This is a genomic window from Pantoea sp. E956-1, from assembly GCF_982223955.1.
Genome location: NZ_CEUYZP010000016.1, coordinates 1 through 115,343 on the forward strand (window position 1 = coordinate 1; position 115,343 = coordinate 115,343).

At 54.4% G+C, this 115,343-nt stretch carries 110 protein-coding genes, 1 pseudogene and 1 riboswitch (1 of these 112 running past the window's edge); of the genes and pseudogenes, 62 read left to right on the forward strand and 49 right to left on the reverse strand.

The window, feature by feature from the left end; translation table 11 throughout:
- Positions 1-357: 357 nt before the first annotated feature.
- Together murI and btuB are read right to left on the reverse strand one after the other, a co-directional pair.
- Positions 358-1,209, reverse strand: a complete 852-nt coding sequence (murI, locus tag AC0T7J_RS24005) for a glutamate racemase (RefSeq protein ID WP_473798011.1) — start codon at positions 1,207-1,209, stop codon at positions 358-360.
- Entirely contained in the window at positions 1,154-3,031 is a 1,878-nt protein-coding gene (gene btuB, locus AC0T7J_RS24010; protein ID WP_473798013.1) for a TonB-dependent vitamin B12 receptor BtuB, read from the reverse strand. The genes murI and btuB overlap by 56 nt, the downstream gene beginning before the upstream one ends.
- A gap of 69 nt (positions 3,032-3,100) precedes the next feature.
- Positions 3,101-3,283, reverse strand: a riboswitch (cobalamin riboswitch).
- A 110-nt stretch (positions 3,284-3,393) separates the two neighbouring features.
- On the opposite strand from btuB, the gene trmA reads away from it, so the two are divergent.
- Positions 3,394-4,497, forward strand: coding sequence for a tRNA (uridine(54)-C5)-methyltransferase TrmA (gene trmA, locus AC0T7J_RS24015; protein WP_473798016.1), 1,104 nt, complete (start codon positions 3,394-3,396; stop codon positions 4,495-4,497).
- Positions 4,498-4,756: 259 nt separating this feature from the next.
- Here trmA and AC0T7J_RS24020 read toward each other — a convergent pair whose 3' ends face one another.
- Positions 4,757-5,110 (reverse strand): YijD family membrane protein, encoded by a 354-nt coding sequence (locus AC0T7J_RS24020; RefSeq protein WP_010258126.1) that lies wholly within the window; start codon positions 5,108-5,110, stop codon positions 4,757-4,759.
- 14 nt (positions 5,111-5,124) lie between these two features.
- On the reverse strand, positions 5,125-5,772 hold the full coding sequence (gene fabR, locus AC0T7J_RS24025; RefSeq protein ID WP_473798019.1) for an HTH-type transcriptional repressor FabR: 648 nt from the start codon (positions 5,770-5,772) through the stop codon (positions 5,125-5,127).
- A gap of 192 nt (positions 5,773-5,964) precedes the next feature.
- Here fabR and sthA point away from each other — a divergent pair, with 192 nt between their 5' ends.
- The gene (gene sthA, locus AC0T7J_RS24030; protein WP_010258130.1) at positions 5,965-7,365 is read left to right on the forward strand and encodes a Si-specific NAD(P)(+) transhydrogenase; all 1,401 of its coding nucleotides are present in this window, start codon (positions 5,965-5,967) and stop codon (positions 7,363-7,365) included.
- On the opposite strand, the gene oxyR is transcribed toward sthA, so the two are convergent.
- Positions 7,348-8,265 carry a DNA-binding transcriptional regulator OxyR gene (gene oxyR / locus AC0T7J_RS24035; protein ID WP_010258132.1) on the reverse strand — a complete coding sequence of 306 codons (918 nt, stop codon included), beginning with the start codon at positions 8,263-8,265 and terminating at the stop codon, positions 7,348-7,350. The genes sthA and oxyR overlap by 18 nt on opposite strands.
- Positions 8,266-8,389: 124 nt before the next feature.
- Between oxyR and AC0T7J_RS24040 the strand changes: the two genes are divergently transcribed.
- Positions 8,390-9,124 carry a glutathione peroxidase gene (locus AC0T7J_RS24040; protein ID WP_473798023.1) on the forward strand — a complete coding sequence of 245 codons (735 nt, stop codon included), beginning with the start codon at positions 8,390-8,392 and terminating at the stop codon, positions 9,122-9,124.
- A gap of 118 nt (positions 9,125-9,242) precedes the next feature.
- On the opposite strand, the gene argH is transcribed toward AC0T7J_RS24040, so the two are convergent.
- The 4 genes from argH to argC all read right to left on the reverse strand — a co-directional run bounded on the left by argH (position 9,243) and on the right by argC (position 13,744).
- The gene (gene argH / locus AC0T7J_RS24045) at positions 9,243-10,616 is read right to left on the reverse strand and encodes an argininosuccinate lyase (protein WP_473798026.1); all 1,374 of its coding nucleotides are present in this window, start codon (positions 10,614-10,616) and stop codon (positions 9,243-9,245) included.
- 90 nt (positions 10,617-10,706) lie between these two features.
- Positions 10,707-11,924 (reverse strand): argininosuccinate synthase, encoded by a 1,218-nt coding sequence (locus AC0T7J_RS24050; RefSeq protein ID WP_022624925.1) that lies wholly within the window; start codon positions 11,922-11,924, stop codon positions 10,707-10,709.
- Positions 11,925-11,948: 24 nt separating this feature from the next.
- Positions 11,949-12,725 carry an acetylglutamate kinase gene (gene argB, locus AC0T7J_RS24055; protein WP_323169657.1) on the reverse strand — a complete coding sequence of 259 codons (777 nt, stop codon included), beginning with the start codon at positions 12,723-12,725 and terminating at the stop codon, positions 11,949-11,951.
- Positions 12,726-12,739: 14 nt separating this feature from the next.
- Positions 12,740-13,744: an N-acetyl-gamma-glutamyl-phosphate reductase gene (argC, locus tag AC0T7J_RS24060; RefSeq protein ID WP_473798031.1), complete on the reverse strand. Its 1,005-nt coding sequence runs from the start codon at positions 13,742-13,744 to the stop codon at positions 12,740-12,742.
- 167 nt (positions 13,745-13,911) lie between these two features.
- Here argC and argE point away from each other — a divergent pair, with 167 nt between their 5' ends.
- The gene (gene argE / locus AC0T7J_RS24065) at positions 13,912-15,060 is read left to right on the forward strand and encodes an acetylornithine deacetylase (RefSeq protein WP_473798034.1); all 1,149 of its coding nucleotides are present in this window, start codon (positions 13,912-13,914) and stop codon (positions 15,058-15,060) included.
- 354 nt (positions 15,061-15,414) lie between these two features.
- Positions 15,415-18,066: a phosphoenolpyruvate carboxylase gene (gene ppc / locus AC0T7J_RS24070; RefSeq protein ID WP_473798037.1), complete on the forward strand. Its 2,652-nt coding sequence runs from the start codon at positions 15,415-15,417 to the stop codon at positions 18,064-18,066.
- Positions 18,067-18,161: 95 nt separating this feature from the next.
- On the opposite strand, the gene metF is transcribed toward ppc, so the two are convergent.
- The 3 genes from metF to metB form a co-directional block, all read right to left on the reverse strand.
- Complete coding sequence (gene metF, locus AC0T7J_RS24075; RefSeq protein ID WP_473798039.1) at positions 18,162-19,061, reverse strand: methylenetetrahydrofolate reductase; 900 nt, start codon at positions 19,059-19,061, stop codon at positions 18,162-18,164.
- Positions 19,062-19,263: 202 nt separating this feature from the next.
- Positions 19,264-21,699, reverse strand: a complete 2,436-nt coding sequence (locus AC0T7J_RS24080) for a bifunctional aspartate kinase/homoserine dehydrogenase II (RefSeq protein ID WP_473798041.1) — start codon at positions 21,697-21,699, stop codon at positions 19,264-19,266.
- A 2-nt stretch (positions 21,700-21,701) separates the two neighbouring features.
- A complete protein-coding gene (gene metB / locus AC0T7J_RS24085; protein WP_473798044.1) occupies positions 21,702-22,862 on the reverse strand; it encodes a cystathionine gamma-synthase in 1,161 nt (386 codons plus the stop codon).
- Between the two features lie 273 nt (positions 22,863-23,135).
- Between metB and metJ the strand changes: the two genes are divergently transcribed.
- Positions 23,136-23,453: a met regulon transcriptional regulator MetJ gene (gene metJ / locus AC0T7J_RS24090; RefSeq protein WP_009088019.1), complete on the forward strand. Its 318-nt coding sequence runs from the start codon at positions 23,136-23,138 to the stop codon at positions 23,451-23,453.
- Positions 23,454-23,532: 79 nt separating this feature from the next.
- Here metJ and rpmE read toward each other — a convergent pair whose 3' ends face one another.
- Positions 23,533-23,748, reverse strand: a complete 216-nt coding sequence (gene rpmE, locus AC0T7J_RS24095) for a 50S ribosomal protein L31 (RefSeq protein WP_003851227.1) — start codon at positions 23,746-23,748, stop codon at positions 23,533-23,535.
- Positions 23,749-23,973: 225 nt separating this feature from the next.
- Between rpmE and priA the strand changes: the two genes are divergently transcribed.
- The 6 genes from priA to rraA all read left to right on the forward strand — a co-directional run bounded on the left by priA (position 23,974) and on the right by rraA (position 31,136).
- Positions 23,974-26,169, forward strand: a complete 2,196-nt coding sequence (priA, locus tag AC0T7J_RS24100) for a primosomal protein N' (protein WP_473798049.1) — start codon at positions 23,974-23,976, stop codon at positions 26,167-26,169.
- Between the two features lie 164 nt (positions 26,170-26,333).
- On the forward strand, positions 26,334-27,371 hold the full coding sequence (gene cytR / locus AC0T7J_RS24105; RefSeq protein WP_010672069.1) for a DNA-binding transcriptional regulator CytR: 1,038 nt from the start codon (positions 26,334-26,336) through the stop codon (positions 27,369-27,371).
- Positions 27,372-27,523: 152 nt separating this feature from the next.
- Positions 27,524-28,525 (forward strand): cell division protein FtsN, encoded by a 1,002-nt coding sequence (gene ftsN / locus AC0T7J_RS24110; RefSeq protein WP_473798053.1) that lies wholly within the window; start codon positions 27,524-27,526, stop codon positions 28,523-28,525.
- An 88-nt stretch (positions 28,526-28,613) separates the two neighbouring features.
- A complete protein-coding gene (gene hslV / locus AC0T7J_RS24115) occupies positions 28,614-29,144 on the forward strand; it encodes an ATP-dependent protease subunit HslV (RefSeq protein ID WP_010258174.1) in 531 nt (176 codons plus the stop codon).
- A 10-nt stretch (positions 29,145-29,154) separates the two neighbouring features.
- Positions 29,155-30,492 (forward strand): HslU--HslV peptidase ATPase subunit, encoded by a 1,338-nt coding sequence (hslU, locus tag AC0T7J_RS24120; RefSeq protein WP_473798056.1) that lies wholly within the window; start codon positions 29,155-29,157, stop codon positions 30,490-30,492.
- A gap of 158 nt (positions 30,493-30,650) precedes the next feature.
- Positions 30,651-31,136 (forward strand): ribonuclease E activity regulator RraA, encoded by a 486-nt coding sequence (gene rraA / locus AC0T7J_RS24125; RefSeq protein ID WP_009088032.1) that lies wholly within the window; start codon positions 30,651-30,653, stop codon positions 31,134-31,136.
- Positions 31,137-31,189: 53 nt separating this feature from the next.
- Here rraA and zapB read toward each other — a convergent pair whose 3' ends face one another.
- Positions 31,190-31,429 (reverse strand): cell division protein ZapB, encoded by a 240-nt coding sequence (zapB, locus tag AC0T7J_RS24130; protein WP_003851242.1) that lies wholly within the window; start codon positions 31,427-31,429, stop codon positions 31,190-31,192.
- Positions 31,430-31,834: 405 nt separating this feature from the next.
- On the opposite strand from zapB, the gene AC0T7J_RS24135 reads away from it, so the two are divergent.
- The 3 genes from AC0T7J_RS24135 (at position 31,835) to glpX (ending at position 35,338) form a co-directional block, all read left to right on the forward strand.
- A complete protein-coding gene (locus AC0T7J_RS24135) occupies positions 31,835-32,689 on the forward strand; it encodes an MIP/aquaporin family protein (RefSeq protein ID WP_473798059.1) in 855 nt (284 codons plus the stop codon).
- A 30-nt stretch (positions 32,690-32,719) separates the two neighbouring features.
- The gene (glpK, locus tag AC0T7J_RS24140; RefSeq protein ID WP_473798061.1) at positions 32,720-34,231 is read left to right on the forward strand and encodes a glycerol kinase GlpK; all 1,512 of its coding nucleotides are present in this window, start codon (positions 32,720-32,722) and stop codon (positions 34,229-34,231) included.
- A 96-nt stretch (positions 34,232-34,327) separates the two neighbouring features.
- On the forward strand, positions 34,328-35,338 hold the full coding sequence (gene glpX / locus AC0T7J_RS24145) for a class II fructose-bisphosphatase (protein WP_473798064.1): 1,011 nt from the start codon (positions 34,328-34,330) through the stop codon (positions 35,336-35,338).
- Here the strand turns inward: glpX and emrD are convergent.
- Complete coding sequence (gene emrD / locus AC0T7J_RS24150; protein WP_473798068.1) at positions 35,328-36,521, reverse strand: multidrug efflux MFS transporter EmrD; 1,194 nt, start codon at positions 36,519-36,521, stop codon at positions 35,328-35,330. The genes glpX and emrD overlap by 11 nt on opposite strands.
- Before the next feature lie 273 nt (positions 36,522-36,794).
- Here emrD and fpr point away from each other — a divergent pair, with 273 nt between their 5' ends.
- Positions 36,795-37,541 carry a ferredoxin--NADP(+) reductase gene (gene fpr, locus AC0T7J_RS24155; protein ID WP_473798070.1) on the forward strand — a complete coding sequence of 249 codons (747 nt, stop codon included), beginning with the start codon at positions 36,795-36,797 and terminating at the stop codon, positions 37,539-37,541.
- On the opposite strand, the gene AC0T7J_RS24160 is transcribed toward fpr, so the two are convergent.
- Positions 37,532-37,966, reverse strand: coding sequence for a DUF805 domain-containing protein (locus tag AC0T7J_RS24160; RefSeq protein WP_473798073.1), 435 nt, complete (start codon positions 37,964-37,966; stop codon positions 37,532-37,534). The genes fpr and AC0T7J_RS24160 overlap by 10 nt on opposite strands.
- Positions 37,967-38,064: 98 nt before the next feature.
- Here AC0T7J_RS24160 and AC0T7J_RS24165 point away from each other — a divergent pair, with 98 nt between their 5' ends.
- Both AC0T7J_RS24165 and tpiA read left to right on the forward strand, forming a co-directional pair.
- Complete coding sequence (locus tag AC0T7J_RS24165; protein WP_473798076.1) at positions 38,065-38,655, forward strand: DUF1454 family protein; 591 nt, start codon at positions 38,065-38,067, stop codon at positions 38,653-38,655.
- A 120-nt stretch (positions 38,656-38,775) separates the two neighbouring features.
- Positions 38,776-39,543 (forward strand): triose-phosphate isomerase, encoded by a 768-nt coding sequence (gene tpiA, locus AC0T7J_RS24170; protein WP_090967193.1) that lies wholly within the window; start codon positions 38,776-38,778, stop codon positions 39,541-39,543.
- Positions 39,544-39,570: 27 nt separating this feature from the next.
- Here the strand turns inward: tpiA and AC0T7J_RS24175 are convergent, their stop codons facing one another.
- From AC0T7J_RS24175 to cpxP, 7 genes are all read right to left on the reverse strand, one after another.
- Entirely contained in the window at positions 39,571-40,344 is a 774-nt protein-coding gene (locus AC0T7J_RS24175; RefSeq protein WP_473798080.1) for a CDP-diacylglycerol diphosphatase, read from the reverse strand.
- Positions 40,345-40,506: 162 nt separating this feature from the next.
- Positions 40,507-41,496, reverse strand: a complete 990-nt coding sequence (locus tag AC0T7J_RS24180; RefSeq protein ID WP_010258203.1) for a sulfate ABC transporter substrate-binding protein — start codon at positions 41,494-41,496, stop codon at positions 40,507-40,509.
- Positions 41,497-41,637: 141 nt separating this feature from the next.
- The gene (pfkA, locus tag AC0T7J_RS24185; protein ID WP_003851263.1) at positions 41,638-42,600 is read right to left on the reverse strand and encodes a 6-phosphofructokinase; all 963 of its coding nucleotides are present in this window, start codon (positions 42,598-42,600) and stop codon (positions 41,638-41,640) included.
- A gap of 207 nt (positions 42,601-42,807) precedes the next feature.
- A complete protein-coding gene (gene fieF, locus AC0T7J_RS24190; protein WP_473798084.1) occupies positions 42,808-43,710 on the reverse strand; it encodes a CDF family cation-efflux transporter FieF in 903 nt (300 codons plus the stop codon).
- Positions 43,711-43,949: 239 nt separating this feature from the next.
- Positions 43,950-44,105: a con-10 family general stress protein gene (locus AC0T7J_RS24195; protein WP_003851267.1), complete on the reverse strand. Its 156-nt coding sequence runs from the start codon at positions 44,103-44,105 to the stop codon at positions 43,950-43,952.
- 428 nt (positions 44,106-44,533) lie between these two features.
- Positions 44,534-44,836 (reverse strand): TM2 domain-containing protein, encoded by a 303-nt coding sequence (locus AC0T7J_RS24200; protein ID WP_031591859.1) that lies wholly within the window; start codon positions 44,834-44,836, stop codon positions 44,534-44,536.
- A 678-nt stretch (positions 44,837-45,514) separates the two neighbouring features.
- Entirely contained in the window at positions 45,515-46,024 is a 510-nt protein-coding gene (cpxP, locus tag AC0T7J_RS24205) for a cell-envelope stress modulator CpxP (protein WP_473798088.1), read from the reverse strand.
- Positions 46,025-46,172: 148 nt separating this feature from the next.
- Between cpxP and cpxR the strand changes: the two genes are divergently transcribed.
- From cpxR to trmL, 3 genes are read left to right on the forward strand one after another with little or no spacing between them, the layout of a single operon-like run.
- Complete coding sequence (cpxR, locus tag AC0T7J_RS24210) at positions 46,173-46,871, forward strand: envelope stress response regulator transcription factor CpxR (protein ID WP_009088062.1); 699 nt, start codon at positions 46,173-46,175, stop codon at positions 46,869-46,871.
- A complete protein-coding gene (cpxA, locus tag AC0T7J_RS24215) occupies positions 46,868-48,247 on the forward strand; it encodes an envelope stress sensor histidine kinase CpxA (protein ID WP_003851276.1) in 1,380 nt (459 codons plus the stop codon). The genes cpxR and cpxA overlap by 4 nt, the downstream gene beginning before the upstream one ends.
- A 35-nt stretch (positions 48,248-48,282) precedes the next feature.
- Positions 48,283-48,756 carry a tRNA (uridine(34)/cytosine(34)/5-carboxymethylaminomethyluridine(34)-2'-O)-methyltransferase TrmL gene (gene trmL, locus AC0T7J_RS24220; protein ID WP_473798091.1) on the forward strand — a complete coding sequence of 158 codons (474 nt, stop codon included), beginning with the start codon at positions 48,283-48,285 and terminating at the stop codon, positions 48,754-48,756.
- Here the strand turns inward: trmL and cysE are convergent.
- The 5 genes from cysE to AC0T7J_RS24245 all read right to left on the reverse strand — a co-directional run bounded on the left by cysE (position 48,753) and on the right by AC0T7J_RS24245 (position 51,872).
- A complete protein-coding gene (cysE, locus tag AC0T7J_RS24225; RefSeq protein WP_010258225.1) occupies positions 48,753-49,574 on the reverse strand; it encodes a serine O-acetyltransferase in 822 nt (273 codons plus the stop codon). The genes trmL and cysE overlap by 4 nt on opposite strands.
- 68 nt (positions 49,575-49,642) lie before the next feature.
- The gene (gene gpsA, locus AC0T7J_RS24230) at positions 49,643-50,659 is read right to left on the reverse strand and encodes an NAD(P)H-dependent glycerol-3-phosphate dehydrogenase (RefSeq protein WP_473798094.1); all 1,017 of its coding nucleotides are present in this window, start codon (positions 50,657-50,659) and stop codon (positions 49,643-49,645) included.
- Positions 50,659-51,129, reverse strand: coding sequence for a protein-export chaperone SecB (secB, locus tag AC0T7J_RS24235; RefSeq protein ID WP_010258229.1), 471 nt, complete (start codon positions 51,127-51,129; stop codon positions 50,659-50,661). Before secB ends, gpsA begins: the two co-directional genes overlap by 1 nt.
- Before the next feature lie 38 nt (positions 51,130-51,167).
- A complete protein-coding gene (gene grxC / locus AC0T7J_RS24240) occupies positions 51,168-51,422 on the reverse strand; it encodes a glutaredoxin 3 (protein WP_008926942.1) in 255 nt (84 codons plus the stop codon).
- A gap of 18 nt (positions 51,423-51,440) precedes the next feature.
- Entirely contained in the window at positions 51,441-51,872 is a 432-nt protein-coding gene (locus tag AC0T7J_RS24245; RefSeq protein ID WP_473798099.1) for a rhodanese-like domain-containing protein, read from the reverse strand.
- Positions 51,873-52,124: 252 nt separating this feature from the next.
- Between AC0T7J_RS24245 and envC the strand changes: the two genes are divergently transcribed.
- The 4 genes from envC to AC0T7J_RS24265 all read left to right on the forward strand — a co-directional run bounded on the left by envC (position 52,125) and on the right by AC0T7J_RS24265 (position 56,570).
- Positions 52,125-53,426 carry a murein hydrolase activator EnvC gene (gene envC, locus AC0T7J_RS24250; RefSeq protein WP_473798102.1) on the forward strand — a complete coding sequence of 434 codons (1,302 nt, stop codon included), beginning with the start codon at positions 52,125-52,127 and terminating at the stop codon, positions 53,424-53,426.
- A 3-nt stretch (positions 53,427-53,429) separates the two neighbouring features.
- Positions 53,430-54,332, forward strand: coding sequence for a divergent polysaccharide deacetylase family protein (locus AC0T7J_RS24255; protein ID WP_473798104.1), 903 nt, complete (start codon positions 53,430-53,432; stop codon positions 54,330-54,332).
- A gap of 104 nt (positions 54,333-54,436) precedes the next feature.
- Entirely contained in the window at positions 54,437-55,666 is a 1,230-nt protein-coding gene (locus AC0T7J_RS24260) for a glycosyltransferase (protein WP_473798107.1), read from the forward strand.
- Positions 55,659-56,570 (forward strand): hypothetical protein, encoded by a 912-nt coding sequence (locus tag AC0T7J_RS24265; protein WP_473798110.1) that lies wholly within the window; start codon positions 55,659-55,661, stop codon positions 56,568-56,570. Before AC0T7J_RS24260 ends, AC0T7J_RS24265 begins: the two co-directional genes overlap by 8 nt.
- 28 nt (positions 56,571-56,598) lie before the next feature.
- Here AC0T7J_RS24265 and tdh read toward each other — a convergent pair whose 3' ends face one another.
- Positions 56,599-57,627, reverse strand: coding sequence for an L-threonine 3-dehydrogenase (gene tdh / locus AC0T7J_RS24270; protein ID WP_473798113.1), 1,029 nt, complete (start codon positions 57,625-57,627; stop codon positions 56,599-56,601).
- A gap of 10 nt (positions 57,628-57,637) precedes the next feature.
- A complete protein-coding gene (locus tag AC0T7J_RS24275; protein ID WP_473798218.1) occupies positions 57,638-58,834 on the reverse strand; it encodes a glycine C-acetyltransferase in 1,197 nt (398 codons plus the stop codon).
- 230 nt (positions 58,835-59,064) lie between these two features.
- On the opposite strand from AC0T7J_RS24275, the gene rfaD reads away from it, so the two are divergent.
- From rfaD to coaD, 11 genes are all read left to right on the forward strand, one after another.
- Entirely contained in the window at positions 59,065-59,997 is a 933-nt protein-coding gene (gene rfaD / locus AC0T7J_RS24280) for an ADP-glyceromanno-heptose 6-epimerase (RefSeq protein WP_010258257.1), read from the forward strand.
- A gap of 17 nt (positions 59,998-60,014) precedes the next feature.
- Positions 60,015-61,070, forward strand: coding sequence for an ADP-heptose--LPS heptosyltransferase RfaF (rfaF, locus tag AC0T7J_RS24285; protein ID WP_473798116.1), 1,056 nt, complete (start codon positions 60,015-60,017; stop codon positions 61,068-61,070).
- Entirely contained in the window at positions 61,058-62,035 is a 978-nt protein-coding gene (gene rfaC / locus AC0T7J_RS24290) for a lipopolysaccharide heptosyltransferase RfaC (RefSeq protein WP_473798120.1), read from the forward strand. Before rfaF ends, rfaC begins: the two co-directional genes overlap by 13 nt.
- On the forward strand, positions 62,032-63,108 hold the full coding sequence (locus AC0T7J_RS24295) for a glycosyltransferase family 9 protein (protein WP_473798123.1): 1,077 nt from the start codon (positions 62,032-62,034) through the stop codon (positions 63,106-63,108). The genes rfaC and AC0T7J_RS24295 overlap by 4 nt, the downstream gene beginning before the upstream one ends.
- Before the next feature lie 9 nt (positions 63,109-63,117).
- On the forward strand, positions 63,118-64,122 hold the full coding sequence (locus tag AC0T7J_RS24300) for a glycosyltransferase family 8 protein (RefSeq protein ID WP_473798126.1): 1,005 nt from the start codon (positions 63,118-63,120) through the stop codon (positions 64,120-64,122).
- Between the two features lie 327 nt (positions 64,123-64,449).
- Positions 64,450-65,436 (forward strand): glycosyltransferase, encoded by a 987-nt coding sequence (locus AC0T7J_RS24305; protein ID WP_473798129.1) that lies wholly within the window; start codon positions 64,450-64,452, stop codon positions 65,434-65,436.
- Between the two features lie 73 nt (positions 65,437-65,509).
- The gene (rfaQ, locus tag AC0T7J_RS24310) at positions 65,510-66,586 is read left to right on the forward strand and encodes a putative lipopolysaccharide heptosyltransferase III (RefSeq protein WP_473798132.1); all 1,077 of its coding nucleotides are present in this window, start codon (positions 65,510-65,512) and stop codon (positions 66,584-66,586) included.
- On the forward strand, positions 66,579-67,712 hold the full coding sequence (locus tag AC0T7J_RS24315; RefSeq protein WP_473798135.1) for a glycosyltransferase family 4 protein: 1,134 nt from the start codon (positions 66,579-66,581) through the stop codon (positions 67,710-67,712). The genes rfaQ and AC0T7J_RS24315 overlap by 8 nt, the downstream gene beginning before the upstream one ends.
- A gap of 92 nt (positions 67,713-67,804) precedes the next feature.
- The gene (gene waaA / locus AC0T7J_RS24320; protein ID WP_473798138.1) at positions 67,805-69,079 is read left to right on the forward strand and encodes a lipid IV(A) 3-deoxy-D-manno-octulosonic acid transferase; all 1,275 of its coding nucleotides are present in this window, start codon (positions 67,805-67,807) and stop codon (positions 69,077-69,079) included.
- On the forward strand, positions 69,079-69,855 hold the full coding sequence (locus AC0T7J_RS24325; protein ID WP_473798140.1) for a glycosyltransferase family 2 protein: 777 nt from the start codon (positions 69,079-69,081) through the stop codon (positions 69,853-69,855). Before waaA ends, AC0T7J_RS24325 begins: the two co-directional genes overlap by 1 nt.
- Positions 69,852-70,331 (forward strand): pantetheine-phosphate adenylyltransferase, encoded by a 480-nt coding sequence (gene coaD / locus AC0T7J_RS24330; protein ID WP_473798142.1) that lies wholly within the window; start codon positions 69,852-69,854, stop codon positions 70,329-70,331. The genes AC0T7J_RS24325 and coaD overlap by 4 nt, the downstream gene beginning before the upstream one ends.
- On the opposite strand, the gene mutM is transcribed toward coaD, so the two are convergent.
- The 4 genes from mutM to radC all read right to left on the reverse strand — a co-directional run bounded on the left by mutM (position 70,328) and on the right by radC (position 72,528).
- Positions 70,328-71,137 carry a bifunctional DNA-formamidopyrimidine glycosylase/DNA-(apurinic or apyrimidinic site) lyase gene (gene mutM / locus AC0T7J_RS24335; RefSeq protein ID WP_473798145.1) on the reverse strand — a complete coding sequence of 270 codons (810 nt, stop codon included), beginning with the start codon at positions 71,135-71,137 and terminating at the stop codon, positions 70,328-70,330. The genes coaD and mutM overlap by 4 nt on opposite strands.
- 69 nt (positions 71,138-71,206) lie before the next feature.
- The gene (gene rpmG / locus AC0T7J_RS24340; protein ID WP_003024094.1) at positions 71,207-71,374 is read right to left on the reverse strand and encodes a 50S ribosomal protein L33; all 168 of its coding nucleotides are present in this window, start codon (positions 71,372-71,374) and stop codon (positions 71,207-71,209) included.
- A gap of 19 nt (positions 71,375-71,393) precedes the next feature.
- Positions 71,394-71,630, reverse strand: coding sequence for a 50S ribosomal protein L28 (rpmB, locus tag AC0T7J_RS24345; protein ID WP_006121249.1), 237 nt, complete (start codon positions 71,628-71,630; stop codon positions 71,394-71,396).
- A 241-nt stretch (positions 71,631-71,871) separates the two neighbouring features.
- Positions 71,872-72,528, reverse strand: coding sequence for a RadC family protein (radC, locus tag AC0T7J_RS24350; protein WP_473798150.1), 657 nt, complete (start codon positions 72,526-72,528; stop codon positions 71,872-71,874).
- A gap of 180 nt (positions 72,529-72,708) precedes the next feature.
- Here radC and coaBC point away from each other — a divergent pair, with 180 nt between their 5' ends.
- The 3 genes from coaBC to slmA all read left to right on the forward strand — a co-directional run bounded on the left by coaBC (position 72,709) and on the right by slmA (position 75,082).
- Positions 72,709-73,929, forward strand: a complete 1,221-nt coding sequence (gene coaBC / locus AC0T7J_RS24355) for a bifunctional phosphopantothenoylcysteine decarboxylase/phosphopantothenate--cysteine ligase CoaBC (protein WP_115758611.1) — start codon at positions 72,709-72,711, stop codon at positions 73,927-73,929.
- Positions 73,907-74,365: a dUTP diphosphatase gene (dut, locus tag AC0T7J_RS24360; protein ID WP_473798153.1), complete on the forward strand. Its 459-nt coding sequence runs from the start codon at positions 73,907-73,909 to the stop codon at positions 74,363-74,365. Before coaBC ends, dut begins: the two co-directional genes overlap by 23 nt.
- Before the next feature lie 120 nt (positions 74,366-74,485).
- A complete protein-coding gene (slmA, locus tag AC0T7J_RS24365) occupies positions 74,486-75,082 on the forward strand; it encodes a nucleoid occlusion factor SlmA (protein WP_010258372.1) in 597 nt (198 codons plus the stop codon).
- Positions 75,083-75,117: 35 nt separating this feature from the next.
- On the opposite strand, the gene pyrE is transcribed toward slmA, so the two are convergent.
- On the reverse strand, positions 75,118-75,759 hold the full coding sequence (gene pyrE / locus AC0T7J_RS24370) for an orotate phosphoribosyltransferase (RefSeq protein ID WP_191920942.1): 642 nt from the start codon (positions 75,757-75,759) through the stop codon (positions 75,118-75,120).
- Positions 75,760-75,808: 49 nt separating this feature from the next.
- Positions 75,809-76,525 carry a ribonuclease PH gene (gene rph, locus AC0T7J_RS24375; protein ID WP_010258378.1) on the reverse strand — a complete coding sequence of 239 codons (717 nt, stop codon included), beginning with the start codon at positions 76,523-76,525 and terminating at the stop codon, positions 75,809-75,811.
- A gap of 150 nt (positions 76,526-76,675) precedes the next feature.
- On the opposite strand from rph, the gene AC0T7J_RS24380 reads away from it, so the two are divergent.
- Positions 76,676-77,860: a NupC/NupG family nucleoside CNT transporter gene (locus AC0T7J_RS24380; RefSeq protein WP_031591888.1), complete on the forward strand. Its 1,185-nt coding sequence runs from the start codon at positions 76,676-76,678 to the stop codon at positions 77,858-77,860.
- A 38-nt stretch (positions 77,861-77,898) separates the two neighbouring features.
- On the opposite strand, the gene AC0T7J_RS24385 is transcribed toward AC0T7J_RS24380, so the two are convergent.
- The gene (locus AC0T7J_RS24385) at positions 77,899-78,324 is read right to left on the reverse strand and encodes a DUF3574 domain-containing protein (RefSeq protein WP_473798157.1); all 426 of its coding nucleotides are present in this window, start codon (positions 78,322-78,324) and stop codon (positions 77,899-77,901) included.
- Positions 78,325-78,479: 155 nt separating this feature from the next.
- Here AC0T7J_RS24385 and AC0T7J_RS24390 point away from each other — a divergent pair, with 155 nt between their 5' ends.
- Positions 78,480-79,343 carry a YicC/YloC family endoribonuclease gene (locus AC0T7J_RS24390; protein WP_010258384.1) on the forward strand — a complete coding sequence of 288 codons (864 nt, stop codon included), beginning with the start codon at positions 78,480-78,482 and terminating at the stop codon, positions 79,341-79,343.
- A gap of 369 nt (positions 79,344-79,712) precedes the next feature.
- On the opposite strand, the pseudogene AC0T7J_RS24395 reads toward AC0T7J_RS24390, so the two are convergent.
- Positions 79,713-79,961, reverse strand: a pseudogene (locus AC0T7J_RS24395) (integrase core domain-containing protein); the annotation flags it as partial.
- Positions 79,962-80,036: 75 nt separating this feature from the next.
- On the opposite strand from AC0T7J_RS24395, the gene AC0T7J_RS24400 reads away from it, so the two are divergent.
- The 10 genes from AC0T7J_RS24400 (at position 80,037) to AC0T7J_RS24445 (ending at position 87,737) form a co-directional block, all read left to right on the forward strand.
- Positions 80,037-80,210 (forward strand): hypothetical protein, encoded by a 174-nt coding sequence (locus AC0T7J_RS24400; protein ID WP_163844740.1) that lies wholly within the window; start codon positions 80,037-80,039, stop codon positions 80,208-80,210.
- 136 nt (positions 80,211-80,346) lie between these two features.
- Positions 80,347-81,192 carry a YPO3983 family protein gene (locus AC0T7J_RS24405; RefSeq protein ID WP_473798161.1) on the forward strand — a complete coding sequence of 282 codons (846 nt, stop codon included), beginning with the start codon at positions 80,347-80,349 and terminating at the stop codon, positions 81,190-81,192.
- Complete coding sequence (locus AC0T7J_RS24410) at positions 81,182-81,646, forward strand: DUF943 family protein (RefSeq protein WP_473798164.1); 465 nt, start codon at positions 81,182-81,184, stop codon at positions 81,644-81,646. The genes AC0T7J_RS24405 and AC0T7J_RS24410 overlap by 11 nt, the downstream gene beginning before the upstream one ends.
- Positions 81,643-81,876, forward strand: a complete 234-nt coding sequence (locus AC0T7J_RS24415; RefSeq protein WP_473798221.1) for a DUF943 family protein — start codon at positions 81,643-81,645, stop codon at positions 81,874-81,876. The genes AC0T7J_RS24410 and AC0T7J_RS24415 overlap by 4 nt, the downstream gene beginning before the upstream one ends.
- Before the next feature lie 564 nt (positions 81,877-82,440).
- Positions 82,441-83,364 carry a kdo(2)-lipid IV(A) palmitoleoyltransferase gene (gene lpxP / locus AC0T7J_RS24420; protein ID WP_473798167.1) on the forward strand — a complete coding sequence of 308 codons (924 nt, stop codon included), beginning with the start codon at positions 82,441-82,443 and terminating at the stop codon, positions 83,362-83,364.
- 226 nt (positions 83,365-83,590) lie between these two features.
- Positions 83,591-84,733, forward strand: a complete 1,143-nt coding sequence (locus tag AC0T7J_RS24425) for an alanine racemase (RefSeq protein ID WP_473798224.1) — start codon at positions 83,591-83,593, stop codon at positions 84,731-84,733.
- 136 nt (positions 84,734-84,869) lie between these two features.
- Complete coding sequence (locus tag AC0T7J_RS24430) at positions 84,870-85,265, forward strand: polyketide cyclase (RefSeq protein ID WP_086906689.1); 396 nt, start codon at positions 84,870-84,872, stop codon at positions 85,263-85,265.
- Between the two features lie 434 nt (positions 85,266-85,699).
- Positions 85,700-85,963, forward strand: a complete 264-nt coding sequence (locus tag AC0T7J_RS24435) for a hypothetical protein (protein ID WP_473798170.1) — start codon at positions 85,700-85,702, stop codon at positions 85,961-85,963.
- Positions 85,964-86,045: 82 nt separating this feature from the next.
- Positions 86,046-86,690, forward strand: a complete 645-nt coding sequence (locus tag AC0T7J_RS24440) for an oligosaccharide flippase family protein (RefSeq protein WP_083070716.1) — start codon at positions 86,046-86,048, stop codon at positions 86,688-86,690.
- Between the two features lie 429 nt (positions 86,691-87,119).
- A complete protein-coding gene (locus AC0T7J_RS24445) occupies positions 87,120-87,737 on the forward strand; it encodes a trimeric intracellular cation channel family protein (protein WP_010258398.1) in 618 nt (205 codons plus the stop codon).
- Here AC0T7J_RS24445 and ligB read toward each other — a convergent pair.
- Positions 87,675-89,426, reverse strand: coding sequence for an NAD-dependent DNA ligase LigB (ligB, locus tag AC0T7J_RS24450; protein ID WP_473798175.1), 1,752 nt, complete (start codon positions 89,424-89,426; stop codon positions 87,675-87,677). The two genes, AC0T7J_RS24445 and ligB, sit on opposite strands and share 63 nt — an antisense overlap.
- A gap of 239 nt (positions 89,427-89,665) precedes the next feature.
- Here ligB and gmk point away from each other — a divergent pair, with 239 nt between their 5' ends.
- The 7 genes from gmk (at position 89,666) to AC0T7J_RS24485 (ending at position 98,800) form a co-directional block, all read left to right on the forward strand.
- On the forward strand, positions 89,666-90,289 hold the full coding sequence (gene gmk / locus AC0T7J_RS24455; RefSeq protein ID WP_010258405.1) for a guanylate kinase: 624 nt from the start codon (positions 89,666-89,668) through the stop codon (positions 90,287-90,289).
- 54 nt (positions 90,290-90,343) lie between these two features.
- Complete coding sequence (gene rpoZ, locus AC0T7J_RS24460) at positions 90,344-90,619, forward strand: DNA-directed RNA polymerase subunit omega (protein ID WP_003851346.1); 276 nt, start codon at positions 90,344-90,346, stop codon at positions 90,617-90,619.
- Positions 90,620-90,639: 20 nt separating this feature from the next.
- A complete protein-coding gene (gene spoT, locus AC0T7J_RS24465) occupies positions 90,640-92,748 on the forward strand; it encodes a bifunctional GTP diphosphokinase/guanosine-3',5'-bis pyrophosphate 3'-pyrophosphohydrolase (RefSeq protein WP_473798179.1) in 2,109 nt (702 codons plus the stop codon).
- Positions 92,749-92,750: 2 nt separating this feature from the next.
- Positions 92,751-93,449, forward strand: coding sequence for a tRNA (guanosine(18)-2'-O)-methyltransferase TrmH (gene trmH, locus AC0T7J_RS24470; protein ID WP_137230445.1), 699 nt, complete (start codon positions 92,751-92,753; stop codon positions 93,447-93,449).
- Complete coding sequence (recG, locus tag AC0T7J_RS24475; RefSeq protein WP_473798182.1) at positions 93,446-95,524, forward strand: ATP-dependent DNA helicase RecG; 2,079 nt, start codon at positions 93,446-93,448, stop codon at positions 95,522-95,524. Before trmH ends, recG begins: the two co-directional genes overlap by 4 nt.
- Before the next feature lie 104 nt (positions 95,525-95,628).
- A complete protein-coding gene (locus tag AC0T7J_RS24480) occupies positions 95,629-97,002 on the forward strand; it encodes a nucleobase:cation symporter-2 family protein (RefSeq protein ID WP_010258420.1) in 1,374 nt (457 codons plus the stop codon).
- Between the two features lie 118 nt (positions 97,003-97,120).
- On the forward strand, positions 97,121-98,800 hold the full coding sequence (locus tag AC0T7J_RS24485; protein ID WP_473798186.1) for an AsmA family protein: 1,680 nt from the start codon (positions 97,121-97,123) through the stop codon (positions 98,798-98,800).
- A 33-nt stretch (positions 98,801-98,833) separates the two neighbouring features.
- Here the strand turns inward: AC0T7J_RS24485 and fabY are convergent, their stop codons facing one another.
- The 5 genes from fabY to typA form a co-directional block, all read right to left on the reverse strand.
- Positions 98,834-99,781, reverse strand: a complete 948-nt coding sequence (fabY, locus tag AC0T7J_RS24490; protein WP_010258423.1) for a fatty acid biosynthesis protein FabY — start codon at positions 99,779-99,781, stop codon at positions 98,834-98,836.
- Between the two features lie 56 nt (positions 99,782-99,837).
- The gene (dtd, locus tag AC0T7J_RS24495; RefSeq protein WP_473798189.1) at positions 99,838-100,275 is read right to left on the reverse strand and encodes a D-aminoacyl-tRNA deacylase; all 438 of its coding nucleotides are present in this window, start codon (positions 100,273-100,275) and stop codon (positions 99,838-99,840) included.
- Entirely contained in the window at positions 100,272-101,141 is an 870-nt protein-coding gene (locus AC0T7J_RS24500) for a virulence factor BrkB family protein (protein ID WP_010672108.1), read from the reverse strand. The genes dtd and AC0T7J_RS24500 overlap by 4 nt, the downstream gene beginning before the upstream one ends.
- Positions 101,142-101,144: 3 nt before the next feature.
- Entirely contained in the window at positions 101,145-101,741 is a 597-nt protein-coding gene (gene yihX, locus AC0T7J_RS24505; protein ID WP_473798193.1) for a glucose-1-phosphatase, read from the reverse strand.
- A 209-nt stretch (positions 101,742-101,950) separates the two neighbouring features.
- Positions 101,951-103,774: a ribosome-dependent GTPase TypA gene (gene typA, locus AC0T7J_RS24510; protein WP_060681368.1), complete on the reverse strand. Its 1,824-nt coding sequence runs from the start codon at positions 103,772-103,774 to the stop codon at positions 101,951-101,953.
- Between the two features lie 438 nt (positions 103,775-104,212).
- On the opposite strand from typA, the gene glnA reads away from it, so the two are divergent.
- The 3 genes from glnA to glnG all read left to right on the forward strand — a co-directional run bounded on the left by glnA (position 104,213) and on the right by glnG (position 108,228).
- The gene (gene glnA, locus AC0T7J_RS24515; protein ID WP_010258434.1) at positions 104,213-105,622 is read left to right on the forward strand and encodes a glutamate--ammonia ligase; all 1,410 of its coding nucleotides are present in this window, start codon (positions 104,213-104,215) and stop codon (positions 105,620-105,622) included.
- A 139-nt stretch (positions 105,623-105,761) separates the two neighbouring features.
- Positions 105,762-106,811 (forward strand): nitrogen regulation protein NR(II), encoded by a 1,050-nt coding sequence (gene glnL, locus AC0T7J_RS24520; protein ID WP_473798197.1) that lies wholly within the window; start codon positions 105,762-105,764, stop codon positions 106,809-106,811.
- Positions 106,812-106,818: 7 nt separating this feature from the next.
- On the forward strand, positions 106,819-108,228 hold the full coding sequence (gene glnG / locus AC0T7J_RS24525; protein WP_473798200.1) for a nitrogen regulation protein NR(I): 1,410 nt from the start codon (positions 106,819-106,821) through the stop codon (positions 108,226-108,228).
- Positions 108,229-108,269: 41 nt separating this feature from the next.
- On the opposite strand, the gene hemN is transcribed toward glnG, so the two are convergent.
- Both hemN and yihI read right to left on the reverse strand, forming a co-directional pair.
- Positions 108,270-109,643, reverse strand: a complete 1,374-nt coding sequence (hemN, locus tag AC0T7J_RS24530; protein ID WP_473798202.1) for an oxygen-independent coproporphyrinogen III oxidase — start codon at positions 109,641-109,643, stop codon at positions 108,270-108,272.
- Positions 109,644-109,876: 233 nt separating this feature from the next.
- Positions 109,877-110,401, reverse strand: a complete 525-nt coding sequence (gene yihI / locus AC0T7J_RS24535) for a Der GTPase-activating protein YihI (protein ID WP_473798205.1) — start codon at positions 110,399-110,401, stop codon at positions 109,877-109,879.
- 551 nt (positions 110,402-110,952) lie between these two features.
- On the opposite strand from yihI, the gene yihA reads away from it, so the two are divergent.
- The gene (yihA, locus tag AC0T7J_RS24540; protein WP_010258448.1) at positions 110,953-111,588 is read left to right on the forward strand and encodes a ribosome biogenesis GTP-binding protein YihA/YsxC; all 636 of its coding nucleotides are present in this window, start codon (positions 110,953-110,955) and stop codon (positions 111,586-111,588) included.
- Positions 111,589-111,673: 85 nt separating this feature from the next.
- Here the strand turns inward: yihA and spfP are convergent, their stop codons facing one another.
- From spfP to dsbA, 3 genes are all read right to left on the reverse strand, one after another.
- Complete coding sequence (spfP, locus tag AC0T7J_RS24545) at positions 111,674-111,721, reverse strand: small protein SpfP (RefSeq protein WP_071892919.1); 48 nt, start codon at positions 111,719-111,721, stop codon at positions 111,674-111,676.
- Positions 111,722-112,005: 284 nt separating this feature from the next.
- Complete coding sequence (gene polA / locus AC0T7J_RS24550; protein ID WP_473798208.1) at positions 112,006-114,792, reverse strand: DNA polymerase I; 2,787 nt, start codon at positions 114,790-114,792, stop codon at positions 112,006-112,008.
- Between the two features lie 377 nt (positions 114,793-115,169).
- Positions 115,170-115,343 carry the 3' portion of a thiol:disulfide interchange protein DsbA gene (gene dsbA / locus AC0T7J_RS24555; protein WP_031591931.1) on the reverse strand. Its footprint extends 456 nt past the window's final position, so the window shows 174 of its 630 coding nt (coding positions 457-630); its start codon lies beyond the right edge, outside the window; it ends in the stop codon at positions 115,170-115,172.

Genomic DNA, 115,343 nt, shown 5'->3' on the forward strand with positions numbered 1-115,343 from the left:
CTGTAAAACGTCATAATGAATTTCATTATGTGTTCACTCGTGAGGCTTGATATTTTTTACGTCCGGAGACGCTGATATCAATCCTGCGAGTGCCCACACAGATTGTCTGATAAATTGTTAAAGAGCATGCCGCGATTTACTGCGGCGCGGGCTGCGTATATTACGCTTTCCGCATTGTCAGTCAAGCATTTATTTTCGCTTAACTCACTGGTTCGTATGATTTCGAACCTACTCAACCCGGCGCTTCGTAAGCCGTTGTGCCGTGTCAGTGGAGGCGCATTATAGGGAGTTCTCGGAGGGTGACAAGTGCTAATTTCAAATAAAATTCCGAGTGCTGATTTTTTCAGCTAAAAGCCGCTAAAGCGCCAGTTTTTCCAGCAACGGGAAGCCATAACGCCGTAAAACGGGTGATAATTGTACCGCTTCGCCATCCAGCTCCGTACAAAATGCAACGCTCTGCTGCGATGAATGCACTTCAGGTGCTTCATGCTCCAGCAGCCAGGCTGTGCGTCGTGCAATTGCCGCACCGGAATCAATCAGACGCGTCCCTTCCGGTAACACCTGCTGCAACTCTTCGCGCAGTAAAGGAAAGTGCGTACAGCCTAAAACGACCGTGTCCGGTGGTTCCGCCATCCGCAGCCACGGCTGAACAATACGGCGCACCTCATCCAGTGCCACGTCCTCACCATGGAGCTTCGCTTCGGCCAGCTCCACCAGCTCCGCTGATCCCAGCATCTCTATCTTGCAGGAACCGGCAAACTGCGACACCAGCTCATGGGTATAAGGACGGCGAACCGTAGCACGTGTCGCCAGCAAGCCCACTACGCCATTTCGCGTCAGGCGCGCGGCCGGTTTAATCGCCGGAACCACCCCCACAACAGGAAAGGCAAAACGTTCACGTAAAGCGGGCAACGAAACGGTGCTGGCCGTATTACAGGCGATGATGACTAACGAGAGAGGATAGCTGCGGGTTATGGCCTCAACGATAGCGACCACCCGATCCACAATGAAGGTCTCGCTTTTCTCACCGTAAGGGAAGCCAGCGTTATCGAAGGCGTAAAGATAATGAAGATCCGGCAACAGCTGACGGACCTCATCATAGACAGAAAGCCCACCGACGCCGGAATCAAACACCAGCACGGTGGGACGCAAATCAGAAGTTGTAGCTGCCGCTGAGGTAATACTCTCGTCCTGGTGTCTGATAGCCATACACTGTCTCGTAATCTTTATCGAACAGGTTGGCAATTCTACCACGAACCGTGAGTTGTGAAGTGACCGGATATGAGACAGCGAGATCCCACAGGCTGACGCCACCTAACTTCACGCGCCGGCTGGGAGAGCTGTTAAAGTCTGTATCATAACGGTCACCCAGATAATGGTAGGTGACTGACCAGTCAAACTCATACAGCGTCCAGTCGAGCTGGTATTTCACCTGCTGCTTAGCCCGGCGTACGAGCGGCTGATCGGTGCTGCCATCCCGCGCGTCGACATAATCATAAGAGAGCTGATGCGCCAGCGGCCCGGTGTCGAATCCTGCGGTCGCTTCAACGCCTTTAATACGAGCCTGCTTAATGTTGTAGTAACGGAAAGTCGCCGGATCGCTATCAATCAGATTATCAATGTCGTTGCGATAGCCCGACACGCGCCAGTTCACCGGTCCGCTCAGCCCTTCAAAACCCCCTTCCCACTGCTTACTTTTTTCAGGATCGAGGTCGCGATTGCCATAAAACGTGCTGTAAACCTGTGACAGATTAGGCGCTTTAAAGGCGGTGCCATAAGAAGCGAACGCGCGGTAGCCGGAGATAAACTCCCATGAGGCCGCCGTCTGCCAGGTGTTATGCCAGCCAAACTGATTGTTGTCGTCACCGCGTACCGCACCTTCAAGGGTGACGCTGCCAAACTGCTGCTGGCCAGTCAGGTAGAGACCGGTATTACGCTGCTCATAACCCTCTGACAAATAGTTCGTGCCCGGCTCGGTCGTCTCTTTCTGCCAGTCGACACCCGCGCTGATCGCCCCCTGCCCCACCTGCACGGTGTTGCCCCACTGCAGATTGTACTGGGTGACATCATCAAAGGTGGACGCAGCACCGTAGCGGCCATTGCGCGGATCGTAGTTGATGTCTTTGGTATGGCCATAACTGGCGATGAGCTGGGTAGAGTAGAAGTCACGATTGAAGCGTAACCCGGTGTCCCAGGTCTGGCTGTAGAGCTGGCGGGTATCCGCCAGCCCGATAATAGTGGAATTATTATCGTAGGTGTATGAACCGTCGTAGGCGGTGCGGTTATCAAACCCGTAGCCGCGCACAAAACCACTGAGTTCATCGCTGAACTGATGTTCAAGGTTGCCATACAGGGTTTTGCTCATGAAGCCGTCGCGGTTGTGCTGCGCCGGGCCGTAGTCATTGGGATAACCCGCCACCACGTCATACCCTTTGGTATAGGTGTAGTTGCCTGCCAGGGTGAGTTTTGTTGCATCGCCCAGCATCTGCTGGGTTGAGCCGTCGTAGGATTGATAGCCGTTGGACCCGACGCCCGCCGTCAGCGTGGTGCCCGGTTGCGATCGGCCCGTGATGATATTCACCACGCCGCCAATCGCATCGGAACCGTAGACTGCAGAACGCGCGCCGCGAATATATTCGATGCGCTGCACCAGTGACAGCGGGATCTGGCTGAGGTCAGACGAACCGGTGATGCCCGCCTGATTAAGCCGGATACCATCAATCAGGATAAGTACATGTCTCGATTCGGTGCCCCGGATAAACAGCGAACTCTGCTGTCCTAACCCGCCACTTTGCGCGACATCGACACCCGGCAGGCGGCGCATCACATCCGTCAGGCTTTTGGCCTGCCAGCGATCAATCTCATCACGTGTGACAACGGTGGTGGGTGCCAGCACTCCTGAAACAGGTTCAGCAAAACGGTTGGCGGTCACTATTTGCGTATCATCACTCCCCTGAGCAAAACCGTATTGCGCCCAGAGAGAAATCGCCGTTGCGCTCAGAGCGAACAGCGAAACAGTTTTTTTTGTCATTTTTATCGCATCCATAAGACGAAGCAGGATGCCGCAGGCCGACAATCAATAGCACGCGATGATTGTACGAGTAGCGACGTTACACCGGCAGGTCTTCGGGCTGGGAACCATAAGTGATGATGACTTCCCATCCCACAGGACAGTGTCTGCAATTGCACTCATCACGACATTCCTTACCGCTGCGCGTCAGCTCCAGATTCACACTGGATTCCCTATTAACTCGGGCTTGAGGCCGGCGTCTGCAGTCTACGGAGTGGATATACGGAAGTCCAGACTGCCAAATATCTTCTCGCTGCAGGACTGGACATCAGCAAGTGAATGCCTACAATCGCCCGCTGGTAAGCTATTAATCAGGATTGCTCATGACACCCGAACATCTCCCCATTGAAGACTATGACGCACAGCTGGCGGAAAAAGTCAGTCGTTTAGAGACGATGATGACGCCGTTTGCTGCGCCCGACGTGGAGGTGTTCCGTTCACCGGTCAGCCACTATCGGATGCGTGCTGAATTCCGCCTGTGGCACGACGGCGATGATATCTATCACATCATTTTTGATCAGCAGACACGCCAGCGGATCCGTGTTGATCAGTTCCCGGCGGCCAGCCAGCTGATCAATCAGCTGATGCCAAAGATGATCACGGCGATCCGTGATAACCGTACCCTGCGTCATAAACTGTTCCAGATCGACTATCTGTCGACCCTGAGCAATCAGATTGTAATTTCGCTGCTCTATCACCGTAAACTGGATGATGAGTGGCAGCAGGCAGCCGCGGCGCTGCGTGACCAGCTTCGCGCGGAAGGGCTGGATGTGCAGCTGATTGGTCGCGCCACCAAGACTAAAATCTGTCTGGATCGCGACTACGTTGATGAGTGTCTGCCGGTGGCAGGTCGCGAGATTATCTATCGTCAGGTCGAAAACAGTTTTACCCAGCCTAATGCGGCGATGAATATTCAGATGCTGGAGTGGGCGCTGGATGTGACGCAGGATTCACAGGGCGACCTGCTGGAACTCTACTGCGGTAATGGCAACTTCTCGCTGGCGCTGGCACGCAATTTCCGCCGCGTTCTGGCGACTGAGATTGCCAAGCCCTCTGTTGCATCAGCACAATACAACATTGCCGTGAATCAGATTGATAATGTGCAGATCATTCGTATGGCGGCAGAAGAATTTACCCAGGCGATGAATGGCGTGCGCAGCTTTAATCGTCTGGAAGGAATTGACCTGACCAGCTACGAATGCGAGACCATTTTTGTCGATCCGCCGCGCAGCGGACTGGATGAAGAGACGGTGAAAATGGTGCAGGTGTATCCCCGTATCCTTTATATCTCCTGCAATCCGCAGACCCTGAGCGACAATCTGCAGACACTGGCGGAAACGCACGACGTGACGCGGCTGGCGCTGTTTGATCAGTTCCCCTATACCCACCATATGGAATGCGGTGTCCTGCTGACACGTAAAGCGTAAATAAAAATGGGAACCCTGAGGTTCCCGTTTTGAAATTGTTGATACCGTGCTGGCCAAGGGCGAGGTCAGCCGCAACGCATCATTTTAAAGCTCAGGGAACATGGGCAGAGGAGGAAAGCGTCCCGCGCCATGGAAGGCGGTTTTTGCGTCTTTCCGATCTGACCGTGTTTCCTGTGCTGGCTCGGTCTGACAGCTAATCGGGTCAGACGCCATCAAAAAAACAAAAACGGGAACCCTGAGGTTCCCGTTTTTTTTATCACTACTGATTACGCTTGCGCTTAAAACGCGTCGCAATCCAGAACACCAGCGCTACCATCAGAACGGTGGGAACGAAGTTGGAGCCAATGTCCGGGTATTCTGCCCGCACCAGCGCGCTATAAACCAGAATCCCCAGCAGGAAAAACGCCGCTGCCAGTCCTGGCATACCGTCCGGCATATTGGTGTTGAGATAACGCTGATGCAGACACCAGGCCGCCAGACCCAGCGCAATCAGCGGAAAAATCGAAAAGGGAACAAAGGCGCTGAACAGCACAGAAAACGAGCCGTTAATCGCTAAGCCGGTAATAAAAGCCAGTACCAGTGTGCTTTTATCGCGAGTACCTGGGTGGGTCATGGACTGATCCTTACTCATTGCTCTTCGGGTTTTTCCAGGGTGGCCGCCAGTCGCTCTTGCTCCCGGCGGTACCAGTAATAGGCGCCTTTGGCGATCATACGCAGCTGTAGCACCAGCCGATCCTCAAGCTTACGTCGCTGCTCAGCATCAACATCCAGTGCTTCTGCACCGGCGCTGAAAACAATGGTCACCATCGCTTCAGCCTGCGCTTCGGTAAAACTACGCGGCATACGATTTTCGACCTCAAGATAATCGGCCAGTTCAGCGATAAAGTGCTGAATTTCACGCGCCACGGCGGCACGAAAAGCGGCAGAAGTGCCGGAACGTTCACGCAGTAACAGGCGGAAAGCGTTGGGGTTGTTGCCGATGAACTCCATAAAGGTCGCCACCGACGTTTTGATGATACTGCCGCCTTTGGCAATACGCTGGCGCGCTTGGCGCATCAGCTGTCGCAGCATCAGCCCGCTTTCATCTACCATCGTCAGGCCAAGCTCATCAACATCCTTGAAATGACGATAAAAGGAGGTAGGTGCAATCCCGGCTTCACGGGCAACCTCCCGTAAACTCAGACTGGCAAAACTGCGCTCGGCGCTGAGCTGACTGAACGCTGCTTCAATCAGTGTACGTCGTGTACGTTCTTTTTGTTGCGCTCTGACGCCCATTCTCTCTGCCTTTAGCGGTGTTAAGCAGGCACTATAACAAAATTTTCAGCGTACAGATTGGCAATCTTTGCCACCGCCTGTGAACCTCACTCTTTGTCAAAATGTGATGAAAATCGCTGATAGAATTCAGAAGTGCGCGACGAGATGTTAGAATCTCGTTGTAAAAATGTATAAATAATAGGACGTATCGGTATGCAAAAGTCTTACGATTACGATGCCATTGTGATTGGCTCAGGGCCCGGCGGTGAAGGGGCGGCGATGGGGCTGGTAAAACAGGGAGCGCGCATCGCTGTGATTGAACGCTACCACAACATCGGCGGCGGTTGTACGCACTGGGGCACCATCCCTTCTAAAGCCCTTCGCCACGCCGTCAGTCGCATTATTGAATTCAACCAAAATCCGCTCTACAGCGATCATACCCGACTGCTTCGCTCCTCTTTTGCCGACATTCTCAATCACACTGAAAACGTGATCAGCCAGCAGACAGCCATGCGTCAGGGCTTCTACGAGCGTAACCGTTGTGAACTTTATCAGGGCGATGCGCATTTTGTTGATGCCAATACCATTGAGATTGAGCAACCGGATGGCACGCGTGAAACGCTGACGGCAGAGAAGTTTGTTATCGCCTGTGGTTCACGACCTTACCATCCTGACAATGTCGACTTTACTCATCCACGCGTTTATGACTCCGACTCTATTCTCAATCTGCACCACGAACCGGGCCACGTCATTATTTATGGCGCGGGCGTGATTGGCTGTGAATATGCGTCGATTTTCCGTGGACTGAACGTCAAAGTTGACCTGATTAACACCCGCGATCGCCTGCTGGCGTTTCTTGATCAGGAGATGTCTGACTCTCTCTCTTACCACTTCTGGAACAGCGGTGTGGTGATTCGTCACAACGAAGAGTTTGAGAAGATCGAAGGGGTGGAAGATGGCGTCATCATGCATCTGAAGTCGGGTAAGAAAGTGAAAGCCGACTGTCTGCTTTACGCCAACGGCCGTACCGGCAACACCGATTCACTGTCGCTGGAAAATGTGGGTCTGGAAGCGGATGGTCGTGGCCTGCTGAAAGTGAACAGCATGTATCAGACGGCTCAGCCGCACATTTATGCCGTCGGTGACGTGATTGGCTATCCAAGCCTGGCTTCAGCCGCCTACGATCAGGGCCGTATTGCCGCTCAGGCGATTATCAAAGGGGAAGCGTCAGCGCACCTGATTGAAGATATCCCAACCGGGATTTACACCATTCCGGAAATCAGCTCCGTGGGTAAAACCGAGCAGCAGCTGACGGCAATGAAGGTGCCTTACGAAGTGGGCCGCGCGCAGTTCAAACATCTGGCGCGAGCGCAGATCGTTGGCATGAACGTTGGCAGCCTGAAGATTCTGTTCCATCGGGAGACCAAAGAGATTCTGGGAATTCACTGCTTTGGTGAACGTGCCGCCGAGATTATTCACATCGGTCAGGCCATCATGGAGCAGAAAAATGGTGGCAACACGATTGAGTATTTCGTGAATACCACCTTTAACTATCCGACCATGGCCGAAGCCTATCGCGTTGCGGCGTTAAACGGCTTAAACCGCCTGTTTTAACGCGGCATCGAAATAGTGCTGCATATGGGTTTTAATCGCCTCTGCCAGCTGTTCATAACGGCTGCGCAGAGGTGAACCCGGACGATAGACCAGCGCAATCGTGCGCTGTGGTACCGGTTTGTAACAGGTCAGGTAGCAGACGCCGTCGCGGATACGCTCCGGTGGAACTGCCAGCGCCGGTAGCAGCGTAATCCCGCTGCCTGCCGCCACCATATTACGCAGCGTCTCAAGACTGGTCGCGCGAAAATGGGTATCTTCATCGGCACCCGCCTCAAAGCAGAACCCCATCGCCTGGTCACGCAGACAGTGCCCATCTTCCAGCATCAGCAATTTCTCGCCTGCCAGATCAGACATGGGCACCCGATCACGATCGCACCACGGATGATCGGCATAGACTGCCAGCTTCATCGGCTCATCAAACAACGGCACTTCGATAAAGGCCTGGCTCTCTTTGACCAGCGCGATAATCGCGCAGTCCAGCTTACCGCTATCGAGCTGTGCCAGCAGTTGCTGCGTCTGCGCTTCGTGCAGATACATCTCCAGTTTCGGGAATGTCTGGTGCAACGTCGGGATAATTTGTGGCAATAAGTAAGGCGCGGTGGTTGGGATGAGGCCGATATGCAGCGGGCCTGACATCGCTTCACCTTGCTGACTGGCCATCTCTTTCAGCACTTTCACTTCACGCAGCACCGTTCGCGCCTGATCCACCAGCAGCAAACCTGCCTGGGTGAACAGTACCTTACGGCTGGTGCGCTCCAGCAGCATCACACCCAGCTCATCTTCCAGCTTACGGATCTGCCCGCTTAACGTCGGCTGACTGACATGACACGCATCCGCGGCACGGCGGAAATGACGGTGTTCAGCAAGCGAAACCAGATATTCAAGATCACGAATATTCATTATTACCCTCCAGACCACGATAGCCCGTGGCGATAGATAGAATAGCAATGAACGATTGGCCCTATCAAGGGTGGTCAGGAATAATGCGCGCATCAAACGGAACGCGGTATGTCAGGAGAAAAAAATGTTTGCAAGTCAGGAAGGTAAAGCTATTCCGTCAGTGACTTTTCACACACGTCAGGGCGATCGCTGGGTCGATGTCACCACTGAAGCGCTGTTTAAAGACAAAACGGTCATCGTTTTTTCACTGCCGGGGGCATTCACACCGACCTGCTCCTCCAGCCATCTGCCGCGTTACAACGAATTAGCGGGTCTGTTTGCCCGGCAGGGTGTGGACAGCATTCTGTGCGTCTCGGTGAATGACACGTTTGTGATGAACGCCTGGAAAGCAGAACAGCGCGCAGACAATATTACCTTTATCCCTGATGGCAACGGCGAGTTTACCCGTGGCATGGAGATGCTGGTTGAGAAAGCCGATCTCGGCTTTGGCCCACGTTCATGGCGCTACTCGATGCTGGTGCGTAACGGCGTGGTAGAGAAAATGTTTGTTGAGCCAAATAAGCCGGGCGACCCATTTGAGGTTTCAGATGCCGACACCATGCTGCGCTATCTGGCGCCCGAGTGTAAAGCACAGGAGTCGGTCTCGATCTTCACCAAACCTGGCTGCACCTTCTGCACCCAGGCAAAACAGATGCTGATGGATCATGGTATTCAGTACGAAGAGATTGTTCTGGGACAGGATGCAACAACCGTGAGTCTGCGCGCCGTTTCAGGCCGGGCGACGGTACCGCAGATCTTCATGGGGGGTCGTCACATTGGCGGCAGCGATGATCTGCAGCAATATTTGCTGTCAGCGTAAGAGAATCTGAGTGTCAGCCGGGAGAGCTGGCACTTTGATGATGTGCCTATAAAAATGAGTAATTCTGAAGCTAGAGGTTGGCGGGCATTTAATATGCCCGCTTTTTTTTGCCTGTTGATTACGCCAGACGCTGCTTTGCGTCACCGATGGCACGCGCAACCTGCTGTGGCGAAACGCCGCCCTGCGCATTACGCTTATCCAGACAGGATTGCAGCGCCAGAATCGGATAGACATCCTCGCCAATCACCGCACTGAACTCCTGCAGCTGTGCCAGCGACAGCGCTTCCAGCGCCACACCCTGACCGATAGCGGCCACCACCACTTCGCCAACGATATGGTGAGCTTCACGGAACGGCACGCCTTTAGCGACCAGATAGTCAGCCAGTTCAGTGGAGTTTGCGTAACCCTGTTCAGCCGCTTCCTGGCAGCGCGGACGTTTAACCTGCAGGCCATCCAGCACCAGTACTGACATATGCAGACAGTCGAGCCAGGTGTCGAGCGCGTCAAACAGCCCCTCTTTGTCTTCCTGCATATCTTTGTTGTAGGCCAGCGGCAGACCTTTCAGCGTCATCATCATGCCGGTCAGCGCGCCCTGCACCCGGCCACACTTGCCACGAATCAGCTCCAGCGCATCCGGGTTTTTTTTCTGCGGCATCAGCGATGAGCCGGAGGTCACTTTATCTGACAGCTCGATAAAGCCCGCTTCACCGGTGTTGAAGAAGATCATATCTTCGGCGAAGCGCGACAGATGCACCATGCCGATGGCAGCATCAGAGAGCAGCTCCAGCACATGATCGCGGTCTGATACGGTATCCAGACTGTTGCGCGTGGCAGACGCAAAGCCCAGCCAGCCTGCCAGTTGCTGACGATCGATCTCATACGCGGTACCGGCCAGTGCGCCACAGCCCAGCGGGCTGACATCGAGCCGCTTCAGCGTATCCTGCAGACGACTCTCGTCACGCGCCAGCATTTCAACGTAGGCCAGGCACCAGTGCGCAAACGTCACCGGCTGCGCACGCTGCAGATGCGTGTAGCCCGGCATCACCGCATCCTGATTGGCTTCGGCGGTGACCAACAGCGCCTGCTGCAGATCACGGGTGGCACCCAGCAGTGCCTCAATCTGCACCTTGCACCACAGCTTGAGATCGGTCGCGACCTGATCGTTACGGCTCCGGCCGGTGTGCAGTTTTTTACCCAGCGCACCCACCTTGTCGATCAGCTGGCCTTCAACCCAGCTGTGGATATCTTCGGCGTCGCTCTGCAGAATCTGCTCAGGATTCTCACGGACTTCATCCAGTAACGTATTCAGGGCCGCTTCCAGCTGCTGCTGCTCATCCTGAGTCAGAACATTTACCGTCACCAGCGCTTTGGACCAGGCAACAGAGCCAATAATGTCCTGCTCTGCCAGGCGGTAATCGAAGCGCAGCGAGTCATTGAACTGTTTAAAACGTTGATCCGCTGCCTGAGTAAACCGTCCACCCCAAAGTGCCATGTGAAAACTCCTCTGAATCGTTAAACAAGAGGCGGCATAAATGCCGCCCCTGAAATGAAACTGTGAGGCGAGGCGCACCTCGCCTGAAAATTACTTCTTCTGCTCGTTCAGGGCGCGGATACGCGAAGAGAGCGAGAACAGACGGATAAAGCCGCCCGCATGACGGTGATCGTACACTTCATCTTCACCAAAGGTGGCGAACTCTTCCGAGTAGAGGCTGTTCGCGGAACGCTTCTGGGTGGCTGTTGCCTGGCCTTTGTAGAGCTGCAGCACCACTTCACCGTTAACCTCTTCCGCCAGCGATTCGGCAGCGGCCTGAATCGATTTACGCAGCGGGGCGAACCAGCGACCGTCATAAACCACATAGGACATCTCATGGCCGAGCTGCTCACGCCATTTGAAGCTATCGCGATCCAGCACCAGCTGCTCAACCGCACGCAGCGCATTGACCATGATGGTGCCGCCAGGGGTTTCGTAGCAGCCGCGGGATTTAATCCCTACCAGACGGTTCTCAACGATATCGATACGGCCGACGCCATGTTTTGCGCCCAGCACGTTAAGTTTTTCCAGGCACTGGAACGGACTCAGTTTTTCGCCGTTAACCGCCACAACCCGACCTTTTTCCACGGTCACGGTCACTTCTTCAGGCTGGTCAGGCGCTTCCAGCGGATCGACAGTCCAGACCCAGCAATCTTTATTTGGTGCATTGGCCGGGCTTTCCAGCACGCCACCTTCGGTAGAGATGTGCCAGGCATTCTCGTCGCGGCTGTAGATTTTCTCCAGTGACGCGGTGGTCGGAATGTTGCGCTCTTTCAGGTAGTCCAGCAGCGCTTCACGTGAACGCAGGTTCCATTCACGCCACGGGGCCACCACTTTCAGCTGCGGTGCCAGCGCGGTGTAGGTGGTTTCGAAACGCACCTGGTCATTCCCTTTACCGGTTGCGCCGTGACACAGCGCATCCGCACCCACTTTCAGCGCCAGCTCAACCTGGGCTTTAGCGATGATAGGACGCGCCATTGAAGTGCCCAGCAGATAGGTGCCTTCATAGAGGGCGCCAGTCTGCAGCACCGGATAGACATAGTCGCTGATGAACTCTTCACGCAGGTCAACCACGTGGCATTCAGATGCGCCGGACTGCAGGGCTTTCTTCTCTACACCTTCCAGATCGCCGCGCTCCTGACCGATATCCGCGACAAAAGCGACGACTTCACAGCCGCCGTAGTTCTCTTTCAGCCATGGAATGATGGCCGAAGTATCAAGACCACCGGAGTAAGCCAGAACGATTTTTTTGATGTTTTGCGTTTGCATTTCGTAATCCTTGAATCAGAGTCGTTAAGCGAGAATCCGGGTGCCAATCGACACGCCGTTAAACAGGTCAGGTAGCCGCTCAGCATGACGCCAGCTGGCAATATCCACCGGACGGCCCAGAGTACGCGCCGCATCAAGCGCAGCGTGCACTTTCACAATCATGCCGTCGGTAATAATGCCCTGGGTAATCAGCTGCTCAGCTTTGTCGGCGGTCATCTCTTCGATGCGCTGACCTTTGCCGTCGAGAATACCACTGACGTCTGACAACAGGACCAGATCAGCGCCCAGCGTCGAGGCCAGTGCGGTCGCCGCCTGGTCAGCGTTAACGTTCATCAGTTCGCCGCTGTCAGTAATACCAATTGAGCTCACCACCGGCATATAACCAGCCGCCAGCAGGGTGTTCAGCAATGCCGGATCGCCCGGCATTGCGTGGCCAACATGGCCGAGTTCTTCATCGAAAGGTGTGACGTTCACGATGCCCGCATCACCCAGGCAGAGGCCCACCGCGTTAATGCCCGATTTTTTTGCCCAGGCCAGCAGCGTTTTATTCGCGGTTCCCGCCAGCGCACCGGTAATAATGTCAATCTGATCGGCTGGTGTGACACGCAGGCCATTTTTCTTCTTCACCGGCAGCGCCAGCTTTTTCATCAGTTCATCCACCAGGCAACCGCCGCCGTGGACAATGATCAGCGGGCGCTGATGGGCGCTGCGGTAGGTCAGCAGCGCTTCAAACAGGCGGGCCAGCGCTTCTTCGCTGTCTAACAACACACCGCCCAGCTTGATAATCAATGGATTGGTCATGGTTTATTTATCCGTTAAATCAGTGACTGCGTTTCAGGGAAGCCGAACCGGATGTTCAGGCACTGTACCGCCTGCGATGCCGCGCCTTTCAGCAGATTATCTTCGGCGGCCACGACAATCAGATGCTCGCCCTGCACTTCAAAACCGATATCGCAGTAAGGCAGGCCCACAACGGCTTTTAGCGCCGGCACGCCCTTTTCATAGAGCCGCACCAGCGGCTTGTTGTCATAGGCGCGATGGAAAACGGCGGCAATATCTTCACGGCTGACACCCGCTTTAAGACGGCAGGTGATCGTTGCCAGGATACCGCGCGGGAAGTTACCCAGATGCGGAGTGAAGATCACCGGCGTACCAAGGTGCGCGACGATTTCCGGGTGATGACGATGATTGAACAGGCCGTAAGGCTGCAGGCTCACTTCGCAGAAGCTGGTGCCGACATTGGCTTTACGTCCGGCACCGCTCACGCCGCTGGTGGCGTTGATTACCGGCCACTGCGCCTCGTTTAACAGTCCGGCATCCACCAGGGGCTTCAGCGCCAGCTGCGCAGCGGTCGGATAGCAACCTGGCACAGCCACCAGCTGCGCCTGCTGAATTTTCTCATGCTGATATTCGGCAAGGCCGTAAACGGCTTTATCCAGCCAGTCGCCATGCTGATGGGTGAAGCCATAAAAGCGGGTATAAAAGTCTGCGTCATTGACGCGGAACGCGCCCGACAGGTCGAACACCATACAACCAGCCTTGAGAAATTCCGGCGCCAGATCGTGACTGACTTCGTGGGCCGTCGCCAGGAACACCACATCCACCTTGTCTGCCCACTCGGCCGCGCTGCTCAGCGGCTGCAGCGGCAAATCCACCACACCTTTCAGCTGCGGATGAAGATCGGAGAGGCGCTTGCCGGCATCAGGGCTTTGCGCCGAAACCGCCAAAGCGGTTATGTTGATATGTGGATGGCGATTCAGGAAGGTGGCAAGCTCTGTACCAGCATAACCACTGGCACCAACGATCAGCGTATTCAACATCAGGCTGTAACCCTTTTTACAGTCGCACGTTCCGGGTCGCGGCCTTGCCCCGTTACCCACCCTGTCATCTGCAGTGATTTAAGGTTCCCTTGCAGAGGACGTTAATGTATTTTTATTCACTATTACTGCATGAATATGGATACATCCTAACCCAAGGACCGTCAACAGTGAAGACAAAATTACCGCCTTTTATTGAACTGTACCGCCAGTTAATCGCAACACCGTCGATCAGCGCAACCGATGCCGCACTGGATCAGAGTAATGAAACTTTAATCAATTTGCTGGCCGGCTGGTTTCGCGACCTCGGCTTCAGCGTTGAAGTGCAGCCGGTGCCCGGCACCCGCAATAAATTTAATATGCTGGCGCGTACCGGAAGCGGTGCGGGCGGCCTGCTGTTAGCGGGTCACACCGATACCGTTCCTTTTGATGATGGTCGCTGGACACGCGATCCCTTTACCCTGACCGAGCACGACAACAAGCTCTATGGCCTGGGTACGGCAGACATGAAAGGCTTCTTCGCCTTTATTCTCGATACGCTGCGCGATGTGGATGTCAGCACGCTGAGCAAGCCGCTCTATATCCTCGCTACGGCCGATGAAGAGACCACCATGGCTGGCGCCAAATATTTTTCTGAATCGACGCAGCTGCGCCCCGACTGCGCCATCATCGGTGAACCAACCTCGCTTAAACCGGTGCGTGCGCACAAAGGTCACCTGTCGAATGTGATCCGTATTGAAGGGAAGTCGGGCCATTCCAGCGATCCCGCCCGAGGGGTCAATGCCATTGAGTTGATGCATGAGTCGATCACCCACCTGATGCAACTGCGTAATACGCTGCAGGAGCGTTATCACCATGATGGCTTTGCCATTCCCTACCCCACCATGAATTTTGGTCATATTCATGGGGGTGACGCCGCTAACCGTATCTGCGCCTGCTGTGAACTGCATATGGATATCCGGCCGCTGCCGGGACTGTCGCTGGGCGATCTCGATGGGCTCCTGAACGAGGCACTGGCACCAGTCAGTGCACGCTGGCCGGGCCGTGTCACAGTAGCTGAACTGCATCCGCCGATTCCCGGCTACGAGTGTCCGGCAGATCATGAACTGGTCAGTGTGGTCGAGAAATTGCTGGGTATACCCACTGAGGTGGTGAACTACTGCACCGAAGCGCCTTTTATTCAGCAGCTCTGCCCGACGCTGGTACTGGGTCCGGGGTCGATTGAGCAGGCACATCAGCCTGACGAATTTATTGATACTGCATTTATTAAGCCGACAAGGGCGCTTATCAGTCAGGTTGTGCAGCATTTTTGTCACTGATTAACAGCAAATGGGGCATTTCACTGAATTAACAGTAAAATGCCCCTTCATTCTGCGGGATTTAGCAATAAGAATAACTTATCCCGCTTCCTTACCCATAAATTCTACCAATTTCCGTTATTTAGCCGCATCTTCAGCGCACTTTAACGCATTTGACGAACGCAACATTACGTGGCTAGATAAAAGACGATGTTATGCCCACCGGGTGATTATCCAGAACGTTTCAGAATGCGGACAGGCGGCAACGGAGCCGGTTCCCTGTAGATTAGGGGGGAACACGATGTTGCTGATTTTTCTGCTGCCTGAAAGGTCGGGTGTAGAAGTTTTTCAAGACGATAAGGGTGTCAGGGTCCAATGAACGAACAATATTCCGCAATGCGAAGTAATGTCAGTATGCTCGGCAAACTGCTCGGGGATACGATTAAGGATGCACTGGGAGAGAACATCCTCGACCAGGTGGAAACCATCCGTAAGCTCTCTAAGTCATCCCGCGCAGGAAACGACACTCATCGTAAAGAACTGCTCAATACGTTGCAGAACCTCTCCAACGAGGAGCTTCTGCCGGTTGCTCGCGCTTTTAGCCAGTTTCTGAATCTCACCAACGTGGCTGAGCAGTATCAGACCATCTCGCAAAGTGGCGAGGGTGAGAACCATCCTGAACTGCTGAAAAAGACCTTTGATATCCTGAAGCAGCAGAAAGATATCAGCGAAAGCGACATCCTTGCGGCCATTGAGTCGCTGTCACTGGAGCTGGTGCTGACGGCTCACCCGACTGAAATCACCCGCCGTACGCTGATTCACAAGCTGGTCGAGGTTAACAGCTGCCTGAAACAGCTCGATCACAGCGACGTCTCCGACTACGAACGTAACCAGATTATGCGCCGTCTGCGTCAGCTGGTGGCACAGGCGTGGCACACCGATGAGATCCGCAAATATCGTCCGACCCCTATCGACGAAGCCAAATGGGGCTTTGCCGTAGTGGAAAACAGCCTGTGGGAAGGCGTACCCGCTTTCCTGCGTGAGCTGAACGAACAGGTAGAAGAGGCGTTCGGCATTAAGCTGCCGGTCGATTTCGTGCCGGTTCAGTTCACCTCATGGATGGGTGGCGACCGCGACGGTAACCCTAACGTTACGGCGGCGATTACCCGCCACGTTATGCAACTGAGTCGCTGGAAAGCCACTGACCTGTTCCTGCGCGATATCGGCGTATTGATCTCTGAGTTGTCGATGTCAGAGTGCACTGAAGAGATCCGTGAACTCAGCGGCGATCCGGAAGCGCTTGAACCTTATCGTATGATCCTGAAACGTCTGCGCAGCCAGTTAATGACTACCCAGTCATTTTTGGAACGCCGCCTGAAAGGTGAACGTCTGCCGCGCCCGGCCGATCTGCTGGTCTCCAACGCTCAGCTGTGGGATCCGCTGTTTGCCATCTATCAGTCACTGCAAAAGTGCGGCATGGGCATCATCGCCAACGGTCAGTTGCTTGATACGCTGCGCCGCGTGAAATGCTTCGGCGTGCCGCTGGTGCGTATCGATCTGCGTCAGGAGAGTACCCGTCACACCGAAGCGATTGCTGAAGTGACCCGCTATCTGGGCCTCGGCGATTATGAAAGCTGGTCCGAAGCAGACAAGCAGGCCTTCCTGATCCGTGAACTGAATTCCAAGCGTCCGCTGCTGCCTCGCAGCTGGGAACCCAGCGATGAAACACGTGAAGTGCTGGAGACCTGTCGCGTCGCGGCTGAAGCGCCACAGGGTTCTATCGCCGCCTATGTTATCTCGATGGCGAAAACCCCTTCTGACGTGCTGGCCGTGCATCTGCTGCTGAAAGAAGCAGGCATCGGTTATGCCATGCCGGTTGCACCGCTGTTTGAAACGCTTGATGACCTGAATAACGCCAATGACGTGATGAGCCAGCTGCTGAGCATCGACTGGTATCGCGGCTTTATTCAGGGCAAACAGATGGTGATGATTGGCTATTCTGACTCGGCGAAAGATGCCGGTGTGATGGCCGCCAGCTGGGCGCAATATCAGGCACAGGATGCCCTGATTAAAACCTGTGAGAAAGCCGGGATTTCACTGACGTTGTTCCATGGACGCGGTGGCAGCATTGGCCGTGGCGGCGCACCCGCCCATGCAGCGCTGCTGTCGCAACCGCCAGGCAGCCTGCGCGGCGGTCTGCGCGTGACTGAACAGGGCGAGATGATTCGCTTTAAATATGGTTTACCCGCCGTGACCATCGCCAGCCTGTCGCTTTACACCGGCGCAATTCTGGAAGCGAACCTGATGCCGCCGCCGGAGCCAAAACGTGAATGGCGCGACATTATGGATCAGCTCTCCGCCGACTCCTGTGCGATGTATCGCGGTTATGTGCGTGAAAATGCTGACTTCGTGCCCTATTTCCGCTCAGCGACGCCGGAGCAGGAGCTGGGTAAATTACCGCTGGGCTCACGTCCCGCCAAACGCCGGCCTACCGGCGGCGTGGAGTCGCTGCGTGCGATTCCATGGATTTTCGCCTGGACGCAGAACCGTCTGATGCTGCCCGCGTGGCTGGGTGCCGGTGCGGCCCTGCAACAGGCGATGGCCGCCGGTCATCAGGATCAGCTGGAAGCGATGTGCCGCGACTGGCCATTCTTCTCTACCCGTCTGGGTATGCTGGAGATGGTATTCTCAAAAGCGGACTTGTGGCTGGCGGAATATTACGATCAGCGTCTGGTCGAGAAATCACTCTGGCCGCTGGGCAAACAGCTGCGCGATCAGCTTGATGCGGATATCAAAGCGGTCCTGACCATTGCCAATGACTCACACCTGATGGCTGACCAGCCGTGGATTGCCGAGTCAATTGCACTGCGTAACGTCTATACCGATCCGCTCAACGTACTCCAGGCGGAACTGCTGCATCGCTCGCGCGCGCGGGAAGCGAATGGCGATGAACCGGATGCCCGCGTTGAGCAGGCGCTGATGGTGACCATTGCCGGTGTCGCGGCAGGCATGCGCAATACCGGTTAACGGAGGTCAGGCGCTGACAATCGTCAGCGCCGCTCTGCAGTAAAAACAAAAAAGTCGGGACTCTCCCGACTTTTTTATTGGCTGAAGCAGAGCGGTTAAGCCGCCGCAGCAGCAGGACGCACGCCCAGGGTGTGACAAATGGCGTAACTCATTTCGGCACGGTTCAGCGTGTAGAAATGGAAATCCTTCACCCCTTCGCGTGACAGGATTTTTACCATATCCATCGCGATATTGGCTCCCACCATTTTGCGCGTTTCCGGATCGTCATCCAGACCGGCAAACATCGCGCTCATCCAGCCTGGCACGCGCACATTGGTCAGCGTGGCAAAGCGTTGCAGTTGTTTAAAATTAGAGACCGGCAGAATGCCCGGCACAATTTCCACGTCAATGCCGGTCGCGACACAGCGATCGCGGAAACGCAGATAGCTTTCAACATCGAAGAAGAACTGAGTAATGGCCCGGTTGGCGCCTGCATCGATTTTTCGCTTCAGGTTAATCAAATCCGCCTGGGCGCTTTTCGCTTCGGGATGGACTTCCGGATAGGCCGCAACCGAAATATCAAAATCACCCACCTCTTTCAGCAGCGACACCAGATCGCTGCCGTACATTTCTGGCTTACCGCTGCCTGATGGCAGATCGCCGCGCAGTGCCACAATGTGACGGATGCCGTTGTTCCAGTAATCCTGAGCGATGGTACGCAGTTCATCGCGCGTGGCATCGACACAGGTCAGATGGGGTGCGGCTTCCAGACCGGTGCGATCTTTAATGCCTTTGATAATGCTATGAGTGCGATCGCGTTCGCCTGAGTTCGCACCGTAGGTCACAGAAACGAATTTCGGTTTCAGGCTGCTCAGGCGATCGATGGAGGTCCACAGGGTCTCTTCCATCTCGCTGGTACGAGGCGGGAAGAACTCAAATGAAACATTTATTTGCCCGTTCAGCTCAGCCAGGCTCTGGTTTAGCGCTTCGCGCTGATTGGCATGAAAGAAACTCATCCTGCACCCTCATCGATTAACAATCGGCCTGAGAACATCTACACGTTTAGACGTCCAGATGTTCAAAATGACGTAATCTGGCTGTGCCGTCAACTTAAAAATGGTCAACAGTCGTGATCAATTTTCAATCAACATGAAGGCAATTCAACAGGGGAGAGATAACGCATTGAAAACAGGCGCCGAAGCGCCTGAGGAGGAGGAGTTACAGCAGTTGTGCGAGGCGATTAATATCTGACTGGATAGCGCCTGCGGTGACATCCCGGCCTGCGCCCGGCCCGCGGATCACCAGCGGATTGTCGCGGTACCAGCGGCTCTCAATCGCAAAGACATTGTCGCACGGCAGCAGTGAGGCCAGCGGATGCTCCGGACGCACCGCTTCAACACCCACGCGCGCCTTGCCGTTGGCATCAAACCGGGCAACGTAACGCAGCACCAGGTCCATCTCCTGCGCGGCTTCGAGCCGCTGCAGCATCTGCTCATTCAGCTCTTCGCCATTTTCAAAGAAGTGGTCGACAGATCCCTGCTGACAGTTATTGGGCACCAGCGATTCCACCCGCACCTGATCCGGCTCGATGTTGTAACCTGCCTCACGCGCCAGGATAACCAGCTTGCGCATCACATCCTGACCCGAGAGATCGGCGCGCGGATCGGGCTCGGTCAGGCCCTGCTGCCAGGCCTGATCTACCAGCTCGGTAAAGGGCACCGTGCCATCAAACTGCAGGAACAGCCACGACAGCGTGCCGGAGAAGATCCCGCTGATCGCCAGGATGGTATCGCCGCTGTCGCGCAGATCGCGCACCGTGTAATTGATCGGCAGACCTGCGCCAACAGTGGCGTTATAGAGCCAGTGACGCCCGGTTTTGGTAAAGGCATCGCGGATCTGGCGCCAGGTCTGACTGTCAGACGCTCCCGCGACCTTATTGGCGCTGATCACGTGAAAACCGTGACTGGCAAAGTCGAGATACTGCTGCGCCAGCGGTGTGCTGGCAGTGACATCCAGCACCACCAGGTCATCAAACGGGTGAGCACGCATCCACAGGAACAGCGACTCTTCATCACGTTCCACCGCTTCATCATCAAAGAAGGCGAGTGCCCGGCTGGCTTCCAGCCCTTCATAGCTCAGCAGGCTGCGACGGCTGTCCGCGACGCCCGCCAGCACAAATTCAAAGCCGGTACGCGCTGACAGCGTTTCCTGATCGCGGGCAAACAGCTCCAGCCAGCGTGAACCGATATTGCCTTTGCCAAACAGCATCAGGCCGATGCGCTTTTCTGCCCGGAACAGCGACTGATGCAATCCCTGAATCAGATGCTGAGTCGGGCCGACGCGCAGCACTGCGACCACGCTGATGTGCTCTTCTGACTGCCAGATGAACTCAATTGGCTGATCCTTTAACTGCTGCCAGAAGCGATGGGTATGCAGTGGATTGCGGGTAACGCCTGCGCCAACCAGCGCCACCAGCGCCAGGCCGTCGCGCAGCTGCAGATGGCCCGGTAAACCGGCATCCTGTAGCAGCGTAAAGGCGCTGTTGACCACTTCGGCGGTGTAACAGAGCTGCAGCAGTTGACGATCGGGATGAACGCCAAACGCCAGCGGACGCAGTTGCGCCCGCTTCAGCAACAGGTCGATCTCTTTGTGCAGGATGGCGAAGTCATGCTGCTCTGGCAGCTGAATCTCAATCAGACAAACATCATCATGGCTGGTGACGATACGCGCGCCCGTCCCGGAGGCCAGCACGCGCTCAATGCGGGTTGAGCCCTGCTCCGGCTGATAACTGCAGCGCAGTTGCAGGTCGATATCGCTGCCTGAAACCGGCTGCAGAGTCCGGGTGTGGAGAACCGGTGCAGCCAGGCGCGCCAGCTCGCTGGCTTCATCCAGCCTTAACAGCGGCAACAGGCAGGCATCAGAGACTTTGCGGGGATCGGCACTGTAAACACCCGCCACATCGCTCCAGATGGTCACCCGTCCGACACCCGCCAGTGCGCCAATCTGCGTGGCGGAATAGTCGGAGCCGTTGCGGCCAAGCAGGACGGTTTCACCGGCGTCGTTGCGGCTGATAAATCCGGTCACCACGATGCGCTTATGGGGATGCTGCGCCAGTAAAGTCTGCAGCAGTGGCCAGGACTTGCCTTCATCCACCTGCGGTTGTGCAGCACGTTCAGCGCGCAGAAACTCACGCGCATCCAGCCAGCAGGCCTGAAGGTCACGCTGGCTCAGTACCGCTGACATCAGGCGTGCCGACCAGACTTCACCGTGCCCGACCACTTCGGCATAGACCGCATCGGTAATCGGCACATCCAGCAGTGCGGCCAGTTTTTCCAGGTCGCGGATAAACGCGGTGATTAAAGGTTCTGCAACCTCAGCAGGCAGCAGCGCACTGATCAGTTCGCTCTGGTAGCGCCGTAAGGCCTGTTGCACCTGATGCGCAGAGAGCCGATCGTTCTGGCTCAGCTTCAGCCAGCTAATCAGCTGGTTGGTGGTTGAGCCTGCCGCAGAGACCACCATCAGGTCGCCCGGCTGGCTGTAGTCCGCCATAATACCGGCAACGCGCTGGTAGCAGCGCGCATCGGCCAGGCTGCTGCCGCCAAACTTATGCAACTGCCTGATGTCTGGCGTTCCCGCGCCTGCTGAAATCGTCATGCTTAACCCTCGGCTGCGACCCGGAATGCATTATCCAGATCGGCAATTAAATCTTCGTGATCTTCAATACCGACAGAAACCCGTAGCAGCGTATCGGAAATGCCCGCTGCCGCGCGTGCTTCTGCCGACATCCCCGCGTGCGTCATGGTGGCGGTATGGGAGATCAGACTCTCTACTCCGCCCAGCGATTCCGCCAGCGTAAATAGCTGCAATGCTTTCAGGAAGCGACGCAGCAGCGCCTCATCACCGTCGACCTCGAAACTCAGCATGGCACCAAAGCCGCGTTGCTGACGTACGGCATGTTCGTGTCCAGCGTTTTCCGGCAGCGAAGGATGATACAACTTTTTCACCAGTTTCTGCTGCTTCAGATACGCCACAATCGCGAGTGCGTTGCGTTGTGCGGCTGCAATCCTCGGTGAAAGCGTACGAATTCCGCGCAGCAGCAGATAACTGTCAAACGCTGCACCGGTCACACCAATGTTATTTGCCCACCAGGCCAGGTCGGTAGCGAGTTGCGGATCTTTGGCGATGACCGCGCCCGCCACGACATCGGAGTGGCCATTAAGGTATTTGGTACAGGAGTGGATCACCAGGTCCGCACCCAGCGCCAGAGGGTTCTGCAGCGCCGGACTCATAAAGGTGTTGTCCACCACGCTGATGGCGCCCGCAGCGCCCGCAGCGGCGCAAATCGCGCTGATATCTACCACGCGCAGCAGCGGATTGCTGGGGCTTTCAATCAGCACCAGTTTTGGGTTTTCATCCAGAGCTGCCTGCAGCGCTACCGGATCACCCTGATCGACAAATTTCACCCGATAGGCGCCGCGCTTGCTCAGGCTGTCAAACAGCCGATAGCTGCCGCCATAACAGTCATGTGGCGCGACCAGCAGATCGCCAGGCTTCAGAAACACCGTCGTGACCAGGTGAATCGCCGACATCCCGGTATTAGTTAATACCGCGCCCGCTCCCCCTTCCAGTTCTGCCAGCGTACGCTGTACGACATCACGAGTGGGGTTGCCACGACGGGAGTAGTCATGCGCACGAGGCTCATTGAAATCCAGGAAGTTATAGGTCGTAGAGAGATGAATGGGCGGGACAACGCAGCCATATTGCTCGTCATCATTCAAACCGCTGCGCACTGCGATGGTTGCCGGTTTACGCGTCATGAGCGAATTGTTCCTGAAGAGTGAATAAAATGTAGGCCACAGGATATCACCCTCTAATTAGACGTCAATACATCTGGACATCTAAATGTCTTTGCGTATAGATTGAGCAAAACCGCAATAACCGCTAAAATTATGCGTCATCGCCTGGCGTTCCCCTCTGCGAGACAGAGGCAGTGAGCGAAGAAAACCCGCCATATCAGGGGTCAGGCAGGAAAAAATCAGGCATAATCCGCTGATTTCCTCACATTTAACGTTTATTAATTAAGGTAACCCATGGCTGAATGGAACGGCGAATATATCAGCCCGTACGCTGAGCACGGTAAGAAGAGCGAGCAGGTCAAGAAGATCACAGTATCAATCCCATTGAGCGTGCTGAAGATTTTAACGGATGAGCGTACCCGTCGTCAGGTGAACAACCTGCGTCACGCCACCAACAGCGAGCTGCTTTGCGAAGCCTTTTTACATGCCTTTACGGGGCAACCGCTGCCGGATGACGTCGACCTGCGCAAAGAGCGTAGTGATGAGATTCCGGAAGAAGCAAAAGCAATCATGCGCCAGATGGGTGTCGATCCGGATACCTGGGAGTATTGATCTTTCAGCCATAAAAAAACCCAGCCGAAGCTGGGTTTTTTCTTGCCGCCGAACCCGCAGGTTCAGGTGCCTTTTAATCTTATTTTTTAGCGCCTGGCACGCTGAAACGCTTATTAAAGCGGTCAACACGGCCACCAGTTGCCACTTCACGCTGCTTACCGGTATAGAACGGGTGGCATTTGCCACAAACGTCCAGGTTCAGTTCGTGAGTCAGTGTTGAACGGGTGTGGATCTCGTTGCCGCAGGTACATTTGATAGTAACTGCTTCGTATTTCGGGTGAATACCTTGTTTCATGGGAAACCTCATTGAAGGCCGTGTCGCTCTCCGTGCCAGGCTTTAACCTGCACAGCACCACACGCGATTGAACATTATAGGGTGTACTCCGGCCAGATATTTCTCACCGAAGGCGGCATATTATACAGGTAAGTTTCGATTGCTGCAAATATCTGCTGAGATACCCGCCATCAGGGTCAGCGTGTACACTAGCTTCCCCGATCATTGAGCCGGAAAGAGAGAGTTATGCCCGTAGTCCAGGTCGCCCTGCCCGTCCCCTTGCCCCGTCTGTTTGATTATCTGCCGCCACAGGGCGCGCAGCCGGTCATTGGCGGTCGCGTGAGTGTGCCCTTTGGCAATCGCAGGATGATCGGGATTGTGGTCGCCTTTCGTGACAGCAGCGATCTGCCGGAAGCACAACTCAAGCGCGTGATCGACGTACTGGATAGTGAATCCCTCTATCCGCCGTCGCTGTGGCGCATCCTTAACTGGGCCGCCAGCTATTATCATTCGCCGCAGGGAGAAGTACTGAGCCATGCTATTCCGGTACTGCTGCGGCAGGGCAAAGCGGCGCAGGACAATCCCTTATGGCGCTGGGAAATCACCGAGCAGGGCCGGGCAACTGCGCCAGAAAGTTTGAAACGGGCACCGAAACAGCAGCAGGCGCTGGCTGCACTGCGTCAGCAACCGCTTTATCGTCATCAGGTCAGTGAACATGACCTCACGGATGCGACGTTGCAGGCACTGCGCGCCAAAGGGTTATGCGAACTGCATGAGCATCAGCCGCAGATGCACGACTGGCGTACCACTTATGCCGTAAAAGGCGAACGTCTGCGACTGAATACCGATCAGGCGATGGCCGTGGGTGCCATTCGGGCAGATGATGAACATTACGCAGCCTGGCTGCTGGCGGGCATTACCGGTTCAGGCAAAACCGAGGTTTACCTCAGCGTGCTGGAAAATGTGCTGGCACGCGGTAAACAGGCGCTGGTGCTGGTACCGGAGATTGGCCTGACCCCGCAAACTATCGCCCGTTTTCGCGAACGTTTTGATGCGCCCATCGATGTGCTGCACTCCGCATTAAATGACAGTGAGCGGCTGGCGGTCTGGTTGCGTGCGCGGCGTGGCGAAACGGCGATTGTGATTGGCACCCGTTCGGCGCTGTTTACGCCGCTGGCCCGTCCTGGCGTAATTATTATCGATGAAGAGCATGACAGCTCCTATAAACAGCAGGAGGGCTGGCGCTATCAGGCGCGCGATCTGGCCGTCTTTCGCGCACATGAAGAGAATATCCCGATTGTTATGGGATCGGCGACACCCGCTCTGGAGACGCTGCACAATGTCCGCAGCGGCAAGTATCGCCAGCTCGACCTGACAAAACGCGCCGGCAATGCCAGACCGGCACTGCAACAGCTTATCGACTTAAAAGGCGTGCAGCTGATCGGTGGTCTGGCACCGGGCCTGATTGGTAAAATGCGCCAGCATCTGCAGGCCGATAATCAGGTGCTGCTGTTTCTTAACCGCCGCGGCTTTTCGCCCGCCCTGCTCTGTCATGATTGCGGCTGGATTGCTGAGTGCACCCGCTGTGACCGCTACTACACGCTGCATCAGCACCATCGTCAGCTACGCTGCCACCATTGCGACAGCCAGCGTCCGCTGCCTAATCAATGCCCGCAGTGTGGTTCAACCCATTTGCTGCCGGTAGGCGTCGGGACTGAGCAACTGGAGCAGCAGCTCGGCACACTTTTCCCTGGCGTGCCGGTGTCGCGAATCGATCGTGATACCACCAGCCGCAAAGGTGCGCTGGAACAGCATCTGGCTGACGTCCATCGCGGCGGCGCTCGTATCCTGGTCGGCACCCAGATGCTGGCCAAAGGTCACCACTTCCCCGATGTCACGCTGGTGTCGCTGCTGGATGTCGATGGTGCGCTGTTCTCAGCCGATTTTCGTGCGGCGGAACGCTTTGCTCAGCTCTACACCCAGGTCGCGGGTCGTGCTGGGCGTGCCGGCAAACAGGGCGAGGTGTTGCTGCAGACTCACCATCCGGAACATCCGCTGCTGCAGACGCTGTTGCACCAGGGCTATTCGGCGTTCGCCCAGCAGGCCTTGCTGGAGCGACAGGCAGTCCATTTGCCGCCCTGGAGCCGCCATGCGCTGTTTCGTGCTGAAGATATGGATAATCAGCAGGCGGCGGAATTTCTGCAACAACTCCGCAATTTGCTGGAGGCAAGCCCGCTGAATGATAAGGCGATGTGGTTTATGGGTCCGTTACCTGCCCTGCAGCCAAAACGCAGTGGACGCTGGCGCTGGCAACTGCTGCTGCAGCATCCTTCCCGGCAGCGTCTGCAACAGTTGCTGAGCAGTTCGTTGCCGCTGGTCTCAACGCTGCCCGCGGCACGCAAAGTGAAATGGACGCTGGATATCGACCCTACCGAGAGCTGATTGAAGCTGACACTGCGAGCCAGATCGAAAAATGTCGCATAAGTCACAATTTTTATGCAAATTAAGTAACAACCAGCCGGGCAATCGTTAACAATGTTGCCCGGTTTGCCTTCAGGTCAGGCAGAAACAGAATTGAACGCGCCATAACGCGTCAGGAGCATGTGTTGGAGCAGAATCAACAACCGCCCGCCGCCACAATGAAAGATGTTGCGGAACATGCGGGCGTCTCAACCGCCACCGTATCGCGTGCGCTGATGAATCCGGAGAAGGTTTCTGCGGCCACCCGCCAGAAAGTCGAGCAGGCGGTTGCCGCCGTCGGCTACGCGGCACATGGCCCCACGCGTAACGCCCGTCGTAATGAGACGCGTACCATCCTGGTGATTGTCCCTGACATCTGCGATCCCTTCTTTAGTGAAATCATCCGAGGCGTTGAAGTTACGGCAGCCGAAGAGGGCTATCTGGTGCTGATTGGTGACTGCGCGCATCAGAATCAGCAGGAGAGAACCTTTCTCAACCTGATGGTGACGAGACAGATCGATGGCATGGTGCTGCTCGGCTCAAAGTTGCCCTTTGATGCCAGCATTGATGAGCAACGCAACTTACCGCCTATGGTAATGGCGAATGAGTTTGCCCCGGAAATGTCACTGCCCACTGTCCACATCGATAACCTGACCGCCGCATTTGAAGCGGTAAATCATTTATTGCAGTTAGGTCACACACATATCGCCTGTATCGCCGGGCCGGAAGAGATGCCGCTCTGTCAGTATCGTTTGCAGGGATATGTCCAGGCGATGCGCCGCAGCGGGCTGACGGTCGATCCCACCTATATTGTGCGCGGTGACTTTACCTTTGAGGCGGGAGTTGCCGCCATGAATCAGCTGATGACTCTGCCGCAACCCCCGCGCGCCCTGTTCTGCCACAGCGATATTATGGCGCTGGGAGCGATGAATCAGGCCCGGCGCTGCGGGCTGCGGATACCTGAGGATCTCTCTGTGGTCGGATTTGATGACATTGAGCTATCACGTTACTGCGAGCCGCCGCTCACCACGGTCACGCAGCCACGTTACCAGATAGGCCGGGAAGCAATGCTACTGCTGCTGGATGAGTTAAATGGCAAACGGGTTATCAGCGGATCGCGGCTGCTGGATGCCGGTTTAACCATTCGTGGCAGCACGGCGCGAGCAAAAAAGCGTGAAAAATAAGCGTAATTAACTGATTTTTTCAGTAGATTCTTAAGGCGAACACTGCTGGTCAAAGTTCCGGCCCTTAAGTAACATGGCGGACTCCTTGCCGGGCGCGTAAAAATCATCATTTCGCCCATCTGGCACTATTTTTGAAGGGTATAAGAACGAGAGTGGCACAAAAAGATTACGTAGGCCGCGGGCGTTCAACAGGGACGCGTCGCAAAAAAAGCCCCAGCCGTGGCAAGAAGAGCAAAGGCGGTTCGGGAACATCTAAATTGATGATTGTACTGGCGGTCGCAGTGTTGGTGACCTTTGCCGGTGGTTTATGGTTCCTGGCGCATCACAAAAAAGAGGACGTGCCGGTCATTACGGATCATAAAGCCAACGGCAATGGCCTGCCGCCGAAGCCAGAAGAGCGCTGGAAATATATTAAAGAGCTGGAGAACCGTCAGGTCACCGTGCCGACACCTATCGAACCCTCTTCCGGTGGCGAAGTGAAGTCGCAGACACAGCTGACCGACGAGCAGCGCCAGTTGCTGGAGCAGATGCAGGCGGATATGCGTCAGCAGCCGACGCAACTCAACGAAGTGCCGTGGAACGAACAGACGCCGGCGCAACGTCAGCAGACACTGCAGCACCAGCAGCAGTTGCAACAACTGCAACGTCAGCAGCAGCAGGTTCAGCAACAACAGCAGCAGCAACAGGTTCAGCAACAACGTCAGCAGTTGCAGGCTCAGCAGCAACAGCAACGCCAGCAGCAGTTGCAGCAACAACAACAGCGCCAGCAACAGCAGCAATTACAACAACAGCAACGTCAGCAGCAGCAGCAGCAGCAGCAGCAAAACGTACAGCGCCAGACGCAACCTGCACCTGTTACGCGTGAACCGGAAGTGCAGTCAAAACCGCAGGAGACCGCGAAAGCGAAACCGGCGGAGAAAGCCTCTTCGCAGCGCTGGATGGTGCAGTGTGGTTCGTTTAAGGGCACTGACCAGGCTGAATCGGTGCGCGCCGGCTTAGCTTTTGAAGGATTTGAAAGCCGTATTACCACCGGTGGCGGCTGGAATCGTGTGGTGATCGGTCCTTATAAAGACCGCGCCTCCGCTGACAGCACCCTGAAGCGCCTGCGCAGTTCCGGACACGCCAGCTGTATTCCGCTCTCCATCGGGGGTTGAAACCCGTCAAACCCGCCCCATATCTGTTGCATGATACTCCGCGCCCGGTGCGCGGAGTCCTTTTCCGACTGCAACAAGGGGTCTGCCCGTGACAACAATAGTAAGTGTACGACGCAACGGCCAGGTAGTGATTGGCGGTGATGGCCAGGCTACGCTCGGCAATACCGTGATGAAAGGCAACGTTAAAAAAGTGCGTCGTTTATACAACGATAAAGTGATTGCCGGATTTGCTGGCGGCACCGCAGACGCCTTCACCCTGTTTGAACTTTTCGAACGTAAACTGGAAATGCATCAGGGCCATCTGGTGAAAGCGGCGGTGGAACTGGCCAAAGACTGGCGTACTGACCGTATGCTGCGTCGCCTTGAAGCCTTATTGGCCGTCGCAGATGAATCAGCTTCACTGATCATCAGCGGTAACGGTGACGTCATCCAGCCTGAAAACGATCTGATCGCCATCGGCTCCGGTGGGCCTTTTGCCCAGGCAGCGGCACGTGCGCTGCTGGAGAATACCGAGATGGGTGCACGCGACATCGTCGAGAAGTCGCTGAATATCGCGGGTGATATCTGCATCTACACTAACCACAACGTTAATTTCGAAGAATTAACGTCTAAGTCGTAAGGGTATAAATATGTCTGAGATGACTCCTCGCGAAATCGTCAGCGAACTGAACCGCTTTATCATCGGCCAGGACAGCGCTAAGCGCGCCGTGGCTATTGCACTGCGTAACCGCTGGCGCCGCATGCAGCTCGACGAAGAGCTGCGCCATGAAGTGACCCCTAAAAACATCCTGATGATCGGTCCGACCGGTGTCGGTAAAACCGAGATCGCGCGTCGTCTGGCTAAGCTGGCCAATGCGCCGTTTATCAAAGTAGAGGCGACCAAATTTACCGAAGTCGGTTATGTCGGTAAGGAAGTGGACTCTATCATTCGTGATCTGACCGATTCGGCCATTAAGATGGTGCGCAGTCAGGCGATTGAAAAGAACAAATATCGTGCCGAAGAGATGGCAGAAGAGCGCATTCTTGATGTGCTGATTCCACCAGCAAAAAACAACTGGGGCCAGTCAGAACAGAGCGCTGAACCTTCGGCAGCACGCCAGTCGTTCCGCAAGAAGCTGCGCGAAGGCCAGCTGGACGATAAAGAGATTGAGATTGACCTGGCCGCCAGCAGCCCAGGCGTCGAAATCATGGCCCCTCCGGGCATGGAAGAGATGACCAGCCAGCTGCAGTCGATGTTCCAGAACCTCGGCGGCCAGAAGCAGAAAGCCCGCAAGCTGAAGATCAAAGAAGCGATGAAGCTGCTGATCGAAGAAGAAGCGGCGAAACTGGTTAATCCGGAAGAGCTTAAGCAGGACGCCATTGATGCCGTTGAGCAGCACGGTATCGTGTTTATCGATGAGATCGACAAAATCTGTAAGCGCGGCGGCCAGAATGCCGGCGGCCCGGATGTCTCACGCGAAGGCGTTCAGCGCGACCTGCTGCCGCTGGTGGAAGGCTGCACCGTCTCCACCAAGCATGGTATGGTCAAAACGGACCACATTCTGTTTATCGCCTCAGGCGCGTTCCAGGTTGCCAGCCCTTCCGATCTGATCCCGGAACTGCAGGGTCGTCTGCCCATCCGTGTTGAGCTACAGGCGCTGACCGTGAATGATTTCCAGCGCATCCTGACCGAACCGAATGCTTCGATTACTGTGCAGTACAAAGCCCTGATGAATACCGAGGGCGTGAACATTGAGTTCACCGAAGAGGGTATTCGCCGGATCGCTGAAGCTGCATGGCAGGTCAACGAAACCACCGAGAACATCGGTGCGCGCCGTCTGCACACTGTGCTGGAGCGTCTGATGGAAGATATCTCGTATGACGCCAGCGATCGTCATGGTGAATCCGTTACCATCGATGCTGAGTATGTCGGTAAACATCTGGATGAACTGGTGGCTGACGAAGACCTTAGTCGCTTCATTCTCTGATCCACTGATTCAGCATTTTTCAGTAGCCCAGCCCAACCGGCTGGGTTTTTTTATGCATGCTCTTGATCGAACAATGCTTTTTTCATAGTGATGATTTTGCCAACAATCTGCATATAGCGATATACTTACCCTTCCTGTGGCAAACAGACGAAACCCTTATGAAATACGATACATCTGAACTCTGCGATATCTACCATGAAGAAGTGAATGTTGTTGAACCGCTTTTTTCAAATTTTGGTGGGCGCACTTCATTCGGTGGTCAGATTACCACAGTGAAATGCTTTGAAGACAACGGCTTGCTCTACGATCTGCTGGAAGAAAATGGCCGGGGTCGGGTACTGGTGATTGATGGCGGCGGCTCAGTGCGCCGTGCGCTGGTGGATGCGCAACTGGCGCGTCTGGCGGCAACCAACGAGTGGGAAGGTCTGGTGATTTACGGTTCGGTACGCCAGGTTGATGAGCTGGAAGAGCTGGAGATTGGCATTCAGGCCATTGCGGCGATTCCGGCAGGCGCTGCGGGTGAAGGAATTGGCGAAAGCGATGTGCGCGTCAATTTCGGCGGCGTCACTTTCTTTTCCGGCGACCATCTCTATGCCGACAACACTGGCATCATTCTGTCAGAGGATGCGCTGGACCTCGAATAGGCCAGACATGAAAACGGGTGCCTGAGCACCCGTTTTTCACATCAGCTGAGGCTTCAAACCTCTTCCATTTTTCCCAGCAATGCACGCAAACGTTCCTGCCACACGTGTTGCTCTTCTTTCAGGTGCTGATTTTCACGCATCAGCGCATCGTGGTTGCCCGCGACTTGTTGCGCATCGTTACGCAGTGAGTTGTTCTGCTCTTTCAGCTCTTCGATTTCCATCTGCAACAGGGTGATGGTATCAATCGCCTGCTGTACTTTCGCTTCCAGTTTCTCAAACACTTCAAATGACATCTTTCTGACCTCTCCTAATTTCCTGCAAGGCGTTGATGATGCCAGCTTAAGCCAGCAACGTTGTCCCGATTGTATGTAGCCTCACCCCGCAAGTCCAGCAACGCGGCCGCCGGGGGCGCAGTCTGTAACACTTTTCAGTCAATACCTGAATTTACGCTGCGCTTACTCCAGCTGCGTTTGGGCACTGGCTCGTTATCCCTCTAATGAGGGACAAATAGTGGCTATGGAAAGCCAGAATACGCGAAAACGCGCATTTTTATGACACAGTACACAAAAAACGATTTCGCTATTTCTCGTTTATGTTCGTTAACGATAAATTCACACCAGCCCTACATTAAAGCTGGGTGCCTCATGGAATGAGAACAAAAACTGATAAAATTTAACCTCGCTTCAGGAACCACTATTATGAGTCAGACAACTAACACGCTCAAAGGTCAGTGTATTGCCGAATTTCTGGGGACAGGCTTGATTATTTTCTTTGGTGCAGGCTGTGTAGCTGCGCTGAAACTCGCCGGTGCCGCCTTCGGTCAGTGGGAAATCTGCATCATCTGGGGTCTGGGTGTTTCCATGGCCGCCTACCTCACCGCAGGCATTTCGGGTGCGCACCTGAACCCGGCAATTACCGTTGCGCTCTGCCTGTTTGCTAATTTTGAAGGACGTAAAGTTCTGCCTTATATCGTATCGCAGATTGCCGGTGCCTTTTGTGCCGCGGCACTGGTGTACGGTCTCTACTACAGCCTGTTTATTGACTACGAGCAGAGCCACCAGATGGTCCGCGGCACGGTTGAAAGTCTCGACCTGGCAGGCATCTTCTCAACCTATCCTAACCCGCACATCGGTGTAGGCCAGGCCTTCCTGGTTGAGATGGTGATCACTGCGGTGTTAATGGCGGTGATTATGGGCCTGACAGATGATGGCAACGGCATTCCACGCGGTCCGCTGGCTCCGCTGTTGATCGGCCTGCTGGTGGCGATTATCGGCGGTGCGATGGGTCCACTGACCGGCTTCGCCCTGAACCCGGCGCGTGATTTCGGACCGAAGATCTTCGCATGGCTGGCAGGCTGGGGTAACGTGGCCTTTACCGGTGGACGTGACATCCCTTATTTCCTCGTGCCGATTTTTGGCCCGCTGGTGGGTGCCTGCTTGGGTGCAGTCGCTTATCGTGTACTGATTGCCCGCTACCTGCCAGGTACCGCTCAGGAACCTGCAAGCGTTCCAGCAGACAAACCGGTTGCTCGCGCTCAGCAGCGTAAAGCCTAAGTTTCACCTTTTATCATCAGGACTGAATTTATGACTACCACAGATAAAAAATATATTGTCGCGCTCGATCAGGGCACAACCAGTTCACGCGCCGTCGTTCTCGACCATGACTCCAATATCGTTGCAGTATCGCAGCGCGAATTCACCCAGATCTACCCGAAAGCGGGCTGGGTTGAACATGATCCGATGGATATCTGGGCTTCACAAAGTTCAACGCTGGTTGAAGTGCTGGCACATGCCGACATCCGCTCTGATGAGATCGCGGCAATCGGTATCACCAACCAGCGCGAAACCGCTATCGTCTGGGAAAAAGAGACCGGCAAGCCAATTTACAACGCCATTGTCTGGCAGGATCCCCGCACCGCCGACTACTGTCACAAACTGAAGAAAGAGGGTCTGGAAGAGTATATCCAGCACACCACAGGTCTGGTGATTAACCCTTATTTCTCCGGAACCAAAGTGAAGTGGATTCTGGATCACGTTGAAGGTTCGCGTGAGCGAGCGAAACGTGGCGAGCTGTTGTTCGGTACCGTTGATACCTGGCTGGTCTGGAAAATGACCCAGGGCCGGGTGCATATCACTGACTATACCAATGCCTCCCGTACCATGATGTTTAACATCCATAAGCTGGAGTGGGATCAGCGTATGCTGGATATCCTGGATATCCCGCGTGAAATGCTGCCAGAGGTGAAATCCTCCTCTGAAGTCTATGGTCAGACCAACATCGGTGGTAAAGGCGGTACACGTATTCCTATCGCCGGTATCGCCGGTGACCAGCAGGCTGCGCTGTATGGCCAGCTCTGTGTACAGCCTGGCATGGCGAAAAATACCTACGGCACTGGCTGCTTTATGCTGATGAACACCGGTACTGAAGCGGTGACCTCGACGCACGGCCTGCTGACCACTATTGCCTGTGGCCCACGCGGTGAAGTGAACTACGCACTGGAAGGGGCTGTGTTTATTGGTGGTGCCTCTATTCAGTGGCTGCGCGATGAGATGAAGCTGATCAGTGAAGCTGCTGACTCTGAATACTTCGCGATGAAAGTGAAAGACACCAACGGCGTTTACATGGTGCCTGCTTTCACCGGCCTGGGCGCACCTTACTGGGACCCGTATGCCCGTGGTGCTATCTTCGGCCTGACGCGCGGCGCGAACTCTAACCACATCATCCGTGCGACACTGGAATCTATCGCTTATCAGACGCGTGATGTGCTGGAAGCGATGCAGAACGATGCCAACACCCGCCTGCAGGCGTTGCGTGTGGATGGTGGCGCGGTTTCCAACAACTTCCTGATGCAGTTCCAGTCGGACATTCTCGGCACCCGTGTTGAGCGTCCGGAAGTGCGTGAAGTCACCGCGCTGGGTTCTGCTTATCTGGCGGGTCTGGCCGTCGGCTTCTGGCAGGATCTGGATGAAGTGCGCTCTAAAGCGGTTATCGAGCGTGAGTTCCGTCCAAGCCTGGAAACCACCGAGCGTAACTTCCGTTATGCAGGCTGGAAAAAAGCTGTTGCCCGCGCACAGGCGTGGGAAGAACAAGAGTAATATCAAAGCCCGCGACGCTGGCCGTCGCGGGCCTTTTCCCCGCCCCACTCCCCCGCTGTGTTACACTGCCTGCCGGTTTTTTGTCAGGTAGATGCCATGAAACGAGAACTTGCCATTGAATTTTCCCGCGTAACCGAAGCTGCCGCACTGGCAGGCTATCACTGGTTAGGGCGCGGCGACAAAAATGCGGCTGACGGTGCGGCTGTCCATGCCATGCGTCATGTCCTGAACTCCATCGAAATTGACGGTCAGATTGTGATCGGTGAAGGTGAAATCGACGAAGCCCCGATGCTCTATATCGGTGAAAAAGTCGGTACCGGTCGCGGCGATGCGGTCGATATTGCCGTCGATCCGATTGAAGGCACCCGTATGACGGCGCTTGGCCAGGCAAATGCGCTGGCGGTGATGGCGGTGGGCGATAAAGGTAGCTTTCTGCACGCACCCGACATGTACATGGAGAAACTGATTGTTGGCCCCGCAGCGCGTGGAGAGATTGATCTCGACCTGCCGCTGGAAACCAACCTGCGTAATATCGCCATCGCGATGAATAAGCCGCTGTCGCAGCTAACCGTGTCGATTCTGGCAAAGCCGCGTCACGATGCGGTGATCAGCCAGTTACAGCAGTTGGGCGTGCGGGTATTTACCTTCCCGGATGGGGACGTCGCCGCCTCGATTCTGACCTGCATGCCGGACAGCGAAGTCGATGTGATGTATGGCATCGGCGGCGCACCGGAAGGCGTGGTCTCGGCGGCGGTGATCCGCGCGCTGGATGGGGATATGCAGGGCCGGTTGCTGGCGCGTCACCACGTGAAAGGCGACAACGCTGAAAACCGTCTGCTGGGCGAGCAGGAGCTGCAGCGCTGTGCAGAGATGGGGATTGAAGCGGGCAAAAAGCTGACGCTGAATGAGATGGCACGCAATGACAACGTGGTGTTTGCCGCCACCGGCATTACCAGTGGCGAGCTGCTGAAAGGCATTACGCGTCAGGGCAATATCGCCACCAGCGAAACCCTGCTGATTCGCGGTAAATCACGTACCATTCGCCGCATCCAGTCGATTCACTATCTTGACCGTAAAGATCCGGCGCTCCATCCCTTTATCCTGTAACCGGCTGGTTGCCGCGCTCCGGCTGACGTGAGAGCGGCAACCAGCAGAGCAGCATTACCAGTGCTGTGAAGAACATCAGCATACCAAGGCTGAACTGATCGCGCTGCGGCATCATGGCTGACAGCCACGCCACCAGGCCCGATCCCAGGTTCTGCATCCCGCCAATCAGCGCGCCCGCGCTACCCGCCAGCCAGGCATAAGGCTCCATCGCACCTGACGTCGCCAGCGGGAACAGCATCCCAGCCCCAAAGAAGAACAGTGCGGCCGGGACCAGCAGCGTCCAGATGTTCATCATGCCGAACCACGCCGGAAGCCACATCAGGATGCCCGCCAGCAGGCAGCTATTTACGCCCCACCACATCAGACTGTGCCATGAACCCTGCTCGCGACCGGCAAACCAGGCACCAAAAAACGCTGCCGGAATCGGCAGGATGAACAGGATGCTGACGGTCAGGCTGTGCAGGCCGAGCACGCCGCCCAGCAGAACGCCACAGCTCGACTCAAATACCGCAATCCCGGCCAGCGCGCCAATCAGCAGCACAATGTAGCGAACGAAATTCGCGTCGCTGAGCAGGCGGGCGTAACGTTTGAAGAAGGGCGTCACCTCCGCACTCTGCGGCCGGGTCTCGGGCAGCCAGCGCGCCATCGAGACGGTTACCGCCAGACAGAGCAGCAGCAGAAAGGCAAAGCAGGCGTGCCAGCCAAAGAGCTGAGTCAGGAGTGCACCAATCACCGGCGCCAGCAGCGGGCTGACCAGAATACCCATGTTAAGCAGGCTGTTAGCGCGCCGCAGTGCGTGCCCCTCGTAGAGATCGCGCGGCATGGTGCGGGCCATCACGCCCGCCACGCCAGTGCCCAATCCCTGAATAGCGCTGCCGAATACCAGCATATCGAGCGATGTCGCCATCAGTGCCGTTATCGCGCCGATCATAAAGATCATCATGCCCGCCAGGATCACCGGACGACGACCTACGCTGTCTGACAGCGGGCCATAGACCAGCTGGGATCCACCATAGGTCATCAGATAGGCCGCCATCACACGCTGTAGCGCGCCATCCCGCACATTCAGAGCATCCGCCATCACCGACATCGCCGGGACGTAGATAGTCTGTGCCATCTGCCCTACTGCCACCAGCACAATGAGCATCACCAGCAGCGGGCGATTTTCGAGTTTAGTCATCATGATTATGCAAAATTTCTTTCTGTGAAAGGAGGTTAAAACAGCGGTTCACCCGCCAGTCATCGTGTTATGGCGGGCAAAATATCAGGTTCAGATGACAAAGCGAGAGGTGAGCGAAAAGGTCACGGCTTGCGCCTGTCAAGTTTATGCGCCAGCCTGTAAAGACAAAGCAACAGTTTGTCGATTAGAGCCTTTGCCCCGGCGCAGGCTGGCAATCTCACCGGGCAGCCGCGAAAATAGTGACCTGCCTGAATAATCAACAACCAGGGAGTGATTATGGCTGAGTGGGTCAATGCTGAAGTAAAGGAAGTGAAAAACTGGACAGATGCGCTGTTCAGTCTCCGGGTAAAAGCGCCCATCGATCCCTTTATCGCCGGGCAGTTTGCCAAGCTGGCGCTGGAAATCGACGGTGAGCGGGTTCAGCGCGCCTACTCTTACGTCAATGCGCCGAAAGATGATCTGCTGGAGTTTTATCTGGTCACCGTGCCAGAGGGCAAGCTAAGTCCGCATCTGCAGGCACTTCGGCCTGGCGATCAGGTGATGGTCACCAAAGAAGCGGCAGGCTTTTTTGTGCTGGATGAAGTCCCGGAGTGCAAAACCTTATGGATGCTGGCAACCGGCACCGCTATTGGCCCCTACCTGTCGATGCTACAGCAGGGCGAAGGTCTGGATCGCTTTGAAAACATCGTGCTGGTCCATGCCGCGCGCTATGCGGCTGACCTGAGCTTTTTGCCGCTGATGCAGCAGCTGCAACAACATTATCAAGGCAAGCTGCACATCCAGACGGTAGTGAGTCGCGAAGAGATCGCCGGTTCACTGACTGGCCGGGTCCCGGCGCTGATCGAAAACGGTGAGCTGGAGCGCGCCACCGGGTTAAGCCTGGATGCCGACAGCAGCCATGTGATGCTGTGCGGCAACCCGCAGATGGTGCGTGATACCCAGCAATTACTGAAAGAGACGCGCGGGATGCGCAAGCACCTGAAGCGCAAGCCGGGCCATATCACCAGCGAACATTACTGGTGAGCCGTTTGCCGGTATCGCACCGGCTGAGTCGCGGTACCAAACCGGTTAGCACCGGGGGTACCGCGAAAGAGACCGAGATCGAGCAGCAGGCCAGCCAGTAACACAAACGGAATGGCGCGACCCAACAGCCAGGGCAGTATGCCGTCCAGCACACTCCAGTTCCCAGCCACCAGCAGCCAGGCAATAATTACCAGAAATCCCCAGTAGCCGCGGCGATTACGATCGTGCAACCGTTTAACGATAACCGCGCTGGCGGGCCACAGCAGGCAGACTACGCCAAAGGCCGCCATCTGAGTATCAAGCCAGTCGTTAGCCGCTAACGCGAATAACAGGGTTGTTGTCAGCAACCAGACCGCCTGCCAGATCCAGAAATCACGTCGTCCCAGCCGGCCGCGCCAGGAAAAACACCATTGTTGTAACGTCATGCATTATCATCCAGAGAGAAGAGAACCGCTGCGGTTTTGACCTCGCGGACAAAAACCGTTTTAATTTGCGCCTGAGTTTACGGGTTAGGATCGACAAAATGAAGAATTTGCCTGGCGCACTGCTGTTATCGTTTGCGCTGACGGTTCCGGTCTTTGCCGCCGATCCGCCACCGCAGGAACGGGCCGATGCGTTGCCTACCGCCCCCTATCTGCTGGCGGGCGCCCCCACCTTTGATATGACTATCGGCCAGTTCCGCGAAAAATATAATCAGGCCAACGGCGCGCTGATGCTGCCGGAATATCGCGCCATTGATAACCGGGGTGACAAAAGCACTCTGACGCGCGCCGCCAGCAAAATTAACGAGACCCTCTATGCGTCCACCGCGCTGGAGCCCGGTACCGGCAAAATTAAGACGCTGCAGATTACCTGGCTACCGTTGCCGGGTCCGGATCAGAGCGCCTCCCAGCAAAAAGCGCTGGCTTATATGACCGCCATGTTGCGCTTCTTTGTACCAGGACTGAGCGCCGATGAGGGACGTAAAAAGCTGGAGGGCTTGCTGAAGCAAGGTAAGGATTTACCCTACTTTGCGCAGGTCGAGGGCGCGTTGCGTTTTGTGGTGGCTGACAACGGCGATAAGGGGCTGACCTTCGCCGTTGAGCCGGTCAAACTGGCGCTCGCGAGCCCCTGATGATGTGGCTGAAAATGACGAAAAGCAAAGCCATCGCTACATTTGATCTCTATACTGTCTGGCAGACAACGCTGCCAGCTGGCAGCGATTTTTCATGTATCGCTTTATGCGGAGGATAGAATGCGACATCCACTGGTTATGGGTAACTGGAAGTTGAATGGCAGCAAGCAGATCACAGCTGAACTGATCGCCGGTCTGCGCAAGGAACTGTCTGGCGTTGAGGGTTGTGGCGTCGCCATTGCACCGCCAGCTCTCTATCTCGAGCAGGCAAAACACGCCATCTCCGGTAGCCACATCGCACTGGGTGCGCAGAACGTAGACGTTAACCTGTCTGGTGCGTTTACCGGTGAAGTTTCCGCAGAGATGCTGAAAGATATCGGCGCGAAATATATCATTATCGGTCACTCAGAGCGCCGCACTTACCACAAAGAGAGCGACGAATTCATCGCGAAGAAATACGCGGTGCTGAAGTCAGTGGGTCTGATCCCAGTGCTGTGCATTGGTGAAACCGAAGCGGAAAACGAAGCGGGTAAAACCGAAGAAGTCTGCGCTCGTCAGCTGGATGCCGTTCTGGAAACTCAGGGCGCCGAAGCGTTTAAAGATGCGGTCATCGCGTATGAGCCAGTCTGGGCTATCGGTACCGGCAAATCCGCGACCCCTGCTCAGGCACAGGCCGTTCACAAATTCATTCGTGATCATATCGCGAAGAAAGACGCCGCTATCGCGGAACAGGTCATCATCCAGTACGGCGGCTCAGTTAACGATAAAAATGCGGCTGAGCTCTTCACCCAGCCTGATATCGATGGCGCGCTGGTTGGCGGTGCCTCACTGAAAGCGGACGCTTTCGCTGTGATCGTTAAAGCTGCAGCAGCTGCAAAAAGCGCCTAAGCAGTAAACTTACCGATTAAAGGCGGCTTAAGCCGCCTTTTTTATGGGCGCTATCAGCTGACAGGCGTGATCCTGTACTTCCTCTGCCGAACCGCTATTCAGGAGCAGCCAGTTTCGCTCTATCGCCATCAGTACCAGTCGCCCATCATTTAATTCCGCCAGTGCCAGCCCATATTTCCCCATCTCTGTCCGCGCCTCTGGCAACTCCCCGGCTAACCGGATAAACGCACTCTGCTGAGTCAGCTCAGCTGGCGTCAATGCACGCAGCCAGTAGTGGTGCTTGCGCAGTGTGATGCTCTGCCACCGCCCGCTAAGCTGCGGCGTCAGCTGATCAAGCTGCTGGCGCACATCGGGTCGCAGACAGGAGATATGAATATGGAGCTGGTTCTGCGTGCGGCCATACTGTGCATTGATAGCCAGTGACAGGACCCGATCATCAATAGGTGAGCCGTGTCGCTGTGCAAGCAGCGTCCGCTCATTCCAGGCAAGCGCAAAGTAGTTGGGCGTAGCGGATTGCAGTAACCGCGGGCTTTCGATGCCGGTGATCCTGTCGAGTGGAATCAGCAGATACTGCAACGGCCCGTGCATATCCTTCAGCATGGCATAGCGATGCCGCTGATCGACGCGCTGACAGGGCGCAGGTTCCCCACCACTCTGCTGGTGAGGCAGACATTTCTCGCTGACGATCTGCCATAACGCATCACTGTTCTTTTTGAAATGCAGTGCGGCAGCCAGCATCCCCGCAATGACCAGTACCAGCAGAACCGCAACCAGACGGGTTGCACGACGATGTGTCGGCATAACAACGCTTCCTGAATGGGCTTAGCAGCCTGCATCCTCGCCTGGCAAGAAAAAAATGTCACGGGGAATTCTGGCAGATAACTCAGCGGCTGGGCGGAGAAGAGAAAAACTGGGATTGCAGAGGATAAGCGGTCAGCGCAGGGATGCGCTGACCGCAACGCATTACGGTTTCATGACCTGGTCGTAGCTGCCGCCATCGGCGAAGTGGGCTTTCTGAGCCTGTGTCCAGCCACCAAACTTGTCCTGAATGGTAAACAGCTTCACTGGCGCAAAGGTGCTGGCGAATTTCTTCGCGACTTCAGCATCGCGCGGCCGGTAGTAGTTCTGTGCAGCGATAGTCTGGCCTTCTGGCGAATAAAGGTATTTCAGATAAGCGTCGGCGACTTTACGCGTTCCCTTTTCATCCACGACTTTATCGACCACCGATACGGTCGGTTCCGCCAGAATCGATTCGCTCGGGGTGACAATCTCAAACTTGTCTTTGCCCAGCTTGTTAACCGCCAGATACGCTTCGTTTTCCCAGGCGATCAGCACATCACCAATCCCGCGCTCAACGAAGGTATTGGTTGCGCCGCGTGCACCGGAATCCTGCACTTCAACGTTTTTAAACAGCGCTCTGACGTAAGCCAGCGCTTTGGCCTGATCGCCGTTGTTATGATCCAGTGCCCAGCCCCAGGCCGCCAGATAGTTCCAGCGTGCGCCACCGGACGTTTTCGGGTTAGGGGTAATAACAGATACGCCTGGCTTCGTCAGGTCGCTCCAGTCATGGATGCCTTTAGGGTTATCTTTACGAACCAGGAAAACAATGGTCGAGGTGTAAGGTGCAGAGTTATCCGGCAGACGCTGAATCCAGTTTTTATCAATACGACCGCGTTCGGCAATGGCATCGACATCCGATTGCAACGCCAGTGTGACCACATCCGCCCGAATGCCGTTAATCACGGAGGTCGCCTGTTTACCGGAACCGCCATGCGACTGACGGACCACGACATTATCGCCGGTTTCCTGTTTGTAGTGCGCACTGAACGCTTTGTTGTACTGTTCGTACAGCTCACGGGTTGGATCGTAGGAAACGTTTAACAGCTGAATGTCTTTCGCCAGAACGCTGGTTGAGGCCAGCAACAGGGTAACGCCGATACTCCACTTGTTCATTACGCACTCTCCCAATGTCGTTATGGGCTAAGCGTGACATAAACCAATACAGAGCTAAAAGAATTAAAAATAAGCTGTTATAACCATGGGGTATATAAGCGGAATGCCGGGGCGCGTCAGGAAGCACACCCCGCAGAGGAATTAATAGAGTTTTTTCGCGGTGTCGAGCCAGTCGCGTTTGAAGGGACGCTTCATGTTTTCAATCGCGTCGACGATGTCGTGATGCACCATCTTCTCGTTCTGAATACCAACGCAACGGCCACCGTAACCCTGCATCAGCAGTTCAATGGAGTAGGCACCCATGCGTGAGGCCAGAATACGGTCATACGCACAAGGGGCACCGCCACGCTGAATATGTCCCAGAACGGTAGAGCGGGTTTCTCGTTTGGTTTCAGTTTCAATGAAACGCGCCAGATCGTCGATATCGCAAATGTGCTCGGTAATCGCCACGATAGCGTGCTTTTTACCTTTTGCGATACCCGCTTTGATTTCCGCTACCAGCTCTTCACGGGTATACGGGAACTCTGGCAACACGATGAACTCACAGCCACCAGCAATGGCCGCCGCCAGTGTCAGATCGCCACAGTAACGCCCCATCACTTCCACAATCGAAATACGCTGATGCGATGAAGAGGTATCACGCAGACGGTCAATCGCTTCAACTACGGTTTCCAGCGCAGTGAAATAACCGATGGTATAATCCGTTCCGGCAACGTCGTTATCGATAGTGCCTGGCAGACCAATGCACGGGAAGCCCATTTCAGTCAGGCGCTTAGCCCCCATATAGGAACCGTCACCACCAATAACGACCAGCGCATCAATGCCGCGCTTTTTCATGTTCTCAATGGCAACCTGACGCACATCTTCATTACGGAACTCAGGGAAACGCGCTGAGCCCAGGAAAGTGCCGCCGCGGTTAATCATGTCGGAGACGCTATAGCGATCAAGATTGATCATGCGATCTTCGTACAATCCCAGGTAACCGTCATAGATCCCAAAAACTTCCAGTCCTTCACTCAGCGCGGAACGCACCACGCCACGAATAGCTGCGTTCATGCCTGGGGCGTCACCGCCGCTGGTTAATACACCAATTTTTTTGATCATGACAACCTCTGGATTGTTCAAAACTAAGGGTTAATCCTGCCTGTCGATCGCTGCTGAAGATCATTTTACGACCCGCGCGACACGTGATGGCAGATAGTATATCAAAGGCCTGCTGCTGAATTGATTCAGGTCAGACAACTTTTCACTATTTTTTGCAGCAATGTTAGCGTTACGTCATCCCTTCCGTATCGAATTGATTCATTTAAGTTAAAAACCTAAAGAATCCTTTCTCTCGAACGGTACCACAGAACAGGGATCCTGATGGATAATTACGTCTGACCCGGGAAATTCTTTGCGTAACGCTTTCTCAACCTGATCGGCTACCCGATGCGCCTGCACCAGTGGCAGCTGATCTTCCAGCTCCAGATGCAGCTGAATAAATTTGGTCGGCCCGGACTGGCGGGTTCGCAAATCGTGAACGCCCTGCACCTGCGGCCAGTTTGTTGCCAGCGTCAGGATTTGCTGCCGTTCCTCTTCCGGTAACGCGCGATCCAGCAATGACTGAACCGCTTCGTAGCCCATACGCAATGCGCTATAGAGAATAAAAATGCCAATGCCCAGCGCAAACAGGGCATCCGCCCGGGCAAAACCATAGCTGCTGAGCACCAGCGCAATCAAAATTGCGCCATTCATGATGACGTCCGATTGATAGTGCAGCATGTCAGCCCGGATCGCCTGACTGCGGGTTTTACGAACCACCCATCGCTGAAAGGCCACCAGCACCAGCGTTGAGGTCAGCGCCACCACGGTCACGACAATACCAACGCCGGGCGCCCGCAGCTCATTGGGTGTCGCCAGATGCTGCAGGCCGGTCAGAAACAGAAACAGTGCCGATCCGGAAATAAACATACTTTGTGCCAGCGCCGCCAGCGACTCCGCTTTACCGTGCCCGAACGTATGATCTTCGTCGGCAGGCTGAAGCGCATAACGTACCACCAGCAGATTGGTCAGCGATGCGGCGATATCCACCAGTGAATCCACCAGCGAGGCCAGTAAACTCACCGAACCGGTGTACCACCAGGCAAAAATTTTCACGAGCAACAGCACAGACGCAAGAATGGTAGCACCGAGGGCAGCACGCTTTACCAGTCGGCCATAAGAGGGTTGCATGCCAGTTTCCCTGTGCGGCATCAGTGATGATGCGCACCAAAATGAATGAATGGCTCAAGTTTAACATCGGGAGGCGGGCACTGCTTAGCAGGTCGTTCAATGAATCAGGCGCTTTTGGGAAATCGCCACAGGCACAAAAAAACAAGCCCCGGCCTCTGTGGGAGGACGGGGCAAAGTGTCATACACATCAGTACCAGGCCACATTCAGACCCGGATCCGGGCTGAGAAAGGAGCGGCAACTACTTTTTGCCGCCTTTTTTCCCGGCTTCTGATGCTTTCTCACGATCGTTTTTGAAATTTCCGCCGCCGCTATTCTGGCCACCTTTCTTACCGGCTTCAGACGCTTTTTGCGGATTATCTGCGAAATTACCTGAACCACCACGATGCTCTGCCATAACTTACTCCGTTAATAGATTCATTCAGGACTACATAATGTGGTTGCTGCTCCCTGAGACTTCGCAAAGACACTTAACTTCCCTGCAGTGACAAAATAAAGTGTAGAAGGTGCGCCTGAACCGGCAAGCGTAACGCGGGGAATTTATCTCATTGAAAAATATGATTAAAGCTTTCCATCCCTGCCTTTAATTCATTCACTTTCAGTGAGTTATAATATTTAACAGGCGGTAAAACCCTTACCGATACGCTTAAATTTAAGTCATGACCTGAATAGTAAAGAATCGGCGAGACTTATCCATAAAAGCTCAACAAGCGCTAATCAAACAGGGGTTTTATTGCGTGGTGATGATTCCAGTCAAAATAAAAAAAGTGAAAAAAAGATAAAAACCCGCCATTACGGCAGGTTTCTTTTTATTCACGCTTCAGGTTAACCGTACTTCCTTGCGAAGTCGTCGTCAGACTGGCAAAGATATAAAATGAATTCAATAAAAGCGATAAAGGCTGGAATGAACGTCCAGCAAAAAATCAGGTACAAAAATCCCTGACCAATCTTTCCAAGGTAGAATTTATGAACCCCAAACCCCCCAAGGAAAAGCGCCAGCAGAGCAGCAGCAATTCGGTTCTTATTGCCCTGACCTGACCCTGATTGAGTCGCACCACAATTAGGGCAAGCCCTGGCTGATTCATGAATTTCTTTGCCACATCCACGACAAAAAACCATCCCAGACATAATCACTCCTTAATTAAATTGCTTTAGTCCCAAAACTATCGGCAGGCCAGAGCCAAACCTTACAAAAAATCGTTTTCAACTCAGATATCTCAACGACATGTATCAAATCGGGCAGCCAGAACTGACAGATATTCATATCCGTTCAGTCAGCATGTAAAAAGAGGTCCGCCGCACGTCATCCACGTACTGGCGACAAGCGTTACATTATTCAATATTCAATCAATTTTCTGGAATCCTAAGCAAAGGTAACGCCTGAACTCGTAGCATATTGCTGCACTTATGATTGTTACGAACAATGCCTTTAATGAGCATCAGGCTGGCACGGATTGCTGGAGCAGCATTCTCATTTCTTAAGCCTGCATTCCACTCAGGAGCTGTGATAAAACACTTCCATCACTCGTGTTATTCACACTACTCCTGAACCATTTCTGCGCACTCAGTGCCTGGCTCTTCTCAACACAAAAAGATGTTAACCCTGCCGGCAGGAAAACTGAAGCCATAAGTCTCTCTCTGTCGCCCACACCCGGATTAATTCATAAAGCTTGATCTCGCTTTATAAAATCCTTAAATATCTGATTAATAATAGAAGGTTGTTACACGGCAGATAAAAAAAACCCCCACCATCATGGCGGGGGAAGACAGGGATGTGTCTATGGCAAGGAAAACAGGGATACTATGTTACTGGTTACTGCTGGTACTACTCACTGCCTGCAGCGATGACGCTGACTGCAAATTTGAAAACTGTCGCAGCTCATTAAGTCGCCGCTGGTAATTCTTCTGTAACGCCGACTGCTGGGCTGGCGTTAGCAGGTGAAACATTTGATTCTGTACGCGCGCCATCTCGACCTGCTGTTCAACCTGAACTCTGGCGATTACTTCCGCCTTCTCGCGGATGGCCGCTTCGTTAAACTGGTCTGCAGTCACTAACTCGTGTAGTGCTGCGATATCGTCAATATGAACGACCGGGCGCTCATGTCGGGCCTGTTGCATCAGGTCACGCATCTGCTGCCGTTGCTCTTCGGTCAACTCGATGCCATCGAACATGTGGCTTTGCGGATTTTGCGTCATACTGCCTGTCGGCAATCCGCCATGATGCATCTCGTCAATCGTCGTCGCATCTTTAGCACCTGCGCTGGCGACACTCAGAGCCATCGCTGAGGCAAGGACGACGGCGGTTAATTTGCGCATCGTGTACTCCAGTTCGTTCCGTTTTGCGATTCAACGAGAGCCAGTGTACGGCGACAGCTGCAAACATCCGTCAGGGGGTGTAAAACTACGTAAAGCGATGGATAGGTGCGCCAGGAACACGGTATTTTGCCTGCGGAGGGCTACAAAAATGAATAAAATCCTGTTGGTAGATGACGATCGCGAATTAACTTCGCTTTTAAAAGAACTGTTAGAAATGGAAGGGTTTGAAGTGGTGGTAGCCAGCGATGGTGAACAAGCGCTGAACCTGCTCGATAACTCGATTGATCTGCTTTTACTGGATGTCATGATGCCGAAGAAAAACGGTATCGACACCCTGAAAGAACTGCGTCAGCAACATCAAACCCCCGTCATCATGCTAACGGCGCGCGGCAGCGAGCTGGACCGCGTACTGGGCCTCGAACTGGGCGCAGATGACTATCTGCCTAAGCCGTTTAACGATCGTGAACTGGTGGCGCGTATCCGCGCTATTCTGCGTCGCTCAAACTGGAGTGAACAGCAGCAGCAACACGACAATAGCTCGCCCACGCTGGAAGTGGACTGTCTGCGTCTCAATCCCGGCCGTCAGGAGGCCAGTTTTGATGATGTCACGCTGGATTTGACCGGCACGGAGTTCACCCTGCTCTATCTGCTGGCGCAGCATCTGGGCCAGGTGGTGTCGCGTGAGCATCTGAGTCAGGAAGTGCTGGGCAAACGCCTGACGCCTTTTGACCGCGCCATTGATATGCATATCTCGAATCTGCGTCGCAAGCTGCCTGAGCGTCGTGACGGTCATCCCTGGTTTAAAACCTTACGTGGCCGCGGCTATCTGATGGTTTCGGCATCATGATTGGAAGTCTGACCACCCGTATCTTCGCCATCTTCTGGTTGACGCTGGCGCTGGTGTTGATGCTGGTGCTAATGGTGCCTAAGCTCGATTCACGACAGATGACCTCGCTGCTGGAGAGTGAACAGCGGCAGGGCATCATGATTGAGCAACACGTCGAAGCAGAGCTGTCACAGGATCCCCCTAACGATCTGATGTGGTGGCGTCGTCTGTTTCGGGCAGTGGAAAAGTGGGCACCGCCGGGTCAGCGGCTGCTGTTAGTGACCAGTGAAGGTCGGGTGATCGGCGCGCAACATAACGAAATGCAGGTTATCCGCAATTTTATCGGCCAGTCTGACAATGCTGATCATCCACAGAAGAAGAAATATGGTCGTGTTGAGCTGGTAGGGCCTTTCGCCGTTCGGGATGGGGAAGATAACTACCAGCTTTACATGATTCGTCCCGCCAACAGTTCCCAGCTCGATTTCGTCAATCTGTTGTTTGACCGTCCCCTGTTACTGCTTATCGTCACCATGCTCATCAGCTCACCGCTGCTGCTCTGGCTGGCCTGGAGCCTGGCACGTCCGGCGCGTAAGCTGAAATATGCTGCCGACGAAGTGGCAAGCGGAAACCTGCGTCAGCATCCGGAACTGGAATCGGGCCCACAAGAGTTTCTGGCGGCGGGTTCCAGCTTTAACCAGATGGTCAGTGCGCTGGAGCGGATGATGACCGGTCAGCAACGTCTGTTATCGGATATCAGCCATGAACTTCGTACCCCGCTCACCCGTCTGCAACTGGCTACCGCGCTGCTGCGTCGGCGCCAGGGTGAAGGCAAAGAGCTGGGCCGCATTGAGATGGAAGCACAGCGTCTTGATGGCATGATTAACGATCTGCTGGTGCTGTCGCGCACCCAGCATAAGAATGCGCTGGTCAGCGAAGCGATGAAGGCGAATCAGTTATGGAATGGGGTGCTGGAAGATGCCCGCTTCGAAGCGGAGCAGATGGGCAAGAAAATGGATATTCCCTATCCGCCTGGCCCGTGGCCGCTTTATGGCAACCCTCATGCGCTGGAAAGTGCGCTGGAAAATATCGTACGCAATGCGCTGCGCTATTCACACACTCATATCAGCGTCAGCTTCTCCGTCGATATTTCCGGTATCACAGTACACGTTGATGACGATGGTCCTGGCGTGAGTCCGGAAGATCGTGAACAGATTTTCCGGCCTTTCTACCGTACCGATGAAGCGCGCGATCGCGAATCAGGCGGCACCGGTCTTGGCCTGGCGATTGTTGAAACTGCAGTGCAACAGCATCGCGGCTGGGTTAAAGCGGATGACAGCCCATTGGGCGGCCTGCGTCTGACCCTCTGGTTGCCGCTCTACTCCTCCGGTCGTCAATAATTTGCTATGCTTCGGCCCCTGTCATCGGGGGCCTTATGCTTAACATTGTCTTGTTTGAACCAGAAATTCCGCCGAATACCGGCAATATCATCCGCCTGTGCGCCAATACTGGTTTTCAGCTTCATCTGATTCAGCCGCTTGGTTTTGCCTGGGATGACAAGCGTTTACGCCGTGCCGGGCTGGATTACCACGAATTCACTGCCATTAAATTCCACGCCGACTATCAGGCGTTTATCGCCTCAGAGTCACCTGCGCGTCTGTTTGCGCTGACGACCAAAGGGACACCCGCACACAGTGCCGTAGCCTATCAGGCTGGCGATTATCTGCTGTTTGGCCCGGAGAGCCGTGGACTTCCGGCTGAGATCTTAGCGGCGTTACCGGCTCAGCAGAAAATCCGTATCCCGATGAAAGCGGAAAGCCGCAGTATGAATTTGTCGAACGCCGTCTCGGTGGTGGTCTATGAAGCGTGGCGCCAGCTTGATTATGCGGGCGCGCTGATTAAAGACTAGATGCCGTCGCCAAACTGAAAACCCGCCAGGCTGCCATTAAAGTGCTGATCCATATCCATCGACGGCTTTTCACTGCCTGGCTTACCCACGATTCGCGCGGGTACGCCTGCTGCAGTGGTGTGCGGCGGTACGGGCTGTAACACCACCGAACCGGCACCGATTTTGGCTCCCTTGCCAACTTCAATATTGCCCAGGACTTTCGCACCGGCACCAATCATCACCCCTTCACGGATTTTCGGGTGACGATCGCCGCTGGTTTTGCCGGTTCCGCCCAGCGTAACCGATTGCAGGATCGAGACATCATTCTCAACCACGGCGGTTTCACCAATCACAATACCTGTGGCATGGTCGAGCATGATGCCGTGGCCTATGTTGGCAGCGGGATGAATATCAACGGCAAAGGAGACGGAGATTTCATTCTGCAGATAAACCGCCAGCGCGCGCCGGCCTTCATTCCACAGCCAGTGGCCAATGCGGTAGGCCTGTAAGGCATGAAAACCTTTGAGGTAGAGCAACGGCGTGGAGTATTTATCGACTGCCGGGTCACGTTGACGCACTGCCTGAATATCGTACGCCGCTGACATAATCATCGACGGATCTTCACGGTAGGCTTCTTCAACGATTTCACGAATGGCGATGGCGGGCATAATCGGGTTAGCCAGCTTGTTGGCCAGCATATAACTCAGTGCGCTACCGAGATTTTCATGCTTGAGCAATGTCGCGTGAAAGAAGCTGGCCAGCATCGGCTCACAATCAGCCAGGGCGCGCGCTTCTGCTTTGATATTATTCCAGACCAGTTCTAACTCATCAGACGACATTGCTGTTTTCTCCCGATAAAAAAAGCGCCTGAATGGGCGCTGCAGGTGATGATGCTACGCGTCCTGCGTTAGCCAGTGCTGTTTTCGTCCTTCCTTGTTCGTCCCAGCAGACTCAATGCTGCATCTCTCGCCGGTTTTTCGCAATACAGCACCTGATAAATCTGCTCGGTGATCGGCATTTCCACACCAAAACGGGCTGCCAATGCTTTGACTTCTTTGGTGTTTCTGTAGCCTTCTACAACTTGTCCGATAATGCGTTGCGCGCTATCTACATCCTCGCCCTGGCCCAGCATCATGCCAAAACGACGGTTACGCGACTGATTATCGGTACAGGTCAGCACCAGATCGCCCAGACCCGCCATCCCCATAAAGGTGGTGGGATCGGCACCCAGCGCGGCGCCCAGCCGGCTCATTTCAGCCAGACCACGGGTGATCAGTGCGGTACGCGCATTCGCGCCAAAACCAATCCCGTCCGAGATCCCGGCACCGATAGCAATCACGTTTTTCACCGCGCCGCCCAGCTGTACGCCGATAAAGTCAGGGTTGTTATAAACGCGAAAACTTTTACCACAGTGCAGCTTCTGCTGCAGATCGTCAGCGAACTGCGCATCCGTTGCGGCCAGCGCGATGGCCGTCGGTAATCCGGCTGCCAGCTCTTTCGCAAAGGTCGGTCCGGAGATCACGGCCAGCGGAATAGCATCGCCGACAATTTCACGCGCCACATCCTGAAGCAGACGGCCGGTCTCTTTTTCCAGCCCTTTGGTCGCCCAGACAATACGCGAGTCGGAGCGCAGATGAGGCTTGATCTGCTGCAACACCTCGCCAAACACATGACTCGGCACCACAATTAATAAATCGCGGCTGGCAGCAATGGTTTTGATCAGATCCGGTTCAAGAGAAAGATTGTCGGGGAACGGGACATCGGGCAGGAAAGCAGTGTTGCAGCGGTCAGTCTGAAGTTGCGCCAGATGCGCCGGGTTATGTCCCCACAACAGTACCGGATGGCCGTTACGGGCCAGCGTAATCGCCAAAGCGGTGCCGTAGGAACCGGCACCGATGACGCTAATCGAAGCGTGAGTTGTCATCAGGCATCCTGATGTGGTTCAGCACCTTCTTCACCTTGCTGCTGCTGCAGGTAGTTCATGAACAGCGCATCAAAGTTAACCGGTGCCAGGTTCAGCTGCGGGAAGGTTCCACGTGATACCAGGCTGGTAATGCATTCGCGTGCGTACGGGAACAGGATGTTCGGGCAGTATGCGCCCAGGCAATGTGCCATCTGCGTTCCTTCAATACCGCTGATGGTGAAAATACCGGCCTGCTGAACTTCACACAGGAAAGCGGTCTCTTCGCCCACGGTGGCAGTTACAGTCACACGAAGTACGACTTCGTAAACTTCGTCAGCCAGCTGAGAAGATGCAGTGTCCAGATCCAGTTTAACGTCCGGTTCCCACTCTTTCTGGAAAACCTGCGGGGCATTTGGCGCTTCAAAAGAGATATCTTTGGTGAATACGCGCTGAATCTGGAATTGCATTTCGTTGGTGTTATGTTCTGACATGTGACCAAATCCTATGTATGAGATTGTCCGGCGTAAAATTACGCCTGCAGTAAGGGATCTAAACCTTCGCGATTATCGAGTGCGAATAAGTCATCGCAGCCACCAATGTGCTGCGCATCAATAAAAATCTGAGGTACGGTGGTACGGCCGCTACGCTTGATCATTTCTTCGCGTTTCGCCATGTCTCCATCAATGGGGATCTCCTGAAACGACACGCCTTTTTGCGTTAACAGCGCCTTCGCCCGATGGCAGTAAGGACAAGTGGCCTTGGTATACATTTCAACATTTGCCATGATCACACCTCTGTAAGGTTATTTGCCGCGAATTAACGGCAGATTTTCGCCGCTCCAGCCACTGATACCATCTTTCAGCACTGAAACCTGCTCAAAGCCGGCCGCGCTGAGATGCGCCGCAGAATCACCCGCGCTTTGTCCGGTTGCACACACCACAATTATGGGCTGCGCTTTATGCTTTGCCAGTTCGTCGATGTTGCCTTTTTTAATCTCAGCGGCTGCAACATTCAGCGCACCTGAAATATGGCCTCTGCGGAAATCGTCGCGCGAACGCACGTCTACAACTACCGCGTCCTCTTTGTTAATCAGGCGGGTTGCTTCACCACGACTGATCGTTTTTACCTTAGAGAACATTCCTTTAACGGTAGTCACAATCACCAGAACGAGTAAAACGACCCATGCCAGACTCAGGATGGGGTGATTGCTTGCAAACTGCATAATTTCTTGCATGAGGGGTAACGACTCCAGACCGGGCTAATAAGCTAAAACAAGGGTTCTGAGTATACCTGCGCCACTTCGCATGTACAGATGCTATGCGGCCAGAGTATCGATTTGTGCTTCATTTTCCAAAAAAAGTGGCTGAATAGCAAAAATGGCGTAAGGCTTAATCCATGTCATTGTGATAGTGGACATAACTGGAAAAGCAAATGCCAGTGGGGAGCACTGGTAAGCGGCGGTTCATCGTGGAATAATCATTGGCCTATGAAGGGAAAAACAACCGTTTCGCACACAAGGACCCGTCCCAACGGCGATAACCTGCCGTTGTTCACACACTTGTCCAGCCTCTCCCTTAGCCTGCTTTGTGCGGGGGCACTGTTATTGCCTGCTGCCGCCGTTAGTGCAGAAGACAGCAAATCTCAGCTGCAATCTATTCAGCAAAACATTGCTGAAAAAGAGAAAAGCGTTAAAGCGCAAAAACTGCAGCGCAGCAAATTACTGGATCAGTTGCAGAGCCAGGAAAAAATCATCGCTCAGGCGAGTCGCCAGTTGCGTGACACCCGCAATAGCCTCAACGCCCTGAATGACGAAATCAAACAGCTTACCACCTCCATCGCCCGCCTTGAAAAACAGCAAACCCAACAGGAAAACCTGCTTTCAGAGCAGCTTGATGCGGCGTTTCGTCAGGGTAAGCACAACGGCGTACAGCTGTTGATGGGCGGTGAAGAGAGCCAGCGCAGCGAGCGTATTCTGGCCTATTTCGGCTACCTGAATGCTGCACGTCAGAAAAGTATCGATGAGCTGCAAAAGACGCGTCAGGATTTGGATCAGCAACGCGCCACGCTGGAGCAGAAGCAACAGCAGCAGAAAGGCTTATTAGCGCAGCAGCAGGGCCAGCAGCAGAAGCTGAAACAGGCGAGCGAAGCGCGGAAAAAAACCCTGACGACACTGGAAAGCGCGCTGGAGAAAGATCAGGCCGATCTGGTCGAGATGCGTCAGAACGAAAGTCGTCTGCAAGATAAGATCGCCCGTGCAGAACGCGAGGCGCGCGAGCGTGCCGCCCGTGAAGCGCGTGAGGCGGAAAAAGTGCGTCAGCGTCAGGCGCAGGCGAAAGCCAAAGGCTCCAGCTATCAGCCGACCCAGAGCGAACGCGAACTGGTGGCGCGCACCGGTGGGCTCGGTCGCGCGGGCGGGCAGGCCTTGTGGCCGGTACGCGGACGCATTGAACATCGCTTTGGTGAACAGCTGCAGGGTGAACTGCGCTGGAAAGGACTGGTGATTGATGCGCGCGAAGGTACCGAGGTGAAGGCTATCGCCGATGGTCGTGTGCTGATGGCCGACTGGTTACAGGGCTACGGCCTGGTCGTCGTGCTGGAACATGGTAAAGGCGATATGAGCCTGTATGGCTATAACCAAAGTGCGCTGGTGAGCGTGGGTACGCAGGTGAAGGCAGGACAGCCTATCGCACTGGTGGGCACCAGTGGTGGCCGCGGTACCCCGTCGCTCTATTTTGAAATCCGACGTCAGGGACAGGCCGTCAATCCACTCCCGTGGTTAGGAAAATAGGTTTTGCTGCAACTTCGAAAAATCCCCGTTCTGTTGAGCGCCCTGCTGTTCAGTTACGCTGCACAGGCGGGCAAACTGGCCATTGTCATCGATGACGTAGGCTATCGCCCTGCCGAAGAGAATAAGGTCCTGCAGATGCCGCAGGCCATTTCAGTGGCGGTATTGCCCAACGCGCCACATGCCCGTGAAATGGCCACCAAAGCGCACCAGAGTGGTCACGAAGTGTTGATCCATCTGCCCATGGCGCCGCTGAGCAAACAGCCGCTGGAAAAAGATACCTTAACGCCGGAGATGAGCAGCGAAGAGGTTACCCGCATCATGCGCAATGCGGTTAACAACGTGCCCTATGCCGTAGGTCTGAACAACCACATGGGCAGCAGGATGACTTCAAGCCTGCCCGGTATGCAGAAGGTGATGCAGGCGCTGAACCACTACAATCTCTACTTTCTGGATAGCATGACCATCGCTAACAGTCAGGCTGTTCCTGCCGCTCAGGGTACCCAGGTCAAGGTGTTAAAACGCCGGGTGTTTCTGGATGACAGCCAGGATATTAATGCCATCCGCCAGCAGTTCAGCCGGGCGGTAAACCTGGCGCAGCGCGACGGTTACGCCATTGCCATTGGTCATCCCCACCCTAACACCGTGCGGGTGCTGCAGCAGATGTTACCCACATTGCCAGCCGACGTTACGCTGGTTCGCCCCAGTCAGCTGCTGAACGAATCACTCCGCAGCGGCTCAAGGCCACCGGTGGCGCCGGCAAAACCGGCGACGCCGCGCTTCCAGCCTGCAGACCTGTGTAAACTGAAACAGCCGCTGGCGCCGGTTCCGGCCACCCGAGCCTTATCGGTAATAGCGGAAAGTGTGAATAACAGCCCGCTGTTTAACACGCTAAAAAATCTGTTCTGAATTTGCGATGAATGCTAAGTGTTCAGCTTAGCGTTCATTTGTACGCAGAAATTACTATAATCCTGGGTCGGGCAATAACAGGCTGTGCGGGAACAGTGATAGGGATGACGATTATTAAACAAAAAATCCTGCTGCTGGATAACGGCAGAGAGTGGGGCGGCGGCACCAACAGTATGCTGGAGCTGTTGAAGCGTATCGATCGTCAAAAGTTTGATATCACCTGCTGCTTCTATCACAACTACAGCCGAGGCAACGACGAAACCATTGAAGCCACGCTGAATGCACTGGCTATTCCGGTCTTTTTTATTCCGCAAATCAAACAGCCACGCTGGGCGAAATTAGTTAAAGAAGCCGCGCGAGCCCTGCTGTTTTTTAATAAAAAGCTCAAGAAGCGCGCCATCGATCAGATTGATACACACTGGCGCATTATGCCCAATGCCAGCAAAATCAATTCACTGCTGCAACTGGGGAAGTTTGACACGCTCTATATGAATAATCAGCCCAGCACCAATGTGGAAGGTTATCTGGCGGCGCGCAGCCTGGATGTTGCGGTAGTGCAACACTGCCGTATCGATCCGGTACTGGAACCGCGGCTGGTCAGCATGGTCAATCAGGATTGCCAGGCGATCATTGCCGTGTCACAGGGCGTGAATAACACCCTGCGCAGCCACGGTGTTGATGCGGAACGCTGTTTTACCGTCAATAACGCTATCGACATCCACCAGCCTTTGCCCGACCGCCTTGAAGTACGCCAGCGCTTTAAACTTTTTCCATCGACCTTTGTGTTCGGCACGATCGGCTCGCTGATATTGCGTAAATCTAATCACCATATTCTGCAGGCACTGGGCCGTTTTAAACGCGCTAATCCCGATGCCGACTGGAAGATGGTGGTGGTCGGAGCGGGCCCGGAACTTCAGCATCTGCTGCAACTCGCTACCGCAGAAAACATCCAGCAGCACGTGGTCTTTACCGGCTTTCAGAACAACGCGCTGGATTACCTCACCGCCTTTGATGCGTTTATTCTTGCCTCACGCAGTGAGGGCTTACCAAGGGTTGTGCTGGAGGCGATGCTGGTGAATACCGCCGTAGTGGGATCCCGCGTGGTCGGCACTGCCGAATTGATCAGTCATGACGAAACCGGGCTGCTGTTTGATTATGGCAACGTGGTGCAACTGACCCAGCATCTGACCGCACTGTGGCAGGATGCGGATTTACGTCAACGCCTGATCAATGCGGCAGCGAAACGCGTACGAGAAAAATACGCTATTGAAACTTATATCAGCGGCGTCGAGAATATTTTGCAAAGCGTCGTGAAAAAGAAACCTCATGCTTAATTTTTTAAATCCCCGTTATCGCCATATCAGGGCGAGTCATAACCTGCCTTATTCGCAGAAAGAGGTTCAGGGCACTGTGCCGGTAACCTCGGTCGTGATCCCCTGCACCGGCGCCGACTATATTGAAGAGGCCCTGCTCAGTGCCGATTTTGCGGCGCGCTTTGCGACAGAGGCTGAAGAGATCGTAATTGTCAGCGATCAGCCGGCTCACGCCTTTGGCAGCCTGCCAGTAAAAACCCGCGTGGCGACGCTGGATGTCCCGCATCGGGAAGAGAGTTATCGCTACAAGCAGATTTATTGCAGTCGTTTGATTAAATTGCAGGCGCCCTTACAGGCTAAAGGCGACGGCATTCTGATGATCGATTCCGACCTCAATCTGCTTAAGATGCCGGAGATCATGATGAAACCCGGCCATCTCTATTCCAGTTTTCGTCAGGGGAAAATGATTGCCAAGCTGGAAGGTGCACCGGAAGAGGCAATTCCCGCCTACTACCCGCACAGCATCCGGCCCTGGCTGGTGGACCATGTTAATGGGGCCTACCTGGCTGCCACGCGTGAAGTCTGGCAGCGTATTTCGCCGCTGTGGCTGACGCTGTTTAATGATACCTGGAATTTAATGAACGACAGCCAGCCGCCTACCGATCAGCTGCCGCTCGCGGTGTTGCTGGATATGCTGGATATTAAAACCGTCAATCTGGGGGAATGGGCTAACTGGCCGGTCTCAAAGAAAATTGGCGGTCAGTCGGCGGTGATCCCGTCTGAAGTGGTAGGCGCACATGGCGGCTTTCCGCTGTCGGAATGGCAAAAATACCTCGCCGATCCGCAACAGCCGCTGAACTTCAAAGGCCAGGACTACACGCGCAAAGTGCGCTACCTGACCGATGAAGAGAAAAAACAGAGCTAATCATGCGGCCGCCCTGGCGGCCGTTGTTTTAATCCCAGCTCAGTATCACTTTTCCCGAGCGTCCTGAACGCATTTCATCAAAGCCCTGCTGGAAATCGTCGATTCCATAGCGATGGGTAATAACCGGCGTTAAATCAAGCCCGGACTGGATCAGCGCCGCCATTTTATACCAGGTTTCAAACATCTCCCGGCCATAAATGCCCTTGATAAATAGCCCTTTGAAGATGACCTGATTCCAGTCGATCGCCATTTCACCCGGCGGGATGCCCAGCAGTGCAATCCGTCCACCGTGATTCATTACCTCCAGCAATGAACGGAAGGCTGGCGGTGCACCAGACATCTCCAGCCCGACATCGAATCCTTCCGTCATACCCAGCGAATGCATCACGTCTCGCAGATCCTCATTCGCTACATTGACCGCGCGCGTGACGCCCATTTTGCGCGCCAGTGCCAGACGATACTCATTGATATCCGTGATCACCACGTTACGTGCGCCGACATGGCGACAGACTGCGGCAGCCATGATGCCGATAGGACCCGCACCGGAGATCAGCACATCCTCACCCACCAGATCGAACGACAGCGCGGTATGCACGGCGTTGCCAAACGGATCAAAAATTGCCGCCAGCTCATCGGAAATGTTGTCAGGAATTTTGAACGCATTGAAGGCCGGGATAACCAGATACTCCGCGAAGCAGCCCTGGCGGTTAACGCCTACACCCATTGTGTTACGGCATAAATGGGTTCGCCCGGCACGGCAGTTGCGGCAATGTCCGCAGGTGATATGTCCTTCGCCCGAGACCCGATCGCCAATCGTAAAGCCTTTCACTTCCTGTCCTATCGCAACCACTTCACCCACATATTCATGACCGACAATCATGGGTACCGGAATGGTTTTACGCGACCAGTCATCCCAGTTATAGATATGGACATCGGTACCGCAGATGGCGGTTTTCCGTATCTTAATCAGCAGATCGTTGTGGCCCGGCTCCGGAACTGGCGCATCGGTCATCATCCAGATGCCCGTTTCCTTCTTCAGTTTGGCGAGTGCTTTCATGACGGGCTCCTCAGGCGATAACGCCCAGTTGTTTGCCGATACGGGTAAAAGCCGCCACCGCACGTTCCAGCTGTTGCTGGGTATGCGCCGCAGAGATTTGGGTGCGAATGCGTGCCTGACCTTTTGGCACCACCGGATAGAAGAAGCCGGTCACGTAGATACCTTCCTGTTGCAGCAGGCGGGCAAACTCCTGGGCGACGCTGGCTTCACCCAGCATTACCGGGATAATGGCGTGATCGGCTCCCGCCAGCGTAAAGCCCGCCGCCGTCATCTGCTCCCGGAAGTAATGGGCGTTGTCCCACAGACGCTGACGCAGCCCGTCGCCTTCGCTGAGCAGATCCAGCACCCGCAGCGAGGCGGCAACAATGGCCGGGGCCAGCGAATTAGAGAACAGATAGGGACGGGAACGCTGGCGCAGCCACTCCACCACTTCGGCTTTTGCTGCGGTATAGCCACCGGAGGCGCCACCCAGCGCTTTACCCAGCGTGCCGGTAATGATGTCGACCCGGCCCATGACGTCGCAATATTCATGGGTCCCGCGTCCGGCGTTCCCGACAAAGCCCACCGCATGGGAATCATCCACCATTACCAGCGCAGAGAACTCGTCGGCCAGATCGCAAATCGCGGGCAGATTCGCAATCACCCCATCCATTGAGAAGACCCCATCGGTGGCGATCAGAATATGACGCGCGCCTTTATCGCGCGCGTCCTGCAAACAGGCACGCAGCTGCGCCATATCGTTATTGGCATAGCGGTAACGCTGCGCTTTGCACAGCCGGACGCCATCGATAATGGAAGCGTGGTTCAGCGCATCAGAGATGACGGCATCCTGCGCATCGAGCAGGGTTTCAAACAGGCCGCCATTGGCATCGAAACAGGAGGAGTAAAGAATGGCATCCTCCATGCCGAGAAAGTCTGCCAGCCGCTTTTCCAGCTGCTTATGACTATCCTGCGTGCCGCAAATAAAGCGCACCGACGCCATGCCAAAACCATGCGAATCCATCCCCTCTTTCGCCGCCTGAATCAGCGCCGGATGGTTCGCTAAACCTAAGTAGTTATTGGCGCAGAAGTTAATCACCGCCGGATTATCGCCAACCGCGATCTCCGTCTGCTGGGCAGAGGTGATGATCCGCTCCTGTTTAAACAGTCCTTCCTGACGTGCATCATCAAGTTGCTGACGAAGTTGTTGATAAAATTGCGCAGGCATCATTGCTCTCCTCAGATGGCAAAAATCTGGCATATCTTACTGAACAGACCGCGTCTTCACGATAAATCGCCCAACAGAATGTCATTTTTGCAGCATAGTTCACGCCGCGCAGATATATGCACAAAGCGTTACAGAGTCATCTGGCTGTCTGCACCCTGATGAAATGTTATGATGTGAGGTATTCGTGTGTGAAACCTCCTGTTTCACCCCACAACGTTGAAGGTAACAACATGATTATCGTAACTGGCGGCGCAGGAATGATTGGCAGCAACATCGTCAAAGCGCTGAACGATCGCGGTCACACCGACATTCTGGTGGTGGATAATCTGAAGGATGGCACCAAGTTTGCCAATTTAGTCGACCTGGATATCGTCGATTACATGGACAAAGAAGAGTTCCTGATGAGCGTCATGGCGGGCGATGATTTAGGCCCGATCGAAGCGGTGTTCCATCAGGGCGCCTGCTCCTCCACCACCGAGTGGGATGGCAAGTACATGATGGAGAACAACTATCAGTACTCCAAAGAGCTGCTGCACTTCTGTCTTGAGCGCGAGATCCCGTTCCTCTACGCCTCTTCCGCAGCGACCTATGGCGGACGCAACGAGAATTTCATTGAAGAGCGTCAGTATGAGCAGCCGCTGAATGTGTATGGCTACTCCAAGATGCTGTTCGACCATTACGTCCGCCAGATGCTGCCGGAAGCGAATTCGCCGGTATGCGGCTTCCGCTATTTCAACGTCTATGGACCGCGTGAAGGCCACAAGGGCAGCATGGCAAGCGTTGCCTTCCATCTGAACACGCAGATCAGCAACGATGAAAATCCAAAACTGTTTGAAGGCAGCGACGGCTTTAAACGTGATTTCATCCACGTTGATGATGTTGCGGAAGTGAACCTGTGGTGCTGGGAAAATGGTGTCTCCGGGATTTACAACTGTGGCACAGGCCGTGCCGAGTCCTTCCAGGAAGTGGCTGACGCGGTACTGAAGTTCCACCAGAAAGGTCAGATCGAGTACATCCCGTTCCCGGAAAAACTCAAAGGACGGTACCAGGCCTATACTCAGGCCGATCTCACTAAGCTGCGTGCCGCCGGCTACGACAAGCCATTTAAAACGGTGGCGCAGGGCGTCGCTGACTATATGGTCTGGCTGAACCGTAACGCATAAAGGAAGCTGCTCCGGCGATGAAAATTCTGGTAATCGGCCCGTCGTGGGTCGGCGATATGATGATGTCGCAAAGTCTCTATCGCACCCTCAAGGCCGAACATCCCGATGCGGTGATTGACGTGATGGCACCTGCGTGGTGCCGTCCGTTGTTGTCACGCATGCCGGAGGTGAATCAGGCGCTGGCGATGCCGCTTGGGCATGGCGCGCTGGAAATCGGTGAGCGTCGCCGGTTGGGCAAAGTGCTGCGCGCCAGTCACTACGACCGTGCTTATGTGCTGCCTAACTCCTTCAAGTCGGCGCTGGTCCCCTTCTTTGCCGGAATAAAACGCCGCGTCGGCTGGCGCGGTGAAATGCGCTATGGCCTGCTGAATGATTTGCGCGTGCTGGATAAAGCCGCGTTTCCGCTGATGGTTGAGCGCTACGTTGCGCTGGGCTACGACACACCGGTTGCTTCGGCGGCGCAGCTGCCACAGCCGCTGTTGTGGCCAAAACTGCAGGTTGAAGAGCAGGAAAAAATTGAAACGGCCGCACAGTTTCAGCTCGCCGCGACCCGTCCGATCATCGGTTTTTGTCCGGGCGCTGAATTTGGTCCGGCCAAACGCTGGCCGCACTATCACTACGCCACGCTGGCCCGCCAGTTGATTGCTGAAGGCTTCCAGATCGTGCTGTTTGGTTCTGCCAAAGATCGCCCGACCGGCGAAGAGATTATCGCTGCCCTGCCCGAAGAGGCGCGCGGCCACTGCCGTAATCTGGCAGGTGAAACCCAGCTGGAACAGGCGGTGATTCTGCTGGCACAATGCCGTGCCGTGGTCAGCAACGACTCCGGCCTGATGCATATCGCCGCGGCGCTGGATCGCCCACTGGTGGCGCTCTATGGACCAAGCAGCCCTGACTTTACGCCGCCGCTGGCAAAGCAGGCGCGAATTATTCGTCTGATTACCGGCTATCACAAAGTGCGCAAAGGCGATGCCGAACAGGGTTATCACCAGAGCCTGATCGATATTCAGCCTGAACGCGTACATCAGACGCTGAGCGAACTGCTCGCGCCACAGGAGGTGCCATGCACGTCCTGATTGTTAAAACGTCGTCAATGGGCGATGTGCTGCATTCACTCCCGGCACTGACCGATGCGATGCATGCCATTCCCGGCATCCGTTTCGACTGGGTAGTGGAAGAGAATTTCGCACAGATCCCCGGCTGGCATCCCGCAGTAGATAAAGTGTTACCGGTCGCGATTCGCCGCTGGCGCAAACACTGGTTTGGCAGTCAGCAGCGTGAAGAGCGCGTGCTGTTTAAGCGCGCGTTACAGTCACGTGAGTACGATATCGTGATTGATGCACAGGGCCTGATCAAAAGTGCCGCGCTGGTCACCCGCTTATCGAAAGGGGTGAAACATGGGCAGGACAGCCGTAGCGCGCGTGAGCCGTTCGCCAGCTGGTGGTATGACATCCGCCATGAGGTCAGTAAGCGACAGCACGCGGTTGAACGAACGCGTGAACTGTTCGCTAAAAGCCTGGGCTATGAGAAGCCGCAAAGTCAGGGTGACTACGCGATCGCCGGGCACTTCCTGCATCATCTGCCCGCTGACGCACGTCATTACCTGGTCTTTCTGCATGCCACGACGCGTGACAACAAGCACTGGCCGGAATCACACTGGCGACAGCTGATTGAGCAGATGCAGCCCAGCGGGTTGCGGGTGAAATTGCCCTGGGGAGCTGAACATGAGCATCAGCGTGCACTGCGGCTTGCTGAAGGATTTGAGCATGTCGATGTGCTGCCTAAGCTGACGCTGGAAGCGATAGCACAACAGCTGGCGGGCGCACGGGCGGTGGTCTCAGTGGATACCGGATTGAGCCATCTGACGGCGGCACTGGATCGCCCCAACCTCACGCTGTATGGTCCGACCGATCCTGGATTGATTGGCGGTTACGGGCAGAACCAACAGGCACTGAGCGCCCCGAATCATAATCTGGCAGAGCTGACTGCTGACACGGTGGCAGAGAAACTGCAGGCCGTTATTACGGAAAACATGCCATGAACTATGTGCTGATCTACCTGCTGTTGCTGCCTTTCCGGGCCATAATGCGGCTGTTTTACCGGCCAACCGGACGCAGCCTGATCATCCAGACGGCAAAGATTGGTGATTTTATTAATATCACCCCGATGCTGCGCGCGCTGGGTCAGTCTGAGTTGCTGATCAGCAAAGCGGTGGAGCCACTGGCGCGTCACGATGACATGGTCAGCCGCTATTTCCTGATTGAAGAGGCGAAGCGCAGCTTTTTTGCCAAACTGAAGCTCGCGTTCACTCTGATGAACCGCTATGACAACGTCTATCTGGTGCAGCCAAACAGCGTGAACCTGTTTTTCGCCGCGCTCTGCAACGCACCGAACAAGCAGTTTCTGCGCACCTATGTGCGTAAGTCCTACCATAAGACCTTCTATCGCAGCGCCAGCGGTATTGTCGACCACACCAAAACGGATTTAACGCTCGACAGCTACCTGAAGCTGATTAATCGAGACTACCGCTACACCGATTTCCCCAAGCATGCGACCTCACCGCTCTGGCAGCCGACTGCGCCGCCCGCCGCGCTGGTTAATCCGCGCAGCGGTATTAAAATTGGCATCAGTATTTCTGCCGGTAACCGGGCTAAAACCATTCCTGCCAGCATCTGGCAGCAGCTGATGGCGTCGCTGGCTGACCTGCCCTGCACATTTTATGTGTTTGGCCCACCGGCTGAACAGCCGTGGCTGGATGAGTTACTAAGCCTGACCGGCCCGAAAGACAATATCGTCAGTCTGATTGGTGAGCTAAAACTGGAAGATGTTCCGTGGGCCATTGCACAGATGGATTTCTACATCTCCTCTGACTCTGGCAATGCTTATATTGCGGATGCGCAGCAGATACCGGTGATCATGCTTTACGGGCCGTGTGAAGTCCGGGAACAGCGTCCGGTCAATAACGTTTTGTTTATCGGACCGGATAATATTGCTGCGTCGACGTTCGTTTTTGCCACCCGTTTTCAGTTTGATCAGCCTGCTGAAAAATTATTCGGGCTGGATCACGATAAACTGACTAGAATACAAACGTTTATTACTCATAATCTGGAATAGTGAAGCGTAATGGCAATTACCCCTCTTGCTGAGGCCGTTCAGCAAAGTCAGCTGCTGGTTAACACGCTTGCTGACACGGATGATAATCCGGTTCATGTTGCGTTTGGCATCAACTACGCCTACGCGCGTGGCCTGGGCATTACGTTATTTTCACTTCTCAGCCATCATCCTGATACCGCTTTCCACGCCCATGTTTTTTCAGACTCGCTTTGCGAAGAGGATGTGGAAAAACTGCGATCGCTGGCCACGGGCCATCGTCTGGCGATCACGCTGCATATCTTTAACCGTGCCTGGGTTGATCAGCTGCCTGCGGTCGGACGCTATCCCAAAAGTATCCACTACCGTTTCCTGATCCCGGAAACCGTGGCGAGCTACAGCGATCGGGTGATCTATATTGATGCTGACACCCTGGTGGTGGGCGACTACTCTCCCCTGTTCACGCTGGATATCACTGATTACACGCTGGCGGCCTGTAATGACACACCGCGAGCGCGACATAACCAGTGCGCAAGGCTGGGGCTGAAGCATCACCACTATTTCAACTCCGGCTTTATGCTGATTAATATTCCACGCTGGCTCGAAAGGCAGACCACCGCGCGCATTACCGACGTGCTGGTAACGCGGGGCGCAGAGTTTGGTTTTCCCGATCAGGATGCGCTGAATATCGTGCTGGAGGATGAGGTCCTGATCCTGCCAGACCGCTATAACCACATATACGACATCATCGCTAATAAAGTCTGGGATCACTCGAACGTGCCTGAAGAGACGGTGATGATTCACTACACCGGTAAATGCAAACCCTGGCATGCATGGGCTGGCAGCGATCTTTCCCAGCGGTACTACAGCTATTACCAGCGCTCCCCCTGGGCTTCACAACCGCTTGATACGCCAAAGCATTATAAAGAGATGAAGCGATTCGCCCGCGTAAAGTGGCATCAGAAACAGTATGCTGAAAGCCTGAGCTGGATGATGAAGTATGTCAGTCTCAAGTTTTTTAAGCAGAGCGAGCAATAGCGCGCTCAGGTTTATCAGATTGATGCGGGCGCTATTATTTCAGCGCCCGACTTTCCCATCATTTATCCCGCCGGCTGTTTGCCACGACCTCTGTAATAACGACGCTGACAGCAAGCCAGCATAATAATCTGTTTACCTGCACGGCCACATTGCGTAAAAAAAGCGCATATAGCGCAATATTATTGTCGGGCGTGGTTTTTAGTAAAGCAGGGATGCGACATCGATTTATAATTGTGAACTCCCTGATTTCCCTCTGCTGATTTGGAAATGATTTATGACGAGGCAACGCCCTTTCGCAGTGAATACAATGCTGGTGCAGATATTGTCATGAGTACTTCTCCTCTGCTGAGTATCATTACCCCGATGTACAATGCGGGCAGCATGTTTGATGAGTTCATGCAGTCACTGCTGGCGCAGACATTGACTGCGCTTGAGATCATTATCGTCGATGACGGTTCAACCGATGGCTCAGGCGAGCGCGCCGATCAGTATGCACAGCAGCATTCTCACATTCGTGTGATTCATCAGGAAAATGGCGGCGTCTCGCGCGCCCGTAACGCCGGGCTGGCGATTGCCCGCGGGAAATATGTCACCTTCCCTGATGCGGATGACACCATGCAACCCGATATGTATCAGACGCTGGTGACGCTGGCGGAAGCAGATAATCTGGATGCGGCACAGTGCAACGCCGAGTGGTTTTTCAAACACAGCCAGCGGGTAAAGCCGCTCATTCCGCTGGATCGCCTGCGCAGTACGCCGGTGCTGAGCGGTGCCGACTGGCTGAATACCGCGCTGAAAACCCATCGTTATATGCATGTGGTCTGGCTGGGCATCTATCGCCGGGAACTGATTGAGCAGCATCAGTTGCAGTTTGAACCCGGCCTGCATCATCAGGATATTCCCTGGACCACCGAGTTTATGCTGCTGGCAAAACGCGTGCGATATACCGAAGCGGTGCTCTATCGCTACTATATGCATGACGCCTCAATCAGCAATCGCAAACGTACCGGCGAGCGCAACGTTGAGTATCAGCGCCACTACATGAAGATTGCGCGACTGCTGGAAGAGCTCAATGACCGCTATCGTAACCGCGTGAAGATCTACCCGTCGTTTCACTATCAGGTGACTCATGAAGCGCTCAGCGTTTGCCACAGTGTAAGACGTGAGCCTGACGCACGCGCACGCCAGGCAATCATTGCCGAGCTGTTCGCCACCCGGACACACCTGCGCATGTTACGCAACGCCCGGGGAATTAAGCAGTGGTATCAGTTGCTGTTGTGGCTGGCCCGGCTCTATCGCTGGCGTGATAAATAACCTTTGAGGCTGGCTTTATCCTAAAAAGGGTTTGCCCTACAATCGGTTCACTGAATTCTGAGAACTCTTGTTTATGGCCAGCCTGACTCCAGCAAACATCTCTCCAAAAAATATATTACTGATTAAGCTGCGCCATCATGGTGACATGCTGCTCACAACGCCCGCCATCAATGCGCTTCATCAGCGTTATCCGCAGGCCAGCATCGACGTGTTGCTCTATCAGGAGACGCGTCCGATGCTGGAAGCGCATCCGGCTATCCGCCATTTGCACGTCATCGATCGTAAATGGAAGCAGGAGGGCACCTGGCGCAAGCTGGGCCACGAGCGTGCATTAATTCGCGCCGTGCGTGATGCACATTATGATCTGGTGATTAATCTGGCCGATCAGTGGCGGGCAGCCCTGATTACGCGGCTCTCCGCGGCGCCAGTTCGTATCGGTTTCGCTTTTAAAAAACGGGATAACGTCCTGTGGCGGTGGTGTCACAACCGGCTGGTCCCCACACACAATCACAGCAAACTGCATACCGTTGAGCAGAATATGTCGGCGCTGGCCCCCCTCGGCATCAGCAGCGACGGTGCTCGCGTCTCAATGCACTACAGCGACGCTGACCAGCAAACTGTGCAGGTCAGACTGGCGGAGCATCATGTCACCGCGCCCTATATTGTGGTGCAGCCGACCTCACGCTGGGGCTTCAAATGCTGGGAAGAGGAGAGTGTTGCCGCCACACTCGATCAACTGGCGCAGCCGGGCCGCAAAGTGGTCCTGACCGCCGGGCCGGACAAGCAGGAACTGGCGATGATAAACCGCATTCGCGCGCTCTGTGCGTCGCCGGATGTGGTTTCGCTGGCGGGTCAGTTCACTCTGCCGCAGCTGGCGGCGCTAATCGATCATGCCAGGCTGTTTATTGGTGTCGATTCTGCACCGATGCACATGGCCGCCGCGCTTGAAACGCCCTGTATTGCGCTGTTTGGCCCGACCAAGCTGCAGCACTGGCGGCCATGGGGCGACAACAATCATGTCATCTGGGCGGGTGATTATGGCCCGCTGCCCTCACCCGATTCCATCGACACCAAAACAGACCAGCGTTATCTTTCGGCCATTCCGGTGAAGGATGTGGTCGCGGCAGCGAGGAGCTATCTGAATGAGTAAGTTACGGCTGGCGATTGTCCGGCAGAAATATCGTCCGGATGGCGGTGCCGAGCGTTTTATCTCACGCGCACTGGAAGCGCTGGGCAGCGAGCAGCTCGATCTCAACATCATTACCCGCAGCTGGCAGGGCACACCGAATCCTGACTGGCATCTGCATATCTGTAATCCTGCAAAGCTGGGCCGGGTATCCCGTGAGCGTGGTTTTGCCCGTGCTGCACGCGCCTGCTGGGAGCGCGAAAAGTTCGATATAGTGCAAAGCCACGAGCGCATCGCGGGCTGTGATATTTTTCGCGCGGGCGATGGTGTTCATCGCGTCTGGCTGGAACAGCGCGCCCGCATCGTCTCATCGTGGCAACGACTGAGTGCTGTGCTCAGCCCTTATCATCGCTATGTTCTGCAGGCGGAAGCGGAGATGTTTAATTCTCCGACGCTGAAAGCAGTGATCTGTAATTCTGAGATGGTAAAGCGCGATATCCTGCGTTGTTTCTCGCTCGACGCCGGAAAAATCCACGTTATTCATAATGCTATCGACGCCAGCCGTTTCCAGCCCGCCACGGAAACAGCACGTCGCGCCATCCGTCAGCAGCTGGCGCTGCCCGATGCGGCGACCGTACTCATTTATGTCGGCTCCGGCTTCGAACGCAAGGGATTGAAAGCGGCGATACAGGCGCTGGCTGCCAGCGACCGTTATCTGATTGTGGTGGGTCAGGATAAGCAACTGCAACGGTATCAGCAGCTGGCAAACCAGCTTAACTGCCTGGATCGGCTGCGCTTTGTCGGCGTACAGCAGGATGTGCAGCCGTTCTATCACGCAGCGGATGGCCTGCTGCTGCCCACGCTTTACGATCCATTCCCGAATGTGATCCTGGAGGCGATGGCCTGCGGCTTACCGGTGATTACCAGTACCGGCTGCGGTGGCGCAGAATTTATTACCGCTGGTCAGGAAGGCTTCGTCTGTGATGCATTAGATATCAACGGGTTAAATCAGGCTGTTAACGCAATACCGGCGCTTTCTGTCGATTCACGAATGGGTGACGCGGCGCGGCGCAAAATTGAACCTTACTGCCCGCAACGACTGGCGCAGGCGCTGACATCGCTTTATCAGCAGGTGCTGAGTAGCAACTGACAATGTGGGATGAGTGCATGCGGGGTTTCTGATAACATGCCACCATCTGATTTTAATCTGTTTTTAGACGCGAACCTGCTGTAACGGTAACTATGACGACCATTTACACCGCATTGCTCTACCTAATTCAGCCACTGATTTGGCTGCGCCTGTGGCTGCGCGGTCGTAAAGCGCCTGCCTATCGCAAACGCTGGGCAGAACGCTATGGCTATTGTGTCGGCAAAGTGAAGCCCGATGGCATTGTGCTGCACTCGGTCTCTGTGGGTGAAACCCTTGCCGCGATTCCGCTGGTGCGTGCGCTGCGTCATCGTTACCCGACCCTGCCGATTACCGTCACGACTATGACGCCTACCGGCTCTGAACGCGCGCAATCTGCATTTGGCAAAGATGTGCATCACGTCTATCTGCCTTATGATCTGCCGGGCTCGATTAATCGATTCCTGGATACGGTCAATCCACGCCTGGTGATCATCATGGAAACCGAGCTGTGGCCGAACATTATTCGCATTCTGCACCAGCGTAACATTCCACTGGTGATCGCCAATGCCCGCCTCTCGGCCCGATCGGCCAAAGGCTATCGCAAGCTGGGTAAATTCATGCGCCAGCTGTTGCAGAGCATCACGCTAATCGCGGCGCAGAACGCGGAAGATGGCGACCGTTTCCTGGGGCTGGGACTGAAACGCTCACAACTGGCGATTACCGGCAGCCTGAAGTTTGATATTTCAGTGACGCCAGAACTGGCCGCCAGAGCAGTGACGCTGCGCCGCCAGTGGGCACCGCGCCGTCCGGTATGGATCGCGACCAGCACACACGAAGGTGAAGAGGCCATTGTGCTGGATGCCCATCGCCGCCTGCTGCAGACGTTTCCGGATTTGCTGCTGATTCTGGTTCCCCGTCATCCCGAGCGCTTTAACGATGCGCGTGAACTGACGCAGGAACGCGGCTTCAGTTTTATCCTGCGCAGCAGCGGCGAGATACCTTCTGGCTCAACGCAGGTGGTCATCGGCGACTCAATGGGCGAACTGATGCTGCTATATGGCATTGCCGATCTGGCCTTTGTCGGCGGCAGCCTGGTTGAACGGGGTGGACATAATCCGCTGGAGCCTGCTGCCCATGCTCTTCCGGTTCTGATGGGACCCCATATCTGGAACTTCAAAGATATCTGCAGCAAGTTGCAGGAAGGCCAGGGACTGATCACCGTCACCGACGTGATTTCGCTGGAAAAAGAGGTCACTAACCTGTTACAGGATGATGATTACCGCCGTTATTACGGACGCCATGCGGTAGACGTGCTGCACCAGAATCAGGGTGCGCTACAGCGTCTGCTACAGTTACTCGAACCCCATCTGCCACCACGGGCCCACTAATGTCAGCACGCCAGCGTCTTTCCGTGGTGATGATCGCCAAAAACGAAGCGGAACTGCTACCTGATTGCCTGGCCTCGATCAGCTGGGCTGATGAAATTATCGTGCTGGACTCAGGCAGCCATGACAATAGTGTCGACATCGCCACGCAGGCTGGGGCGAAGGTCTACCATAATGATGACTGGCAGGGCTATGGCATTCAGCGCCAGCGCGCGCAGCACTATGCCACCGGCGACATGATTCTGATGATCGATGCGGATGAACGCGTGACACCTGAACTGCGCGCCGCGATTGAGCAGGTGCTGGTGGCGGCGCCCAGTCGTACGGTTTATAGCCTGGGCCGCAGTAATCTGTTTCTCGGCCGCTTTATGCGCCATAGCGGCTGGTATCCTGACCGCGTCATGCGGCTCTATCCACGCACCTTCCGCTACAATGACAATCTGGTGCATGAGTCACTGCAGAGTGACGGCGCGCCGGTGGTGGCATTACCCGGCGATCTGCAGCATCTGACCTGCCGCGATTTAATCGCCTTTCAGCGCAAGCAGCTGGCCTATGCCGAAGCCTGGGCTACGGAGCGCCATCTGCGCGGTAAGCGTTGCAGCCTGTTTTCTCTGTTCAGCCATACGCTGGGCGCGTTTGTGAAAACTCTGCTGCTACGCGCCGGTTTTCTCGACGGTAAGCAGGGCTGGATTCTGGCGGTGGTCAACGCGCAATATACCTTCAATAAATATTCAGCCCTCTGGGCGCTGAATCATGCTTCGGCAAAAGGGCGAGTATGACCACGAAAGCCATCTATCCCGGTACGTTTGATCCTGTGACACTCGGCCACCTCGACATCGTGACGCGGGCAGCGCAGATGTTTGATCAGGTCATTCTGGCCGTTGCCGCCAGCCCCAGCAAAAAACCGATGTTCAGCCTGGATGAGCGCGCGGCGCTGGCCGGTCAGGTGGTGGCTCATCTGCCCAACGTTGAGGTGGTCGGATTCAGCGACCTGATGGCGAATTTCGCCCGTGACCAGCAGGCGAATGTGCTGGTTCGTGGCTTGCGTGCGGTGTCAGACTTTGAATATGAGATGCAGCTGGCGCAGATGAATCGTCACCTGCTGCCAACGCTGGAGAGTGTTTTCCTGATGCCGTCTGAAGGGTTCTCGTTTATCTCCTCTTCGCTGGTCAAAGAGGTGGCGCGTCACGGCGGCGATGTTACCGCCTTCCTGCCCGCGCCGGTGCATCAGGCATTGCTGGCTAAACTGGCTTAATGCTGACAGTTCGGGCACCAGTAGGTGCTGCGTTGCCCATGTCTGCCGCTGACAATCGGCGTACCGCATGCCCGGCAGGGTTCGCCTGCCCGGCCATAAACCTGCAACTGCTGTGCAAAATAGCCCGGTTTACCGTCGCTCTGTAAAAAGTCACGCAGCGTGGTTCCGCCCTGCTCAATCGAACGTAACAGCACCGCTTTGATGGTGTTGACCAGCAGCTCCGCTTCGGCCTGCGACAGACTACCGGCAGCACGATCGGGAATGATCCCGGCAGTAAACAGTGACTCGCTGGCGTAAATGTTGCCCACGCCCACGACCACTTTGTTGTCCATCAGCCACTGCTTGATGAGCGTCCGCTTGCCGCGTGACTTATCGAACAGGTAAGCGCCGTCAAACTCTTCGCTAAGCGGCTCCGGCCCAAGATGTGCCAGCACGCTGCTGCCCGCCAGATCGCTGCTCCAGAGCCAGGTACCAAACCGGCGCGGGTCGGTGTAGCGCAGCACTTTGCCGTTGCTCATGACTAAATCAACATGGTCATGCTTCGCCGCTGGCAGCTCTTCTGACAGCACGCGCAGGCTACCGGACATACCAAGGTGGATAATGATCCAGCCATGTGGCAACTCCAGCAGCAGATATTTCGCCCGGCGCTGCACACTGAGCACCGGCTGATCGCTCAGCGCCAGGATCTCCTGCGAAACGGGCCAGCGCAAACGTGAATTACGCACCACGGCGTGAAGGATGGTTTCACCGACCAAATGCGGTTCGATACCGCGGCGGCTGGTTTCAACCTCTGGCAACTCTGGCATACCCTCTCCTCAGCGTTTTACACAAACAAAAAACCCGGCCGGAGCCGGGTTTTTAGCAGAACACTAAAATTACTTAATTTTAGCTTCTTTGTAGAGCACATGCTGACGTACAACCGGATCGAACTTTTTCAGTTCCAGCTTCTCTGGTTTAGTACGTTTGTTCTTCGTGGTGGTATAGAAGTGACCTGTACCAGCAGAGGAAACCAGCTTGATCTTCTCACGAATACCTTTAGCCATGATTCAGTTCCTTAGTACCTTAGTACTTCTCACCACGGGCACGCATATCGGCTAACACCGTATCAATGCCCTTTTTATCAATAATACGCATACCTTTAACAGATACACGCAGAGTAACGAAGCGCTTCTCGCTCTCAACCCAAAAACGGTGTGAGTGCAGGTTCGGAAGGAAACGGCGTTTCGTCGCGTTCATTGCGTGGGAACGGTTGTTACCCGTCACCGGACGCTTTCCAGTTACCTGGCAGACTCGTGACATGTCAATATCTCCAAAAATCAAATCAGCTCGAGCTTTAAAAATTAGGTTTGGGCCGCCTCGTCAGGCTTGCAGCCCGCCAGGCGAATTCCATGGAACCCGCTAAGCTGGCCTAACCGCCAAACCCGAGATTCTCAAAGGTGGCGTAGTATACGCCGCTCAGCCCAAGTGCTCAAGTCCCGAACAGATAAAGATCCCGAATGATCGGGCAAAAAGCCGCCACCTGGAGCGGAATTTCCCGTTATCAGAGCCATCCCCGCTCGGCAAAGGAGACATATTCGCCATGACCAATTACCAGATGATCGAGCAGACGGATATCAAGTAGCTGGCAGGCTTGACTGACTTTATGGGTCACTTCGCGGTCTGCGCGGCTCGGTTCCGCCATGCCCGACGGATGATTATGCGCCAGTATCAGGGCTGCTGCATTAAGCTTCAGCGCTTCCCGGACGATCTCGCGGGGGTGAACTTCCACGCTGTTAATCGAACCCGAGAACATATTTTCTGCCCGCAGCACCCGATGCTGATTATCCAGAAACAGTACCATAAAGATCTCACGCTCCTGTTGGGCCAACAGACTTTGCAGATACTGACGGGTGATTTGTGGATTTTCCATTGCGCTTTCGCGGGCCAGCTTGCTGGCGAAAAAGCGCTTCGCCAGTTCGGCAATTGCGTGAAGTTGCGCCAGCTTGGCATCACCGACCCCTTTGATTTGACCGAATGCTTCTTTATCTGACGTCATGAGCTGATAAAGCGAGCCAAAACCGTCCAGCATCTGCCTGGCCAGTTCAAGGACATTCTGCCCCGGCGATCCGGTACGAAGAAAAATGGCCAGTAGTTCGGTATCGCTGAGGGCATGCGCACCCAGCTTCTGGAGTTTTTCCCGTGGTCCCTTTATTTTCATGTCCGCTCTCCCTGAGATGAGCCTCAGCATGGCCCATCATGAAGCGTGCGGCTATGAGTGAAGCTGCAATCTACGAGACAGCTCGCAAACGCAGTCAGTGAAAAGGCGCATCCGCGCTTTTGTGATAAAGTCCGTGCATTCGCCGCCGCGAGCGGCAGAGAGCTTAGTGAGGCCAACATCATGATGGGATTAGCCGGCAAAAAAATTCTTCTTGGCGTGAGCGGCGGTATTGCTGCTTATAAAGCACCTGAGCTGGTGCGCCGCCTGCGCGATCGCGGTGCTGATGTCCGCGTGATGATGACAGAGGGTGCGAAAGCATTTATTACTCCACTCAGCCTGCAGGCTGTCTCCGGCTATCCGGTATTTGACGATCTGCTTGATCCGGCAGCGGAGGCGGCGATGGGTCATATTGAACTGGCAAAATGGGCCGACCTTATTGTGCTGGCACCGGCCACTGCTGACCTGATTGCCCGTATTACTGCCGGTATGGCAAACGATCTGGTGACGACCGCCGTGTTAGCGACGGCCTCACCCGTGGCAGTGGTGCCCGCTATGAATCAGCAGATGTATCGTGCGGCGGTGACCCAGCATAACCTGCAGAGCCTGCAGGCGCGTGGCGTGCTGATTTGGGGACCGGACAGCGGCAGCCAGGCCTGCGGCGATGTCGGGCCGGGCCGGATGCTCGACCCGCTGGTGATTGTTGACCATGCGGTGCAGTGGGCCTCGCCCGTCAACGATCTGCAACATCTCAACATTATGATTACCGCCGGCCCTACCCGTGAGGCGCTGGACCCGGTGCGCTACATCACTAACCACAGCTCCGGCAAAATGGGCTTTGCTATTGCCGACGCCGCCGCCAGACGCGGTGCACAGGTCACGCTGGTCAGCGGCCCGGTCACCTTGTCTGCGCCAGCGGGTGTGCGGCGAATTGATGTGACCAGCGCGCTGGAGATGCAGACCGCCGTCATGAGTGAGATAGATAAACAACATATTTTCATTGCAAGCGCAGCCGTGGCAGACTACCGGGCAGCCGATATTGCGGCCGATAAAATCAAGAAACAGGGCGGCGATGATAACGTCACGCTGAACCTGGTAAAGAATCCCGATATTGTTGCCGGCGTCGCTGCACTTCAGGAAAACCGGCCATTCGTCGTTGGATTTGCTGCTGAAACACAGAATGTGGAAGAATACGCCCGGCAAAAACGGGTGCGCAAGAATCTGGATCTGATCTGCGCTAACGACGTCGCTAAAGCCGGACAGGGGTTTAATAGCGACACCAATGCTCTTCACCTTTTTTGGCAGGATGGAGAAAAACGCTTACCGCTCAGCGATAAGTCTCTCCTTGGCCAACAATTAATAGACGAGATTGTCAGCCGTTATGATGAAAAAAATAGACGTTAAAATTCTGGATCCGCGCGTCGGCAAAGAGTTTGCACTGCCGACCTACGCGACTTCAGGTTCCGCTGGGTTAGATTTACGCGCCTGCATTGATGATGTTCTCGACATCGCACCAGGCACCACAACGCTGGTTCCGACCGGCCTGGCGATTCATATTGCCGACTCCGATCTGGCCGCTGTGATCCTGCCGCGCTCAGGCCTTGGCCATAAACATGGCATCGTGCTGGGCAACCTGGTGGGTCTGATTGACTCCGACTATCAGGGACAGCTGATGGTCTCGGTCTGGAATCGCGGCCAGGAAAGCTTCTCGCTGCAGCCCGGCGATCGCATGGCACAACTGGTCTTTGTACCGGTGGTGCAGGCGGAATTTAACCTGGTCGAAGATTTCGACGCCAGCCTGCGCGGCGAAGGCGGCTTCGGCCACTCCGGCCGCCAGTAACCCGCATTACCGACTTTCACTTACGCCCGTTATTTTTTCCTCATCGCCACAGGACGCGTTCCTGTGGCAGATGCGTAGGTGTTGCCTGTTTTTAGGTGAATTTCAGGGGTCTTTAAGGTCATGGCAGAAAAAAAAGTCGCGAAGCGGAATCGTCGCGAAGAGATTTTGCAGGCGCTGGCGCAGATGCTGGAGTCGGGTGATGGCAGTCAGCGCATTACCACAGCCAAACTGGCAGCCACGGTGGGCGTTTCCGAAGCGGCGCTGTATCGTCACTTCCCGAGTAAGACACGAATGTTCGATAGCCTGATTGAGTTTATCGAAGACAGTCTGATTACCCGCATCAATCTGATCCTCAAGGATGAAAAAGAGACCATGACGCGTCTGCGTCTGATCGTGCAACTGATTCTGGGATTTGGTGAGCGTAATCCGGGACTGACACGCATTCTGACCGGCCATGCATTGATGTTTGAGCAGGACCGACTGCAGGGACGCATCAATCAGCTGTTTGAGCGGATTGAAGTGCAGCTGCGACAGGTGATGCGGGAACGGAAAATGCGCGAGGGCGAAGCCTTTCAGGCTGATGAGGCGCTGCTGGCAAGTCAGTTGCTGGCTTTCTGTGAGGGTTTACTGTCACGGTATGTCCGTTCTGAGTTTCGTTTCAGTCCTACCGCAGACTTTGAGGCTCGCTGGCCGCTGATTGCCGCCCAGCTGGCGTAAAGCGTAAAAGAAGGCGGGCATTGCGCCCGCCTCTGTTAAATCCCGTACGCTTTCTGATAGGCACGTACCTGAGCCAGATGATCGGCCATCTCAGGCTTCTCTTCCAGCCAGGCAATCAGGTCTGCCAGCGTTATAATCGCGGTCACTTTGCAGCCGTAATCACGTTCCACTTCCTGAATCGCCGACATTTCTCCGCGTCCACGCTCCTGACGATCAAGCGAGACCAGCACGCCTGCCAGAGTAGCGTTGTGCGCGCCGATAATATCCATCGACTCACGAATCGCGGTGCCTGCGGTGATCACATCGTCCACCAGCATCACTTTGCCCTGCAGCGGACTGCCAACCAGCAGGCCACCTTCGCCGTGATTTTTCGCTTCTTTACGGTTAAAGCAGTAAGGCACATCGCGGTCATGATGATCCGCCAGCGCCACCGCCGTGGTGGTGGCTATCGGAATGCCTTTATAGGCCGGGCCGAACAGCAGATCAAAATCAACAGCGCCATCCACCAGCGCCTGCGCGTAAAAGCGTCCCAGCAGCGCTAAATCCCGTCCGCTGTTAAACAGACCAGCATTAAAGAAATAGGGGCTTTTACGCCCGGACTTCAAAGTGAACTCACCGAACTTCAGCACCTGCTTGTTCAGGGCAAATTCAATAAACTGACGCTGCCAGGCTTTCATTTCTCACTCCTCAAATAAAGAAAAGGCGACTCTGAGGTCGCCTGTTACATCAATTTTCCAGCGCTGCTTTCTGCGCCTGAATTAATTCCTCAATTCCGCCCCGGGCCAGCGCCAGTAGCGTCAGCAACTCTTCATGGCTGAACGGTTCGCCCTCAGCGGTGCCCTGCACCTCGATCATGCGGCCATCTTCCAGCATCACCACGTTCATGTCGGTTTCTGCGGCTGAGTCTTCAACATACTCCAGATCGCACAGCGCTTCGCCTTTGACGATGCCCACTGAAATCGCCGCGACCATGCCCTTCATCGGGTTCGCTTTCAGTTTGCCACTGGCCACCAGCTTGTTCAGCGCATCAGCCAGCGCCACGCAGGCTCCGGTGATTGATGCGGTGCGAGTGCCGCCATCGGCCTGAATTACGTCACAGTCGAGCGTAATGGTAAATTCACCCAGCGCTTTAAGATCAACCGCGGCGCGCAGTGAACGGGCGATCAGACGCTGAATCTCCAGCGTACGTCCGCCCTGCTTGCCTTTTGCGGCTTCACGCGCCATACGGCTGTGGGTCGAACGCGGCAGCATGCCATATTCGGCCGTTACCCAACCCTGGCCCTGGCCTTTGAGGAAACGCGGAACCCCTTCGTCTACCGAGGCAGTGCAAAGCACTTTCGTTTCGCCGAATTCCACCAGAACGGAACCCTCTGCGTGTTTGGTGTAATTGCGGGTCAATGTGACTGGACGCACCTGTTGTGCGCTACGGCCTGCTGGACGCATGGGTATTCTCCGGCTTGCTAATGATTGGCTGCGCATTATACGGACTTCCTTGCCCGCTGTCTCTTGCGCTGGTCTGACGCAGGCATCAGATGAAATTCCCCGCCAGCTGTGGCTAAATGCGCGTTCCTTTCTCTCTGATAAAAAAGACATATGGCCGCCATTCTTCATTTCCTGCTGGCGCTGGTGGTGATCTTCGCCCTTGCGCTGCTGGTCAGTCATGACCGTAAACAGATTCGTCTGCGCTTTATTATTCAACTGATTGTGGTGGAAGCCGCGCTGGGTTGGTTCTTCCTTCACTCTGCCGGAGGTCTGGCGCTGGTCGGCTCGTTCGCCGGTTTCTTTGAGACGCTGCTGGGTTTTGCCGCACAGGGCACGGAGTTCGTGTTTGGCGGAATGAGTAAGCAGGGGCTGGCATTTATCTTCCTTGGCGTGCTCTGCCCGATTGTCTTTATTTCGGCACTGATCGGCATATTGCAGCACTGGCGTATCCTGCCACTGCTGATTCGTATTTTCGGGACGCTGCTGTCGAAGATTAACGGCATGGGCAAGCTGGAGTCGTTCAACGCCGTCAGCACACTGATTCTTGGGCAGTCGGAAAACTTCATCGCTTATAAAGGGATTCTGGGTGATATCCCGCCGCGCCGGCTCTACACCATGGCTGCGACCGCGATGTCTACCGTTTCGCTGTCGATTGTCGGTGCTTATATGTCGATGATCGAACCAAAGTATGTGGTTGCGGCACTGCTGCTTAACATGTTCAGCACCTTTATTATCCTGTCGATCATCAACCCGATGAAAAGCCAGGATGAGCAGCCGATCGCGCTGGATAAACTACATGAAGAGCAGAGCTTCTTTGAGATGCTGGGCGAATACATCCTGGCAGGCTTCAAAGTTGCAATGATTATTCTGGCCATGCTGATTGGCTTTATTGCGCTGATTGCTGCCGTCAACGCGCTGTTTGCGGCGGTGTTCGGCTACAGCTTCCAGCAACTGCTCGGCTACCTGTTCTATCCTCTGGCCTGGCTGATTGGCATTCCCAAAGCCGATGCCCTGCAGGCGGCCAGCATCATGGCCACCAAACTGGTGGCGAATGAGTTTGTGGCGATGATTGAACTGCAGAAAGTCGCGGCGGGCATGAGTGCGCGTGGGCTGGGTATTCTGTCGGTGTTCCTGGTCTCGTTCGCTAACTTTGCCTCTATCGGCATTGTGGCGGGCGCAATAAAAGGCCTGAATGAGAAACAGGGAAATGTGGTTTCCCGTTTTGGCTGGAAGCTGGTCTATGGCTCCACGCTGGTCAGTCTGCTCTCCGCAGCCTTTGCCGGTCTGTTTATCTGATTATTCAACGGGCGGCAGTTCTGCCGCCCGCTTTCGCCTTAGAATCCGACGCAGACGGGTGCATCCACCCGCATAACCGACTCCTGACCAAACCGTTTTTTATAGAGGCTGCGTAACGCCTCAATATCAACGTTGGTGGCGGGATCGATGCCGTGGATCAGCATCAACGCCTTACTGTTCTCTCGTGCCAGCTGACCATTCTCGCCCTGCCATTGACCTTTGGCATCATAGACTGACAGCCCCGCTTTAAACCGTGGCGTGACCTCATTATCCACGAAGTTCATCCAGTCGAGTGAACTCACCCTGCCGCCATCCGGCTTACTCAGTCCAAACCACAACGTGGTCTGCATCATCATGTCGCCACCCGCACAGATGGGTTGCGGTTTAGTGGGTGGCGAGTGGCGTGCCTGGCAACCTGCCAGCAGCAGAGCCATCACAACAGGAAGGGCAATAACGCGAGACATAGATCAGTCATCCTCACAAGGGGTCAATGGTCATCATAAGTGGCTGTCGCAGAAAGCGGAAATGGTTCGTTATTTTCCTGTGCGACGCTTATGCCTGTTATGCCGTGGCTCGCCTCGCTATACTTCACCCATCTTTCCGCAAATGAGTACCGCTTATGATCCGCAGTATGACCGCTTATGCCCGCAGCGAAGCCAAAGGCGAATGGGGCAGCGCCGCCTGGGAGCTGCGTTCCGTGAACCAGCGTTATCTGGAAACCTACATCCGCCTGCCGGAACAGTTTCGTGGGCTGGAGCCGGTTATCCGCGAGCGCATTCGCCAGCGTCTGACGCGCGGTAAAATTGAGTGCAACCTCCGTTATGATGCCGATCCCAGCGCGCAGGGCGAACTGATGCTCAACGAAACGCTGGCGAAACAGCTGGTGCAGGCTGCCAACTGGGTAAAAATGCAGAGCGACGAAGGCGCGATTAATCCGCTGGATATTCTGCGCTGGCCGGGTGTGATGTCTGCGCAGGAACAGGATCTGGATGCCATCAACACTCAGTTGCTGCAGGCACTGGATGGTGCGCTTGATGACTTTATTGCGGCACGCGAAAGCGAAGGTACCGCCCTGAAAGCGATGATTGAGCAGCGTCTGGAAGGCGTCTCGCAGGAAGTGAGCAAAGTGCGTGCGCAGATGCCTGAAGTGATCAAATGGCAGCGTGAACGGCTGGTCGCCAAACTGGAAGATGCTGAAGTCCAGCTGGAAAACAATCGCCTTGAGCAGGAACTGGTGATGATGGCGCAGCGTGTTGATGTTTCTGAAGAGCTGGATCGTCTGGATGCGCACGTTAAAGAGACTTACAACATCCTGAAAAAGAAAGAGGCCGTGGGCCGCCGTCTCGACTTTATGATGCAGGAGTTCAATCGTGAGTCGAACACGCTGGCATCGAAGTCGATCAATGCAGAAATCACGACTTCAGCCATTGAACTGAAGGTGCTTATTGAGCAGATGCGCGAGCAGATTCAGAATATCGAGTAATTTACACACCTGCACACAACATCCCCCAAGCCCATGTTAAATGGGCTTTTTTATTCATTCCAGATTTCATTAATACACACAATCCTCCATTGAAATCCACAATTAGATGGAGAGTGGATTGGTGAGTAGTTTCCGTTTACTAGTCAAAAATCATAAGTTATAAGTAACCACTCCCCACCACAAAGCGTAATTCTTTATACACAAAGGGTTATCTCAATTCGAAAGATTCATTCATGGGTTCGCTAACCGTAAAAACTGTCCAGGCTCTTGTTAAAACGAGACAGCCCGGTGGATACAGTTGTAAGTACACCTGTTTTAGTTCCACGCACTTTTAGAGACTTCTGGGTTTTCGGCCATCAGCCAGCACTCTTATTGCGTCAGGTTGTTCAGGGATTCATGAGGCCGCTCGCTGTTATATTCAGCCAGCCAGTGCTCAGTAATTTCCCGCGCTTCATTCAGGGTTCTGAACAGATAAAAATCCAGTATCGCTGTCCGGTATGTCCGGTTAAAACGCTCGATAAACGCATTCTGCGTCAGCTTTCCCGGCTTGATAAATTCCAGCAATACACCCTGTTCTTCGGCCCATTGCGCCAGTGCCAGTGAGACCAGTTCTGGCCCGTAAGCCTTTACCTGTACCATTGGCAATCTGGCGCAGAGGTTCCACGATCCCGAAGCGGCATTACTGCGCCTTCCATGACCAGCAACGCTATCAGCAATTCTTCCCGGCAGGTTTCACAGCGTACAGATGTGCGGATCGACAACATTGAGATCCAGACGCAGGCCACCGATGCAAAAGGCATTGCGCAGGAGATCCCCGGCAGTCTGAAAGATGCCACATGGCATTTTGACGATGGACTAAAGGCTTAAAGCATCCACTATGCCCCTGCCCGTAATCGGTAAAAAATTACGGGCAGGGGCTGTACAACATTTACACTCTGACCTTTCACCGCGTATTATTCCCTGTGAAGACCTCCACGGACGATAATACAAGGAATGTATCACGATGGCCGCACTACAGTTCCCCTGTACCATATTCAAAACTCAACAGTGGATTGACGACTACGGCGCTAAAGATATGCGCTGCGGCGATCTGACCGAAGCAAAGTTAAAATCCCAGTACCGGCTGGACTATATTTCTGACCGGGTTGATCCCTGGACGCTTACCCGGCGTTCCTCAATGGATCGCCCTCAGTCCATGTTCTGCTGTAATCTGCGCGGCCAGGGTGAAAAGATTACCCGCCAGCAGTGTGCCGCAATGTTGTTTGACGAGTTCCGCTCGTTATCCCGCAAGTTTTCCCTTTACGGGCCGTATAGCCACCTGATCGAAAAGATGATCACTCATATGCAGAACGGCAATGGTACGCCCTTCCGCAATATGGCGCTGGACAGGGCATTGAAAGAGCAGATTCTTAATGACAGGACAGACAACAGCACTTTTTTAAGAATTAAACGGATTATCAGTAAAAATACAGATTGGGATAATGGATTTTACCCTTCCGAAATGAAAGGGGAAATAACAAGAATAATATTTGATAGTAAGTTACCTAAATTCGACAGGTTTCAGGATAATTATAACGGTATGGGTATTACCGTTCATGATACCTGGGCAACGGATATCACTATAAAATCACTGCACATCGATAATAACCGTTACCGGGCAGTGGTGCATTACAAGGTGCAGGATCACTTTGGCCTCGACAGCGACGATATACTGAAAACAAAATTCAGCCAGTTACACTTCTTCCGTATCTGGTTTGTTCTCCAGCGGTATAATCTGTTTGGCTTTAAGCCGTTCATGACCAATATGGAAGCCACCTTAGAGATTTCCGGGAGCCGTGATGAAAGCTAACCGTAAAAAAATCATGTTGGCTCTCGTTATAACCAGCTGCGCGTTGACAGGCTACTTTTGGTGGTTAGCTTCACGACCGGTAGAAATTATCGCTGTCTATCAGGAGGATAATTTTAGCGAGGTTTTAGTGAAAAACTTCCCGTTCACCGACAAAGCAAAGATAAATTGGTGGCTGGAAAATAAAGACTCATTGAAAATAAAATATAATATTCCCGCCCCTTCGGCCTCTGGTAATTATTATGTGAATTTTTGGGATTTTGGCGATGGATACAAAGAACAAGGGAAGTATGACCGCCGCTGCTTTGATGACATGAATACCGTTAAAAATTGCATAGATAAGAATGCCGTTTTTTCTGTCGAAAATAATAGAAAAAAAGAAACTTTATTTACAGTCTATGATGGAAGATACCTTATGGAAAAAAACGGTAGAATAATAAAACTCACAGACGAATAGAACCGCTCTCCCTCGCGTTTCCAGACCATGAGACTGATTACTTATTATGCTTCGACGACATGAAAACAGAAGAAAATTGTATAGATAAGTCAGGCTGGCTCATGGCCATCAATAAAACTAAGGATGGTTACACTTACTACCGTCTTGATGGTGAATCTTACTATCGAAAACCTTCTGGTGAACTGATCAAAGGTGAAAGATTTACGACGACCATTAAACCTGTAAGATGATCAGGTTGTCATTACACAAAATGGGGAGTGGATTGGGGAGTAAAACCTCAACCGCCCAAAATATTCCCAATCAATCTATTGAAAATCATAAACATTTTAAGATGAATCAACATTCAGATTCAGATTCAGAGTATCGAGTACTTTCGACTCACCAAAGCGCTCGCAGCGGCGCCGTGTTCCCCTGTCAGGCGCGGGTAGCGCGTTGAGGGTCAGGCACTTCCGTCAATTGTTCTCTTTTTCAGCGCGGCCAGCATCAGAATCAGGTAAAGATAAATAAATAATCATTTCCAGACTGTTCCTGAAACGGCCTCGCTTACAATTAAAGCTTCTTTCAGGCTTATACTAATTATTTGAAAAATAATGATTTTATAGGATTAATGTACTTTTATAGCCGGTTTTGCCGCCTCTCCATGAAACAGGTCAATCCTGTAGATGCCGGAGTTTCCCTTTCTTTGAAGGCACTTTTTGATAAAATGTTGGTCGAAATCAGTACAGCTGTACCGCCTTAAGACTCATGGAAGTGCTCTTTGTGCGATGCATCCCTCTATCCCATGAAGGTTGTTAATGAAAAACACCGGAAAATTTAGCAGTTCGCTGCTGCATCCGCGTTATTGGTTTACCTGGTTTGGCCTTGGCATACTCTGGCTGCTGGTCCAGCTCCCCTATCCTGTTCTTATGCGTCTCGGTGCCGGTGCCGGCAAAATCTCTCGCCATTTCCTGCAGCGCCGCGAGCGTATTACCCGTCGTAACATCGAACTCTGCTTTCCGGGCATCAGCGAAGAAAAAACAGAACATATGATCGCCGGTAATTTCGCGTCGCTTGGGATGGCGCTGGCTGAAACCGGTATTGCCTGGTTCTGGTCTGACCGTGCGGTAAGACGTCTGTTTAAAGTGTCGGGAATGGAAAACCTGCATGCCGCGCAGAAAGAAAAGCGAGGCGTGATGCTGATTGGTGTGCATTTCATGTCACTGGAGTTGGGTGGCCGCATCAGCGGACTCTGTCAGCCAATGATGGCGATGTATCGCCCACACAATAACCAGGCGATGGAGTATGTGCAGACTAAAGGGCGGATGCGCTCGAATAAAGCGATGATCGACCGTCGTGATCTACGCGGTATGGTTAACGCCCTGAAACAGGGTGAATCGGTCTGGTTTGCGCCTGACCAGGATTACGGCCCTAAAGGCAGCACCTTTGCGCCGCTGTTTGCGGTGGAAAAAGCCGCCACGACTAACGGCACTTTTGTTCTGTCGCGTCTGGCGAAGCCAGCGATGGTGCCGATTATGCTGATTCGTAATCCAGGAAATGATGGCTACCATTTGATCATCGAACCGATGCTGGAAAATTATCCTCATACGGACGAGGCTGCTGCTGCAGCTTATATGAACAAAGTGATCGAAAATCAGATCCTTCGCGCACCCGAACAGTACCTTTGGCTGCATCGCCGCTTCAAAACCCGGCCACCGGGTGAAGAGTCGCTCTACGTCTGAGTTAACTGATAAAGCAGGCCTCGCGCCTGCTTTGTTGTTTTAATCTGCTGAACGACATCGGCTTTACATCCACTCTTTCATCCCCGGTTGCTGTGCTCTCATACTGACTCTGGCGTTTTAGCTAGTTTCTGCTGTTCAACACGCCGGTCTGCGTCCGGCAGGCTGGTATCAAAGAGATAATTAAGGAATGATGAATTCACTTACCTCGTCAATGCCGGACAATCTTATGGATATCAACGATACACAGCAGTGGCAGCGTCCGCTGATTGATGATCGCCTTACGCCCTATATTGAAGTGGATGCAGAGCGCCTGGAGCAGAACCTGCAGCATATGCAGCGCAAAGCCAGTGCGGCAGGCGTCGCGTTGCGACCGCATATCAAAACGCATAAAAGCGTCTGGATTGCGCAGCGCCAGATCGCGTCCGGCGCCCAGGGTGTTACCGTCTCAAAGCCCAGCGAAGGAATCCGTTTTATTCAGGGCGGCGTTCGTGATCTGCTATTAGCCTACCCGATTGTGCAACCGCAAAGCGTGGCTGAATTGCTGCGCCACGCCGAGGTTCATCAGGCAAAGCTCACTCTGATTGCGGACAGACTGCAGGGCGTGGCGGCTATTGCTGATGCCTGTCAGCAGCAACCGGCATGCGACCTAGCGGTAGCGATTAAAGTTGATGTTGGATTACATCGGATAGGTGTCAATCCTGATACAGATGAAGCGGTGCTGATTGCTCAGGCGCTGCAGGACAAAGGGTTACGCTTTGCCGGATTAGTGTCACATGCCGGCCACGCTTATGGTGCCGGGAATGCCGCGGCCATTGCGGATGTCGCCCGGCAGGAAGCGGCATTGATGCAGCGAGTACAGGCAAAACTGCAGGTGGCTGGGTTTACCCACTGCCCTCTCTCTGTGGGTTCAACGCCTACGGCGCTGGCAGCAGAGATTGCACCCTGCATTCATGAAATCCGGCCCGGAAACTATACACTACTGGATCTAACCGCCTGCCGTCTCGGATTAAGTCACGTCGATCAGTTGGCAATGAGCGTCATTACCCGTGTCGTGGCGGTGAACGATCATTTCGCGATTGTGGATGCCGGGTCAAAAATGCTGAGTTCGGATAAAGGGCCACACGGCACCAATGCCAGCGGCTTTGGTGTGGCAGCCGATGAAGCGGGTCATACTTATGAAGTGACAAAATTATCTGAGGAGCACGGTTTTCTGCTTTATCAGGATCGCCGCCCTGAAGTCGGCACGCTGCTGCGTATCTTCCCTAATCACAGTTGTGCCGTGATGGCGCAGTCGGACGGCTTTGTTCTGCGGCACGCTAACGGCCATAGCGAAGATCATGTGGTTTCTGCGCGCGGCAATTTCATCTGAGTCAGTGGCAGACAGCATCACCAGTTGTCTGCCATTTGTACGAAACCCTTTCAACACCACACTTCTGCTGTTACAACGTTTTAACAAGCCTGGCCCCATGCTTTAATGCTTTTTTAGCTTATTCACCGGAGGTTACATGCTCTCCTCTCGCACTCTGAGCCTGACGATTCCACGTCACTGGTTAGATCTTTATGAAACCATCTGGAAGCCAGAGTTTTTCCCAAAGTGGGCTTCCGGGCTGACGCACAGCGCGTTAGAACCCGATGGCAATCGCTGGCGTGCTAAAGGTCCCCAGGGCAATGTGAAGCTCCGGTTCTCGCCGCATAATCCGTTTGGCGTAATGGATCACTGGATCGATAGCGGCTCAGGAAAGGAGATCTACGTACCGATGCGCGTGATAGCAAACGAACAGGGCGCCGAGGTGATGGTAACGGTTTATCGCCAGCCATTTACTTCAGATGAGAAATTTAAGCAGGATATTGAATGGGTTAGCAACGATCTTGAGAAACTCAACCAGCTTCTTACACAATAAATCAATGACTTAGCGCGCCTTTTTCTCTGCATTTATCACTGGCCGTTAATGAAAAAAAATAGAAAAACTTTCGACGATAAAGCATAAAGCGCTTATCTGATTACTCATCATCCTTACGCATTTATCACCAACCCTGCTTAAGCATCGTTGCCAGGAAAAATCCTGGCAAAACCCTCTGAAAGGCAGGCGACCCCCTCTGATTCCGGGCCTGCTGGTTTGCCACATAAACAATTTCTCACTGACCCATACATTAATCATTAACAATCGTTTATTAGCAATCTGCTGGGGATTTAATATTTATCATGCATAAAGTGAAACCATTTATTTCTGCGGTCGCGTAATCAGACTTTTCTTATGGTGTTAAATTAAATAAAACAATGTATAAATCATTCCACACACAGCAATACCCATAATGATAAAGCAGGAAAAAAGTCATGGACCGCTCAACGTATCCTTTGTTATCAGAAAAAGAATGCATTGAGATTGCCGCAAGGATGCGGGCAGGAGAATATAAAACTACAACAGGATTTATTCGTGATCTGGCGGAATTCTTATTCGCTGCAGGGGATTCCGCCATGACACGAAACAGCAATTTCACCAGGGATATCTTTTTATCCAGGCACCATTTGATTGAACCCATAATAATATGGCAAGCCTGTAAAGCGTTTTCAGGACTTCGGCCGGAAAAATTGCACTAACTAACGGTGTTACAGCAACCTCTCCTTGCCGTTACACAACTATTTAATTCTCACAGAGTCGATGGACTCTAACGAGTATATTATGGCAATACGTGAAAACAGTCTGAATAGCGCAAAATGGTCTCTGCTCTCTTCAATCAAAATTATTGGTATCGGCGTATTACAACTCTCGTTGCTGGCGCAGATTCTGCAGGCGAATGAACTCAATCTGCTGGCGATCGCCGTGATTGCTTTACTGGCTATCGATACTCTGGCCGATCGGGGCTTCTCAAATACACTGATCCGCCGCTCGATTCTCTCTATCAATGACCTCTCCACGATCTACTGGGGGAATATGTTGATGGGCGTCGCGGTGTTTGGTCTGTTATTTACTGGCAGCCATCTGCTGACCAGCCTTTTCGATCAGCCTGAACTGGCATTAATGCTGCAGATGGTCTCAGTGGTGTTTATTATCATCCCACAGGGTCAGCATTACCGTGCGATATTACAGCGCGAAAAACAATATACCCGTATCGCTTTTGCTGAAACCTCCTCGGTATTAGCCGGACTTGCCGTCACCTTATTTACCGTCTGGCTGACCCCTTCAGTATTGTGTGCGATCTGGGGTTACCTGGCGATGGCATCCATTCGTATGCTGATTTACTGCTACTATGGTCGTTCATGGTTCCAGCCGGAATACCGTTTTAGCCTGAATGCCTTTTCTAAAATTCGTGCAAGAAATAAATAATAAAATAAGTCTGTATGGTGGGCTCTGAGCATCCGAAACGATGCGTTGGCGTGCTGTTAACCAGCACGCCTTTTCTTTTTATTTCGTCTGTCGCATTATTTCTCTGATCGATTCTCTGCCCGTCGCATCCAGCCCTTTTTTATCTGCTGTATAAACTGGTTTTCGACCAGCGGCTATCTGGCGATCGTCATCAGTTCACCGCCCTGAGTCGGAAAATCCCGCGCCGGAACGCGCAAACCCTCTGTACGTAGTTTCCTTTCAACTTTTTCGTTCATCTGCTGCAGGCCCTTCGCAAAAAAGTCTTTCTATGCTGACGCCCGCGCTGGCTGGTATAAACTGCGCTCATCCCGGACGCCGATCGTCAGAAAATCTCCGTCGCCGTCTCTCAGGCAATGCCGTAGTCTTGCCGCCGTCTTACTGGAGTCTGCTATGTTACTGACCGTTCTCTACATTATTGGTATTACTGCTGAAGCCATGACGGGTGCGCTGGCGGCGGGGCGCCGCAAAATGGATCTGTTCGGTGTCATCATTATCGCGTCCGTGACCGCCATTGGTGGCGGTTCGGTGCGCGACATCCTGCTGGGTCACTATCCGCTGGGCTGGGTGAAACATCCCGAATACATCATGATTGTTGCAGCGGCGGCGGTAGTGACCACTTTCCTGGCCCCCCTGATGACGCATCTGCGCAAAGTGTTTCTGGTGCTTGATGCGTTAGGACTGGTGGTCTTTTCTATTATCGGCGCGCAGGTTGCGCTCGATTCAGGACACGCCATGATTATTGCCGCCATAAGTGCGGTCATTACCGGCGTCTTTGGCGGCGTACTGCGTGACATGTTCTGTAATCGCATTCCGCTGGTGTTTCAGAAGGAACTCTACGCCGGTATCGCTTTCGCCTCTGGCTGGATGTATATCCTGCTGCTGAAAACCACGCTGGCGCATGAAGCCGTGATTATTATTACCCTGCTGTTCGGATTCTTTGCCCGTTTACTGGCGCTGCGCTTCCGTCTTGGCTTGCCGATTTTCAACTATCCCCATCCCGAGCATTGAGGATGCGGGAATTCCCTGCTGTCTCAGGAAAGCGATCAGTGCCTGCAGGCGGGCATCATGGAACTGCGTAGTCAGGCGCTTTGCCAGTGCCGCACCGACACCCGGTAAAGCTTGCCAGTCCCTGACCTCCCGCTGCGTTAAGCTCTCCCACTGTTGATCGGGCAGCGCATTGAGGGCCTTCCGCGGCAGTGAAACACCTAAAGCATCCACCCAGCGACGAAGCGGCTGCTGACGGGTAAGATTAAAACGGTGCCAGAGCTGACCCGCCCGCTCCGGAGAGAGGCCCGTTGCGGTGGCAATCTGTTCTGGTGTTAACGTCAGCCAGCCGAACAGGTGCGTCATACTGCCGGTTTCCAGTAAGTGCAGCCAGGTGCTGCGCTCAACGCCAGGAATATTCAGCACCGTTTTCTGACTGAGCCAGCGTAATTTTGCCAGTAGCTGCTTCTGGCATTCAGCGCTGAAGGTGTAACAACTCAGCGGCGTGTAGCGCGACGCGTCGGGAGGCTGAGGATAGTGCCGCTCTGCCACGCGCCAGATCACCCGCTCCAGCCGGGGAATGCCCTGGCCTGCCAGACTCAGTGTGATGACATCTCCCGCCACGATATCGCTCTCCTGCCAGCGACGCAGCGATCCAACATTGACCCGCCTGACCGTCTTATCATCCAGCTGTACCGGCTGCAGATTAAGTACCGCAGCTATCTTCCCGGTTCTGCCGACTGGAAAATCGACGGATAGCACTTCAGCGCTGACTTCCGGCGGCTGATATTTCCAGGCAACGGCCCATGTTCCCTCTCCAGGCAGCCAGTTTTTGCCCGCAGGTCGCAGGCTCTGATGAACGACGACGCCGTCAGTGACAAAGGGCAGCGCAGCATGAACCCAGCGTTCCCGCCACGCTGCAACCTCCTCTTCGTCTTTAACGCTGTGGCTCCAGTTTGCGGCAACGCCCAGTCCCCAGCGGCTGAGTTGTTGAAGGCGTTCCGTCATCGTGGCAGGGCCATCTGGCCAGGCCCAGATAAAAATATCAAGCGAATCCAGCAGAGGAACCCGCTGCTTGCTCATCATGGCGCCAGCGACCTGTGAGCGCGCATTCCTGCCGCCATTGACCGCCTGCTGATGACCGGTCATCGACAGAAACAGCTCACCCTGCAGCACAACCTCTTCTAGTCCGGTCTCGATCTGCAGCGGAATCGCAGGGATCCAGGCGGCTTTAGTCAGCCACTCTTCACCGCGTAATCCATCACCACGACTCAACAGTGAAACCAGTCTGCCGTGGCGATAAACCAGGGAAACGGCAATGCCATCCACTTTCGGCTGCACCCAGAGATCGTGCCGCCCCTGCATCCAGTAAGCCAGGGCCAGCTTGTCGCGCATCTTTTTTACGCCCGTGTGGGCGACCGGATGCAGGTGCTCACCCTTACCCGGCAGTTGCGGTGCGTAAGCGAGCTGCAGAGGGTTAAAGCAGTGCTGCCAGTGATTCAGTCGCTGCTGCAGACTGTCATAATCTGCATCAGCCACCGGACTCTGCCCCTGACGATAGTAAGCATCATCCCAGTGCTGCAGCTGCTGTTGCAGTCGACGGATCTCTTGTGTCGCCCGGATGGGTGTCCAGACGGGACAAAGGGCGCTGTGCGCAGGCCATATGGCAATCCACAGAGCAGCCGCAAACAGCGGCCAGCCGAATCCTTTCATGATCTCTCTCCTGACGTTTTGCAGCATTCAATACCGGTGCTTCAGCGTCAGCCAGAGGTGGTGTTCAGTTATGGAAGGGATACCGTCGCAATCAGGGAATAATTACAGTCGTCCGACAGAGATTTGCGCGAAGATGCGCAAAAGTTGAGGGTTGCCGCTGCGCAAACGCTGCGTGGCAGCGGGAAGCTGTGTATACTGTGCAGGAAATCGACTCCGCTTTTAATCAATTCAAGAAAACCATGGCTCAAGGCACGCTCTATATTGTTTCTGCTCCCAGCGGCGCAGGTAAATCCAGCCTGATTCAGGCGCTGTTAAAGACCCAGCCGTTGTATGATACGCAGGTCTCTGTTTCGCACACGACGCGCGGTATGCGTCCGGGTGAAACCCATGGCGAACATTACTTTTTTGTTGAGAAACATGAGTTTGAGCAGATGATCGCGGAAGAGGCTTTCCTCGAACATGCCAAAGTTTTCGACAACTATTACGGTACTTCGCGCCATGCTATTGAGCAGGTGCTGGCAACCGGCGTTGACGTGTTTCTCGACATCGACTGGCAGGGTGCGCAGCAAATTCGCACCAAAATGCCTGGCGCACGCAGCATCTTTGTTTTGCCGCCTTCGAAAGAAGAGCTCGATCGCCGTCTGCGCGGTCGTGGCCAGGACAGCGAAGAGGTGATCACGCGCCGCATGGCTCAGGCGGTAGCGGAAATGAGCCACTACGCTGAGTACGACTATTTAATTGTGAATGATGATTTCGATCTGGCGCTGTCCGATCTGAAAACCATTATTCGCGCAGAACGTCTGCGTATGGCGCGTCAGAAGGCGCGTCACGATGCTTTAATCAGCAAACTGTTGGCAGTCTGAATACAGTTTCAGTATGATGCGCAGTCATTTCTTCATCTGTGGAGTAGCACACCTATGGCACGCGTAACCGTTCAGGACGCAGTAGAAAAAGTTGGTAATCGTTTTGACCTGGTGTTGGTCGCTGCACGTCGTGCACGTCAGATGCAGGTAGGCGGCAAAGATCCACTGGTTCCGGAAGAGAACGATAAACCTACCGTTATCGCCCTGCGCGAAATCGAAGAAGGTTTGGTCACCAATCAGATTTTAGATGTGCGTGATCGTCAGGAACAGCAAGAGCAGGAAGCCGCTGAGTTACAGGCCGTTACCGCTATCGCTGAAGGTCGTCGTTAACAGCCACCTGCAGGTCGCCCTTGTATCTGTTTGAAAGCCTCAATCAACTGATTGAAAAATACTTGCCAGAGGAGCAGATCAAGCGCCTCCAGCAAGCCTACCTTGTCGCACGTGATGCCCACGAGGGACAGACACGCTCCAGCGGTGAGCCTTATATCACCCACCCGGTTGCCGTGGCCTGTATTCTGGCGGAAATGAAGCTCGACCATGAAACTCTCATGGCCGCGCTGCTGCATGACGTGATCGAAGATACGCCTGCCACTTACCAGGACATGGAACAACTGTTCGGTAAAAGCGTGGCGGAACTGGTCGAAGGCGTTTCCAAGCTGGATAAGCTGAAATTCCGCGACAAGAAAGAAGCGCAGGCAGAGAACTTCCGCAAGATGATTATGGCGATGGTGCAGGATATCCGCGTCATTCTCATCAAGCTGGCTGACCGCACCCACAATATGCGCACCCTCGGCGCATTACGCCCGGACAAACGTCGCCGAATCGCGCTGGAAACGTTAGAGATTTACAGTCCGCTGGCGCACCGCCTGGGTATTCATCATCTTAAAACGGAGCTGGAAGAGCTCGGTTTTGAGGCCCTCTATCCGAACCGTTATCGGGTCATTAAAGAGGTGGTGAAAGCCGCACGCGGTAATCGTAAAGAGATGATCCAGAAGATTCTTTCTGAGATCGACGGCCGTTTGCAGGAAGCGGGCATTCCCTGCCGCGTCAGCGGGCGTGAAAAGCATCTTTACTCGATTTACCGCAAAATGACGCTCAAAGAGCAGCGTTTTCACTCGATCATGGATATCTATGCCTTTCGCGTCATCGTGAAAGATCTGGATACCTGCTATCGCGTTCTGGGCCAGATGCACAGTTTGTATAAACCGCGTCCGGGCCGCGTCAAAGATTACATCGCCATCCCAAAAGCGAACGGCTATCAGTCGCTCCATACCTCAATGATTGGTCCGCACGGCGTGCCAGTCGAAGTACAGATTCGCACCGAGGATATGGATCAGATGGCGGAAATGGGGGTCGCTGCACACTGGGCTTATAAACAGGCGGGCGAAAGTGGCACCACCGCACAGATTCGCGCTCAGCGCTGGCTGCAAAGCCTGCTGGAGCTGCAGCAGAGTGCGGGCAGTTCGTTTGAATTTATTGAAAGCGTGAAGTCTGATCTCTTTCCCGATGAGATCTACGTCTTTACACCTGAAGGCCGCATTGTTGAGCTGCCAACCGGTGCGACGCCGGTGGACTTCGCTTATGCGGTCCACACCGATATCGGCCATGCCTGCGTTGGCGCACGCGTTGACCGCCAGCCTTATCCGCTGTCGCAAACCCTGACCAGCGGTCAGACGATTGAGATCATCACCGCGCCAGGCGCCCGTCCTAACGCCGCCTGGCTCAACTTTGTCGTCAGCTCCAAAGCCCGCGCAAAAATTCGTCAGCTACTGAAAAACCTCAAGCGCGAAGACTCCGTCAATCTGGGTCGCCGCCTGCTCAGCCATGCGCTGGGCGGCAGCCGTAAACTGGCTGAGATCCCGCCTGAGAATATCAGGCAGGAGCTGGATCGTATGAAGCTGACCTCGCTTGACGATCTGCTGGCAGAAATCGGTCTGGGCAATGCGATGAGTGTGGTGGTGGCGAAGAACCTGTTGCAGGCTGACAGCAACGCTATCAGCAGCAACAGCAAGCGCGGTAAACTGCCGATCAAAGGTGCAGATGGCGTGTTGATTACCTTCGCCAAATGCTGCCGTCCGATTCCCGGTGACCCGATTGTTGCCCATGTCAGTCCCGGCAAAGGGCTGGTGGTGCATCATGAATCCTGTCGGAATATTCGCGGCTACCAGAAAGAGCCCGAAAAATTCATGCCGGTCGAGTGGGATAAAGTCACCGAGCAGGAGTTCGTGGCGGAAATCAAAGTCGACATGTTTAACCATCAGGGCGCACTGGCTAACCTGACGGCGTCAATCAACACGGCCGGTTCCAATATTCAGAGCCTCAATACCGAAGAGCGTGATGGCCGCGTTTACAGCGCCTTTATCCGCCTGACCGCACGTGATCGCGTCCATCTGGCGAATATCATGCGTAAAATTCGCGTGATGCCGGATGTGATCAAAGTCCATCGTAACCGTAATTAGGCATGAACGATCAACGATTTGCCCGGATTCAGGCGATGCTGGCACTGCGCCAGCACGATCTCACGGTCTGTATGGAGCAGGTGCATAAGCCGCACAATGTTTCCGCGGTGATCCGCACGGCGGACGCCGTCGGCATCCACGAAGTGCACGCCGTCTGGCCGAGCCAGCGGATGCGCACTCAGGCTTCCGCATCTGCCGGAAGCAACAGCTGGGTGAAAGTGGTCACCCATCCCACCATCGGCGATGCTGTAAAAGAGCTCAAACAACAGAAGATGCAGGTTTTAGCGACCCATCTCTCTGCCGATGCCGTGGATTTCCGTGAGATCGATTATACCCTTCCGACCTGCATCCTGATGGGCCAGGAAAAAACCGGCATCACCGAAGAAGCGCTGGCGCTGGCCGATCGGCAGATTGTGATTCCAATGGTGGGTATGGTGCAGTCGCTGAATGTCTCGGTCGCCTGCGCGCTGATCCTGTATGAAGCACAGCGGCAGCGGCAGAACGCGGGTCTGTACCTGCGCGACTACAGCCTGCTGGACGAAGATGAGCAGCAACGTCTGTTGTTCGAAGGCGGATTCCCGGTGCTGGCGCGGGTCGCAAAACAGAAAGGTTTACCCTATCCGCGCATCAATGCGCAGGGCGAAGTTGACGCCGATCCCAGCTGGTGGGCAACCATGCAATCGACCGGTAAAAGAAGATGAAAGGCCGTCTGCTGGATGCCATCCCGCTCAGTACCCTGACCGGCGTCGGTGCCAGCCAGGCGGCAAAGCTGGCCAAAATTGACCTGCATACCATTCAGGATCTCCTGCTTCATCTCCCGCTACGCTACGAAGATCGTACCCAACTCTATGCCATTGATGATCTGCTGCCCGGTATCTGGGCCACAGTAGAAGGTGAAGTACTGCACACGGACATCACCTTTGGTCGCCGCCGGATGATGGTGTGCCAGATTAGCGATGGCAGCGGCGTACTGACGATGCGCTTCTTTAATTTCAATGCCGGGATGAAGAACAATCTGTCGCCGGGCCGTCGCGTCACCGCGTATGGTGAAATTAAACGCGGTCAGCGTGGCGCTGAGATTATCCATCCCGAATACCGGATCCAGGGCGAACAGAGCAATGTAACGCTGGAAGAAACCTTAACGCCGGTTTATCCCACCACCGAAGGTATTCGGCAGGCCACGCTGCGTAATCTCACCGATCAGGCACTGACGCTGCTGGAGAGCTGCCCGATTGCCGAACTGCTGCCGCAGGAACTGAGCGGTGGTTTAATCAGCCTGCCAGATGCGCTCCGCACGCTGCATCGTCCACCGCCCGATCTAAAACTCAGCGAGCTGGAGAGTGGTCGTCATCCGGCACAACGCAGATTGATTCTGGAAGAGCTGCTGGCACACAACCTCAGCATGCTGGCGGTGCGCGCCGGTGCTCAGCGCTATTACGCTTTACCGATGCCGCCACGGCACAATCTTAGCGACCAGCTACTGGCAGCGCTGCCCTTTTCACCAACCAATGCGCAGAAACGCGTGGTGGCGGAAATAGAGAAAGATCTGGCAAATGATTTTCCGATGATGCGGCTTGTGCAGGGCGACGTCGGCTCGGGTAAGACACTGGTTGCTGCGCTCTCTGCGCTGAATGTTATCGCCCATGGCAAGCAGGTTGCTCTGATGGCGCCGACCGAACTGCTGGCTGAACAGCACGCCAGTAACTTCCGCCAGTGGTTTGCGCCGCTGGGCATTGAGGTGGGCTGGCTGGCCGGAAAGCAGAAAGGCAAAGCCCGCCTGGCACAGCAGGAAGCGATAGCCAGCGGTCAGGTGGCAATGGTGGTGGGCACACACGCTCTGTTTCAGGAGCAGGTGCAGTTCAACGGTCTGGCACTGGTCATTATTGATGAGCAGCATCGATTCGGCGTCCACCAGCGACTGGCGCTGTGGGAGAAAGGTGAGGAGCAGGGCTTCCATCCGCATCAGCTGATCATGACCGCCACACCAATTCCGCGCACCCTCGCGATGACCGCGTATGCCGATCTCGATACCTCAACCATTGATGAGCTGCCGCCGGGACGTACACCGGTGACCACGGTGGCTATACCCGATACCCGACGTGATGAGATTGTGGCGCGGGTTGAGCATGCCTGCCGCGAAGGGCGTCAGGCCTACTGGGTTTGCACGCTAATTGAAGAGTCAGAACTGCTGGAAGCGCAGGCGGCAGAAGCCAGCTGGGAATCCCTGAAAACCGCGCTGCCCGACTTAAATATCGGACTGGTGCATGGCCGGATGAAGCCAGCGGAAAAACAGGCGGTAATGCAGGCGTTTAAAGCGAATGAACTGCAGCTGCTGGTGGCGACGACCGTAATTGAGGTCGGCGTAGACGTGCCGAATGCCAGCCTGATGATTATCGAAAACCCGGAGCGGTTAGGACTGGCGCAGCTGCATCAGCTGCGGGGCCGTGTGGGCCGTGGCGCCGTGGCATCGCACTGTGTGCTGCTCTACAAAGCGCCGCTGAGCAAGACGGCACAAAAGCGTTTGCAGGTGCTGCGCGACAGCAATGACGGATTTGTTATTGCCCAGTTCGATCTGGAGATTCGCGGGCCGGGTGAATTGCTGGGCACGCGACAGACCGGCAACGCCGAATTTAAAGTGGCCGATCTGCTGCGCGATGCGGCGATGGTGCCCGAAGTTCAGCGTGTGGCGCGCCACATCCACCAGCACTATCCCGAGCAGGCCAGCGCATTGATTGAACGCTGGCTGCCAGAGAACACCCGTTATACCAACGTCTGAACGAACCCCACCTGATTCGGCATTTTGAACCACGCCGGGCAAACGATTGCTTTTAGCCTGCGGATGATTACAATCGCCACATTATTTTTTGGGAAGAACAGAAGATGTCCACTAATCCGCAGCCAGAACAGCCTTCCGCCACGCAAAGCGAACTGATTTATCGTCTTGAGGATCGTCCTCCTCTGCCGCAAACGCTGTTTGCCGCCGGTCAGCATCTGCTGGCGATGTTTGTCGCGGTCATTACCCCCGCGATTCTGATTTGTCAGGCGTTAGGGCTGCCCGCAGAGGATACCCGGCACGTGATCAGCATGTCGCTGTTTGCATCGGGTGTGGCATCACTGCTGCAAATCAAAACATGGGGACCGGTGGGTTCGGGCCTGCTGTCGATTCAGGGCACCAGCTTCAACTTCGTTACGCCCTTGATTATGGGCGGCATGGCGCTAAAAAATGGCGGCGCTGACGTGCCCACCATGATGGCGGCGCTGTTTGGCACGCTGATGGTCGCCTCCTGTACCGAAATGGTGCTGTCACGCGTATTGCACCTGGCGCGCCGGATCATTACGCCGCTGGTTTCCGGTATCGTGGTGATGATTATCGGCCTGTCGCTGATTCAGGTGGGGCTGACCTCCATTGGCGGCGGTTTCAGCGCAATTAACGACCATACTTTTGGTGCGCCGAAAAATCTGATGCTGGCAGGGGCTGTGCTGCTGGTGATCGTGCTACTTAACCGGCAGAAGAATCCCTACCTGCGCGTTGCCTCCCTGGTCATTGCCATGGCCGTGGGCTATCTGCTGGCCTGGGCGATGGGCATGCTGCCTGCCGCCGGCATCCCCACCGATCAGCCGCTGATCGTGGTGCCGACCCCGCTCTATTACGGGCTGGGCTTCGACTGGAATCTGCTCATTCCGCTGATGCTGGTGTTTATGGTGACCTCTCTGGAGACGATCGGCGATATCACCGCCACCTCGGATGTGTCGGAGCAGCCGGTCAGCGGCCCTCTCTATATGAAACGCCTGAAAGGCGGCGTGCTGGCGAATGGCCTCAACTCCTTTGTCTCCGCGCTGTTTAATACTTTCCCGAACTCCTGCTTCGGTCAGAACAATGGCGTAATCCAGTTGACCGGTGTTGCCAGCCGCTACGTGGGCTTTGTTGTCGCGCTGATGCTGATTGTGCTGGGGCTGTTCCCGGCAGTCAGCGGGCTGGTGCAGATGATCCCTGAACCGGTACTCGGCGGCGCCACCATTGTGATGTTCGGCACCATCGCCGCCTCGGGTGTTCGCATTGTGTCACGCGAGCCGCTTAACCGCCGCGCCATCATGATTATTGCGCTGTCGCTGGCGGTGGGGCTGGGCGTTTCACAGCAGCCGCTGATCCTGCAGTTTGCGCCTGACTGGTTAAAAACCCTGCTCTCTTCCGGCATTGCGGCGGGCGGTATTACCGCTATCGTACTCAACCTGATTTTTCCGCCAGAGAAGTAAGGCCAGAGGCAGGCTTCGGCCTGCCTGCTAATTATTCGGATTTACATCCAGGCTGTTGAGCTGTAACGGTAATTCAGGCATAACAACCTCTCACCGGATTTAACTCGGGAAGGATGCTATGAAATTTATTGGAAAGTTTTTCCTCACCTTACTTTTGCTGCTGCTTTTCACCCTGGTCGTGATCTATGTTCTGTTGCAGACACAGTGGGGTGCAGGCTGGTTTAGCCGTTGGGTGAGTGACAAAACCGAATGGCATCTCTCCCTGAGTAAAATTGAACACAATTTCTCCTCTCCCTCTCACATCATTCTGGATGACTTCAGCTTTGGTCACGATGGACAGCCTGCGGTTCTGGTGGCGAAACGGGTCGATCTCGGTCTGGCACTGATTCAGTTCAGCGATCCACTGCATTTCAGCAGCCTTGAGCTGCGCGATGGAGAAGTGAATCTGGCCAATCTGGCACCAGGCAGCGCGCTACCGATTCAGGCCGATCGCCTGCAACTCAACAATATGCGTATCGACAGCCCCAATAGCGCATTACCGCTGTTTGCTCAGCAGGTGAATGGCGGCATTCTGCCGTGGAAACCCACTGCCCTGGATATGCTGGGTCGCGATGCCCGCTTCCAGATGAGCGCAGGCAGCATGACGCTGAATAATGTGCCGGGTGAAAACGTACTGATCCAGGGCAGTGTTTCCCAGGGTCGGATGCGCTTTGACAATATTGGTGCCGACCTGGCGCGTGGCTCCATGACCGGCAACGGTGAGCGCGATGCCCAGGGCAACTGGAAAATTAATCAGCTGCGACTGAACGACATCCGTCTGCAGACCACCAGCAGCCTGAAAGATTTTCTGCATAGCCTGCAGGTTGTCCCCTCGATTGCCATTACGCGACTCGACATGACCGATGCCCGCCTGCAGGGGCCAGACTGGGCGGTAACGGATCTGGATTTGACGCTGAGAAACGTTAACTGGCAGGGTGATGACTGGCAGAGTAACGATGGTTCGCTGGCGCTGAATGCCAGCAATTTTATCAACGGTGGATTCGAACTAAATGACCCCATCGTTAACCTGGACTTCTCACCGCAGGGCGTGGCGCTGACGCAGTTCAGTTCACGCTGGGCGAATGGGGTGATTCGGGCTGACGGTGACTGGTCGCGTAGCGATAAACGCCTGACACTGAAAAACCTGGCGGTGGCCGGACTGGAATATACCCTGCCGCAGGACTGGCGCGACCGCTGGCAGGCGACACTGCCCACGTGGCTGGAGAGCGTAAAGGTGACGCGCTTCACCTCTAATCGCAACCTGATTATCGATATCAATCCGGCTTTTCCCTTTCAGCTGACCTCACTGGATGGATCCGGTGAAAACCTGCTGCTGGCGCAGCAGCACCAGTGGGGGATCTGGTCGGGTAAGCTCAGCCTGAACGCGGCAGAATCAACCTTTAATCGCACCGACCTGCGTCATCCGTCGATTGCGCTGAGCGCTGACCAGCAGCAGATTCAGGTTACGGAGCTGAGTGCGTTCAGTAATAAGGGTCTGCTCGAAGGGACGGCCACCGTAGGCCAGCAGCCAGCCCGTCCGCTGACGCTGCAACTGACAGGTCGTGCTGTGCCGGTGAATGTGTTGCAGAACTGGGGATGGCCCGCACTGCCGTTAACCGGTGACAGCAATATGCAACTGCAGCTGAGTGGTGCATTAACCGCAAATCAGCCGCTGCGCCCGACGGTTAATGGCAGTTTGTCGGTGACAACCGACAGTCAGCAACTGCAGCAGACCATGCAGGCAGGCGAGGTACATTGATAACATTAAGGGCCGCAGATGCGGCCCTTATGATTAGTTGATACGCGCGCCGGAACCCCCCTCTTCCAGCGGTCCGTCAGGATCGGCGGGCAGGACGATATAGACCCCTTCAAATACAGCGCCACACTCATCATTGCCAAAAAGCTCGACCTCAAGCTGCACACGCGCTTTACGCCCGCGCGCCAGGCGGTCGAGATCGCCGCTTAATGAGCCCAGGTCGGCAATCGCGCCAGGCCGTCCGCTGATGGGGTGGCTGTAACGAATGTGCGCATCCGCCAGAATAATGGTGCCACCCAGATGACGCTCGCGCAGCAGCAACCAAATCAACCCCCAGCCGGTCAGCGTTGCCAGCGAAAACAGGCTGCCAGCGAACAGCGTCTGGTGTGGATTCTGGTTGCCCGCTTCAGGCATGGTGGTGATAAATTTTTGCCCGGTAAACTGCAGAATACGAACGCCCATCTTCTCGCTGAGCGGGATGTGATCATACCAGGCCTGTTGCAGCTGACCGCACCAGTCGGCGCGATGCAGGATATCGTCAAGCGTGACGACCGGTTTGATCATCAAAAAGTGACGAACCGGCGTCGTCTGCGGCGCGGTAATCTCGCCCTGATTGATGTAGCCAAGTTTAGCGAAGAAAGCGACAGCATCTTCGCGGGCACTGCAGGTTACCCGCTTAGCCCCTTCCTGACGCGCCACGGATTCCAGCGTCATCGCCACCAGAGTACCCAGTCCCTTGCCCTGAACCGAGGGATGAACGGCCATGAAGCGGATAGCGGCCTCGTTGTCGGCATTAATATAGAGACGCCCGATGGCGACCGGATTTCCCTGCTCATCAACCACCATCTGATGATGCGCCAGCGCATCCCAGGCGTCACGTTCCGACCCCTGCGGCTGACGCAGAGGTTTACGCAACATCTCCCAGCGGAACTGATAATAGATATCCAGCTCTTCCGCCGTCTGTGGCACGCGAAGGTGATACATGTAATGTTTCTCCCGCTCGGATGTGTGGCCTGTTCCCTGCCGCTCAGCTGACGTTCTCACACCTGTAACCAGAACGTCACAGGACCATCATTCACCAGCGAGACCTGCATATCCGCAGCAAAACGACCATTAGCCGTGGTGATGCCCTGCTTGCGACAGCAGTCGCTGAAATATTCATACAGCCGCTCGGCTTCAGCGGGCTCGGCGCCCCCCGAAAAGGAGGGACGCATCCCTTTTTGGGTATCTGCGGCCAGCGTAAACTGTGACACCACCAGCACGCTTCCGCCCGCCTGGCGAACACTCAGGTTCATTTTGCCCTGCTCATCACTAAAGATGCGATAGCCCAATACGCGTTCTGCGAGATGTTCCGCACGCGCGTTGTCATCGCCCTTTTCCACGCCCAGCAAAACCAGTAAACCGGCATCGATTTCACCGACCATTTCCTGATTGACGCTGACGCTGGCGCGCTGTACGCGTTGAATCAATGCAATCATGTTTCCTCGCGTTGCTCCTCTTTGTGTTGCTGTTTTAACTGCCGATAGTCGGCTAACGCAACGGTTATTTCAGCGCCTAACAACACAATACACCAGGTCCAGTAGACCCAGAGAAACAGAATGGGGATCACGGCCAGTACGCCGTAGATCAGCTGATAAGAGGGGAACATAGTAACATAGAGCGCAAAGCCCTTTTTGCCCAGCTCAAAAAGCGCACCGGCAACCAGCGCGCCAATCAGCGCATCGCGCGGCGGCACTCGCTGGGTAGGAACGATGCTGTAGAGCAACCAGAAGGCGAGCCACGACAGCAGGAGCGGAAAAATGCGCAGCATCTGATCGACCAGGCTGGTAACGCCTGTCGCGTTAATCCAGCGCAGCGACAGCAGATAAGAGCTGATCGCCAGACTGGCTCCGGCCAGTAACGGGCCGAGTGTCAGGATCATCCAGTAAACTGCAAAGGAATAGACCATCGGCCGCTTCTTGTTGCTGCGCCAGATGGTGTTTAACGCAGTATCGACCGAATGCATCAGCAGTAAGGCGGTCACGATCAGGCCGACCGCTCCGACTGCCGTCATCCGGTTTACGTTAGCTACAAACTGCTCAAGATAGCGTTGCAGCGTGTTACCTGCAGCCGGCATCAGATTGGTAAAGACAAAGTGCTTCAACTGCACGCTGATATCTGAAAAGACCGGAAACGCCGCAAACAGGGCAAACACCACCGCAATCAGCGGCACCAGCGCCAGCAATGAGACATAAGCCAGATTACCGGCCTGGGTCGTCATGCCATCCTCATCAATGCGTTTCCACAACAGCTTGAGCCACAACCAGAACGCATGCAGCCCGGGACGAAATTTACGTGACATCATGAATTACTGTTGACCTGCAAACCAGTTGAGTACCGTTTTACTGTCAGTAACCAGGACACTTTCAATACCCAGGGCGCGGGCCGCCTCAATATTCTGTGGATTATCGTCAAAAAATACTGCCTGATCGGCAGCCACATCTTCTGCATCCAGCACATGCTGGTAAATCCGGGCTTCCGGTTTTCGCATGCCCAGTTCCTGGGAGAGATAGAGCTTATCGGCCGCCTGCTGCACGTCCGGATACTGGGTCGGCCAGAATTCGCAATGCAGTTTGTTTGTGTTAGAGAGGATCACCACCCGATGACCTTCCAGCCGCAGCCGGTTCATCAACGCCAGGATTTCCGGACGCACGTCAACGAATACCGCCTGCCAGCCAGCGGCAAACTGTTCATAGCTCAGCGCGATTTCCAGCTTTTCACACAGCGCCAGCGCGAAATCTTCATCGCTGATCTCGCCACGTTCGTGCTGTTCAAACGCCTCATCCATCTGGAAATGGCTTTGCAGCGAGGCCAGCGGCACACGACTAAGGTCACTCCAGACACCCAGCACGCGGTTAAAGTCGATATCGATAATCACATTGCCCAAATCAAAGATATACAGCATGGTGTGTCTCCTTCTGTTCCCTGGAGTATTCACTCTAGCGGCAAAAGCGCAGGCTGAACAGGCACTCGCGGAGAGAAAAGCGTAAACGGCAGCGGGCAGCTAAAAAGCGCGACAGATCCCACAAATAATCGCTGGCCCGGCTGAAGAGGCAGGAATTTCAGGCAAAAAAAAGCCCCGCAGGCGGGGCTCTTTATCAGCTAAAGGCGCAATTATGCGTCTTTAGGACCACGTGATGCACGTTTACGGTCGTTTTCAGTCAGGTGACGTTTACGGATACGCACTGACTGTGGTGTAACTTCTACCAGTTCGTCATCATCGATGAACTCGATCGCCTGCTCAAGGGTCATCTTGATTGGCGGAACCAGAGTCGTGGCTTCATCAGTACCTGAAGCACGCATGTTGGTCAGTTTCTTACCGGTCAGGCAGTTAACTGTCAGGTCGTTAGAACGGCTGTGAATACCGATGATCTGGCCTTCATAGACTTCTGCACCGTGACCCAGGAACAGCTTACCGCGGTCCTGCAGGCTGAACAGTGCAAACGCAACTGCTTTACCCTGACCGTTGGAGATCAGTACGCCGTTCTGACGCTGGCCCACTTCGCCCGGACGAATGTCATCGTAGTGGCTGAAGGTAGAGTAGAGCAGACCGGTACCGGAAGTCATGGTCATGAATTCGTTACGGAAGCCGATCAGACCACGGCTTGGGATCACGTAGTCGAGACGTACGCGGCCTTTGCCATCCGGATCCATGTTTTTCAGATCGCCCTTACGCTCACCCATGGCTTGCATGACTGAACCCTGGTTGTTCTCTTCGATATCCAGCGTAACGTTCTCGAATGGCTCCTGTTTACGGCCATCGATTTCGCGGAAGATAACTTTCGGACGGGATACCGCCAGTTCGAAACCTTCACGACGCATGTTTTCGATCAGAACTGACAGGTGAAGCTCACCACGACCTGATACGCGGAACGCGTCAGCATCTTCGGTTTCTTCAACGCGCAGTGCCACGTTGTGAACCAGTTCTTTGTTCAGACGCTCAAGGATCTGACGTGAAGTCACGTACTTACCTTCTTTACCGCAGAACGGTGAGGTGTTGACGTTAAAGAACATGGTTACGGTTGGCTCATCAACGCTCAGTGCTGGCAGCGCCTGCACGTTCTGTGGATCACAGATGGTGTCAGAGATGTTCAGCTCGCCCAGACCGGTGATAGCAATGATATCGCCCGCTTCTGCCAGGTCGCTGTCGATACGCTCAAGACCCAGGTGAGTCAGGACTTTACCGACTTTACCGTTACGGGTTTTGCCTTCGCTATCAATGATAGTGACTTGCTGGTTAGGCTTAACTTTACCGCGCTTGATACGGCCAATGCCGATCACGCCCAGGTAGTTGTTGTAGTCCAGCTGAGAGATTTGCATCTGCAGTGGGGCGTCAGCCTCAACCTGCGGAGGTGCAACGTGGTCGACGATCGCCTGATACAGCGGGGTCATATCGTCAGCCATGTCGGTGTGCTCAAGACCTGCAATACCATTCAGCGCAGAGGCGAAAATGATAGGGAAGTCGAGCTGCTCATCAGTAGCATCCAGGTTAACGAACAGGTCAAATACCTGATCAACAACCCAATCCGGACGCGCACCAGGGCGGTCTACTTTGTTGATAACCACAATCGGCTTCAGACCATGCGCGAACGCTTTTTTGGTCACGAAGCGGGTTTGCGGCATAGGGCCATCCATCGCATCTACAACCAGCAGCACCGAGTCCACCATGGACATGACGCGCTCAACTTCACCACCGAAGTCGGCGTGTCCCGGGGTATCAACGATGTTGATACGGTAGTCATTCCACTTAATGGCGGTGTTTTTTGCGAGGATGGTAATCCCACGCTCTTTCTCCAAATCATTGGAGTCCATCACGCGCTCTGTTGCTTCGGTACGGGCATCAAAAGTACCGGATTGTTGCAGCAGTTTGTCAACCAGGGTGGTCTTTCCATGGTCAACGTGCGCGATGATGGCGATGTTACGCAAATTTTCGATCACAGCTTTGCCTCAGGCATTAGAAATAGCGCGTTATTGTACACTGATTAAGCGGAAGACTGAACACGATCACACTTTTCACTGAAAGTTTATTGCATGGAGGCCAATTTGCCCTGTTACCGGTGCAGAAAATGCACTAAGTTGGTCCTATGCACCAAAATAGTGCCACCGGATGACCACTAAGCACCACCATGGTGCAATAAAACGATCGTGGTGCAGCCGCTTTATGACAAAAAGGTGCACCACAAGGCGATTTAAGCAACATCAAAAAAGTTGGCACAGAATTCGCTTTATTTAAATCAAGCGTAAACGCCAGACAGATGTCGGTTGAAGAGCGTGCCGGAAGAGGTAGGTCAGGGAGTTGTTTTCCCGCAACGTATTCCGGAAACGACGTTTCCTCGCCATGTAGATAATGAAAGACCCTTTCCAGGAGAGTTGAGTATGTCCGCTGAACACGTTCTCTCGATGATGAACGAGCATGAAGTTAAGTTTGTTGACCTGCGTTTTACCGATACCAAAGGTAAAGAACAGCACGTTACGATCCCTGCTCACCAGGTTAACGCTGACTTCTTCGAAGAAGGCAAAATGTTCGATGGTTCGTCTATTGGCGGCTGGAAAGGCATTAACGAATCAGACATGGTGCTGATGCCTGACGCCACCACGGCGGTCATGGATCCTTTCTTCGAAGATTCTACGCTGATCATCCGTTGTGACATCCTCGAGCCAGGCACCATGCAGGGCTACGACCGCGATCCACGCTCTATCGCTAAGCGCGCTGAAGATTTCCTGCGCTCTTCCGGTATCGCGGATACCGTGCTGTTTGGACCAGAACCAGAATTCTTCCTGTTCGATGACATCCGTTTCGGCTCATCGACTTCCGGTTCACACGTTGCCATCGACGATATCGAAGCAGCATGGAACACCGGTAAAGAGTACGAAGGCGGTAACAAAGGTCACCGTCCAGGTCTGAAAGGCGGCTACTTCCCGGTTCCACCGGTTGACTCATCACAGGACATCCGTTCTGCCATGTGTCTGACCATGGAGCAGATGGGCCTGGTTGTTGAAGCGCATCACCACGAAGTGGCGACCGCGGGTCAGAACGAAGTGGCAACCCGCTTCAATACCATGACCAAAAAAGCGGACGAAATTCAGATCTACAAATATGTGGTTCACAACGTTGCGCACGCTTACGGCAAAACCGCGACCTTTATGCCGAAGCCAATGTTTGGCGACAACGGTTCAGGCATGCACTGCCATATGTCACTCTCCAAAGGTGGCCAGAACCTGTTTGCCGGCGATAAGTACGGCGGCCTGTCTGAAATGGCGCTGTTCTACATCGGCGGTATCATCAAGCACGCTAAAGCGATCAACGCCCTGGCGAACCCGACCACCAACTCTTACAAGCGTCTGGTCCCGGGTTACGAAGCACCGGTTATGCTGGCTTACTCTGCCCGTAACCGTTCAGCCTCAATCCGTATTCCGGTTGTTGCCAGCCCGAAAGCGCGTCGTATCGAAGCGCGCTTCCCGGATCCAGCGGCTAACCCATACCTGGCGTTCACCGCACTGCTGATGGCTGGCCTGGATGGCATCATCAACAAAATCCATCCTGGCGATGCGATGGACAAAAACCTGTATGACCTGCCACCGGAAGAAGAAGCTGAGATTCCAAAAGTTGCAGGCTCTCTGGAAGAAGCGCTGAATGCACTGAACGAAGACCGCGAGTTCCTGACCCGCGGCGGTGTATTCACTGACGAATCGATCGATGCTTACATCGAACTGCGTAAAGCAGAGATGGATCGCGTTCGCATGACGCCACACCCGGTTGAGTTTGAGCTTTACTACAGCGTTTAACTGGTCAGACGTTTTTTGTTGCCGTGGAAACTTTTAGCCCATCTTCGGATGGGCTTTTTTCTCCGCGAATTCACCGTTCATTCGCCCTCTTTTCGGCTTAAAGACTAAAATGCACCTCTTTAGTGCAGAGGAACGTTGTATGGCAACTGGCTCTCTGCCCGATGCAGGGCAGATTCTCAACGCATTAATCAACAGTATTTTGTTGGTGGATAACGATCTGGTTATTCATTACGCCAACCCGGCGGCGCAGCAATTACTGGCGCAAAGCTCACGCAAATTGTTCGGCACGCCGTTACCGGAATTAACCGGCTACTTTTCGCTGAATATCGAGGTGATGCGCGAGAGTCTTGAGGCTGGCCAGGGATTTACTGACAGTGAGGTCACGCTGGTGGTAGATGGTCGCGCGCACATTATGTCGCTGACCGCCCAGCGGTTACCCGATGGCTTAATCCTGATGGAAATGGCGCCGATGGATAATCAGCGTCGTCTCAGTCAGGAGCAGTTACAGCACGCCCAGCAGGTGGCCGCTCGCGATCTGGTTCGCGGCCTGGCCCATGAGATTAAAAATCCGCTGGGAGGATTGCGCGGCGCGGCACAGCTTCTATCCCGCGCCCTGCCCGATCCCTCGCTGAATGAATATACCAAAGTCATTATTGAACAGGCCGACCGGTTGCGAAATCTGGTTGATCGTCTGCTGGGACCGCAGCAGCCGGGCATGCACATCACGCAGAGCATTCATCAGGTGGCCGAACGGGTGGTCAATCTGGTGTCGATGGAGCTGCCGGATAATGTCTCGCTGGTACGGGATTATGATCCCAGCCTGCCGGAATTGCCGCACGATCCCGATCAGATTGAACAGGTGCTGCTTAACGTGGTGCGCAATGCGCTTCAGGCGCTGGGCGACAATGGCGGCACCATTATTATCCGCACCCGCACGGCTTTCCAGCTGACGCTGCACGGCACGCGTTATCGCCTGGTGGCACGTATTGATATTGAAGATGATGGCCCCGGCATTCCGGCCCAGCTGCAGGATACGCTGTTTTATCCGATGGTCAGCGGACGCGAAGGCGGTACCGGTTTAGGCCTCTCCATCGCCCGTAGCCTGATTGATCAACATTCAGGAAAAATAGAATTTAACAGTTGGCCGGGACACACCGAATTCTCGGTTTACCTGCCTATTCGCCAGTGAGGTTTCTATGCAACGAGGGATAGTCTGGATCGTCGATGACGATAGCTCCATCCGCTGGGTGCTTGAACGCGCGCTCACTGGAGCCGGTTTGAGCTGTGCGACTTTTGACAGCGCAAGCGAGGTGCTGGATGCCCTCTCAACCAAGACCCCGGACGTTTTACTGTCAGACATTCGCATGCCCGGTATGGATGGCCTGGCGCTGCTGAAACAGATTAAACAGCGTCATCCGATGCTTCCGGTCATCATAATGACGGCGCATTCTGATCTGGACGCCGCCGTCAGCGCCTACCAGCAGGGTGCCTTTGATTACCTGCCCAAGCCGTTTGATATTGATGAAGCGGTTGCGCTGATCGAGCGTGCTATCAGCCACTATCAGGAGCAGCAACAGCCGCGTAATCAGCCGGTCAGCGGACCCACTACCGATATCATCGGTGAAGCGCCCGCGATGCAGGATGTGTTTCGCATCATCGGGCGATTATCGCGCTCGTCGATCAGTGTGCTGATCAACGGCGAGTCCGGTACCGGTAAAGAGCTGGTGGCCCATGCGCTGCATCGCCACAGCCCGCGCACCAAAGCGCCCTTTATCGCGCTCAACATGGCGGCGATCCCCAAAGATTTAATTGAATCAGAACTATTTGGTCACGAAAAAGGTGCCTTTACCGGGGCGAACCAGATCCGTCAGGGCCGTTTTGAGCAGGCGGATGGCGGCACGCTGTTTCTGGATGAGATCGGTGATATGCCGCTGGATGTGCAGACCCGTCTGCTGCGCGTGCTGGCCGATGGCCAGTTCTATCGCGTGGGTGGTTATGCGCCGGTCAAAGTGGATGTGCGTATTATCGCGGCGACTCACCAGAATCTGGAATTACGCGTACAGGAAGGCAAGTTCCGTGAGGATCTGTTTCACCGCCTGAATGTGATTCGTGTGCATCTGCCACCGCTGCGTGAGCGTCGTGAGGATATCCCGCGTCTGGCGCGTTATTTCCTGCAGGTGGCGGCGCGTGAGCTGGGTGTGGAAGCGAAGATTCTGCATCCGGAAACCGAGACAGCGTTAACCCGACTGCACTGGTCCGGTAACGTGCGTCAGCTGGAGAACACCTGTCGCTGGCTGACCGTGATGGCTGCGGGTCAGGAAGTCCTGATCCAGGACCTGCCCGGAGAACTGTTTGAATCCAGTACGCCGGAAAATCCGGTGCAGTCGCTGCCTGACAGCTGGGCAACGCTGCTGGCACAGTGGGCCGACCGCGCTCTGCGTTCCGGTCATCAGAATCTGCTGTCAGAAGCACAGCCGGAGATGGAGCGAACGCTGCTCACCACTGCGCTGCGTCATACGCAGGGCCACAAACAGGAAGCGGCACGTTTACTGGGCTGGGGACGAAACACGCTGACGCGCAAGCTCAAAGAGCTGGGCATGGAATAAGCGGTTCAGTTCGGGCTGGTGTAGTCTGCCAGCCCGTTTCTTCAGATAACGCGGGAGAACTGCTGCTGACGCGCTTTCTGACGCAGATAGCGATCAAAGCACATGCAGATATTGCGGATCAGTAATCGGCCAATTCCTGTCACCTGCAGCCCCGTAGCGGTTTGCTCCACCAGCCCATCGGCTATCAACGGTTTCAGCAGCGCCAGGTCCTCAGCAAAATAGTCGCTGAAGCGAATGCCCCATTGCGCTTCTGTCGCGGCAAAATTCAGCGAGAAGTTACAAATCAGCGTTTTTATCACGTCACGACGCAGGCAATCATCGTCGGTTAAAGCGATGCCACGCCACAGGCCATTTCCCTGCTGTTCCACCCTACTGTACCAGGTGTTGAGGTCTTTCTGATTCTGCGCATAACTGTCGCCAATCATGCTGATGGCTGAGACGCCAAGCCCCAGCAAATCGCTGTCACCCTGCGTCGTGTATCCCTGGAAATTGCGATGCAGCTGCCCTTTGCGCTGTGCGATGGCCAGTTCATCCTGCGGCTTCGCAAAGTGATCCATTCCAATGAACTGGTAGCCCTGTTGAGTCAGGGTTGCGATGGTCTGCTGCAAAATATCCAGCTTTTGCTGAGCCGATGGCAGTTCATCCTCTTTGATTTTGCGCTGTGCCGCGAACATCGCCGGAAGATGCGCATAGTTAAAGACACTAAGACGATCCGGGCTCAGCGCCAGTACCCGCTCCAGCGTCCAGGCGAAGCTGGCAGGCGTCTGCAGGGGTAAACCATAGATCAGGTCAATGCTGGTCGAGCTGAACCCCTGTTCACGGGCACGCGCCATCAGCCCGAAAATCACCTCTTCATCCTGTACCCGGTTAACCCGCTCCTGCACCGATTTGTTGAAGTCCTGCACCCCCATGCTCAGACGATTAAATCCCAGCGATCGCAGGTGATCAATCACATCCAGCTCAATTTCCCGGGGATCCACTTCGATCGACATTTCGGCATCATCGGCCACGCTGAAGTGCTGCTTCAGTAAATCCACCAGCCGGGAAATCTGCGCATTGTCGAGGAAGGTTGGCGTGCCGCCGCCCCAGTGAAGCTGCGTGACCTGACGCTGACGAAACAGCGGCGCACGCTGAATAATCTCCTGCTCAAGCACATCCAGATAGCGGTCCGCTTTGTGGCGCTGACGCGTCACTATCTTATTGCAGCCGCAGAAGTAACAGAGACGATGGCAGAAGGGAATATGGACATAGAGCGACAGCGGACGATCAGGGTAACGCGCTACGGCGCGCTGGAAGTCGTTTTCCGCGTACTGCTCGCTGAACTCCAGCGCAGTGGGATAGGAGGTGTAACGCGGGCCGGCATAATTGTACTTTTCAATTAACGCCTGATCCCACTCAATCTGCTGCGATGGCATGCTCACTCCTTCCGGTGACGTCGTCTGAGAGAAGGTCGCGAAGAAGAGGAGATAAAAGGTGAGCGGGATGAGACCCGACGTAAACGTTGCTTCAGACGCGACAGGCGTCGTAGTTTAAACAATAACCACAGCAGATAACATGTCGCCAGCAGCGCGAAAATTGATCCAGGCCAAAACATTGTCGTTTACCTGTTAAGCGCGGCATGCGGATAACGCATGCCGATCAAATTTGCTTAGTTGCCTTTCAGCAGACGGTACATATCTTCTTCAGCCTGCTCATCTTCGGCTTCATCCATCACAATGCCTAACTGCTCCATCAGTTCGTCGATACGATCCAGCGAGGCATCCAGCCAGCCCTGATCTTCAGCCGACAGCGTTTCGCCATTTTCCAGCCGATCCAGCAGCGCATCCAGACGTTCGTCATTTTCCAGCTTCGCCAGCTCTTCTTCGGGTGTCAGACGCACTTTCTTCTCTGCTGCCGGTTTTTCTATGCTTTTCTTTGGTTTAACGGCAGCGGTTTTACCTTCAGCGATCAGGGCCACCGGTTTTTTACTCCCGATGCGCGGATCTTTGACGCTGTCCGCCTGACGTCCGCCATTGTTTTCGGATGCAGCCGGATTAGCACGGCTGCCAGATGCATGTCCGCGATGCTTTTTATCACGTTTGCGATCGCGTGCTTCATGGTTGATATCGTCACGCGATTTGCGTTTGGCTTTGACGGCAGGTTTGCCGTTAGCAGCTCGTGCAGGTTGCTTCATAGTATTCGGTCCCGGCTTTTTTTATTCAGTATAGAATTGCGGCGAAATCTAGCAGAAAGTAGACAAAGAAAAAAGGCGACAGCTCAAGCTGTCGCCTTATTTCATACCTTCATAAGAAGGAATCATGTTTTAAATCCTTTTCGGCTCGTAACATCCCGGTTAATCCCGCGCCTGCTCAACTCCTGAGCTATTCCTTATCCCTGTCTGGCCGCATCCCTGACCCTGTTCCATTCCATCGCTCATAACCCTCCTGGTATCCCTGAGCGCATCATCCTGATGTGTGCTGCCATGCACTGCACACTAATGTAGACCAACTGGTAAAAGCCTCAAGTCAGTGTCAAAAATAGTTAGTTCGAAAAAAGAACGTTTTAGGATAATTTATTGAATTAGATGATTTTTTATTTTTAGTAATTAAAGTAAAAAGCGAAATAACCTGCACCGTGAATGGCAAATCTCTTACAAACTTTGTTACCGAGATGCGATTGAGCACTTTCGCGTCATAACGCGTATAATCGCCGCCATTGCCTTAATGTGTTTCCTGGAGTGTCACCTTGTCTGAATTGAATTATCACGTTACCCACTTTGTCATGAGCGCGCCGGATATCCGCCATCTGCCTGCCGATACCGGAATTGAGGTGGCTTTCGCTGGCCGCTCGAACGCGGGAAAATCGAGTGCGCTGAATACGTTAACCAATCAGAAGGGTCTGGCGCGTACCAGTAAAACGCCGGGACGTACGCAGTTGATTAACCTGTTTGAAGTGAAAGAAGGTAAGCGTCTGGTCGACCTGCCCGGTTACGGTTATGCCGAAGTCCCGGAAGAGATGAAGCTGAAGTGGCAGCGTGCGTTAGGTGAATACCTGCAAAAGCGTCAGGCCCTGAAAGGACTGGTTATCCTGATGGATATCCGTCATCCGCTGAAAGATCTCGACCGGCAGATGATTCAGTGGTCAGTGGAAAGTGGCATTCCGGTGCTGTTGCTTCTCACTAAAGCAGACAAACTGGCCTCAGGTGCCCGTAAAGCGCAGCTCAATGTCGTGCGTGAAGCCGCACTCGAATTTGTTGGAGATGTGCAGGTAGAGCTCTTCTCATCGCTGAAGAAAATCGGCGTGGATAAGGTTCGTCAGAAGCTGGACAGCTGGTTTAATACGCTTGAACCGGCGGTTGAAGATCAGGACGCGGAAGAGTGAGTGGCAACCCTGTGCCGATGACGCTGGCGGTACAAAAAGCCCAATAAAAAACGCCCCAGTCACAGAATGACTGGGGCGGCTAAATTCAGCCAAATCCGATTACGTGAAGTAAAAGGTCTGAAAGATAGAACATCTTACCTCTGTACCCTACGCGACGAACTTTACCTGATTTTCTGTGCGTGACAAAGGCTTTTTTGTTGCTTACTTACATCAAACAGGACTTTTTTTACCATGTACGTCACAAAAATAGCGTTGCGATGTAGTTTAATGACGAAAAAAGTGTTTAGTCGATAAGCAGTTAGAAAAGCGCTTTCTCTCGGTGTCAGCTTTGAACACGCTAAACCGGTCAACTAAACGATTTTCTTATACCTGATTCAGGGCCGATTCTGTTCTTCAGAACCGACCACACGCATCGAATCAGTGGGCTTCATCCCAGTTGTTACCCACACCGACTTCAACCAGCAAAGGTACATCGAGCTGCACGCTACCTTCCATCAGCGCACGGATTTTCTGGCTCGCCTCTTCAACCGCCTCGGCTTTGACTTCGAACACCAGTTCATCGTGAACCTGCATGATCATTCTGACGGCATTGTCGTTTTGCTGTTCCAGCCAGTTATCGACGTCAATCATTGCCCGCTTGATGATATCCGCTGCCGTTCCCTGCATCGGCGCATTGATCGCGGCACGTTCTGCGGCTTTCCGGCGAATGGCGTTACCGGATTTAATATCGGGCAGCCACAGCCGACGGCCTTCCAGCGTTTCGACATAGCCTTTACTCGCCGCCAGCTGGCGTGTGTTCTCCATATAGCGCAGGACGCCCGGGTAGCGTTCAAAATAGAGATCCATATACTTTTTCGCTTCACCGGCACCGATATTCAGCTGACGCGACAGGCCAAATGCGCTCATGCCATAAATCAGACCAAAGTTAATCGCTTTGGCGCTGCGACGCTGTTCGCCGCTGACCTTATCCAGCGCAACGCCAAACACTTCGGATGCCGTAGCGCGGTGGATATCTTCGCCCTGGGCAAAAGCGTCCAGCAATCCTTTGTCCTGAGAGAGATGCGCCATGATACGCAGTTCGATTTGTGAATAGTCTGCCGCCACAATGCGATGACCTTTGGCCGCAACAAATGCCTGACGGATTCGGCGTCCTTCATCATTACGCACCGGAATGTTTTGCAGATTCGGATCGGCAGAGGATAAGCGTCCGGTTGCGGTGACGGCCTGATGATAAGAGGTATGCACCCTGCCACTGATCGGATTGATCATCAGCGGTAATTTATCCGTGTAAGTAGACTTAAGTTTGGATAAGCCGCGATGCTCCAGAATCACTTTGGGCAACGGATAATCAAGTGCCAGCTCGGCTAACACCTCTTCGCTGGTTGACGGCGCGCCGCCTGGTGTTTTCTTCGTGGGTTTGATGCCCTGTTTTTCAAACAGGATCACCTGAAGCTGCCTGGTGGATGAGAGGTTAAAGGGTTCCCCCGCCAGTTCATGCGCTTTTGACTCAAGCTCAGCCAGTCGGGCCGTCAGCTCTTTCGAGTGCTGCGCCAGAATAGACTGATCGATCAGCACACCGTTGCGCTCTATGCGGGAAATCACCGTCAGTAACGGCATCTCGATCTGTTCGAAGACTTTTTTCGGTCCCGCTTCTTTCTCCAGCTCTGGCCACATCTTCAGATGCAGCTGCAAAGTCACATCTGCATCTTCGGCAGCGTAATGGGATGCCTGCTCTAACGCGATTTGATTGAACGTCAGCTGATTTTTACCTTTACCGGCGATCTCCTGGAAGGTCACGGTTTTATGGTTAAGCCAGCGAGCGGCCAGGCTATCCATGTCATGTTTGCCCACCACGCTGTTGAGGATATAGGACTCAAGCATGGTGTCGAATTTGATACCGGCCAGTTCAATGTCGTAGTTTTTCAGCACGCCGCGATCGTATTTCAGGTTCTGGCCAACTTTCCAGGCGCTCTCATCTTCCAGCAGGGGCTTGAGCTGTGCCAGAACGGTGGCGCGATCCAGTTGATCAGGCGCATCAAGATAGTCATGGGCAACCGGCAGATAGGCGGCTTCACCGGGCGCCACCGCGAAGCTGATGCCGACGATGTTAGCGCTCAGGGTATCCAGCGCGTCGGTCTCCAGATCAAACGCAAAAACTTCGCTGTTTTTCAGCTTCTCCAGCCAGCTATCAAAGAGATCCTGATCCAGAATGGTGACATAACCCTCGGTCGGTAACACGCTGCTGGTTTCAGCCACCGGGGCCGGTGCATCAGCCAGCGCTTTTTGCGCCTGCGTAGTGCTCTTTTTGCCCTGCAGCCATTTACCGTCCTGCAGGTCACTCAGCCAGCGTTTGAACTCGTAACGACTGAACAGGGCCTGCAATGCCTCTGTATCGGGTTCAGTGACTGTGAGCTCTTCACAGGGCAGCGCCAGCTCAACGTCTGTCTTAATGGTCGCCAGCTGATAAGAGAGAAACGCCACATCACGATTCTGCTCAAGTTTGGTCGCCATGGTTTTGGCACCACGAAATCCGAGATCGGCCACTTTGTCCAGATTGTCATAGATCGTCTGCATGCTGCCCAGCCCCTGCAGCAACGCCTGTGCCGTTTTCTCACCGACGCCTGGCACGCCAGGAATGTTATCGGAGCTATCACCCATCATGGCAAGGAAATCGATGATCAATGCGGGTGGAACACCATATTTCTGCTCAACCTCTTCTGGTCCCAGAATGGTGTTGCTCATGGTGTTAATCAGCGTGATGGCGGGCGTGACCAGCTGCGCCATATCTTTGTCGCCGGTGCTGATCAGCACTGAGAGACCCTTTTTCTCCGCTTCCAGCGCCAGCGTACCGATGACATCATCAGCCTCGACGCCGCTCACAGCCAGCAACGGCAGCCCCATCGCCCGCACCATCTCATGCAGTGGCTCAATTTGTGCACGGAGCTCGTCAGGCATCGGGGGACGGTGAGATTTGTAATGCTCAAACAGCTCGTCTCTGAAGGTTTTGCCTTTGGCATCGAACACCACAGCAACGTGACTCGGATTGTATTGCGCCAGCAGGCTTTTCAGCATGTTGAGCACGCCGTACATGGCGCCAGTGGGTTCACCTGCACTGTTGGTCAGCGGCGGAAACGCGTAATACGCGCGATAAAGATAGGATGAGCCATCGACCAGAATCAGGGGATTTTCTGCTATTTGCGCCATAAGTCTGTGTAGTCTTCGTTGCTATGAGTTGGGCTATAAGGATGCCACAACCAGGCAGAAATGGTGAACTAAGGCGTGCCACGTCTGGTGTTTTTCACGCTTTTGGGGACAGGATCGCAACGATCGTTCTGTGGATAACTTTGTGCGTAAAAATTATAACGCGCTGTTTTTCAGGAAAATAAATAATCGGCACCTGAATAAAAATCATAAATTTCATTGGCTTATTTAATTTCCGTGACCCGATCGCTATTTTTAATAGCGCGATCCCTTGTGTGGATATTAAATTTATGCCCTGGAGATGGACAAAAATTGGCCCGTTGTTCAAAGGCATAAAAAAAACGCCAGCAGAGCTGGCGTTTAACGGGGTGTGAGGCTGATTACTTCTGGCTTACCAGGAATTTAACCACGTTCGCATAGTCCGCGACGAAATTATCCATAGAGCTGGTATCCAGACCGCCGTTGTTAACCATGTATTTGCCGTTCACGAAAATAGCTGGCACACCACGCAGATCAACATCAGCAGCGGCTTTTTGCTGCTGCGCAACCAGCGC

Coding starts and splice junctions, on each gene's coding strand:
- rpoZ (WP_003851346.1), top strand. CDS start 90,344: ATGGCACGCGTAACCGTTCAGGACGCAGTAGAAAAAGTTGGTAATCGT.
- metJ (WP_009088019.1), top strand. CDS start 23,136: ATGGCTGAATGGAACGGCGAATATATCAGCCCGTACGCTGAGCACGGT.
- hemN (WP_473798202.1), bottom strand. CDS start 109,643: ATGCCATCGCAGCAGATTGAGTGGGATCAGGCGTTAATTGAAAAGTAC.
- fabR (WP_473798019.1), bottom strand. CDS start 5,772: ATGGGCGTCAGAGCGCAACAAAAAGAACGTACACGACGTACACTGATT.
- rfaQ (WP_473798132.1), top strand. CDS start 65,510: ATGGCCAGCCTGACTCCAGCAAACATCTCTCCAAAAAATATATTACTG.
- rpmE (WP_003851227.1), bottom strand. CDS start 23,748: ATGAAACAAGGTATTCACCCGAAATACGAAGCAGTTACTATCAAATGT.
- rpmB (WP_006121249.1), bottom strand. CDS start 71,630: ATGTCACGAGTCTGCCAGGTAACTGGAAAGCGTCCGGTGACGGGTAAC.
- AC0T7J_RS24200 (WP_031591859.1), bottom strand. CDS start 44,836: ATGTCTGGGATGGTTTTTTGTCGTGGATGTGGCAAAGAAATTCATGAA.
- argC (WP_473798031.1), bottom strand. CDS start 13,744: ATGTTGAATACGCTGATCGTTGGTGCCAGTGGTTATGCTGGTACAGAG.
- coaBC (WP_115758611.1), top strand. CDS start 72,709: ATGATGGGATTAGCCGGCAAAAAAATTCTTCTTGGCGTGAGCGGCGGT.
- AC0T7J_RS24020 (WP_010258126.1), bottom strand. CDS start 5,110: ATGACCCACCCAGGTACTCGCGATAAAAGCACACTGGTACTGGCTTTT.
- argH (WP_473798026.1), bottom strand. CDS start 10,616: ATGGCACTTTGGGGTGGACGGTTTACTCAGGCAGCGGATCAACGTTTT.
- AC0T7J_RS24295 (WP_473798123.1), top strand. CDS start 62,032: ATGAACTATGTGCTGATCTACCTGCTGTTGCTGCCTTTCCGGGCCATA.
- priA (WP_473798049.1), top strand. CDS start 23,974: ATGCCCGTAGTCCAGGTCGCCCTGCCCGTCCCCTTGCCCCGTCTGTTT.
- metB (WP_473798044.1), bottom strand. CDS start 22,862: ATGACGCGTAAACCGGCAACCATCGCAGTGCGCAGCGGTTTGAATGAT.
- ligB (WP_473798175.1), bottom strand. CDS start 89,426: ATGAAAGGATTCGGCTGGCCGCTGTTTGCGGCTGCTCTGTGGATTGCC.
- AC0T7J_RS24180 (WP_010258203.1), bottom strand. CDS start 41,496: ATGAACAAGTGGAGTATCGGCGTTACCCTGTTGCTGGCCTCAACCAGC.
- cpxR (WP_009088062.1), top strand. CDS start 46,173: ATGAATAAAATCCTGTTGGTAGATGACGATCGCGAATTAACTTCGCTT.
- dut (WP_473798153.1), top strand. CDS start 73,907: ATGATGAAAAAAATAGACGTTAAAATTCTGGATCCGCGCGTCGGCAAA.
- cpxA (WP_003851276.1), top strand. CDS start 46,868: ATGATTGGAAGTCTGACCACCCGTATCTTCGCCATCTTCTGGTTGACG.
- glnA (WP_010258434.1), top strand. CDS start 104,213: ATGTCCGCTGAACACGTTCTCTCGATGATGAACGAGCATGAAGTTAAG.
- AC0T7J_RS24080 (WP_473798041.1), bottom strand. CDS start 21,699: ATGACGATTTCAGCAGGCGCGGGAACGCCAGACATCAGGCAGTTGCAT.
- rph (WP_010258378.1), bottom strand. CDS start 76,525: ATGCGTCCAGCAGGCCGTAGCGCACAACAGGTGCGTCCAGTCACATTG.
- AC0T7J_RS24265 (WP_473798110.1), top strand. CDS start 55,659: ATGCTTAATTTTTTAAATCCCCGTTATCGCCATATCAGGGCGAGTCAT.
- argB (WP_323169657.1), bottom strand. CDS start 12,725: ATGACCAATCCATTGATTATCAAGCTGGGCGGTGTGTTGTTAGACAGC.
- rfaC (WP_473798120.1), top strand. CDS start 61,058: ATGCACGTCCTGATTGTTAAAACGTCGTCAATGGGCGATGTGCTGCAT.
- radC (WP_473798150.1), bottom strand. CDS start 72,528: ATGAAAATAAAGGGACCACGGGAAAAACTCCAGAAGCTGGGTGCGCAT.
- AC0T7J_RS24385 (WP_473798157.1), bottom strand. CDS start 78,324: ATGTCTCGCGTTATTGCCCTTCCTGTTGTGATGGCTCTGCTGCTGGCA.
- rfaF (WP_473798116.1), top strand. CDS start 60,015: ATGAAAATTCTGGTAATCGGCCCGTCGTGGGTCGGCGATATGATGATG.
- pfkA (WP_003851263.1), bottom strand. CDS start 42,600: ATGATCAAAAAAATTGGTGTATTAACCAGCGGCGGTGACGCCCCAGGC.
- AC0T7J_RS24300 (WP_473798126.1), top strand. CDS start 63,118: ATGGCAATTACCCCTCTTGCTGAGGCCGTTCAGCAAAGTCAGCTGCTG.
- AC0T7J_RS24390 (WP_010258384.1), top strand. CDS start 78,480: ATGATCCGCAGTATGACCGCTTATGCCCGCAGCGAAGCCAAAGGCGAA.
- fpr (WP_473798070.1), top strand. CDS start 36,795: ATGGCTGAGTGGGTCAATGCTGAAGTAAAGGAAGTGAAAAACTGGACA.
- mutM (WP_473798145.1), bottom strand. CDS start 71,137: ATGCCAGAGTTGCCAGAGGTTGAAACCAGCCGCCGCGGTATCGAACCG.
- tpiA (WP_090967193.1), top strand. CDS start 38,776: ATGCGACATCCACTGGTTATGGGTAACTGGAAGTTGAATGGCAGCAAG.
- coaD (WP_473798142.1), top strand. CDS start 69,852: ATGACCACGAAAGCCATCTATCCCGGTACGTTTGATCCTGTGACACTC.
- metF (WP_473798039.1), bottom strand. CDS start 19,061: ATGAGTTTCTTTCATGCCAATCAGCGCGAAGCGCTAAACCAGAGCCTG.
- zapB (WP_003851242.1), bottom strand. CDS start 31,429: ATGTCATTTGAAGTGTTTGAGAAACTGGAAGCGAAAGTACAGCAGGCG.
- rpmG (WP_003024094.1), bottom strand. CDS start 71,374: ATGGCTAAAGGTATTCGTGAGAAGATCAAGCTGGTTTCCTCTGCTGGT.
- AC0T7J_RS24440 (WP_083070716.1), top strand. CDS start 86,046: ATGGCAATACGTGAAAACAGTCTGAATAGCGCAAAATGGTCTCTGCTC.
- AC0T7J_RS24315 (WP_473798135.1), top strand. CDS start 66,579: ATGAGTAAGTTACGGCTGGCGATTGTCCGGCAGAAATATCGTCCGGAT.
- secB (WP_010258229.1), bottom strand. CDS start 51,129: ATGTCAGAACATAACACCAACGAAATGCAATTCCAGATTCAGCGCGTA.
- AC0T7J_RS24410 (WP_473798164.1), top strand. CDS start 81,182: ATGAAAGCTAACCGTAAAAAAATCATGTTGGCTCTCGTTATAACCAGC.
- glnG (WP_473798200.1), top strand. CDS start 106,819: ATGCAACGAGGGATAGTCTGGATCGTCGATGACGATAGCTCCATCCGC.
- AC0T7J_RS24195 (WP_003851267.1), bottom strand. CDS start 44,105: ATGGCAGAGCATCGTGGTGGTTCAGGTAATTTCGCAGATAATCCGCAA.
- btuB (WP_473798013.1), bottom strand. CDS start 3,031: ATGACAAAAAAAACTGTTTCGCTGTTCGCTCTGAGCGCAACGGCGATT.
- AC0T7J_RS24040 (WP_473798023.1), top strand. CDS start 8,390: ATGTTTGCAAGTCAGGAAGGTAAAGCTATTCCGTCAGTGACTTTTCAC.
- rraA (WP_009088032.1), top strand. CDS start 30,651: ATGAAATACGATACATCTGAACTCTGCGATATCTACCATGAAGAAGTG.
- waaA (WP_473798138.1), top strand. CDS start 67,805: ATGACGACCATTTACACCGCATTGCTCTACCTAATTCAGCCACTGATT.
- yihX (WP_473798193.1), bottom strand. CDS start 101,741: ATGCTGTATATCTTTGATTTGGGCAATGTGATTATCGATATCGACTTT.
- murI (WP_473798011.1), bottom strand. CDS start 1,209: ATGGCTATCAGACACCAGGACGAGAGTATTACCTCAGCGGCAGCTACA.
- AC0T7J_RS24485 (WP_473798186.1), top strand. CDS start 97,121: ATGAAATTTATTGGAAAGTTTTTCCTCACCTTACTTTTGCTGCTGCTT.
- AC0T7J_RS24480 (WP_010258420.1), top strand. CDS start 95,629: ATGTCCACTAATCCGCAGCCAGAACAGCCTTCCGCCACGCAAAGCGAA.
- tdh (WP_473798113.1), bottom strand. CDS start 57,627: ATGAAAGCACTCGCCAAACTGAAGAAGGAAACGGGCATCTGGATGATG.
- glnL (WP_473798197.1), top strand. CDS start 105,762: ATGGCAACTGGCTCTCTGCCCGATGCAGGGCAGATTCTCAACGCATTA.
- AC0T7J_RS24175 (WP_473798080.1), bottom strand. CDS start 40,344: ATGCCGACACATCGTCGTGCAACCCGTCTGGTTGCGGTTCTGCTGGTA.
- trmL (WP_473798091.1), top strand. CDS start 48,283: ATGCTTAACATTGTCTTGTTTGAACCAGAAATTCCGCCGAATACCGGC.
- AC0T7J_RS24425 (WP_473798224.1), top strand. CDS start 83,591: ATGGATATCAACGATACACAGCAGTGGCAGCGTCCGCTGATTGATGAT.
- cpxP (WP_473798088.1), bottom strand. CDS start 46,024: ATGCGCAAATTAACCGCCGTCGTCCTTGCCTCAGCGATGGCTCTGAGT.
- recG (WP_473798182.1), top strand. CDS start 93,446: ATGAAAGGCCGTCTGCTGGATGCCATCCCGCTCAGTACCCTGACCGGC.
- cysE (WP_010258225.1), bottom strand. CDS start 49,574: ATGTCGTCTGATGAGTTAGAACTGGTCTGGAATAATATCAAAGCAGAA.
- trmA (WP_473798016.1), top strand. CDS start 3,394: ATGACACCCGAACATCTCCCCATTGAAGACTATGACGCACAGCTGGCG.
- pyrE (WP_191920942.1), bottom strand. CDS start 75,759: ATGAAAGCCTGGCAGCGTCAGTTTATTGAATTTGCCCTGAACAAGCAG.
- AC0T7J_RS24325 (WP_473798140.1), top strand. CDS start 69,079: ATGTCAGCACGCCAGCGTCTTTCCGTGGTGATGATCGCCAAAAACGAA.
- ppc (WP_473798037.1), top strand. CDS start 15,415: ATGAACGAACAATATTCCGCAATGCGAAGTAATGTCAGTATGCTCGGC.
- AC0T7J_RS24500 (WP_010672108.1), bottom strand. CDS start 101,141: ATGATGTCACGTAAATTTCGTCCCGGGCTGCATGCGTTCTGGTTGTGG.
- slmA (WP_010258372.1), top strand. CDS start 74,486: ATGGCAGAAAAAAAAGTCGCGAAGCGGAATCGTCGCGAAGAGATTTTG.
- gpsA (WP_473798094.1), bottom strand. CDS start 50,659: ATGACAACTCACGCTTCGATTAGCGTCATCGGTGCCGGTTCCTACGGC.
- hslU (WP_473798056.1), top strand. CDS start 29,155: ATGTCTGAGATGACTCCTCGCGAAATCGTCAGCGAACTGAACCGCTTT.
- trmH (WP_137230445.1), top strand. CDS start 92,751: ATGAACGATCAACGATTTGCCCGGATTCAGGCGATGCTGGCACTGCGC.
- AC0T7J_RS24445 (WP_010258398.1), top strand. CDS start 87,120: ATGTTACTGACCGTTCTCTACATTATTGGTATTACTGCTGAAGCCATG.
- AC0T7J_RS24380 (WP_031591888.1), top strand. CDS start 76,676: ATGGCCGCCATTCTTCATTTCCTGCTGGCGCTGGTGGTGATCTTCGCC.
- AC0T7J_RS24165 (WP_473798076.1), top strand. CDS start 38,065: ATGAAGAATTTGCCTGGCGCACTGCTGTTATCGTTTGCGCTGACGGTT.
- AC0T7J_RS24135 (WP_473798059.1), top strand. CDS start 31,835: ATGAGTCAGACAACTAACACGCTCAAAGGTCAGTGTATTGCCGAATTT.
- AC0T7J_RS24305 (WP_473798129.1), top strand. CDS start 64,450: ATGAGTACTTCTCCTCTGCTGAGTATCATTACCCCGATGTACAATGCG.
- AC0T7J_RS24160 (WP_473798073.1), bottom strand. CDS start 37,966: ATGACGTTACAACAATGGTGTTTTTCCTGGCGCGGCCGGCTGGGACGA.
- envC (WP_473798102.1), top strand. CDS start 52,125: ATGAAGGGAAAAACAACCGTTTCGCACACAAGGACCCGTCCCAACGGC.
- rfaD (WP_010258257.1), top strand. CDS start 59,065: ATGATTATCGTAACTGGCGGCGCAGGAATGATTGGCAGCAACATCGTC.
- grxC (WP_008926942.1), bottom strand. CDS start 51,422: ATGGCAAATGTTGAAATGTATACCAAGGCCACTTGTCCTTACTGCCAT.
- glpK (WP_473798061.1), top strand. CDS start 32,720: ATGACTACCACAGATAAAAAATATATTGTCGCGCTCGATCAGGGCACA.
- oxyR (WP_010258132.1), bottom strand. CDS start 8,265: ATGAATATTCGTGATCTTGAATATCTGGTTTCGCTTGCTGAACACCGT.
- AC0T7J_RS24435 (WP_473798170.1), top strand. CDS start 85,700: ATGGACCGCTCAACGTATCCTTTGTTATCAGAAAAAGAATGCATTGAG.
- AC0T7J_RS24245 (WP_473798099.1), bottom strand. CDS start 51,872: ATGCAAGAAATTATGCAGTTTGCAAGCAATCACCCCATCCTGAGTCTG.
- AC0T7J_RS24275 (WP_473798218.1), bottom strand. CDS start 58,834: ATGCCTGCGCAATTTTATCAACAACTTCGTCAGCAACTTGATGATGCA.
- AC0T7J_RS24405 (WP_473798161.1), top strand. CDS start 80,347: ATGGCCGCACTACAGTTCCCCTGTACCATATTCAAAACTCAACAGTGG.
- AC0T7J_RS24260 (WP_473798107.1), top strand. CDS start 54,437: ATGACGATTATTAAACAAAAAATCCTGCTGCTGGATAACGGCAGAGAG.
- dtd (WP_473798189.1), bottom strand. CDS start 100,275: ATGATTGCATTGATTCAACGCGTACAGCGCGCCAGCGTCAGCGTCAAT.
- AC0T7J_RS24430 (WP_086906689.1), top strand. CDS start 84,870: ATGCTCTCCTCTCGCACTCTGAGCCTGACGATTCCACGTCACTGGTTA.
- AC0T7J_RS24050 (WP_022624925.1), bottom strand. CDS start 11,924: ATGCAAACGCAAAACATCAAAAAAATCGTTCTGGCTTACTCCGGTGGT.
- fieF (WP_473798084.1), bottom strand. CDS start 43,710: ATGCAACCCTCTTATGGCCGACTGGTAAAGCGTGCTGCCCTCGGTGCT.
- polA (WP_473798208.1), bottom strand. CDS start 114,792: ATGGCGCAAATAGCAGAAAATCCCCTGATTCTGGTCGATGGCTCATCC.
- fabY (WP_010258423.1), bottom strand. CDS start 99,781: ATGTATCACCTTCGCGTGCCACAGACGGCGGAAGAGCTGGATATCTAT.
- yihI (WP_473798205.1), bottom strand. CDS start 110,401: ATGAAGCAACCTGCACGAGCTGCTAACGGCAAACCTGCCGTCAAAGCC.
- lpxP (WP_473798167.1), top strand. CDS start 82,441: ATGAAAAACACCGGAAAATTTAGCAGTTCGCTGCTGCATCCGCGTTAT.
- gmk (WP_010258405.1), top strand. CDS start 89,666: ATGGCTCAAGGCACGCTCTATATTGTTTCTGCTCCCAGCGGCGCAGGT.
- sthA (WP_010258130.1), top strand. CDS start 5,965: ATGCAAAAGTCTTACGATTACGATGCCATTGTGATTGGCTCAGGGCCC.
- emrD (WP_473798068.1), bottom strand. CDS start 36,521: ATGATGACTAAACTCGAAAATCGCCCGCTGCTGGTGATGCTCATTGTG.
- glpX (WP_473798064.1), top strand. CDS start 34,328: ATGAAACGAGAACTTGCCATTGAATTTTCCCGCGTAACCGAAGCTGCC.
- AC0T7J_RS24400 (WP_163844740.1), top strand. CDS start 80,037: ATGACCAGCAACGCTATCAGCAATTCTTCCCGGCAGGTTTCACAGCGT.